The following is a 114,366-nucleotide window of genomic DNA, read 5'->3' as shown; positions in this document are numbered from 1 at the left end:
GTAAAAGAGAATAAATAAGTTTAAAATAGATGTATAAACATCTTGATAAAAAGGAGCACTATGGAAAAGAAAAAGCTTAATTATCAAGGTCACAGTTTTGAATTAGATACATATTGGCTTGATCCGTTTAATGATTTCGACAAGCAAGTTGATCATCCATTGGCCATTATTTTTCCTGGAGGAAGATTTACTTTTCAGACAGACAGAGAAGCACAGCCAATTGCTTTGAAGTTTGCATCAGAAGGCTTTCATGCAATTGTGTTGCATTACCAATTGATAGACAATGGAGTACCGGTTTATCCGTTAGCATTGCAAGAGACAGCTACAACCTTGAATTGGCTCAAAACACAAGCTATTAATCATAATATTGATTTGAACAGGATAATATTAGTTGGATTCTCAGCAGGTGGTCATATAGTTGCAAACTTTAATTCCATAATGACTGATCCAAATATTAGGAGTAGGGTTTTTGACACAAAAATAAAAGTTATGCCTAAGGCAAATGTTCTTTGTTACCCAGTAATAGATCTGAGCGCTGGTTATCCTAAAACAAATGAACATCGATTAGCCGTTAGCAGGGATACGTTTTATTGGCAATCACAACGATATTTGAATAAGTATTCCAAACCAACATTTATCTGGCAAACAGTCGACGATCAAACAGTTCCCGTTCAAAATTCTCTACTATATGCTGAAAAATTAAATCAATTGGGCATATCATATGAACTTCATTTATTTGGCTCAGGTCGACACGGCTTGGCGCTGGGTACTTATGTAACCCAACGTCCAGGTGTCGAGGATCATTTGAACAAATTTGCTGCAAAATGGTGGCAACTAGAAATTAATTGGTTCAAGCTGATTGGCATTCTGTGACTTGTTTACGAGGAGATGTCTTAAATGAACACACAAAAGCTGATGTATAAAGATACAGAATTTGTTTTGGATACATATTGGTTAGATCCCATTAGTGATTTCACATCGACTGTGAAGCATCCTGTAGTAATAATTTGTCCAGGAGGTGGTTTCACGTTTCATTCTGATCGTGAGGCACAACCAATAGCACTCAAATTTGCTTCTGAAGGAGTACACGCACTAGTTTTGCATTATCAGTTAATTACGAATAACGAAACGGTATACCCTTTAGCGTTACAAGAGTTAGCTACAACTTTGAATTGGCTAAAGAGCCAAGCAGACATTCATTTGATAGATTTGAATAAGATAATTTTGATTGGATTTTCAGCAGGTGGACAAATTGTAGCCAACTATAATTCTTTGATGACTGATCCAGAGACTGTCCAAAAAATATTTTCAGATCCAATCGAAGTACAGCCCAAGGTTAATGTTTTGTGCTATTCAGTCATTGATTTGACACTAGGATACCCTGATAGTACAGAGTACGCAGAACAGATAAGTTCCGACAAGATATATTGGAGCGCTCAAGAGCATTTAACTAGTAACTCTAAGCCAACATTTATTTGGCAGACTGTGGACGATGAGACTGTCCCAGTTTTGAATTCGATTACTTATGCGCAAAAGCTGAATGCAATTGGTATTCCGTATGAATTGCATTTGTTTGGATCAGGTCGGCATGGTCTATCGCTAGCTTCACGAGTAACACAGCATCCTGGTGAAGATTCCTACGTTGTTCCTGCTGATGCTAAATGGTGGGAATTATGTATTAACTGGCTTAAATTACAAAAAGTTTTACCGAATTAATTAGGAGATCAAATAGACGATACCTGTAGCTATAGTTAGATAGGGTACGAATCTAAATGATCTTTTTTTCTGCAATAAAAAATGTAGAATGCATAAGGCACAAGCAAATAGAATGATACTAAGAATTTTGTTGTAACCAAACAAAAGTGCCAATATAGTTAGTAGTTCAACGTCACCAAGACCGATGCTTTTACCAAAATAATGAAGAAGGTACAGAATCGTGTAAGTTCCCAATCCTACTAATAAGTAGATTTTATTATGATTGAGGATCGAGAATACAAATGTTGGGATACTTAATATGTAGAAAATTGGATAAATGAATCCATGATAGTGGTCCATGAATGCAAATAGGATCATCATTATGAATATTGGCGCAAAGAGATAAATGCTTTTTCCAAGAGCCAGTCCAGTTAACACAAAAACTCCGCCTAGAAATTCGGTTGCGGGATATATCCAGTGAATTTTATTTTGACAATTTCGACAACGACCACGTAATAATATATAACCAAGGACAGGGAACAGTTCGAACCAAGCTAATATTTTATGGCAATTATCACAAGCTGATCTCCGATTGAATTCAATTTTTGGAAAATCATGTCCCATAACTGTCAAAAATGAGACTATACTAGAAGACAGAACAAATACTAAAAAGTAAAATAAATACGTCATTTTTATCACCTCGAAATTAAATTACGAAACTTTCGATTAGCTTTTCTTCGATAGTTCATTGACATGCTCATTTTAAGATGATATTCTAGTAGACGTGCTTTTATTAGCAGAGTAGTAGTTTGTTTAAGTATAAGCTCATAACGTACGCCACTAACGTGGTTTATTATTTTGTAAAAATATGAACCACCTGGATGTGTGTACTTAAATTTTTAGGAGGAACCTTGAATGCCTACAATTAATCAATTGGTACGTAAAGGCCGCAAGTCACAAGGGTCAAAATCAAATGCCCCTGCATTGAACTACGGTTACAACAGTATGAAGAAAGTTGCTACAAAGAACCCAGCACCACAAAAACGTGGTGTAGCAACTCGTGTCGGAACAATGACACCAAAGAAGCCTAACTCAGCCCTACGTAAGTATGCCCGTGTTAGACTATCAAATCTTATCGAAGTTACAGCATATATCCCAGGTGTTGGACACAACTTACAAGAGCACAGTGTTGTTCTTGTCCGTGGTGGCCGTGTAAAGGATCTACCTGGTGTTCGTTATCACGTTGTTCGTGGTGCTTTAGATACTGCCGGTGTTGATGGACGTATGCAAAGCCGTTCAAAATATGGTGCTAAGAAGCCTAAGAAATAATTAATCACAAACAAAGAAATTAGTAATAACGGAGGAATTTAATATGCGTAAAGGTAGCGCTCCAAAACGTGATGTTTTGCCAGACCCAATGTACAATTCAAAATTAGTAACACGCTTGATCAACCATTTGATGTACGATGGTAAGAGAGGAACTGCTTCATCAATTCTCTACCGTGCATTTGATATTATTAAGGATAAGACTGGTAACGAACCATTGGATGTCTTCGAAGAAGCCATGAACAATGTTATGCCAGTTCTTGAAGTTAAGGCTCGCCGTATCGGTGGTTCTAACTACCAAATTCCTATCGAAGTACGCCCAGATCGTCGTACAACTTTAGGTCTACGTTGGATCGTTAGTTATGCTCGTCTACGTGGCGAACATACAATGGACGCACGTCTAGCAAACGAAATTATGGATGCAGCCAATAATACTGGTGCAGCTGTTAAGAAACGTGAAGATACACATAAGATGGCCGATGCTAACCGTGCATTCGCTCACTATCGTTGGTAATCTATATTAAGTTGAGAGGAGAAATAAAGTCTAATGGCTAATAAACGTGAATTTCCACTAGAAGATACCCGTAACATTGGTATCATGGCTCATATCGATGCCGGTAAAACTACAACTACAGAACGTATCTTGTATTATACTGGTAAGATTCACAAGATTGGTGAAACACATGATGGTGCTTCACAAATGGACTGGATGGCCCAAGAACAAGAACGTGGTATTACTATTACATCAGCTGCTACAACAGCCGAATGGAAAGGTAACCGTATCAACATCATCGATACTCCAGGACACGTTGACTTCACAATCGAAGTTGAACGTTCACTACGTGTTCTAGATGGTGCTATTACAGTTCTTGATGCTCAATCTGGTGTTGAACCACAAACTGAAAATGTTTGGCGTCAAGCTTCAACATATGGTGTTCCTCGTATTGTCTTTGTTAACAAGATGGATAAAATCGGTGCTAACTTTGACTACTCAGTAGAAACATTACATGAAAGACTAGATGCTAATGCCCACGCTATCCAAATGCCTATCGGTGCCGAGGATAAATTCGAGGGTGTTATCGACTTAATCGAAATGAAAGCTGATCTTTATGATGAAGATGAGTTAGGTACAAAGTGGGATACAGTTGATGTTCCTGATGAATACCTTGAAAAGGCTAAAGAAAAACGTGCTGAATTAGTTGAATCAGTTGCTGATGTTGATGATGACATCATGGAGAAGTATCTAAATGGTGATGAAATCACTAATGATGAACTTCGCACTGCAATCAGAAAGGCAACTGTTAATTTGAAGTTCTTCCCTGTACTTGCTGGTTCTGCCTTCAAGAACAAGGGTGTTCAAATGTTAATGGATGCCGTTGTTGATTATCTTCCATCTCCACTTGAAGTTCGTCCTTACAACGCTACAAATCCTAAGGATGATAGCCAAGTTGAACTTATGGCTGATGATAACAAACCATTCGCTGGTCTAGCATTTAAGATTGCTACTGATCCATTCGTTGGACGTCTAACATACATTCGTGTATATAGAGGTTCACTAGAATCAGGTTCATACGTTCTTAACGCTACAAAAGACAAACGTGAACGTGTTGGTCGTTTGCTACAAATGCATTCTAACCACCGTAAGGAAATCCCAGAAGTATTCTCAGGTGATATCGCTGCTGTTATCGGTTTGAAGAATACAACAACTGGTGATTCACTTACAGATCCTGATGATCCATTGATTCTTGAATCATTGGATATTCCAGATCCAGTTATCCAAGTTTCTATCGAACCTGATTCAAAGGAAGATAGAGATAAGATGGATCTAGCTATTCAAAAACTTTCTGAAGAAGATCCAACTTTCCAAGCTGAAACAAATCCTGAAACTGGTGAAACATTGATTGCCGGAATGGGTGAATTACACTTGGATATCATGGTTGACCGTATGAAACGTGAATTTAAGGTTGCATGTAAAGTTGGTGAACCACAAGTTGCTTATCGTGAAACATTTACTAAGCAAACAAGTGCACAAGGTAAGTTTGTTCGTCAATCTGGTGGTAAAGGTCAATACGGTGATGTTTGGGTTGAATTTACACCAAATGAAGAAGGAAAAGGCTTCGAATTCGAAGATGCCATTGTCGGTGGTGTTGTTCCTCGTGAATACATTCCTTCAGTTGAACAAGGTTTGAAAGAATCAATGGAAAATGGTGTTCTTGCCGGATATCCATTGATCGATGTTAAGGCTAAGTTGTATGATGGTTCATACCACGAAGTCGATTCATCTGAAGCAGCCTTCAAGATTGCTGCTTCAATGTCACTACGTAATGCTTCTAAGTCAGCTGGTGCTGTAATTCTTGAACCTATTATGAAGGTTGAAATCGTTACACCAGAAAGCTACTTAGGTGATGTTATGGGACAAGTTACTGCTCGTCGTGGACGTGTTGAAGGTATGGAAGCTCGTGGTAATGCACAACTTATCAACTCATTCGTTCCACTTGCAGAAATGTTCGGTTATGCAACAACATTACGTTCAGCAACACAAGGACGTGGTACTTTCACAATGACATTCGATCATTATGAGAAGGTTCCTAAGTCAATTCAAGCTGAAATTATTAAGAAAAACGGCGGAGACGCTGAATAATTAATAGTAATTAAATGAAAGCAAATCCATTGGATTTGCTTTTTTTGTTACAATCAATTACGTGTTTCTTCTATATAAAGTAAGCGCGTTTCAATTTCAAAAAATACATGAAAACTCTTGAAATATTAGTATGATGCGTGTATTATCATAAGAGTGCTTATTTCTAGTAGAAGTATGTGCTTAGAGGTATTAAAAATAATATCGACGGCTTAGAAGTGAGAGGTTGCGACACACCCGGCCGCTTTGCCACGGCAGGGCTGTTGGATATTTTCACGGAGCCGGTCATCTTGAAAGAGACAAAAAGGAGGTAACCCCATGGCAAGTCAAAAGATTCGCATTCGTTTGAAGGCTTATGAACATCGTATTCTAGATCAATCAGCTGACAAAATTGTGGAGACAGCAAAAAGAACTGGTGCAAAGATTTCAGGTCCAATTCCATTGCCCACAGAACGTTCACTATATACAGTGTTGAGTTCACCACATAAGCACAAGGATTCTAGAGAGCAATTCGAAATGCGTACACATAAAAGACTTATTGACATCGTTAATCCATCACCAAAAACAGTTGATTCATTAATGAAGTTAGATCTACCATCTGGTGTAGATATCGAAATTAAATTATAATTATTAAAAATAAATTATTGGAGGTGCAAACATGGCCAGAAAAGGAATTCTTGGTAAAAAAGTCGGAATGACTCAAGTTTTCACTGACAACGGTGAATTAGTTCCCGTTACAGTTGTTGAAGCAACGCCAAACGTTGTTATGCAAGTTAAAACAGTAGAAACTGACGGTTATGAGGCCGTTCAACTAGGTTTTGAGGATAGACGTGAAGTTTTATCTAACAAACCAGCCAAGGGTCATGCAGAAAAGGCAAACACAACTCCTAAACATTACATTCGCGAGTTCCGCGATGTTGAAATGGGAGACTACGAATTAGGTGGAGAAGTTACAGTAGATACATTTAATTCTGGAGATGTTGTCGACGTTACAGGTATTACAAAGGGACACGGAATGCAAGGTAACATCAAGATGTTTGGACAAGCTCGTGGTCCTGAAACTCACGGTTCTAGATATCACCGTGTAGCAGGTTCAATGGGTGCCATCATCAACCGTGTATTTAAAGGTAAGATGCTTCCCGGAAACATGGGTAACAATCGTGTTACTACACAAAACTTAACTGTTGTTAAAGTTGATGCAGATCGTAATGCAATTATGATCAAGGGTAATGTACCTGGTGCAAACAACTCATTAGTTAAAATTCAAACAGCTGTTAAAGCTAATCAAAAATAGGAAGGAGGAAATGAGTTATGACAAAAATCACAGCTTACAAAGATAGCGGTGCTGAGAACGGTACTGTTGATGTAAATGATTCAATTTTTGGTATCGAACCAAACGACAACGTGATCACAGATGCAGTTATCATGCAACGTGCCTCATTGAGACAAGGAACACATGATGTTAAAAACCGCTCTGAAGTTCGTGGTGGTGGAAAGAAGCCATGGCGTCAAAAGGGTACAGGTCGTGCTCGTCAAGGTTCTATCAGATCACCTCAATGGGTAGGTGGTGGTGTCGTATTCGGCCCAACACCAAGATCTTATTCATACCATCTTCCTAAGAAAGTTAGCCGTTTGGCATTGAAGTCTGTACTTTCACAAAAAGCTGCTGACGGTAACCTAATCGTTATTGACTCAATTTCATACGACAAACCAAGTACAAAGAACTTTGCACAACTACTTAACAAAATAGGTGCTGACAAAGCCCTTGTAGTTGTTGAAGACGGTAATGACAATGTTGCTTTATCAGCAAGAAACATTGATAAAGTTACAGTCGTTGCACCAGAAGGTGTTAATGTTCTTGACGTTATTAACGCTAAGAAGTTAGTTGTTACAAAAGCAGCACTTTCTAAGATTGAGGAGGTGCTTGGATAATGAGCGCAAGAGACGTAATTATTCGCCCAGTTGTTACTGAAAGCTCAATGGATGCTATGAGCGACAAGAAATATACTTTTGATGTTGCAGTTGATGCAAACAAAGTACTTGTACGCCAAGCCATTGAAGAAATTTTCGGTGTTAAAGTTAAAAAAGTAAACATCATGAATGTTGCTGGTAAGAAGAAGCGCCAAGGTCGTTATGTTGGTACAACAGCAAAACGTCGTAAGGCAATCATTACTCTTACAGAAGATTCAGATGAAATCAAAATTTTTGATGAAGAATAAATAAGGAGGTCAAATAATGGCGATTATCAAGTATAAGCCAACCACAAATGGTCGTCGTAATATGACAGGTTCTGACTTTTCAGAGATCACAAAGACAACTCCTGAAAAGACACTTCTAGAATCACAAAGCCATACAGCCGGTCGTAATTCATACGGTCATATTACAGTTCGTCACCGTGGCGGTGGTCACAAACAAAAATACCGTGTTATTGATTTCAAACGATTAAAAGACGGTGTAAAAGCTACAGTTAAATCTATTGAATATGATCCTAACCGTACAGCTAACATTGCATTGCTACACTACTCAGATGGTGTTAAGTCATACATTTTAGCTCCTAAGGGTCTTGAAGTTGGACAAGTTGTTGAATCAGGTGTTGATGCAGATATCAAACCAGGTAATGCACTTCCACTAGAAAACATTCCAGTTGGTACAATTTTACACAACGTAGAAATGAAACCTGGTAAGGGTGGTCAACTAGGACGTTCTGCTGGTACTTCAATCCAATTGTTAGGTAGAGATGGTAAGTATTCATTACTACGTTTACCTTCTGGTGAAGTACGTATGGTACTATCAACTTGCCGTGCAAGTATTGGTGCCATTGGTAATGAACAACATGAGTTAATTAAGATTGGTAAAGCTGGACGTAAACGTTGGCAAGGATTTAGACCAACAGTTCGTGGATCAGTTATGAACCCTAACGATCACCCACATGGTGGTGGTGAAGGTAAAGCACCTATCGGTCATCCATCACCAATGTCACCATGGGGTAAGAAGACCTTGGGTAAGAAGACTCGTTCATCACATGCCAAATCTGAAAAGCTTATCGTTCGTCATAGAAAAGGTAAGTAATTATTTCGTTAGAATAATATAAGGAGGACATAAGATGAGTCGTAGTTTAAAAAAAGGACCATTTGCTGACGCACATCTTTTAAAGAAGGTTGAAGCTCAAGCAGATTCTGACAAGAAGTCAGTTATCAAAACATGGTCAAGACGTTCAACAATTTTTCCTAGTTTCGTAGGATACACAATCGCAGTTCATGATGGTCGTAAGCACGTTCCAGTTTATATCCAAGAAGATATGGTTGGACACAAGTTGGGCGAATTCGTACCAACACGTACATTCCATGGTCATGGTACTGACGATAAGAAAACAGTAGCTAAGTAATAAGAAGGGAGACTTAAAAGATGGCAGAACAAGAAATTACATCTGCAACAGCCAGAGTGAAGAATGTTCGTATTGCACCTCGCAAAGCTCGCCTTGTTATTGATTTAATAAGAGGCAAGAACGCTGCTGAGGCACTTGCAATTTTGCAATTCACACCAAGAGCAGGCTCTCCAATTATTGCCAAAGCTCTTAAGTCAGCAATTGCAAACGCAGAACATAACTTTGATTTAGATGCACAGAACTTAATCGTCAGCGAAGCATTCGTAGACGAAGGACCAACTCTAAAACGTTTCCGTCCTAGAGCAAAAGGTTCAGCATCACCAATTAATAAGAGAACAAGTCACATTACAGTTGTTGTAAGTGAAAAAGACTAGTATTTAAAAGATTAGTATTGGAGGTAACTTGAGTGGGTCAAAAGATTAATCCAGTCGGATTCCGTGTTGGTGTTATCCGTGACTGGGATGCCAAATGGTATGCAGAAAAAGACTTTTCAACATTTTTACATGAAGACCTTAAGATTCGTAAGTACATTGAAGACAAACTTTCAAATGCTTCCGTATCAAGAATCGAAATCGAACGTACTGCAAAGAACGTTACAGTTTCAATTCATACAGCTAAACCTGGTATGGTCATCGGTAAAGGTGGATCTGAAGTTGAAAAATTACGTAACCAACTAAACAAATTGGTTAACAGAAACATTCATATTAATATTATTGAAATTAAGAAACCTGATTTGGATGCAAAACTTGTTGGTGAGAACATTGCTCGTCAACTAGAAGCTCGTATTGCATTTAGACGTGCACAACGTCAAGCCGTTCAACGTTCAAGACGTGCCGGTGCAAAGGGTATTAAGGTTCAAATCTCTGGTCGTTTAAACGGTGCTGATATGGCTCGTAGAGAATGGCATACAGAGGGAACTGTTCCTCTACACACATTACGTGCAGATATCGATTATGCTTGGGTTGAAGCAGCTACACAATATGGTAATTTAGGTGTTAAAACTTGGATCTACCGTGGTGAAATTCTTCCTGAAAAACGTAATCACAATCAAGAAAAAACTGAAGGGAAAGGAGAATAATCTATGCTAGTACCAAAACGTGTAAAACACCGTCGTGAATTCCGTGGCAAGATGCGCGGAGAAGCTAAGGGTGGTAAGAATGTTGATTTTGGTGAATATGGTTTGAAGTCACTTGACTCAAGCTGGATCTCAAATAGACAAATTGAAGCAGCCCGTGTTGCTATGACTCGTTACATGAAGCGTGGTGGTAAGGTTTGGATTAAAATCTTCCCTCATAAATCATACACTGCAAAAGGTGTCGGAGTTCGTATGGGTAATGGTAAAGGTGCACCTGCTGGTTGGGTAGCTCCTGTAAAGCGTGAAAAAGTCTTATTCGAAATCGGTGGCGTTCCTGAAGAGGTTGCCCGCGAAGCATTGAGACTTGCATCTCACAAATTACCAGTTAGAACTAAGTTCGTAAAACGTGAGGAAGTAGGTGGCGCTGATGAAGGCTAGTGAAATCAAAGAGCTAACTGCTGCTCAATTGCAAGATAAAGTTAACGAATATAAAGAAGAATTGTTCAACTTGCGTTTCCAACAGGCCACAGGCCAATTGGAAAACACAGCCCGTTTAAAGGCTGTTAGAAAAAACATTGCAAGATTAAGAACTGTTCAAAACCAAAAGAATAACGAAAACTAATAAAGGGAAGGGAGATCTCAAGTTGAGCGAAAAACAAGAAAGCCGTAACAGCCGTAAGGTATATCAAGGCCGCGTTGTATCAGATAAGATGGACAAAACTATCGTAGTTGTTGTTGAAACATACAAGAACCACCCTGTATACAAGAAGCGTGTTAAGTATTCAAAGAAGTACTACGTTCAAGATGAAAAGAACGAAGCAAAGACTGGCGATGTTGTACGTATCATGGAAACTCGACCTTTGTCAAAGACAAAGCGCTTCCGTTTATTAGAAATCGTCGAACATGCAGTTATTATCTAGAAACAATTACTGATGAGAGGAGGACCAAGAAGTGATTCAACAAGAAAGTCGTCTAAAAGTTGCAGATAACTCTGGAGCTCGTGAAATTCTAACTATTAAAGTTCTTGGTGGTTCAAACCGTAAGACAGCTAATATCGGAGACGTTATTGTTGCTACTGTCAAACAAGCAACACCAGGTGGCGTTGTTAAAAAAGGTGACGTCGTTAAGGCAGTTATCGTAAGAACAGTGTCCGGTGCTCACCGTACAGATGGTTCTTACATCAGATTTGATGAGAACGCTGCGGTTATTATTAACGCTGATAAGACACCTAGAGGAACTCGTATCTTCGGACCCGTTGCTCGTGAACTACGTGATAACGATTTTATGAAGATCGTCTCATTAGCACCAGAAGTGCTATAAAAAGATCAATCAAATTCAGGAGGTGCTGAATAGTGTTTGTAAAAACTGGAGACAACGTTAAAATTATTTCTGGTGATAGCAAAGGCAAGGAAGGCGTAGTTAAACAAGCTATTCCTTCAGCTAATAAAGTTATCGTCGAAGGCGTAAACGTCGTAAAGAAACACTCTAAGCCAAGTAATACACAGCCCCAAGGTGGAATCATTGACGTTGAGAAGCCTATTAGTGTAACTAACGTTAAAGTTATAAGTAAATCAACTGATAAAGAAGATAAATAAGAAAGGAGAAAACTAAATGGCTAATGCATTAAAAGAAATGTATGTAAAAGAAATTACACCATCAATGATGGAAAAATTCAATTACACATCAATTATGCAAACACCTAAGATCGATAAGATCGTTTTGAACATGGGTGTTGGTGACGCAATTGCTAACTCAAAGAATCTTGACGAAGCAGTCGAAGAATTAGGCCTAATTGCTGGTCAAAAACCTTTAATCACAAAGGCTAAGAAATCAATCGCTGGTTTCAGACTTCGTGAAGGTATGTCAATCGGTGCTAAGGTTACACTTCGTGGTGACCGCATGTATGACTTCCTTGACAAGTTAATCAACATTGCATTACCTCGTGTTCGTGATTTCCGTGGTGTTGGCACACGCTCATTTGATGGTCGTGGTAACTATACACTAGGTATTAAGGAACAATTGGTTTTCCCAGAAATTGACTACGATAAGGTTAACAAGATTCGTGGATTGGACATCGTTATTGTTACTACAGCTAACACAGATGAAGAATCACGTGAATTATTAACACAAATCGGAATGCCATTCACAAAATAATTAAGGAGGTCAAATTCATTGGCTAAGACATCTCAAATTGTACGGAATCATAGACCTGCTAAGTTCTCATCACAAGCATATACTCGTTGCGAACGTTGTGGTCGTCCACATTCTGTATATCGTAAATTTAAGCTTTGCCGTGTTTGCCTTCGCGAATTGGCTCATAAAGGTCAAATCCCTGGCATGAAAAAAGCTAGTTGGTAGAATTAACATCTAAAAAGGAGGTAAATTAAATGGTCATGACAGATCCTATTGCGGATTATCTAACACGTATCCGTAACGCAAATATGGTTAAACATGAATCTCTAGAAGTACCTGCTTCTAACATTAAGAAGAGTATGACTGAGATTTTGAAGAATGAAGGATTTATCAAAGATTACGAAGTTATCGATGATAACAAGCAAGGTGTACTTCGTATTTTCTTAAAATATGGAAAAGATCAACAACGCGTAATTACAGGCTTGAAACGTATTTCAAGACCAGGTCTACGCAGTTATGTTGATTCAGATAACGTACCAAAGGTTCTTAATGGATTAGGTATCGCTATTCTTTCAACTTCAGACGGTGTAATTACTGATAAAGAAGCTCGCGCAAAACACGTGGGTGGAGAAGTTCTTGCATATATCTGGTAGAAATTTTTAAAAGACAAGGAGGTGCACTAATTTGAGTCGTATCGGTTATAAGGTAATTGAAGTACCAGCAGGTGTTACAATTACACAAAAAGATGAAGACATTACTGTTAAAGGCCCTAAGGGTGAATTAACAAGACACTTTGATTCAAAAATCAAGTTAACTCTTGAAGGAAATGAAGCTAAGTTTACTCGTTCAGATGAGAATGACAAGGCTCTTCATGGTACAATGCGTGCCAACCTAAACAACATGATCCTTGGTGTTACAGAAGGATTTGAAAAGAAGCTTGAACTTAGAGGTGTTGGTTACCGTGCACAAGTTAAAGGTGACACACTAACACTTTCAGTTGGTTATTCACATCCAGTTGTTATGGATGCACCAAAGGGTATCAAGATTGAATCTCCTTCAAATACTGAAATTAATATTTCTGGTATTAGTAAGCAAAAAGTCGGTCAATTTGCTGCTGAGATTCGCGATGTACGTTCCCCAGAACCATATAAGGGTAAAGGTATTCGTTATGTTGGCGAATATGTACGTCGTAAGGAAGGTAAGACTGGTAAGTAATAGGTACTAATTTAGTACTAATAATTCTATGAGGTGAATATTGTGATTTCAAAACCAGATAAAAACAAGGCACGTCAAAAGCGTCAAAAACGTGTACGTGGTAAAATCTCTGGTACTGCTGAGCGCCCACGCTTAAATGTATTCCGTTCTAACAAAAACATTTACGCTCAAGTGATTGATGACGTAAAGGGTGTAACGCTAGCAAGTGCCTCAACTCTTGATAAAGAAGTCAAAGACGGTTCAAAAGTTGAACAAGCTTCTGCTGTTGGTGCATTGGTTGCACAAAGAGCTAACGAAGCAAAAGTTACAGAAGTTGTATTTGATCGTGGTGGATATATCTATCACGGCCGTGTACAAAGTCTTGCTGAAGCAGCTCGTGAAAATGGGCTAAAATTCTAGAAGGAGGAAACCAAATTTATGACATATATCGATCCATCTCAATTCGAACTAGAAGATCGCGTTGTCTCAATCAACCGTGTTACTAAGGTTGTTAAAGGTGGACGCCGTCTACGTTTTGCTGCTATCGTAATCGTTGGTGACAAGAATGGTCACGTCGGTTTCGGTACAGGTAAAGCTCAAGAAGTTCCCGAAGCTATTCGTAAAGCTGTTGAAGATGCTAAGAAGAACTTGATTAACGTTCCTATGGTAGGTTCAACAATTCCTCACGAAGTAATCGGTAGATACGGTGCTGGTAAGATCATGTTGAAGCCAGCCGTTGAAGGTTCAGGAATCGCTGCTGGTGGTTCTGTTCGTGCCGTGCTTGAATTAGCCGGTGTTGGTGATATTACAAGTAAATCACTTGGTAGAAATACACCAATTAACGTAATTCGTGCTACAATCGAAGGTCTAAAACAAATTAAGACTGCTGAGAGTGTTGCAGAAATGCGCGGAATCTCAGCTCAAAACTTGCTTAACTAGAAGAAAGGTGTGTAATAATGGCTAAACTTAAGATTACTCTTATTAGAAGTGCAGCTCACCGCCTTCCTGCTCAACGCACAATTGTTAAAGAACTTGGACTCGGAAGAGTTAATAGTTCTGTTGTTAAGCCGGATGATCCTGCTATTCGCGGTGCTGTAATTAAAATCGCTCACTTAGTAAGTGTCGAAGAAGTTAAAGATTAATAATTCTCAAAGATTAGGAGGTGCAATAATGGAACTAAATGAACTTAAACCAAGTGCAGGCTCAAGACATTCAAGAAAGCGTCTTGGTCGTGGTACTTCAAGTGGCCAAGGTAAAACTGCTGGTCGTGGACAAAAAGGTCAATTAGCTAGATCAGGTGGTAAAACACGTATTGGTTTCGAAGGTGGACAAATGCCATTGTTCCGTCGTATGCCAAAACGTGGTTTCTACAATATCAACCGCAAGGAATACGCTATTGTAAACCTTAAAGACCTAAGCAAGTTTAATGACGGTGCTGAAGTTAATATCGATACATTAAAAGAAGCTGGAATCGTTAAGAAAGAATATAACGGTGTCAAATTACTTGCAAATGGTGAAGTTAGTGCTAAGTTAACTGTAAAAGTTGCTAAGAGCTCTGACGCTGCTACTAAAGCAATCGAAGCTGCTGGTGGAACTGTAGAGGTGATCTAATGCTTAGAACTATCAGAGATGCTCTAAAGGTGAAGGAGATCCGTAAAAATATCCTATTTACCTTGATGTTACTTGTGATTTACCGTTTAGGATCACAAATTACGGTACCAGGCGTTAACGCTGCCGCAATGGACAAGGTTAGTTCCACAGGGTTAGTTCCCCTATTGGATACCGTAACTGGTGGTGGTCTTTCAAATTATTCCATTTTCTCAATGGGTGTTTCACCATTCATTACCGCTCAAATTGTCGTTCAACTGTTACAGATGGACATTGTTCCTAAGTTTGTTGAATGGAGTAAACAAGGTGAAGTTGGTCGTAGAAAACTAAATCAAGTAACGAGATATTTGACGATTGTTTTAGGTTTTGTTCAATCAATCGGTATCACTGCTGGATTTAACCAATTAAGTGGGTTGGGACTTGTTAAGTCTCCAAACGTGAGAGCGTTTGTAACTATTGGTATTATCTTAACTGGTGGTACAATGTTGCTTACTTGGATTGGTGAACAGATTACTGATAAAGGTCTGGGTAATGGTGTGTCAGTGATTATCTTCGCTGGTATTATTGCTAGATTCCCTAATGGGATTTATCAAATTTACCGTGACAATATCATTAATGCTGATTCTGCGGACCTTGCAAAAAATATTGGATTCATGGTGGGATTGGCCATTGCAATTCTAATTGTTGTGTTATTCGTAACTTACGTACAACAGGCAAATAGAAGAATTCCAATACAATATACAAGACGTGCAGCCGGAAGTGGTAGTGAGAGTTTTCTACCATTAAAAGTTAACGTTGCTGGTGTTATTCCAGTTATCTTCGCTAGTTCTTTTATTGTTACACCACAAACTATTTTGATGGCGTTCCAAGCAAATCACAGTGAAGATTCATGGTATCAAGTATTAACTGAGATATTCAGTATGCAAACGACAACAGGATCTCTACTATATACATTGTTGATTGTGTTATTTACATTCTTCTATGCATTTGTTCAAGTAAATCCTGAGAAGCTTGCTGAAAACTTACAGAAACAGGGTGCATATATCCCTGGTGTATGGCCTGGTAATGAAACTATCAAGTTCATGTCAGGTGTCCTTATGAGACTTTCAACCGTTGGTTCAGTGTTCCTAGGACTTGTTTCATTGCTTCCATTGTTAGCAGCCAACTTATTCAACTTACCTCAATCCATCGGATTAGGTGGTACTAGTTTGTTGATCATCGTTGGTGTTGCTCTAGAAATGGATCGACAATTAAGAGGTCTTTTGATGAAACGTGAATACGTTGGGTTTATTAGATAATTGGAGATGTGACAATGAATATTGTATTGATGGGATTACCTGGTGCTGGTAAGGGTACTCAAGCTGAAAAGATTGTTGAAGATTTTAAGGTTGTTCATATTTCTACTGGAGATATGTTCAGACAAGCTATGTCTGATAAAACTGAAGTTGGTCTAAAAGCCAAGAGTTTTATTGACAAAGGTGCGTTAGTTCCCGATGACGTTACTGAAGCTATCGTTGAAGAACGTTTAGCTAAGGATGACGTTCAACAGAACGGATACATGCTTGACGGATTTCCGAGAACTCTTGAACAGGCAAATGCTTTACAGACAATTGCAAAGAATGTAAACAAACCTATAGATGCTGTCATCTACATAGATGTAAAGCCTGAGGCATTAGTTGATCGTTTATCTGGAAGATATATTTGTTCAACATGTGGAGCTACGTATCATAAGATCTACAATCCTACTAAGGTTGAAGGAACATGTGACGTCTGTGGCGGACATGATTTCTTCCAACGTGAGGATGACAAACCAGAAACAGTTAAGAACAGATTAAAAGTTAATATTGAAATGAATACACCATTAATTGATTTTTATGACAAGTTGAACTTGTTACACAAGATCAATGGTGAACAAGAAATAGATGAAGTTTATAAAGAAGTAAAGAAAGTTTTACAAAGTCTGTAAGACTTTTTACTTTTATTTGTTTACATGACAGTGAGATTATTGTATAATCTTGCGGTATATGCAGATGAATTTCATCCCGATGGAGGTTAATATCTTTGGCAAAAGAAGATGTCATTGAAGTAGAAGGTACAATTTCAGAAACATTGCCTAATGCAATGTTTAAGGTAAAGCTTGAAAATGGAGCAACTGTGTTGGCCCATGTCTCAGGTAAAATCCGTATGCACTACATTAGAATTTTACCCGGTGATAAAGTTACCGTGGAATTATCCCCTTATGATTTAACCAAGGGAAGAATTACATATAGATATAGATAATATGATTTTAATGGAATGGAGGTTCCAACATGAAAGTAAGACCATCCGTTAAACCTATGTGCGAACACTGTAAAGTAATTAAGAGACGCGGTCGCGTTATGGTTATTTGCTCTGCAGATCCAAAGCACAAACAAAGACAAGGATAATAAAATATAGGAGGTGCAATTAATGGCTCGTATAGCAGGTGTAGATTTACCTCGTGATAAGAGAATCGTTATTGCCTTAACATACATTTTTGGTATTGGTAACACAACAGCCCAAAAAGTGCTAAAAGATGCCGGCGTTTCAGAAGACATTCGAACAAGAGACTTAACTCCTGATCAAGAAGAAAAAATTCGTGCAGAAGTTGATAACATTCGTGTCGAAGGTGACTTACGTCGTTCAGTAAGCATGGACATTAAGAGACTACAAGAAATTGGTTCATACCGTGGTATGAGACATCGTCGTGGTTTGCCAGTTAGAGGTCAAAACACAAAGAATAATGCAAGAACTCGTAAGGGTAAGAAAGTATCTATCGCGGGTAAGAAGAAGTAATTAACAGATAGGAGGTTAATTCATGGCACAAAGTAAAGGTCGTAAGCGCCGTACTAAGAAGCATATTGAATCTGGTGTTGCACATATCCACTCCACATTCAACAACACACTAGTTATGATTACTGATGTTAACGGTAATGCCGTTTCATGGTCATCAGCTGGTGCTCTAGGATTCAAAGGAAGCCGTAAATCAACACCATTTGCTGCACAAATGGCTGGTGAAGCTGCTGCTAAAGAATCAATGGAACATGGTATGAAAACTGTTGAAGTAGCTGTTAAGGGTCCTGGTTCAGGTCGTGAAGCTGCAATTCGTTCATTACAAGCTACTGGTTTGGAAATTACAGCAATTCGTGACGTTACTCCAGTTCCTCATAATGGTTCACGTCCTCCAAAGCGTCGTCGTGTATAGAATGGTTTTATACCCATATGAACTAAGCTACACACATTTCGTTTTGAAAGGGGAACTAACCGAATGATCGAATTTGAAAAGCCAACTATCACTGCAGTTGAAGAAAGCAATGATTACGGTAAATATATTATCGAACCGTTGGAAAGAGGTTATGGTACAACCTTAGGTAATTCTCTACGTAGAGTTCTTTTGGCATCATTACCTGGTACAGCGGTATCTGATATTCAAATAGATGGTGTATTGCATGAATTCTCAGCTATTGATGGCGTGATCGAGGATGTTACACAAATTGTGCTTAATGTTAAAGATCTTAACCTTAAATCTTATGCTGAAGACAGCTTAAAAGCTGAGGTCGACGTCGTTGGTCCTGCTACTGTTACAGCTAAAGATATTAAAGCTGACGATGATTTGGAAATCCTCGATCCAGAACAATTTATTTGTACTGTTGCTGAGGGTGGACACTTCCACATGCAAATGACAATTAAAAATGGTCGTGGATATACTCCTGCAGAACAAAATAAAACAGATGAAACACCTATCGGTGTTTTACCAGTTGACTCTATTTTTACACCAGTAGATAAAGTTAACTATCAAGTTGAAAACACTCGTGTGGGTAAGAGAAACGACTTCGACAAATTAACAATTGATATCTGGACAAATGGTTCAATTGGACCACGAGAAGCTATTAGTTTATCTGCCAAGATTTTAACAGAACATTTAAATAGTTTTGTTAACCTTACAGAAGAAGCTAAGAGCGCTGATATGATGATCGAAAAAGAAGAAACACAAAAAGAGAAGAAGCTTGAAATGACAATTGAAGAATTGGACTTATCAGTTCGTTCATACAATTGTTTGAAGCGTGCCGGTATTAATACTGTGCAAGAGCTTACTGAAAAATCTGAAGCTGATATGATGAGAGTTCGTAATCTTGGACGCAAGTCATTAGTTGAAGTTAAAGAAAAGCTCGCTGATCTTGGATTGTCATTAAGGCAAGAAGACTAATAGTCTGAAATTCAAACAGGAGGTATAGACATGGGCTACCGTAAATTAGGACGTACAAGTTCTCAAAGAAAAGCAATGTTACGCGATTTAACTACTGATTTAATCATTAATGAACGTATTGTTACAACTGAAACTCGTGCTAAGGAAATCAGCCGTACAACTGAAAAGATGATTACCCTTGGTAAGCGCGGAGATCTTCATGCTCGCCGTCAAGCTGCTTCATATGTTAGAAACGAAGTTGCTAACATTTCTGAAGAAGACGACGCAGTTGTTGTTCAATCAGCACTTCAAAAGTTGTTCAGTGATATTGCACCTCGTTACAAAGAACGTAATGGTGGATACACACGCATTTTGAAGACTGCACCTCGCCGTGGCGACGCAGCTCCAATGGTTATTATTGAATTAGTTTAATAATAAGTTTATTAAAAATCAGTCATTCTGATGAATTAGTGAGTGTTAAGATGATGGTTATGAAAATAGCTAAGTCTATCTCTGAGATTTCGGTAAAACGAAACACTAATTTGTCGAATGATTTTTTTTTACCCAAAAACACATTTTTTCGCTATGATATAACTAGTACATTTTGAGGAGACGTCATGAATAATATTATTTCGATAAAAGATATTACATATACATATCCTGATGCTGTGTCACACGCAATTGATAATTTATCACTGGATATCAATACTAATGAATGGTTATCAATCGTTGGCAAAAACGGTAGTGGCAAATCTACTCTGACGAAGTTGATTGATGGATTGATAGAGGCGGATTCTGGTACTATTGAAATAGATGGCCAAACGATTAATGAGGATAATATTTGGGACGCTCGTAAAAAGATTGGAATAATATTTCAAAATCCTGATCACCAATTTGTCGGTGCTACGGTTGAAGATGATGTGGCCTTTGGGTTAGAAAATCAAGGTGTTCCTCGGCCTCAGATGGTTGAAAAGGTTGATGCTGCTTTGGAAATGGTAGATATGCAGGATTATAAAACGCGTGATCCACAATCATTATCTGGTGGTCAAAAGCAGCGTGTCGCGATTGCTGGTGTATTGGCAACTAGACCACAGATAATTATTATGGACGAGTCAACGAGCATGTTGGATCCTAAGGGACGCAAAACTGTTCTAGATTTGATAAAACGTTTGCGACATGATCAAAATATGACGATTATTTCAATTACTCATGATATTGAGGAAACTCAATTGTCTGAAAGAATTGTTGTCCTAGATAATGGACGAGTCGTGAAAGATGGTTTGCCAGAGTCGATATATAATCTTGGCTCTGAGTTGACTAATTTCGGGCTTGAGGAGCCGTTTTCTAGCCAATTGACCCAGTTATTAAGAAATGATTTGAAATTGCCTGAGGGCTTTTTAAATGAAGAGGAGTTAATGGATAGCATATGGAAATTATCTTCAAAAATGTAACTCATGCGTATGAAGCAAATAACCCACTTGCGTCCCTTGGTTTGGACGATGTTTCGGTAAAGATATCTGATAAGAAATTTACAGCAATAATTGGTAAAACTGGTAGTGGTAAATCTACATTGGTTCATCATATTAATGCATTGCTTAAACCTACTAGTGGTTCTGTTATTGTCGGAGATAGGACGATAACTTCCGAAACTAACAATAAGAATCTTAAACCACTTCGAAAAAATGTCGGCATGGTATTTCAGTTTCCTGAAAGTCAGTTATTTGAAGATACTGTTGAAAAAGATATAATGTTTGGTCCAATGAATTTTGGTATGTCTGAAGAAGATGCAAAAAGTTCTGCACATGATATGATTGAACTTGTTGGTTTGGATGAAAAATATTTGGAGCAGTCTCCGTTTGATCTATCTGGTGGTCAAATGCGGCGTGTTGCTATTGCCGGTGTTCTTGCAAGTAATCCTGAAACTATAATTCTTGATGAACCGACTGCTGGACTCGATCCTGTGGGACGTAAGGAAATAATGGGATTGTTTAAGAAGTTGCAAATGCAGGGAAGAACGATCATCTTGATTACTCACAATATGGATGATGTAGCGGATTATGCAGACGATGTTATTGTTATGCATGATGGCAAAATTGTTGGTGAAGGTACTCCATCAGAAGTGTTCAATGATGAAAAGTTATTAACAGGTGGTATGTTGACTTTGCCACAAAGTGCTCGTTTTGCACAGAGATTATCACAGAAACGGTTTAAGTTTGATAAATTACCGATAACTCTCGACGAGTTATCCACTGAAATAAAACAACAAATAAATGGTGATTAAATGAATAAATTGATTCTTGGGAGATACTTGCCAGGGGATTCATTAATATATAAGCTTGATCCTCGTGGGAAATTTTTGATTACATTCTATTTTATTGGAATTGTTTTTTTGGCAAATAATGTAGCATCGTATGGATTCCTGCTATTGTTTGTTCTATTTGCTGTATATTTATCCAAAATTAATTTAGGATTCTTTTTAAAAGGGTTACGACCGATGTTTTGGCTGATATTATTCACAGTGTTGTTGCAGATGTTTTTTACACCGAGTGAGCATCCTATATGGAATTTTGGAGTTTTAACTCTTTCTAAAGAAGGAATGGTTATATCAGCATATATCTTTGTTCGTTTTGTGTTGATAATATTTGTTTCCACATTATTGACTCTAACAACGACGCCAATTGAGATTTCCGATTCAATCGAGAGCATTTTAAAACCTTTGAAAGCAATTAAGTTTCCAGTTACACAAATTGCTTTAATGTTGTCGATTGCATTACGTTTTGTTCCATTGTTAATTGATGAGACAACCAAGATCATGGATGCACAACGTGCCCGCGGTGTTGATTTTGGAGAGGGCGGCTTGATCAAACGAATCAAGTCCTTTGTACCGATACTAATTCCTTTGTTTGTCAGTAGTTTTTCTATTGCTTATGATTTAGCCATTGCTATGGAATCTCGTGGATATAGAGATGGTGAAGGTAGAAGTAAATATAGGATGTTGAAATGGGAAATGCGCGATACTGTTGCGGCAATTGTGATGATTGTAATTACAGGAATTTTATTGATGATTCGGAGCTACTAATTTATGACTACTAGATACAAATTAACGATTGCTTATGATGGCACAAAGTTCCATGGTTTTCAGAGGCAACCTGATATGAGAACAGTTCAAGGTGTTGTGGAACGTGCCTTGAAAAAAATGACAAAGGGTGAACATGTGGAAGTGTATGGTTCTGGTAGAACTGATGCTGGGGTACACGCACTTGGTCAGGTAATTCATTTTGACTATCCTGGGACAATTCTAGCTGAAAATATGTTGCGAGCAATCAATGCTCTTATGCCACTAGATGTAATTGTTAAAACTTCTGAAATTGTTGATGAGAATTTTCATGCTAGATATGGGGTTAAAAGAAAGACTTATCAATATCGAGTTGATTGTGGACATTATACGGATCCTTTTAAGAGATTTTACACAGGCCATTATCAATATCCACTTGATATTGAGCGAATTAAGATTGCATTAAATGATCTTGAAGGTGAACATGACTTTACTAGTTTTGCGGCTTCTGGTGGAGTAATTGAAAATAAAGTTCGCACAATTTACTCAGCTACGGTACAATATGAAGAATCGCAAAATGAATTGATTTTTGAGTTTACCGGAAATGGTTTCCTTTATAATATGGTGAGAATTCTCGTTGCTACATTACTGGAAATTGGTAATGGCAGGCGAGATGTTCACGATTTTTTGAGATTATTTGAGGTTAGGGACCGCCAAGAGGCACGTGGAACGGCACCTGCTAGTGGACTATATTTGAAACAAGTATTTTATGAATAAAACCTGTGGATAATTATTGACTTATGGCACAATACCAAGTATTATTGTTGTTGGTATTGTTTGCCCCACGATGAGCCCCGGAAACTTATTGAGTGTCAAACAGACGTAGAAACTGGAGGAATTTAAAGTGCGTACAACACCATTAGCAAAAGCAAGTGAAGTTGAACGTAAATGGTATGTAATTGATGGTGAAGATGTCGTTTTAGGTAGACTTTCATCAGTTGTAGCTTCAATTCTTAGAGGTAAGAACAAGCCAACTTACACACCTAACGTTGATACAGGTGATAATGTTATTATCATCAATGCAGATAAAGTTAAATTAACAGGTAAAAAAGCTAAGGGAAAGATTTATTATTCTCATTCAGATCATCCAGGTGGTTTGAAGAGCATTAGTGCCGGCGAAAAGAGAGCAACAAAACCTGAATTGTTTGTTGAAGACTCAATCCGTGGTATGTTACCTAAGAACAGCCTTGGCCGTCTTGAAATTAAGAAGTTGCATGTTTATGCAGGTTCTGATCACAAGCACCAAGCACAAAATCCAGAAGAGTTGGATATCAACAAACTAATTTAAGGAGGAAAACATTTTGGCACAAGTATCATATGCTGGAACAGGCCGTCGTAAAGACTCAACAGCCCGTGTTCTATTAGTTCCCGGAAACGGAAAAATTACTATCAACAAGCGTGATGTCAAAGATTACATTCCTTTTGACAATTTGATTGCTGATATGAAACAACCATTAGATATTACTGAAACAGGTGCTAACTATGACGTTATTGCTAACGTTAATGGTGGTGGCTTCTCAGGACAAGCTGGAGCAATCAGACACGGTATTGCTAGAGCACTTCTAAATGTCGATCCAGACTTTAGACCTACTCTTAAAGCAGCCGGTTTCTTAACACGTGACCCTCGTATGAAGGAACGTAAGAAGCCAGGTTTGAAGAAAGCTCGTAAAGCTTCACAATTCTCAAAACGTTAATATATCCAGATATTACCGTTCCAACACTCACTCTTTTGTGGGTGTTTTTTTGTTGCCTAAAAATTTATGTATAATAGACAAAAAGGAGAGGATTGCTATGTGTGGACGATTTATGTTTGAACCAAATGAGAATGAAGAAATTAAGCGAATTTATCAATTGGCTGTGGATAACGGTTATGAACCGAAAACTGGTGAGATTTTTCCAACCGATAAAACAGCTATTGTAAGCGCTGGGGATAATCAGGTTCAGGTTGTTACGATGAAATGGGGATTCCCCGGTTTCAAACAGGGACAATCAATTATTAATGCTCGTTCTGAAACAGTTATGCAGAAAACGATGTTTGCTGAATCCTTTATGAATCGTCGATGTGTGTATCCAACGACTGGTTTTTTTGAATGGTCTCAAGACAAAGTTAAGCATCGGTTCAATTATGGTAGTAATCCAGAAACTTTATACATTGCTGGATGTTATAAAGTCTTTGACGATGGACCACACAGTGTGTTACTGACAACTGCTCCCAATGAATCAATGATTAAAATTCATGACAGGATGCCACTGATTCTGCAGAAAAATCAAATTAAGCGTTGGATATATGATCAACAGTTTGCAATTGATTTTTTGAATTCATCCATGCCAATGCTGACGGCGGTGAAATCAGAATAAATAGGTAATCTGATGTGCCCTACAAGTTATATTTTTATAATTTGTAGAGCTTTTTTTATATCTTCATCCTAGTTAATATAATATTTTGTCGGTATTTGTTTTCAAAAGATAGATGGGATAGGGGTTATAACTATTTGTCTGATAGATATTGAGTGGATGTTAAATTGACAGTACAAAGTACCTAAAGTAAGCTTTGTTAGTCCTAGAAAGTTCATCCACCTGTGGAAAAGTTTCAGGATCGTACAAACCCATTTAAGCTGGACACTTAAATGGAAATGTCCAGCTTAAATAAATAATTGCAGGGGAACGTTTGACGTTGAGAAGGTTGAATTAACCTGACCCTTAGAACCTGTTGGTCAATACCATGGTAGGGAGCATGTTACGTAAATTTTACGGCATCTTCTCTATTTGAGACGATGCCTTTTTTATTAAGAGATGAGGAAAATTATGGAAGCAAGTGTAGCTATTCAAGTTTTACCAGGTGTTGGCGATGAAGAGAAACTAATTAGTATTGTGGATGAAGTTATTGCCTATATTGGCAGTACTGGCTTAAATTATCAGGTTGGAGCTTTTGAGACCTCAATTGAAGGGGATTATGACGAACTGATGGAAATCGTCAAGCAATGTCAATTGATTGCTATTAAAGCTGGTGCACCAAGTGTTTCAGCCTATATCAAGGTGGTTTATAAACCTGAAGGGGAAGTATTGAGTATTGAGAAAAAAACGAAGAAGCACCAACATTAATGCCTATTCAATTTTTTCTGTAGTGCTTATTTTAATTTTCTGGCAAGCAGTTAGTTTTTGGAAGTTAGTACCGGACTTTATGCTACCTTCGCCGATTCAGGTTGGACAAGCTTTTGTTAGTGATTTTCATCTATTGATGTTCCATGCCAAGGTTACATTGCTTGAGGCTGTCCTTGGATTGACTTCTGGACTACTTTTGGGTGTTCTGGCTGCCATTATAATGGATCACTTTAAACGTGTTCGAGAGGCCTTATATCCAGTTTTAGTACTTACACAAACTATACCGACAGTTGCAATTGCACCACTTTTGACTATTTGGTTTGGCTTTGGAGTCATGCCCAAGGTTGTGCTGATCATAATTACAATTTTCTTCCCGGTGTCTGTAGCAATGCTGAATGGATTTTCTTCAGTTGATCAAGACGAAGTGAGATTACTACAGTCAATGGGTGCTAATCAATTACAAATCTTTTGGTACATCAAAGTGCCGGCTAGTTTGGGGGACTTTTTTTCAGCCATGCGAATTGCTGTCACGTATGCGGTTATTGGTGCGGTGATTTCTGAATGGTTAGGCGGTTTTGAAGGACTAGGGGTATATATGACCAGGGTTCGTAAGTCGTATGATTTTGACAAAATGTTTGCGGTAATACTGTTGATTTCAATTATTAGTTTGCTGTTAGTAGGATTAGTAAACGTAATGGAGCGTATTAGTATGCCGTGGAAAGAGGATTAATTGGGGAATAAAATGAAAAATAAGTGGAAGTTATTATTTATATTGAGCTTGAGTTTATTTGCAGTATTTGCTGGGTGCAGCAATCAAAGTAAAAATACTACAGAAAAGAAGGATTTGAAAAAGGTAACCATTGTTTTGGATTGGACACCTAATACGAATCATACGGGTTTGTATGTTGCTAAGGCAAAGGGCTACTTTAAGAAACAGGGCTTGGATGTAAAAATCGTTCAGCCGTCTGATGGGGATGCTAGTTCTATTGTTGCAAGTAGTAAAGCTGACTTTGGTATTTCAGCACAGGATACTTTAGCTGCTAATTATGCTTCTAAAAAGCCGTTACCTATTACTGCAGTGGCAGCAATTCTACAGCATAATACTTCAGGTATCATGTCGCGCAAAGGTGATGGAATAGATCGTCCTAAAGGGCTTGAGGGCAAAACTTATGCTACTTGGGATTCACCAATTGAAAAAGCTATGATCAAAAATGTTATGGAACAAGATGGCGGAGATTATAGTAAGTTGAAGATGATCCCTAACAATATTGTTGATGAACCAAAGGCATTAAAGGAAAAACAAGCTGATGCCATTTGGGTGTTTTATGGATGGGGCGGTGTTTCAGCCCAATTAGAAAAAGTACCTGTTGATTATTTCTACTTTAAAGATTTGAATTCAACCTTTGATTACTACACACCAGTAATTATTTCCAACAATGATTTCTTGAAAAAGAATCCAGATACTGCTAAGAAATTTATGAAAGCAACATCTGAAGGATATAATTATGCAGTAGATCATCCAAAATCAGCGGCAGATATTCTTGTTAAAGAGGTCCCTGAAACTGATAGTAAGCTAGCACAAGCCAGTCAAAAATGGATTTCAAAGCAATACAAAGCTGAGGAATCGAGATGGGGATATATTGATCCACAACGCTGGAATTCATTCTACAACTGGTTAGATGACAGTAAGTTGATCAAGAACAAGATTCCTTCAAATACTGGTTTTACCAATAAGTATTTGCCGGAGTAGTTTGAATGTCGAAATTAGAAGTGAAACATATTTCCAAAAGTTTTGAGTACAAAAAAATACTTAATAATTTAAATTTATACGTTGAGGAGCATGAGATAGTTAGTATCGTGGGTCCTAGTGGTGTCGGTAAATCGACATTATTCAATGTTATTGCTGGATTGTTAGAGCCCAGCCAAGGCAATGTATTCTTAGATGGAGAATCAATTATCAATAAGCCTGGTCATGTTTCATATATGCTGCAAAAGGACTTGTTGTTACCGTATAAGACGATTGAGCAAAATGTTGCTCTTCCGCTTATGTTAAAGGGAGAAGCTAAGAAAAAAGCCATTAAAAAAGCTGAAGAGTTGCTGAAAGAATTCGGCTTTGAAATGGTTGCTAAAGCATATCCAAATGAGTTATCTGGTGGGATGCGTCAGCGAATTGCTCTGTTGAGAACATATATGTTTTCCGCCAATTTAATTTTGCTAGATGAACCTTTTAGCGCTTTAGATACTTTTACCAAGTCTGAGATTCAATCTTGGTACTTGAAGGTTCACAAAAATCTAGGCTTAACGACTTTGTTTATTACTCATGATATCGATGAAGCGATTAAGCTTTCGAATAGAGTGTACATATTAAAGGGAAGCCAGTATGACAGTCTGGATAATATTTCAATTGCAAAATCAGCAAAGAATATTGACAATTTTCTTTTATCGGATGAATTTTTGGATTATAAAAAGAAAATAATTGCGTGTTTACAAAAGTAAGAGCGTAAAAAGATACGTGTTACTTTTAAGCATTAGGACAAACAGGGGGATGCAATCCAATTTTGGATTACATCCCCCTGTTTGCTTACTCAATTAACCATCTGTTCATTAACATATTGTGCGTATAGTTCATGCGTTGCAATGAGCTCTTTGTGTGTACCGTGGCCAGTAACTTGTCCATGTTCGATAAAGTATATCTGGTCGGCTTCAACAATTGTGGATAGTCTATGTGCGATAACCAAAGTAGTTCGGCCAATCATAAGCTTATCTAGTGCATGTTGAACTTTTTCTTCCGATTCTGAATCAAGGCTGGCGGTAGCTTCGTCTAACATTAATATCTTTGGATCACGAAGGAATGCTCTGGCGATGGCGATTCTTTGCTTTTGACCACCAGATAGCTTAACGCCACGTTCACCTATTTGTGTATCCAATTGTTCTGGAAATTCTTTAACGAATTGTTTTGCGTATGCGAGTTGCAGTCCGTGCCACAATTGTTTGTCGGTAAGAGTCTTGTTCAAGCCATATTGAAGATTGTCACGAATGCTCCCGGCAAAAACTGCGCTGTCTTGTGAAACATAGCCAATTTGAGAGCGCCAACTTCCAATATTTATGTTAGAGATATTGTGGGTACCAACAGTTATATTTCCACTTGCTGGTTCATAAAATCTTTCAAGCAATGAGAACAGCGTTGATTTGCCACCGCCACTTGGACCTGCAAATGCAATAACTGTATTTGGTTTTGCTTCAAAAGAAACGTCAGTCAAAATGGGATGATCTGCTTCATAGTTGAAGGAAATGTTATTAGCTCTGATAGTGCTGCCTTCAACATCAATTGTTTCGCCATCATTCACTGGTTCTAGTTCAGTGTTAAGAATCTCTTGAATTCTCTCGGTTGAACCCATAGCTTTTTGAACTTGCGAGAAGAATGTCGCAAAGCTAGTTACAGGGGCAATTATGTTAAATAGGTATAGCAGAAAAGCAACCAATTCACCACTAGTCATTGTTCCGGCTGAAACACGCACAGCTCCATAGCCAAGGATACCAACAAATATTCCTAGCATTGCTGTCATCATAATTGGTTGTAGGACAGCTTCAACTTTGGCATCCTTTATTCCTAATGTGAAAATATTTTTGATGAAACTTCCACCAGTTGTTCTCTCGAATTCTTCACCGTTACTGGATTTGATCAGACGAATCTCCGATAGTTTTTCACTTGCATCGGCATTAAAGTCAGCTGTGGCTGCTTGCAATTGTCGTCCTAATTTAGAAAGTATTCGACCAACTGGTAAGAGGATCAGTACGAAAATTGGTACGGCGCTAAACATTATCGCTGCCATTTTCCAATCCATTATGAAAAGAATTATCATTGAACCGATTAACTGAATTCCTCCAGTAATGAAGTTTGGAAATTGGGAAGTCACCAGATCTTTGATAACGGAGGTGTCATTTACTAATCTTGATGAACTTTCTCCGGATTTATGATCATCGAAATAACTGACAGGTAATTTCAATAGATGGTTCCAAAGTTTTTCGCGAAGTGTTTGAACGGCATTTTCACCGGTATATCTAAGTAAGAAGCCACCAATAGTTCCAAAGCCTAGCTGTATTGCAAAAGCTAATAGCAGAACTATTAACATTTTGCTATCGATCTTGGCTAATTGACTAGTGTCAACTAATCCTTTGGTTAGCTGTGGTACGACTAAACTGGCACCACTTGTTACTAAACTAAGCAATAATCCAAGAACGAATATACCTTTTTTAGGATTTACACTATTGATTAATTTTAGAAAATCTCTGAGCTTGATATTATTCTTTGGTGGGGTTAAATTTCTCCTCATTGTTGTTTCATTATTCATTTATTAATATCCTCTAAATCTAGATTAAAATTTGTTTCCGAATCGGAATTCACGACGGCCACGATGTCCGCACCCAAATCCCATATTAGGCATGAATCCCATTTTCATATCCATGTCATGATGGTTAGGTAAATCACCATTCTTCATTGCCTTTCGCATTTCTTTTCTCATTTGATGACGCATGTCCTCTGGAGACATGTCTTGCCAATTATCACCAAACTTTTCCATCATTGTTTCGTGAATTTTTTGCATATATTGCATACGATCCATTGGATCAACGAATTTATCTGTTTGTTTTTTGAAATTATCATCCCAACCGTCAGCAATTTTTTCAAGATAGATGCTGAATTGTTGCTGTTCATCATCATTCAATCCAGAAAAGAATGATTCACTGTAGTCCGCATCTTTAAGAGAAGCATTATCGTCTGCTTTTTTTCTACCATTAGCGGTTAAATAAACTAACTTAGTACGTTTATCGTTTTCGTCCTCTTTTCGAGTAATGTCGTTGCTGTTCTCGAGTTTCTTCAGCAATTCTGCAATTGAACTTGGGCGAAGGTCAAGAACTTCACCTAAATAGCTTTGGCTTAGTCCATCTTCTAATCTCAGAATGGCTAGTACGCGTTGTTGACCAGTCAGTCTTTGCTTCTTTTCATGCATGAAGGTGTTTCCGGCTTCGCTAATAAAATGTAATTGTTTCATCAAATCGTCTGTTAACTTACTCATATTGAATTCCTCATTTCATACTTTTATCAAAATTGATTCGGTACCGAACTTTATTTCAAAAATGATTATAGTTCGGTACCGAATCAATTGTCAACACTTTTGCACAAAAAAACTGCTACCAATAAAAATGGTAGCAGCTTTTCTTAATATACGATGGCACTGATCTTTGGTAATTCACTATTTTCAGTCGCATCAAGCACTCGACAATTAATTTTATTTAATGCTGCTTTTAGCATTAATTTATTTTGATCGATCGAGTAGGAGTTGCCGATGTTGAATGAAATTAGTGATTTAACGCGTTTCCCAGCGATAGCATGATTGATGCTGTCAAAATCGTTAAGAATTTTGTCTTTCTGATCTGCCTGATTGTATTCTTTTTTAAGCAGTTCAGAATTCTGGACTTTTTTGTCATGAAAGATTTGATTGAGCTTAATTGCCAATTCTCTTTGGGAGGAGTTGATAACTGATCCGCGAATTACAGTGTAGATGTAATTACTGTTACCGTACTTGCTGAGGTAATTATCAAGAATTTCTGGTAAACCAGAAATAATGAAAGTTGAATCAGTATCTTTAGAGAGTTTGCTTAGCTCTTTGTCAAGGTAACTGTAGTAGATGGATTGATCTTTTTGCTGTTCTTCAGATTTTGTCCTGTGTCCATGATAGGCAGTACCATTTAGTCCGCCATATGATCCAGTATTGAGATTTGAATTTGCATCGAAATCTGAATAATAGTCAGAGAACTTAGTGTGAATTTCTTCTGTTTCGATGGCTTTGAGAGTTTTAACATCAATAATATTGATACGATCACGACTCAAATTAATGATGTACTTGGGTTGATCGGTTAGTTCTTCTTGTAAGAAGAGGTCTTGAATCAGGAAGGTATTACCAACATGCGATTTTGGTTCAACTCTGTGGTTCATTTCACAGATTTGCATGTCTTCATTATTAGCAAAGATTAAGACAGCTGGGGAAGCATTATGCCAGAGTGCTCGATCAAGAATCAATGAATTGAGCTTATTAACAGCATTCGACCATTCACGTCGAGGGTAGTTTAGTTCCAAATCTTTTTTTACGTCTTTAAGTAGGTTTTTGTAAATCAGGATATTATTGTCCGTTTTGGGAGTTTCAGGATGAATGGGAAGAATTATACTTATCTTTGGTTCTACTTTTGATGATAGTAGATTTAGTAGTTCTTTCTTGTCAGTTATTTTCATAGGTCATCTCCTTATCGATACTATAATTTATTTGTAATGGTAATATATCATCATTCTGGTTATGTTGGCTAGTAATAACTATATTAATATTTGATTGAAATGATGTACGCTTTCATTAATAATGATTTTGAGGAGAAATATTATGGAAATAAGGACTGACAGATTAATAATTAGAGATTTTGAGGAATCTGATATTGATGCCATTTATAAAATCTTTTCTGATCCAATAGTTAATCAATATTTACCTTGGTATCCACTTGAAAATGTTGATGATACAAAAGTATTCTTCAATAATAGAATTGAAAATAATAACGGATACTTTATGGCAATTTGCCTTAAAGAGGGTAATACTCCAATTGGATACATTGATGTGGATTCTGGTCCAGGACATGATTTTGGCTATGGATTATTAAAGGCTTATTGGAGTCAGGGAATAGTGACGGAAGCAGGAATAGAATTTATCAAATACTTGAAATCGACTGATATTCCTTTTGTTACGGCTACTCATGATGTGAATAATTTTGGCAGCGGGAAGGTCATGCAAAAGCTTGGAATGGATTATCAATATTCGTACGAGGAATTATGGCAACCAAAGAACTTTTTAGTAACTTTTAGAATGTATCAACTGAATTTTAAATCCAATATTCCTGTTTATGAGAAATATTGGAATATGTATCAAAATCATTTTATCGAAAATATTGAAATGTAGCATTTACCGATGCATATCTGGCAAATGCTTTTTCTTTACACTTTTTTTATACTTTCTAGTCAATTAATTTATTTGTACAGATTAGTATATAGATAATGAAATGAGGGAATAATATGACGGAAACAATTTTGCGAGTAAATAACATTGTTAAAAGTTATGGCAAACATAAGGTATTAGATGGGATGTCTCTAGAAATAAAGCGCGGCATGATTTATGGATTGATTGGAATAAATGGAGCTGGTAAATCGACTTTTATGCGAATTATTATGGGGTTGACCTATGCTGATAGCGGTAATATTGAACTATTTGGTGCTAGTGATACTAAATCGGTTCAAGAAGCTAGAAGGAAAATTGGACAGTCTATTGAAACTCCGGCACTGTATCCGGAACTAACTGCAGTTGATAATATGAAGGTGCAGGCTGCCAATGCGGGGGTTGGCAATGTTGAAATCACACATTTACTGGAATTAATGAATTTGCAGGATACTGCAAAAAAGAAAGTTAAAAACTTTTCGCTAGGGATGCGTCAGAGATTAGCCATTGCAGTCACACTAGTGAGTAATCCTGAATTCCTGATTTTGGATGAGCCTACTAATGGGCTTGATCCAGCTGGAATTATTGAAATAAGAGAAATTATTAAGAAATTAGTGCGTGAGAAAGGACTAACGGTTTTGATCTCCAGTCATATTTTGGATGAGCTTTCACAAGTTGCAACTGAGTATGGGATTCTGCATCATGGACAAATAATTCAAGAGTTGTCAAAAGAAGAACTATTACAGAAGAGTCAGCAATACATTGAACTCAAAATTAGTGACGTTGAGAAGTCAGTCACAATTCTGGATGAAATGAATATTTCTGATTATGAAGTAATTGGTACAAATGAAATTAGAATTTATTCAGATTTGGATTTGGTAGCACAGATCAATCGACAACTTGTAACAAATAATATTGAGGTATATCAACTTGATACAAAAAATCAGAAGTTGGAAGATTACTTCATGAATATAACTGGGGGTAAATAATGTTAAATTTATTAATGGCGGACAAAATAAAGTTATTTAGAAGCCGAAAAATGTGGATAACTCTGGCAATTGTCATCTTCCTGCCAATTTTTCAATTATTAAACAGTATTAGTAAGAATGAGTATCAAGGTAAATTAGTTCAAAAGATGGATATCGTCGTTAACGGTGCTACTGGTGTATTGATGAATGTCAAAGCTAATTTGGTGATTCTGTTAATTTTCTGTGCATTTGTTAGTTTTTATATTGGTGAAGAATTCCAGAATGGTACGATTAGGAATTCCTTGTCATTAGGGATGAGTCGTGGAAAGTATTATTTGATGAAGCTATTAGTGGTATTTTGTTTAACTCTAATTTCTACTGTTATAATTACTGCATTAAGTACTATTAGTTTCGGTGGTTATTTTGGATTTGGCAGTATTGCCGGTATCAATAATTATGACTATTATTTTTGGATGATCTCATTAACTGTATTTCTATTGTTGTTTTCAGTTATCTCAGTTTATGTGGCAATTAATTTTATGGTCCGTTCTACGGGTTCAGGAATTATTTGGACATTCATTTTTACAATTACTATGGGACTTTTACCTGGTGCTTTTTTGAAGTTCGATTCTCTCAAAGGTCTTACATGGTGGGTATCAGAGAGCTTCTTGTTTTATAAGGATTTTACTTCTCAATCTGTTATTGGTGAGTTTCCCAAGATGATTTTGGTAAGTGTTGTTACAGTGGTTATTTCTACATTGATTGGTTATTGGAGTTTTTATAAATCTGATATTAAGTAATTTACAAAGGGGCTATGATGGCGAACATATTGATTATTGAGGATGACTCGGCGGTTCATTCATTGGTGAAAGAGACACTTGAGCTGAACAATTTTGAAGTCTTTGATGCTTATTCTGGTACATAAGGATTATTATTATTTGAACAAAATAATATCGACCTTATTTTGCTGGATTTGATGTTACCCGGGATATCGGGTGAAGAATTCATTAGAAAAGTTCGTGAGAACTCTAATCTTCCCGTTATTGCAGTATCTGCGAAGGTGGATCAAGCGTCGAAATTAGATTTGTTAACTCATGGGGCTGATGACTATATCACCAAACCATTTGATTTGAATGAACTAATTGCTAGAGTCGATATTCAATTACGTCATGCGAATAATGAGTCTACAAAACAAGATAATATATTACGATATGGAACAATAGTTATGGATATGGATACGAGAGAAGTATCGGTTTCGGGTAAGATGGTTCATCTAACAACACATGAATTCAGTATTTTGGTATTGATGATAAATCATCCTAGCAAAGTATTTAGTCGTTCCAACTTGTATGAGAGCGTATGGCAAGAGCCGTATTTGGAGAATGACAAGACTGTAAACATGCATATCAGTAATCTGCGTTCAAAATTGAATAAATATGGTGATAATTATATAAGAACAATTTGGGGAATTGGATTTAAGTTGGAGGGGGATTCATCAAGTGAGAGTCTTTAGCGTTGTCCTATGTATACTTATTATTACGTTAGTGGTCTATGTATTTCTTTTGAAAAAACAAATCAATAAATTATCTTTAAAGATAAAAAAAATGCCGACTGGTTCCCAATATGGTAGTCGGCTTTTTTTGGACTTTAGAGAAAAAAATTTGATTCAATTGGTTGATTCACTTAATGAAATGGTGGATCAATATGAATCTGAAAAAGTGCATATCAAAAAGTCTGAAGAGAATCTGCACCTTTCGATTACGGATTTATCGCATGACTTGCGTACACCTTTGACTGTAATAGATGGCTATATTCAATTACTAAGGCATACTGATGATCCGACTAAAAAAATGCAATATTTGGATATTATTGAACAATCTGTTTCAAAACTTGTTGAAATGACTAATCAATTTTATGATTTGACTAGAATAGATATTAATCAGAAAGGGATGGAATTATCTAAGATAACCTTGAATGAAATCGTTCAAGATGATTTTTTGAACTTTTTTGATAGCTTTGAGACAGCTGGAGTAGAAATACATTTTGAGGATAATCAGCCAAGAATCAATATTCTGGCTGACAAAGTATTACTAAATCGAGTTATACAAAATGTTATTCAAAATATTTTGCGATATGCCAAAGATGAGGTCCATATTGAGTTCGCACAGGATAATAAATTTGGCAGTGTTATGATTAAAAATAATATTAAGTCTGAAAGTAGAGTTTCTATTGAAAAGGTATTTGACAGGTTTTATACAGAGAAACAATCTAGGACTAATGCAGAATCTAGTGGATTAGGCTTATATATATCTAAGCGAATGATTGAAAATATGAATGGTTCAATGGATGCAGAACTAAATAATCAGCAATTTTTAATTAAAATAAAATTACCAAGTCTTGAGGTGGAAGTATGAGGATAATCAGATTTTTGGGACGATCGACGAACGATGCCAGTAAATTTGTCAAATTCGTATATATAATGTATCGATTGATAGCCATTGGTATGTTAATTAATCAGGCAATCATGGGGCGTGGAAATGAAATGATGATTGTTGTTTTAACTTTGATATTGTTTGAAATACCAGCGATTATAGAAAACAAATTCAAAATCATGATTCCAGATATTTTGGAATTTGTAATAATTTCCTTTGTCTTCAGTTCAACAATTTTAGGTGAATTAAGTGATTTTTATGGACATCTATCTTTTTGGGATACTGGGTTGCATACACTTAACGGATTTTTGGCAGCTGGAGTAGGATTTTCATCGATCTATTTATTGAATGAAGGAATGGCATCCATTCGATTAACGCCAATATTTATTGCTTTGACTTCATTTTGTTTTTCAATGACTATTGGAATTATGTGGGAATTTGGTGAGTTTACCGCCGATTCATGGCTAAATACTGACATGCAAAAGGATCGTGTTGTTCAAAAAATTAATAGTGTAGAACTTTCTGATAAGCCTAATACTGTTGGACATATCAAAAAAATTGATCATACTACAATTCATACATCCGATGGTAAAAGTATTACTGTTCATGGTGGATATTTAGATATCGGTTTAATTGATACGATGAAGGATTTATTTGTTAATTTAATTGGGGCAATTTTCTTCAGCGTATTTGGATATTACTATTCTTTAAGTCACAGTAGAAAATATAAATTCATTAGAAACTTTGTTTTATCCAAAGGTAAATAATACCGAAAAGTGTGATAGCGCCTACATTAGCTATGATATACTCTTTATTGAAAGACTAAGAAATTAGTCAATTTTAGAAAAGGGGGATTAAACCATGGCTACTGCGAAAAAGAAAAAGCACGCCTTTCCGTCGGCCTATACGGTCATAGTCATTGTTTTAATCATGGTTCAGGCTTTAACTTTCTTCATTCCATCTGGAAAGTATTCAACTTTAGAATATAGTTCAGACAGTAATGCCTTCGTTATTACTGATGCCAAGGGAAAGACAAAAAAGGAACCCGCAACCAAAAAGACGCTTGATAAATATAAGATCAATATCAAGCTGTCAAAATTCAAAGATGGGACTATTTATCGTCCGGCTGCAATTCCTAATTCATATCATCGAATTAAGAAGCCTAAGCGTGGTGTCTTTGGAACTATTAACCAATTCCTAACTTCACAGGTTCAAGGTATTGCTGATAGTGTTGATATTATTGTCTTCATTCTTATATTAGGTGGTGTTATTGGTATTGTTAATGCCACTGGTGCGATGGATGCTGGTATGAAGCGTCTGTCAGAAATCCTAAAAGGTAAGCAGAAGTGGCTTATTATTATTGTTACAACGCTCATTGCCTTAGGAGGTACTACTTTTGGACTTGCTGAGGAAACAATTGCCTTCTATCCTATTTTAATTCCGATATTCTTGCTAGCAGGGTATGACACGTTGACGGCGGTCGCGGCAGTCTACTTAGGTACCGCAATTGGTACGATGAGTTCAACCATCAACCCATTCTCAACTGTAATTGCATCTAACGCTGCCGGCATCACATTTACAGATGGTATGCCACTACGACTTTTGATGTGGGTAACGGCTGTTGGTATATCGATAGCATATACTATTCACTATGGTGAAAAAGTTCGTAAGGATCCATCCAAGTCGTTGATTGCTGACCAAATGGAGTCAGATCGAGAGCACTTCTTAGATGAAAGTATGACTGAAGAAAAAGTCTTTACACTTCGTCAGAAATTAGCTCTGATTATTTTTGCGTTGGGATTCGTTGTTATGATTTGGGGAGTTCAACAGTTAGGTTGGTACTTCACAGAAATAGCAGTTGTCTTCCTAGCTGTAACGTATGTGTTGGCATTTGTTGCAGGACTAGGTGAGAAAAAATTCGTTGAAAGTTTTGTTTCTGGAGCAGCTGACTTGTTAGGTGTAGCTCTAACAGTTGGATTAGCAAGGTCAGTTGGTATCGTAATGGAGAACAGTTTTGTTAGTGATACTATCATGAATTACTTCAGTAACCAAATCAGTGGAATGAATAATGTTCTGTTCATCTGTGTCTTGTTCTTTGTATATATTATTCTGGGATTCTTTATCCAATCCTCATCTGGTTTGGCGGTATTATCAATGCCTATCATGGCACCACTTGCCGATGTTGTTGGAATTGATCGTTCTATGATTATTGATGCATATAATTGGGGACAAGGTCTTATTGGATTGATTGCACCTACTGGATTGATTCTAGTTTCATTGTCGATGGTAAATATTGGTTTTGATAAGTGGATTAAATTTGTTATGAAGCTTTTAATTACAATAATTATTTTGATATTGGTATTCTTAAGTGTGGGAGTATTAATATCTTAATTTAGAAGCACTCTCATTGAGGGTGCTTTTTTGGAATAAGAGATGACGTTATGAAGATTTTAAAGTTGCCGTTTGGCATTATTGAAGTATTGAAAAATGGTGATCCGATTGATTTTACCGGCGCACAGATAATGGATCAGTATGTTAAAAATAGTACTGTGGAAAAATCGTTAATGCTGGATTTTGATGTGAAGTCTTGTCAGAAAAATGATGTAATTGAACTCAAAATTTATTCTGGCCTACCGTATAGATATCAGGATTCTCAAACATCAACTACCATGAATGGACAACGATATGCATTGAACGATTATGTCGTTGGATTATCGTTGGCGGTAGATCCTGAGCGTATGCCAGATGATTATTCAGTATATTGTGACACAACTTATCCATCAGTTATTTATTATTTTGCTAAGGATGTTAAGCAATCCAAGGCAGATAAGTTAGGCTTTGCATTAGTCTACGGAGTTGGTAGGACTAAGCAAAAAGTTATGCAGGACGTTGATAAGACCTGTGTCGATATCATTAAGTATGTTCAAAAATAAAACCTTTCACGTATTTGGTTTGTAAGAAGACTCTTATAAATCAAAATTACGTGAAAGGCTTTTTTATTATTGAAGATTGTTTAAAAAGATTAAAGAAGACACCCGGCATTTAATGTGCAGAGTGTTTTTGTGATTGTGAAAGTACTTTTTCTATAAATTGAATTATATATATCACATTTGATATGGGAAAAATACTAAAAAACGTGCTTACATACTTATTGCATATTTTATGTAAATTTTCAGTAAAGTTTGTTTTGCATCATTACACAATCTTTACATTAAATATAAATAACGTATACATTCCTTTGTTAAGCTGAATTTGTACTAAAAAAGAAATAGAAAGTTGGTTATTCCGCAATGAAAAAAGGGCGATTATTAACAATATGCTTAGGGTTGGTATTATTGTTTGCTGGAGTTTTGACAGGATGCTCAAGTCAAAAGTCAGCAAGTGCCAAGAAAGACTCAGGTAAAATCACAGTTGTATTTTATCCTAATGAATCTGCAAAGAACTTCACAGGTTCACGTGAAGAAATGAAGAAGCAAATTCACGAAGCAACTGGTAAGGAAGTAGATATTCAAACAACTACTGACTATAACGTTGCTATTGAAGCAATTGCTTCAGGTAAAGCACAACTAGCATTTATGGGTGCTGATGGTTATATTCAAGCACATGCACAAAACAAGAAGGTCGTTCCATTCTTATTACAATCTGGTGAAGATGGTACAGACAAAGGTGCAAGTTACCGTTCATACTTGATGGTTCCAAAGGACAAAGCTGAATCATACAAGAAAGATGGTAAGTATGATATCGACAAGATCAAGGGTGAAAAGATTTCATTTGTTTCAACTAGTTCAACATCAGGTTACGCAGTTCCAACAGATGAGATTCAAAAACACTTCAAGTTAGAAAACAAAGATAAGCTAGCTGAAGGTGGCAAGTTCTTCGATAAAGTTCTTTATGGTAGTTCACATCCCGGTTCAGCAATCAACTTGTTGAAGGGTGATGCAGACGTTGCTGCATTTGATGATATTGATCTAACACCATTCTTAGATGTTAAAGATGGTAGCTATGACAAGGTTGGTTCAACATTCAAAGTTAAAGATGATGCCGATGCACCATTTGCTGAATTCAAAGGCAAGGAATTAGTTAATATTTCTGTACTTCCAGTTCAAAATGGACCATTCGTTGTTAACACTGAAACATTGAGCGACAAAGATAGAAAAGCTATTGAAAAACGTTTCACATCAAAGGATGTAACTGAAAATCCTAAATTGATGGCAAAACCAGGATCAAAAACACCAACACTATGGCAAAAGAAGAGTGCCAAAATGACTCTACTTCCTGTAGATGATGACTGGTACAAACCTACTCATGAATTAGTTGGTAAATAAGGGGATAGACAATGCTAGAGGTAAAACATTTAGAAAAAAGCTATCAAAAAGATAAACCAGCACTTACCGATATAAATTTCTCGGTTGAACCGGGAACATTTGTTGCAATTATCGGTCCCTCGGGTGCAGGTAAGACAACAATCTTGCGAAGCTTGAATCAGTTGATCAAGGATGATGGTGGTCAGATCCTCTTAGACGGTGGGGATATTAGAACTGCCAACAAAACACAATTAAGACACTATCGCCGTCAAATAGGAATGGTTTTTCAGAACTACAACTTAGTTGAAAGATTGACTGTAATTGAAAATGTTTTACATGGTCGACTAGGATACAAGTCTACTCTTGCCGGAGTATTTGGACGTTATACCGAAGAAGAAAAGCAAGAAGCACTAACTTTACTAAAAAAAGTTGGGCTAGAAGAATTCGCTTTGCAACGTTGTTCAGATTTAAGTGGTGGTCAAAAGCAACGTGTTGGTATAGCAAGATCATTGATCCAACACCCTAAAATCATTCTATGTGATGAACCTATTGCTTCACTTGATCCTGCTTCATCACAAACTGTTATGCAGTTGTTAAAAGATTTAACTACAGAGTTCAATATTATTTGTATTGCGAATCTTCATCAAATTGGGTTGGCGAAAGATTATGCCGATCGAATTATTGGAATTCGTCACGGAAAAATGGTTTTCGATGAAGATGCAGATACTTTATCTGAGGAAATATTGGAGACACTATATGATCAAAATGCTACTGAGGAGCTGGGTTGATGCAAACACCTGTAAATTATTTAGCTCGAAAACATTGGAAACAAACCGGAATTATCGCGCTTATTGGAGGTATTTATCTATTAAGTAGCTATGTTCTAAAATTCGATGGATTAGGTGGAGTTATCGCTATTCCCAAAGCCTTCGCTTGGTTGGGAATAAATTTTCGACCTACAGCTAATTCCACGCAGTATTTACCAAGTATTTGGCAAAAACTACTTGGAACAGTAATGTTGGCTATTGCATCTACCGTAGTTGCATCAATAATTGCAATTTTCGTAGCAATTTTAGGTTCAAAAGTAACAGGTGGAAATAGTATTATTCAAACAATTGTACGTGGAATTGCTTCATTCTTCAGAAACATTCCTTTGGTTGCTTGGGCAATGATTTTACTATTTTCATTTAAACAAAGTGATTTCACAGGATTCTTGGCACTGTTGTTGATGTCCGTTGGATATTTGATCCGTGCATTCATGGAAATAATTGAAGATGAGGCCAGTGAAACCATGCTGGCACTTAAGGCTACAGGTGCAAGTTATTTCCAAGTTATTTTTCAAGCTGTAATCCCTCAAATCATGCCCAGCTTGATTAGTTGGATTTTGTATATGATTGAAAATAACGTGCGTGATGCTACTTTGGTCGGTATCTTAACTGGTACCGGTATTGGATTTGTGTTTGATATTTATTATAAAAGTTTTCGATTTGATGCAGCTGGAATGACTGTTCTATCAATTATTATTGTTGTAATAGTATTGGAATTGTTATCGAATCAAATCAGAAAGGTTATCTTATGATTTCAAATAGCGATGAAAGACTTGTCATTAAACCAAAGAGTCCACAACCTAATAAGATCAAGTTACATGAAGCTAGTTTATCTAGATACATGATCATTGGAGTATTAGTGTCACTTCTTCTAATAACCGGATATACGTTAATGCATTTGGATGCAGCTGGTGTAAGAATAAATGACGCGGTTCGTGGATTGATGATGACACTTAATCAAATGTTTTTACAGCCTAGTGCTGGAAGTGATGGGATGGTTCTTTTACTTCAGGCTTTAGGGATTAGTTTGTTACTTTCAATAATGACTACTGTTATCGGTGCTGTAATAGGTTTCATCTTGGCAGTACTTGCTTCCAAAAACTTAACCAATGCATATTTAGGTAGTGGAATAAGAACAGCGATGGCAGTTGTTCGTGCGATTCCTACTATTATCTGGGTTCTTATTTTCTCTATTGTATGTGGATTGGGAACTAATGCAGCTATTCTTGGATTGAGCTTTCACAGCGTTGCCTACCTAACAAAGGCGTATTCAGAAAGTATTGAAGAGATTGATCAATCCACTATTGAAGCATTAAAAGTTACTGGTAGTAAATTTTGGGTAATTGTTTTTCAAGCAATTTGGCCAACGATAATTGCTTCCCTTGTATCGTGGACATTTATTCGATTGGAAATTAATTTTGCCAATGCGGTTGCTGTGGGTGCAGCCGCTGGTGCAGGTGGAATTGGCTATCAATTGTTTGTAGCGAGTGGAATGAGTTTTGACTTCCATGAAGTGGGGATGATAGTTTACTTGATTATTGCAGTAACGTTGTTATTGGAATTCATCGCTGTTAAATTAAGAAAGGCCTATATCGTCAAATAGGTTGAAAGGATAATTTTATGATTAAAACAGTAATATTTGATTGGGCCGGAACTACCGTTGATTATGGTAGTCGCGCGCCGGTAATTGCTTTTAAAAAAGCATTTGATCGAGCAGGAATTACTATTCTTGATGAAGAAATTAGAAAAGATATGGGAATTGCTAAGTGGGATCATATTGGTAAAATTTTAGAAATTCCAAGAATCAAGGATCAATGGAAGGAAGTCTATCACAGACTTCCTAACACTGAAGATCGTGAAAATGTCTATGGTCTTTTTCAAGAATCATTAATTAATCATCTCAAGAAATCAACAGAGCTAAAGCCGGGAATGTTAGAAGCATTTCAATATTTGACTGAACACAGCATTAGAGTTGCAACCACTACAGGATATACATTGGAAATGATGAATATTGTAAGAGATAGTGCTGCGAAACTAGGTTATTTACCTGAATTGGTAGTTACTTCTGAAGATGTTGCTGGACAAGGCCGTCCTTCTCCGGCAATGATCAAAACTATTCTGTCCCAGTTCAGTATTGATGATCTGCAAAGTGTTCTAAAAATTGGCGATACTGTTGTTGATATTCAAGAAGGTAAAAATGCCGGTGTTATCACTGTCGGAGTAGTTGAAGGCAGCAGTCTAATGGGATTATCCGAAGACGAATTCAATAGATTATCAAAATCAGAAAAAGTCTTAAAGCGTCGTGAAGTTAGAAAGATTTTTGAAAATGAAGGCGCAGATTTAATCATCAATAATATGTTTGAATTATCAGATGTTATTCAAGCTTTGAATACATCTGAGGAGGTAGCAAATGGATAATTATTTATTATTAACACCCGGACCATTAACAACTAGCGAAACTGTAAAAAAGGCAATGGAGTTTGATTATTGTACATGGGACAATGATTATAAAGAAATCACTCAGTCAATCAGACAATCATTGTTGGCTCTCGCTGATGTGAATCCGTCAAAATATACCGCTGTTCCTATTCAGGGTAGTGGGACATACGGTGTTGAATCTGTGATTAGTTCAGTCGTACCTGATTCAGGCACATTACTCATTGCCATGAATGGAGCCTATGGTAAACGTATCGGTCAAATGGCCGATGTATATGGGATTAAGCATATTGATCTAGCAATTGATGAACAAAAACCAGTTTTATTAGAAGATGTTAAATCGGTGGTTGAAATGCATCCTGAAATCACACACTTTGCAATGATTCACTGTGAAACGACTACTGGTATTTTGAATCCAATTGAAGATATCATTCCATGGGTTAAAGAACAGAAAATAGTTACAATCGTTGATGCAATGAGTAGTTTTGGTGGAATTCCAATTGACGTTAGTGGTATTGGAATTGACTTCTTGATTAGTAGTACTAACAAATGTATTCAAGGTGTTCCAGGATTTTCGTTTGTAATAGCAAGAAGATCTGTTTTAGAAGCTACTAAGGGAACCTCAAGAACTCTCTCACTAGACCTATATGATCAATATCATGAAATGGAAGTGAACAATGGTAAATGGCGTTTTACTTCACCAACTCATGTGGTCCATGCTTTCGCACAGGCATTGGAAGAACTAAAACTTGAAGGTGGATTACAACGACGTTATAAGAGATTCCAATCGAATCAAAAACAACTAGCTGACGGTATGGAACGACTTGGCTTTGAGGTATTGATTGATGAGAAGTGGCAATCGCCAATTATAACTTCATTTATTTATCCAACAGATGATTTTGATTTCCATGAATTTTATCAAGAATTGAAAGAATCAGGATTCGTTATTTATCCAGGTAAAATTTCACAAGTACCAACATTTAGAATTGGTAATATTGGTGAAGTATACAGGGATGATATTGCAAGGCTGTTAAAGGCAATCCAAGAAATTCAAGATAGAGAAAAAGCAATGTAATAAAAATAAAAAAGGTGTCATGCAATCGTTAGATTTAATCTAATGGTTGTATGGCACCTTTTTTATATTGTTGCAAAATTTTTTTCAATTAGTTTGTTTTTAGATACTAGACTAACCAATAATTCCGCTATTGTTGATAGATCATTGATTTGGTTCTCATAGTCAGATTGGTGAATTCCACTAAGATTAAGGCTCATGATGCTTTGAATTTCTTTTAATAATCCTTAATTAGATATATTTGGATTGCCAATATACAAATTAATACTCTATTGTAGGACAGTCGTGGTATTTCAGGTATTTTTTATGTTGTTCACATTTATGTTACTTGTTGTATTTAGTACCAAAGCTTTCGTAGATATTGGCGTCTACTTGATTGTGTTGAGGGTATAGCAATTGCTTATTAAGTATTAAAAATAAACTTGTATTATCTGACCTATTACTTTATATTATTTAGTAATCAAGTACTCAATGTTATTAAGTAGAGGTTAGTTATGAATCAAATTGATATAACCATATTTAGAATGATAAATAATATGGCTGGTTTTTCAAAAATATCGGATGATATAGGTATTTTATTTGCCAAATATTTAGTATATATTCTAGCGTTGGTGATGATTTACTTATGGTTTTCTAAACGTAAAGATTTACAATATAGAAAAATGTTGACACTAAGCTTCATTTCATGTGTGATTTCAGAATTTGTAGGGAAGTTTATTGCCGGAAAAATCTATTTTCATTTACAACCATTTGCGGTCTTGTCCAATGTGCATCAATTAATTAATAAAAGTGTGGGTAACAGTTTTCCAAGTGATCATACGATTGTCTTTTTTAGTATCATGACAATATTTTTCATATATTCAAAATCAAAACAAAGATATTGGTATTTGATCCTTGCGACTGTAGTAGGATTATCGAGAATGTTTGTCGGTGTCCATTATCCAATAGATGTATTCGTAGGAGCTTCAATTGGAACAATAATCAGTATCATCACGTATGAATATTTATCTACGTCAAAAATTACAAATGATATTGTTATAAAAATTTATAAATTAGAAAATAATATATTCAAATCCCGGATTGATAGTAATTAACAGTCATATTCTGTAAAATAGAGTTAATGACATCACGTAAGAGGATTTGGCCAAATGAATAAGGAAATGTTAAAGGGTACGATAGATTTGCTGATTCTGTCGGTACTAAAGGAAGCAGATAATTATGGGTATCAAATTTCAAAAACAATAACTGATAAATCTGATGAGACTTTTGAAATTCAAGAAGCCACATTGTATTTAGCTTTGAAAAGATTAGAAAAACAAAATTGTATCGAGGCCTATTGGGGTGAGAAAACTCATGGTGGCAAACGTAAATATTATCATATTACCGAATTAGGGATTGAACAGTTAAATACTATGAAGCATGACTTTCAATCATTAGCGTCAGTCGTTCAGAGATTTATGTGAGGTGAAGATGATGAATTATTTTTCAATCAAACAAATCAGCTATAAGGCAATCTTGGCAGTATCTATGATTTTATTCTTTGTTTGCTACTACTTGGATAAGGTAATTGACCCATCAAAAACAGAATTTGTGTTTGTTGTAGGATATATGTTTGCAATTATGCTGGCAGCTTTTTGGTCGATTATTAATTATATTGACTATTTAAGAATAAACCCTCTCTACAAAACATATGATTCTATCGATCAATTTGTTAGAGCACTAGACACGACTGATGACGAAAAAATGGAAATTAAAACTATGATGGTTGATTATGTTACTGATCAAAAAGAACTAGGTAAGGATGAAGATAAGGCCATATCTGAAATAATTAGCCAATTTAAAAACGAAGAATTACATAAATCCAATAATAAGGATGTTTTTTTTGTACATGTTCATAGGTATCTGCTTGGTCTAGGGGTGTTGTTACTGATCTTTGGCTTGTTGATATATATCGTCGCAAAAATGTTCAATGGTAATGTCTTTTTAATGGTTCTTCAAATAACTTTATTGTGTTATGCCGCAGGATTCTTTCTGTCATTTGTGATGTATAATATCCTGAACAAAGTGCTAATAAAAAAATAGTTGCTTCTTCATACTTCTTTCATGAGGGAATGATATAATCAATTCTCAAAAGGAGGAGTAAGATGCTCACATTAATGGCAACTAGTACATCGGGGTCAGCTCCACTGCTAATAGCAATTGGAGTGGCAATTCTGGTAATAATTTGGTTATTCATCAAAACTGGAGCGGCACTGTTACGTCATCCATTTATTGGGATTTTGCTGATAGTATTCGGTGTGTTAGGCCTTTGGAACTTTTTCATCGTAGGAATCGGTATTATTGTCGGTGGAATAGTGTTCTTAATATTAACTTCGTTTTTTAATAATTGATAAATAAATAAGGCTCTAAACCTTTGGATTAACCAAGGTTTAGAGCCTTACTTTTTGTCTAAAAATCAACATTTATCTAAATTTCTTAATCGCTGGAATCAAGAATGACTGAAACGTTTAATTAGATAATAAAACCAATCTACCAACTAAATTGATTTTATAGATTGATAACTTTTAGAAGTACTTCTGAAACATGTTTTCTCTTATCATCAGGTAGACTAGATAAATATTTAATCAAGTCTAGGGTGTATACATCTGACAATTTTTGATCGATAAAAAAGTCTGATAGTTGCATATTCAATGCAATGGCAATGTCATTCAATTTTTTTATTCGCACATTGTCAACTTCACCACGTTCAATTCGTGAAATAAAGCTTTCCGAAACACCAGATTTTTCTGCTAATTGCTCAATGGTTAAATTTAGAGATTTCCGACGTTCTCGGATGAGTTTACTAATTTTACCAAGCATTAATGCACCTCCAGTCCAAAATGTTTCCCTTTAACGATAGATTATTTGTTTTGCTCATTGAAGAGCAAGTATGATTCATTAGTTTATCAAAAAAAGGCATATTAGCACAGCATTAAGCGTTAACAAAATAATATTTCACAAATGAATGAAAAAACATTATTTTTGCTGTGTTAAGGGTACAAATACGGCATTTATGATTGATTTGTGGTTATTGGTTCCCAAAAAGGTCACCGCTACTTTAACCCTCTTACCTTAAAATAAACTAAAAAAGTTTTGAATTTGTGAAGAAAGTGAAAATAAATTAAAAAAGTTGCGGATTAACCGCAGCTTTATGTCATTTATCTCTTAATTTTGAATGTTTATATGAGTAGTTGAAATAAATTACTAGTCCAATTGAGAACCAGACTACGAATCTTAGCCATGTTTCCCAGTTCAAACCGGCAATCAATAGCAAGCAGAACAGAATGGCAATGATCGGTGTAACTGGAACACCTGGTGCACGGAATCCTCTGTGAATTTCGGGATGCTTGTGTCTCATCCAGAGAACGCCAGCAGAAACTAGAATGAATGCGGTTAGTGTGCCGATATTTACTAGTTCAGAAAGAATATTCAAGTTGATAAATCCAGCCGTAATAGCTGTGATGATTCCAAAGAACCAAGTTCCTTTATAAGGTGTCTGATGTTGTAGATCAACTTCACCAAAGAACTTGGGGAATAGTCCGTCACGTGACATTGAATAAGTTATTCTTGATTGACCATAAAGTTGAACTAAGATGACAGTTGTCATTCCTAATATTGCACCGATACTGACAATAATACTTAGCCAAGTTTGACCAGTGGTCTTCAAAACGGCCAGTATAGGTGCATCTAGAAACTTTGCAAAGATGGTGTATTTGACAACTCCGGTCATAATCAAAGTCATTACAATATAAAGAACTGTTGAGATACCTAAAGAAAGCATAATGCCACGTGGTAAAGTCTTACTTGGATTGACAGTTTCTTCAGCACTTGATGAAACGGAGTCAAATCCAATAAATGAGAAAAAGACGATTGATGCAGCGGGTATGACACCAGCAGCAGTACCGTTATGGAATGAGTATAAGCCATAAGGTGTGAATGGTTTCCAATTTTGTGGTTTTACGAACCAAACGGTACATACAATGAACAAAATGATAACGGCCAATTTGATAATGACCATTGTATCGTTAACACGTTTGGTTGTATTGATGCCCATTGCAAGGATTGCGGTAATCAAAAGAATAATTGCAAAAGCTGGTAAGTTGAAATAAGTGGTGATTCCTGGAGTAGTGCCGGCTGCTGCGGTTAGTACTTTTGGAATATGGATTCCCAAATTATTCATCAAGTTAACAAAATACCCAGACCATCCGGCAGAAACCGTCGCTGCACCTAATGCGTACTCAAGTATTAGATCCCATCCGATAATGAATGCAATGATCTCGCCGAAGGAAATATAAGAGTATGTGTATGCCGATCCAGCTACTGGTGCCATTGAGGCGAACTCAGCATAACAGAGTCCTGCAAATCCACAACAAATCGCCGCAATCAAAAATGATACTGCAAGTGATGGTCCTGTTGTCAAAGCACCCTTGCCAGTGAGTACAAAAATACCAGTTCCAATAATTGCCCCAATGCCAAGGAAGGTTAGATCCCAGGTATGAAGGGTCCTTTTCAATGGAGAAGTGCGGTTAAGTAAGTCGTTAATATCTTTTTTTTCGAACACATTCATACGTAACACCGCCTTAATTATTTTTTTATATTTTACTTCTTGTTTAAACAGATATCCAGAAAAATGTTTTTCTATTAATATAAAAATTATTTTGTTAAAATGACAAAAATATTGATTTAAATAAATAATTCACGAGAAAGAATCTTTGACAATTTATTCGATTATTGTAAGAATAAGCATGAATTCGTTTTCATAGAAAAACAATATATAAAAGGAAGTCTTAAAAATGTCAAAAATGATAGCAGGTCAAGCACTAGTTAAAGTTCTCGAAGAGTGGGGAGTTAAACATGTTTATGGTATTCCTGGAGGATCGATCAACCATACAGTTGAGGGACTGTATTTAGAGAAAGACAAAATCAAGTACATTCAGGTTCGTCATGAAGAAGTTGGTGCAATAGCCGCATCAGCTGATGCCAAGTTCACTGGTAAAATTGGTGTTGCTTTTGGGTCAGCTGGTCCCGGTGCTACTCATTTGTTCAATGGCTTGTATGATGCAAAGATGGATCATGTTCCAGTTCTTGCATTAGTTGGACAGGTTCCACAGACAGCTATGAATACTAACTACTTCCAAGAAATGGATGAGACTCCAATGTTTTCCGATGTCTCAGTTTACAATCGTACTGTAACTACGGCTGACCAAATTCCATATGTCATCAATCAAGCAATTCGTGAAGCATATAGACAAAAGGGTGTAGCGGTTGTCACTTTGCCAGAAGATTTAACTGCTGAAGAGATAGATTATGTTTCACCTAAGACACCAAAGGTTGTCGAAAATGACTATTCACAAACAATTAATCCAGAAGATGTCGCTAATACCTTGAAGATGTTAAAAGAGGCAAAGCACCCTATTGTTTATGCTGGACGTGGTTTGTTAGGTGCTAAAGAAACTTTGACTAAGTTCTCAGAACAATTCAATCTTCCAGTTATGAATACTGTTCCAGCAACTGGTGTTATTAGTACGGATCATCCTAATTTTATTGGTACTTTTGGTAGATTAGGTACCAAATCAGGTTTTGAGGCACTTCAACATGCTGATTTGATTTTGTTCTTAGGTTCAGAGTTCCCATTTGCGGGATTCTGGCCAAAGAATCTGAAGATTATCGAAGTAAATAATAATCCGTACGATATTGGTAAAACCGTCGATGTTGATTATGCTATTATTTCTGATGCTGAGAGTTACTTGAAAGCTTTAATGAAGACCGGAGAGACATTGCCTGCTGGGGATTGGTTGAAAGCTAACCAAACAAACAAAGCAAACTGGGACAAGTGGCTTGATAAACTTGCAAAAGATGATAGTGACGGTTTAAATCCTGAAACAATCACTTCTAAGATTGCTGAAATGGCTGGTCCAAACGATACATATGGTGTTGATACGGGTAATGTATCTGAATTTGGTGTTCGTGGATTGCCAATGAATAAGAATCAACGTTTTGCTTTGTCAGGATTATTTGCCACAATGGGATTCGGTGTTCCAGCCGGATTAGCCGGTGCGTTGAGTGTTCCTGATGGTCAAGCATGGACGTTGTCTGGAGATGGTGGTTTCTCAATGGTTGCTCCTGATATCATTACTGAAGCTCGTTATGGACTTCCAGTTATCAATGTTATTCTTTCAAACGAACGACTAGGATTCATCTACTATGAACAAGTAGCTACTAAACAACACTTGTATGGAGTTGATTTGACAGGTGCAGATTGGGCTAAAGTCGCTGAAGGATTAGGTGGAATTGGTTTCACAATCACATCTATCAAAGATGCTGATGATGTATTCAAGCAAGTTAAAGAATTACAAGAGTCAGGAAATAAGAAGCCAATTGTTATCAACGCCGTTATTAAACAAGTTGATCCAGTTGCGACTGCATATATGCCATTAGACGCCAAACTTTATGGTCAAGATGCAGTTGATGAATATGCTGCTAAATACCATATTGATCCAAAAGAGCAATCATCTCTTGGTGAACTTTTGAGAGCAAAAGGTGATAATCTCTAATTTAAAAGTTATGTTTTGTCGCACGTTTACGCTATAAGTTTAATGAATTCCATATTTACGTCACAGCTCCATTTTTTTGAAATTTTGTGAGATAATTAATCCATTAGGAGTGGAATAATTTATGCAAATTGCAGATCAAAATGTTTTATATGAAGCTTTATTCGCTGGTGAAAATAATATTGAAGTTGTCGGAGATGCATATGAAATTTGTAATTCTGTATTACAATCACAAATTTCAGCAACTGGGAATGATTGGTCGATTACTGGTTCAGGTGGTTGGTTAGCTATTTTTACTGGATTTAATCAATCTGTTAAAAGATTGTTTATGAGTCAGTCAAGTAAACAGTTGGAAAACATTAAGAGAATTGTAGCTAATAAATATGTGATTCGGAGAACTAAGAAAGAAAATACTTATTTGCTTGAATTAAAGCACAAGAAAAGAGCATGAAATTGAATTCATGCTCTTTTTTGTAAATAGATTTATCCAAAGTCACCTGAGATATAATCTTCGGTGGCTTTTATTTTAGGATTTGTAAAAATCTTTCTGGTTTCATTGTATTCAATAATATGACCCATGTGAAAGAATGCAGTGTAATCACTAATACGTGATGCTTGTTGCATGTTATGAGTCACAATTATTACAGTCAAATTTTTACTTAGAAGTTGAACTGTATCTTCAATCTTTGAAGTAGAAATAGGATCAAGAGCACTGGCAGGTTCGTCCAATAGAAGAATGTCAGGTTTCATAGCAATTGATCTAGCGATACATAAACGTTGTTGTTGTCCACCAGACAATGCTAGGGCACTCGTATCAAGCTCGTCTTTTACTTCTTCCCAAAGAGCAGCATCTTGGAGACTTAGTTCCAAGCGTTCTTCAAGTTCGTTCTTATCATGGATACCATTTTCTTTAAGTGCGAATTGGATATTTTCACGAATTGATTTTGCAAAAGGATTAGGACGTTGGAATACCATCCCGATATGTTTACGTACCTCGTAGACATTTGTTTTAGGATCATTAATATCGACGTTGCGATACATTATCTTGCCGGTAACGGTCGCAATTTTGTCGTTCATTCGATTTAGACAGCGTAGATAAGTTGATTTACCAGAGCCGGAAGCACCAATCAAAGAAATGATTTTGAATCTAGGAAATTCGAGACTAGTATCAAATATTGCCTGGTTCTTCCCATACGATACTTGAACGTTGTCAGTTTCAATGGCATTTTCTGCATCTATATCAATTATATAATTATCGTTAAAATCATATGTTTTCAAAATAGTACCTCACTTTGCGGCTGTCATTTTTTTGTAAATTCGATTACCGATGAATCTGGCACTAAGATTGAATAGTAAAATAACTATTATCAATACTGCTGATGAACCTGCTGAAATAGCAGCAGCATCGGGAGTTACAGCCTCAGTATTAACTTTCCAAATATGTACTGCTAATGTTTCAGCGGGACGCATTGGGTTTAAAAAACTGCTGGAACTAAAGATATTCCAATTTGTATAAGAAACAGTTGGGGCACTTTGTCCCGCAGTATAGATCAATGCGGCAGCTTCACCAAAAACTCTACCTGAACTCAAGATGACACCGGTTAAGATACCTGGTAGTGCTTCAGGGATGATGATTTTTGTGATTGTTTTCCAATCTGATAATCCCAGCGATGTCCCAGCTTCTTTTTGAAGGTCGGGCACACTGTTCAGTGATTCTTCAATATTTCTAGTTAATAGGGGAAGATTGAAGAATGTCAGAGCAATGGCACCAGATAGAATTGAAAATCCAAAGTTAAGTTGATTAACGAGTAGTAAATATCCAAATAAACCAACTACAACTGATGGTAATGAACTCAAGACCTCAATTGAAGTACGGATTATATCGGTTATCCAATTATCCTTGGCGTACTCAGCTAGGTAAATACCAGCTCCCATGGCAATTGGAAATGAAATAATCAAGGTCAAAATCAACAAGTAGAGCGAGTTGAACAATTGATCACGAATACCACCACCAGCACTAAATGATTGTGCTTGAGAAGTTAAAAAGTGCCAAGTGATATCTGGGACACCGTTCATCAAAATATATCCGAGTAAAAATGCTAATATCAGAACTACCGTGGCAACGATACAAAAAATAATGCCGGTAGCAATTTTATCTGTACGTTTAGGATGCATTTTTGATATTACCTCTCTTTCCTAAGAATCTAACAATCATATTGAAGACAAGTGACATTAATAGAAGAATCAGAGCTAGTGACCATAGTGCATCATTTGGCAATGTTCCCATGACTGTATTACCAATGTCGGTTGTTAGTTTACTTGTTAAAGTAGAAGCAGGTGATACTAAGTTCTTTGGCATCAGAATTGCATTACCAATAACCATTTGAACGGCTAATGCTTCACCGAAGGCACGTGCCATACCGAAAATAATGGCAGTAAGTATTCCTGGTGTAGCGGAACGGAGAATTACTTTGTAAATTGTTTGCCAACGAGTAGCTCCTAATGCAAGTGATGCTTGACGATAATGCATTGGAACGGCTTTTAAACTATCAACAGTTAGTGAAGTGATAGTGGGTAGTACCATTACGAATAGAACCAAGGTACCTGACAGTATACCGAATCCGGTTCCACCGAAAATACCTCTAATGAAAGGAACTATTAAAGATAGGCCGATAAAACCGTAGACAACTGATGGGATACCTACTAATAATTCGATGACTGGTTGTAGCATTTTGGCACCTTTTTTAGCTGATATTTCAGTCATAAAGATGGCAACTCCAAGAGCAAAGGGAGTTGCAACAAGTGCTGCTAGTAAAGTAACACTGAATGAGGTCACAATCATTGGTAGTGCACCGACCATTGGATGTCCCTTACTATCAAGATTACCTGGTTCCCAGTTAGATGTTGTTAAAAATTGCCACACGTTAACGTGGTCTTTTGTAAAAGTTGCAATACCTTTTGATGCAATAAAATATAAGATACAAGCGACCAAGAGAATGATGAATCCGATACAGGTATAACAAATCACTTTACCTAATCGGTCTTCTCTGGTGGCTTTCGAATTTTGTTGTAGTTTACGTTGAATATCATCCATTTAAAGCCTCCTATAAATTGAGACATAAAAAAAGGAACTCCGACAAGTCAAAAATACTTACTAGTCAAAGCCCCTCAAAATTATTTGTTAGAAACATTACCTTTGGCATCTTTTTGAACTTTCATGTCATGGATACTGATGTATCCCATCTTACCAACAAGTTCTTTTTGAACTGCACTTGAATCCATGTATTTCAAGAATTTAGCTGATGCATCTTTAGCGTCACCCTTTGTATACATATGCTCATATGACCAGATAGGCCAGTCATTTGTTTCAACATTTTTATCTGTAGGTTTAACGTCGTTGATGGATACAGCTTGTACTTTGTCATTTAAGTATGAGAATGCTAAGTAACTGATAGCACCAGGTGTGCTTGAAACAATTTTTTGAACAGTACCATTTGAGTCTTGTTCTTGGGACTTAACAGCTTTTTCTCCACCTAATACAGCACTTTCAAATGTGGCACGTGTACCACTACCTTCGGCACGGTTAACAACTGTGATTTCTTGATCCTTGCCGCCAACTTCTTTCCAGTTCTTGATCTTACCAGTGAAAATGTCTTTTAATTGAGCCATTGTCAAATTCTTAACACCGGTTTCTTTGTTAACAACAGGAGCCATACCAACTACGGCAACTTTGTGATCGACAAGTTTCTTAGCGTCGATACCATCTTTTGCTTCAGCAAAGATATCGGAGTTACCAATAGCAACTGAACCATCTTGGACTTGGCTTAAACCAGTACCTGAACCACCACCTTGAACGGTGATACTGATTTTGCTGTTATCTTTTTGGAAATTGCTTGCAGCTTTTTCAACTAATGGTTGTAAAGCGGTTGAACCGACAGCAGTGATTTTGCCAGATGCACTGGAATCTGATGAGCTTGAACTACTTTTACTGCTACTATTGCTACTGCAACCTGCTAAAACGGCGATGAAAGCACCGAAGAGGACGATTGCAGAGATAATATTTTTCTTTTTCATAACTAACCCCTTATTAACAATATTTAGTACATGATGCAAATATAACTCGGTGATGTATAAATCTTGTTTGTCTTTTGTAAAGATTGTGTAAATATTGAATTTATTTTTTTATAATAGATGTATAAACAAATTTGTTCAAAATTGCCTAAACGGTCAATTATTCGATTTGTATTGGTCTATATCAAATTACAATACGCAATTTATGCAAAATGGATTACTAGAAAGTGTTATTACGTTATAATCAACTTGCAAGGTTGCGGGCATTGCAAAACCACTGATCTGTTTCAGTACTTCTATCCATAGTGGGAATAGCATGCCTATGGGATAGTTACAATCATGCAATACGGATGACTGGAAGGAAGTTTGGATAGATGCGACCGTTGGTGTTATTAAGTAAAAACTTACCTCTATTCATAGAAATGAATAGTTATTGCAACAGTCAGGGATGGTTTATCCATAATGTGACATCCCCAGAGAAAACTGTTGAAATGGTAGATAACGACGATGTGTCAGGCCTCATCTGGGACTTATCAACTACTGATTTGCAAACGTCATTAGATACGTTGGAAAAAGTACGGAATAAGATTGATGGTCCAATCATTGTTTTATCTCCAGTTAAAAAGAGAAGTGAACGAAAGCTCTTCTATGATATAAATGTTGATTCTTACTTAGTTGAACCGTTGGAATATCCAGAATTGATTTCAAAGTTCAAACAGCTATTTTGGGTTTATGATAAATTTGCTGTTAATGAGGCTAGAAAGCAATTAGAAAAGGATACAAATACGACTGTCAGATGCCACGATCTTTCAATCGATTTGAAGCATTATCGAGTATCTCAATCTGGTAATGACTTAGGACTGACTCCAAAAGAGTTCAGTATCCTTTGGTATCTGATGCAGCATCGTGGTCAGGTATTGAGTCGAGATCAGCTTATTGCCGGTGTTTGGGGATATGATAGTGCCGGGTCAACACGTACAATCGATATACATATCAGTCATTTAAGAGACAAGTTAGAAAAAGATCCTCAAGAGCCTAAATGGATTAAGACGGTAAGAGGATTTGGATATATTTTGGATAATGATTATCCATTAGTTGCAGTAAATTAAAGCAAACAAAAAGGGTTTGGACTCATCAAGAGAAATTAATTTCTCAAGTGAGCTCAAGCCCTTTTTACTATGCATTTTTTTTACTGTGTATTATACGAATCATTTTATCAAATTCAGTAATTGCCAAGACGACAATACCACCGAGAACTGCTAATCCCCATTCGTGCCAGCCGATAGGACCGGTATGGAATATTCCGTGCATGAATGGTACATAAGTAAGTATCAATTGGAGAATCATCATCAAACCGATGAAAACAAATACGTACACATTAGAGAAGAGTTCTTTTGATAGTGCAAGTTTAGGCGTTCTAATATTGAAGAGATAGAATATTTTACCAACAACTAAAACGTTGACCATAGTCGTACTTGCAATGACTGTACTGAAGCCACTGCTTACCATCCAAGCGTCAACTATTAAGCTGACACCAGCAATTAACATTGCCACGTAAGCCATCTGGAATACATCATGTCGGTTCATGAACTTTGCGCCAGTTTTTCGTGGCTGTCGTTTCATGATGCCTTCTTCAGCAGGTTCAAATATCAGCGCAAATTGAATAGTTATAGCTGAAACCATGTTAATCCAAAGTAATTGAGTAGGGTGTAGCGGTATATCATTCTTTGTTAGGATAGCGTAAGCAACAATCAATCCTTCAGAGAACGAAATTGGTAGAAGATAAAGAATGCTCTTCTTGATGTTATCAAAGATTCTACGACCTTCACGAATAGCAGTAGCGATAGTCGCAAAGTTATCATCAGTTAGAATCATATCAGCTGAATCTTTCGCAACGTCGGTACCCTTAATACCCATAGCAACACCGATATCAGCGCGTTTCAATGCAGGAGCATCGTTAACACCGTCACCAGTCATGGCTGTAACTTTGTTGTTCTTTTGAAGAGCCTCGATAATTTCGATTTTGTTACTTGGAGTTGTACGTGCGAAGACTTGGTTTTTATCGGCTGCTTCGATCCGTTCTTCATCGTTAAGCTGGTCCCATTCAAGACCAGTGATAGCGTGGATCTCATCTGCTAGACCAAGTTGTTTACCAATGGATTTGGCGATAATGGCATTATCACCAGTAATCATTTTAACGGCAACTCCAGCAGTATTCATGACCTTCAGAGCCTCGATAACTTCTTCTCTAGGCGGGTCAATAATTGCCACTAGTCCTAAGAAGTTAATACCATCAGTGATGATATCGTGTGTTATTTCATCTATAGTGCCCGGTTCTTTTTCATATCCAACGGCAATAACACGTTTACCGTCTTCGGAGAAGCGTTTAACCTTTTCAAACCAGTAGTCGAAGTCAAAATTAGGGTCATTCTTTTTGGCCATTTCCAATAACTTATCAGGTGAACCTTTAACGAACAGAGTACGTTTACCAGCTTTGTCTTTTACCAATTTAGCCATATATCTGAATTCAGAGTCGAATGGTAAGATATCCAATTCTTCATACTTAGGTTCGTCCCCGTATGGGTGGATTTTGTGATAAAGCGTTAAGAAAGCACCATCAGTTGGTTCACCGTTGATGATCCAATGTCCATCTTCTTCTGTTAACTCAGTATCGTTAGCTTCAAATCCGGCTTCTAAGAAGAGTTCAAGTTGTTCATCTATTGCAACAGGTTGTCCATTTTTGGTGATTTGTCCTGTCGGTTTATAACCAATTCCACTTACTTGATATTCTTCTTTACCGATCATAATGTCGGTCACGGTCATTTCGTTTTGAGTCAATGTACCGGTCTTGTCGGTAGCAACTACGTCGACAGAACCTAATGTTTCAACAGCAGGTAGAGTTTTTACAATAGTGTTTTGATTCTTAGCCATGTCACTAACACCTTTGGCTAGGATAACTGAGGTAGTTGCAGGCAATCCTTCAGGTATGGCACCGACCATCATGGCAACCACAGCTAGAGCAAGAACTGATATTGAATATGTATCGAAGATCAATCCAATAATGAAGATAGCAATAGAAGCTGCCACAATAAAGTATGAAGTGTTAGTTCCCAACTTATCGATTACTTGCATCAATGGGGTTTTACGTGCTTTTACTTCACTAACACTAGTTGAAATCTTACCAATTTCTGTGTCAGCAGCTGTAGCAATAACCAAACCTGTACCACTACCGTTGGTAACGGAAGTAGAGGCAAAAGCCATATTGGTTTGATCGGCTAATGAAACATTCTCTTCATTAATAGCTTCAACGGTCTTTTCAACTGAATTAGCTTCACCGGTTAGAGCAGATTCTTGAATTCTTAAGTTATCCGAATCAACAATTCTCAGGTCAGCTGGTACGTTATCACCAGCTTCCAAGAAGACTAAGTCACCAACGACTAAATCTTCGGCTGGAACATCTTTTCTTTGACCTTCACGATAAACAGTCGCGTCAGTCGATAACATATTTTTGATTTTCTCTAGAGCATCTGAAGCGTTAGTCTCTTGATAATATCCAATCAACGCATTGATGATCACTACTAAACCAATGATTACCGAATCTGAATAATGTCCCATCAGTAAGGTGATCAAGGTTGAAGCAATCAGAACATAAATGATCATACTCTTGAATTGTCTCAAGAATATTTTCCACTTTGGCGTTTTGTATGCCTCTAATTTGTTGGGGCCGAATTCAGCCAGCCGCTGACCAGCCTCATCATCTGTTAGTCCTTGTTTAAAATCCTCAAGGTCATTTTGTTCCTGTATTTCTTTTAATCCCATTTGAAAAAATTTCGTTTTCAATTTTTTCCTCCTCATTATTTGTAAAAATTAGGGTTAAAAAAAGCGCGTTACTGCTATGGCAGTGCGCACTAAACAAACTAGTTAGCATGTTTTATTAGACATAATTGCGATATACGTTTTCAGTTCGTTTACTCTCCTTTAGAGATTTAATAAATATTCTAAATATAAATTAACAGGTATTTTGGATTATGTCAATCTTAATAATTTTATTAGAAAATTATTATGGATATCCAATTATTAAAGTTATTAATCTAATCAAAGTTGCTTAGTGGCGTATACCAATTTGCTGATAAAAATAACATTTTCGTAACAGAAAACGTTTACTACGCTTTCATAGGTATATACCTCGTTAATTTTTTCTTGCAATGGGCTATGTATACCACTATTATAAGATTCGTTGTTATTATTTCGACTTTATTAGGAGGAAAAGGGAAAAATGAAAACTTATTTACAAAGAATGGGACGTTCATTGCAACTTCCTGTAGCTGTGTTACCAGCAGCCGCACTTCTTGTAGGTATTGGTCACTGGCTTCCTGAAAAATGGGCCTTAGCACAATTCCTGCAAGCAGGGGGAACTGCAATCTTAGGTCAACTTGCATTATTGTTTGCCGTTGGTCTTGCCTTAGGTATGGCGCAAGAAAAGGATGGCGCTTCGGCTCTTGCCGGTGTGGTTGCCTATATTGTTCCGGTTGGCGTGTTAGCGCCAGCCAATGTTGCATTGTTGAAGGGAATAAATATTAAAGATGTCGATCCTGCATTCAATGCAATTTCAGGAAATGTCTTTATCGGTATTATTGCTGGTCTAACAGCTGCCGCTTTGTATGATAAGTTTCATAATACCAAACTTCCAATGGCATTATCATTTTTCAGTGGTAAAAGATTAGTACCCATTCTTTCATCATTGGTAATGTTAATAGTTACAATTGTTTTGCTATTCATTTGGCCAGCATTATATGATGCTTTGATTGATTTTGGTAAATTCTTTGTTGGTTTGGGAGCAGTTGGTGCTGGATTATTCGGATTCTTCAACCGTCTGCTTATTCCAACAGGATTGCACCAAGCTTTGAATCAAGTGTTTGAATTCAATATTGCCGGTATCAACGATATTGGTAATTTCTGGGCAAATAAAGGTACTAAAGGTGTAACAGGGATGTATCTTGCGGGTTACTTCCCAGTTATGATGTTTGGACTACCAGCAGGTGCCTATGCGATTTATCGTAATGCCTTACCTGAACGTAAGAAGGAGACCGCTGGATTGATGATGGCGGGTGCCTTTGCATCATTCTTCACTGGTGTTACTGAACCGTTAGAGTTTTCATTTATGTTTGTTGCTTGGCCATTGTATGTTATTCATGCTGTGTTCACAGGCTTATCAATGGCATTTGCAGCATACATGCACTGGACAGCTGGATTCACATTTAGTGCAGGTCTAGTTGATTATTTATTGAGTTTGCACATGCCGATTGCTAATCATCCTTTGATGTTGTTAGTTCAAGGATTGGTAATGGCAGTTATTTATTACTTTGGATTCGACTTTGCTATTAAGAAGTTTAATTTGATGACACCTGGTCGTGAGCCATTAGAAGATGATGCAGCGGTTGAAAACGTTGAAGTTGATACATCAGATGATGATGATAAATATATGATTGCTGCCAAGAAGGTTTATGCCGGTATTGGTGGTCATGATAATATCAAAGTTATTGATAACTGCACTACACGTTTGCGCTTGCAATTAAATGATACTGGTAAGATCAACAAGAATATTATCAAGTCTTCCGGAGCCGCCGGAGTTAATGTTCTAGATAAGACAAATATTCATATCGTTATTGGTACCGAAGTTCAATTTGTTGCTGATGCATTGAAGAAACTTAATGATGAAAATGCTGCAATCACTACTGCGACAGATGAAAATAAGACTACTACAGCTACAGCTGCCCCCGTAGCAAGTGATGTGAAATCTGGAGAAACTGATATCTTCTATAGTGTTGCCAACGGTAAGCTAGAAGATATCGAAGACGTTGATGATCCAACATTCGCACAAAAGATGCTTGGTGATGGTTATGCTGTTGTTCCAACTGATAATCAAATCGTTACTCCAGTTGATGGTGAAATCTCTACAGTTTTCCCAACGAAACATGCAATTGGAATTAAGACTAACAATGGACTTGAAGTCCTAGTACACATGGGAATTGACACTGTTCAATTGAAGGGTGAACCATTTGATGTCAAAGTTGCTGAAGGACAAGTTGTTAAACACGGAGACGTATTAGCTGATATGGATCTTGATGCTGTTGTTAAAGCAGGCAAGAAGACTGATGTTATGGTCATTGTGACAAACATGCCAGCCGTTTCTTATATGAAGTACAACGTCATGGACAAAGAAGTTACAAGAACTGATGAAGTTGTTAAAGTTACAATTAAATAATTTAAGTAAATAAAAATGAGCCTGGAAAAATTCCAGGCTCATTTTTTATATTTTATCCAAGAAACTTGAAGACATCAGTTCTGTCATACATATGCAATATCTTTTCACAAACGAATTGTGAAAGTAGAGCAGCTGCAATCGGAACTAATAGCCAACTAATCAATACTAGAACGATATTCAATCCAGCTTCCATTGAAGCAAGTGGTCCAACTATACCAACCAATCCGAATCCGGCTGAAGCAGGTGTTCCGGAGATAGAAAACAGAGCAACAGGGATGGCTGAAATAATTGCTGTGAATAATACAGGAACCATGATAATCGGACGTCTAAACAAATTAGGCATCATCATCTTCATAGCACCTAGAGCAATCGCAATAGTAACACCAGATTTGTTAACTTTCCATGAATTAACTACTAGAACAATAGTTGTAGCAGCAACACCCATGGCAGCGGCACCGGCAGAAATTCCGTTTAATTGAATTGCCATACCGATAGCAACTGTTGAGATTGGAGAAATAATTATCAGTGCGAATGCGCAACTGATTAGAATTGCCATAAAGATAGGTTGCAAGTTAGTGAAGGCGTTGATACCATCACCAATTGCCTTTGTAATATCGGTTACGTATGGATATAGGTAGAAACCAATTAGACCAGCGCCAACACCAACTACGATAGGAGTTAATACGATAGCAACTGAACCAAATTTGTCACCGATCAGTTGAATCAATAGGACTGCGATTGAGGCTGTTAACATGGTGTTAATAATGTCACCAGTACCAGCTCCAATAAATGCTGCAGCTTTTCCATCGAACTTGATTACACCAGATCCGGCAAATGATGCGCCACCAACGACTAGCATTTGCATTGGATTAAGCTTGAATTGTTGGGCAATCAATACACCAATAAGCAATGGTGTTGCCATTTGGAAGATGAGCGCTGTGTTTGCAATCGCAACTGCAAATGTATTATCACCGAACATCTTTAGGATGGCTGCGAGAACGGCATTAGGAATTAGACCAACGATGATACCGGTCGCCGTTCCAGATAGAACTTTGTTCAGAAAAATTTTAGCTGATGATTTATCTTTCATCGTCAAGGTACCTCTCTAAATTAGATTTTGGGGATTTGTCCTTTATATTACCAACTACCAATAAAATCATTTCAAAAATACTTTTACTTAGCTCCGAGAATGTCTTCTTTACAATGGATCAATTGTGTTAATAGATCACAGTATGGAGTTGGAATTCCATATTTCTTACCCTTGCGTGATACAGCGCCGTTGATATAGTCGATTTCTGTCAAACGGTGATTATTGATCAAGTCTTGATACATTGAAGGATAGTGCTTACCGATAGTGTTTGGATCGAAGCATGATTCAACGTGTGCTACAACTTCATCAATATCCAACTCTACACCTTCATGTGCGGCAACAGCAGCGAATTCTTTAACAACAGTTACAACCATATCATGTGCAGGTTCTGTTGCACCGAATTCAGCCATGTTAACGTCAAGAATCGAACATAGACAGTTCATTGTTCCGTTAACGCATGCCTTACGATAGATAGAATAGTGGATGTTGTCTGAATATTTAGCATTCAATCCTGATTCTGATAGGAAACCAGCTAATTCTTTAGCAGAATCTTCTTGTCCGTCGCCAAGATTTTGTAGTTCAACTGAACCACTACCGAATAATTTAACTTCACCAGGTCCAACTAAACCAGCAGTCCACATTGTATTACCGATAAAGATGTTTTCCATTGGAATGTATTTTTCGATTGTATCTTCATGTCCAATTCCGTTTAATAAACATAGAATTTTTGTATGATCAGCAATCATAGGTTTAATATCTTGAAGCATTTTGTCCAATTGCATAGCTTTTGTGAAGAGGATAATTAAATCCTTTTTATCAGCGCTACTTACTTCGGATTGTAAAACAACTGGAATATTTTCTACGATATCTTCACCATTAAAATTAGCCTTGACGCCATTTTGACGAATGGCTTCAACGTGAGCAGGCCAACCATCAACGAGGGTTACATCGTTACCTCCTTTGTGAAGCATAATACCAAAACGGCTACCCATTGCACCCGCACCAGCGATTACGACTTTCATAGTTATTCTCCTTTGAAATTATTTAAATACAGATACATTATACCCTAGATTTTGTGAAAAAAGCTACAATGGGGTGATTCAAAATAAGAGATCGTAAATACGTAATTCAGTCTTGACTAAAACGTTTTCAAATGTTAGATTATGTTTGAAATAAACAAAGATAAACAACAAATGAGGAGATATTTTCAATGAGTACATACGAAGATTTTCAAAAAAAGAATCCAGATTATAAGATTTTGACGATTGACGATCCTGATTTTAAGAAGTACGGAACAGTTTATACAAATTATAATTTAGCCGATATCAACCAATTTATGGACACAAAGGTAAAAATCTCAAGTCCAGATAACAAATACGTTCCTTCAAATCCAGAACTAGAAGAAATCTCAACTATTCAAGAAATTGGAACTGACGTCTTCGCCGGTATGCCAATTGAAGCTGGAGAATGCACAGGACAATCAACAAGTTTCACTGCTATTGAATATCACCAAGGTAGTGAATTGAATATTTTCCAAACCGATGTAATTATGGTTCTTGGAAGACGTCAAACTTTGGATACTAAAGGTTTGTACAGCCCAAGTGAAGATGGTCAGATCTTCTTCGTACCAGCTGGTACAGTCGTTGAATTCTACAGTGATACATTGCACTATGCACCAATTAAGGTACATGAATCAGGATTCAAGTTCATCGTTATGTTGATTGCTGGAACAAATCAAGAGTTACCATCAGATTTCAAGAGCAACAATCCTCGTATTGTTAAGAAGAATAAGTTCCAAGTTGTTGATCCAATTAGAAAAGACAAGATTGCTATTGGTGTTAAAGTTGGATTAACAGGTAAGCTTGTTGAAATGAAACAAGTTAAATAGAAGTAATTTTCAGAGATGAAAAATATTTAATGGCTGTGCGGATCGATTTGAGCCAAAATGCCGTCTCAATACGTCCGATAGTGTAAGAATGAGAAAAGCGCTCGTCCTAACACCACTATCACTGCCAATAAATATATTTCACCTCTTCTGACTAGTGTTTAGATAATCTATTAAAGGGAGTTAAAGGGGGTCATTCCTAACTTGATGTTACGTATCAAGTTGGGAATGGCTCCCTTTTTGTATAATTATGATTTAAAAACTTAAATTTTATGTACAGTAGTGAAATATTCAGAATTTTAAATTAAGGTCAATATCGAATTAGTCGGAAAAATTTAAAATAATCTCCAGCTATGATAGTGGTGTTATGGCTTTAGCCATTTACACCACCGGACGTGTTTTAAGACTTGTTGAACTTTACAAGGCTTAAAACCGAGTACCAAGACGGGGTTTAGGCTCGGTACGTTTCGCATAGCAGGAGATTGTTTTAAGTTTTGGAGACAGACACTTGTATATCTTTTATCCCAAAATCTGTTCAAATTCAGCTCCAATTTGTTCGATGCTGAATTCATACTTTTTCAAATCGACCTCTGGATTTAATTCTTGGTTGGTATCAAAACTCAAACTTGCATTAGTATTCATGACCTCCATATGCAGACCACGTAATACCAAATCTAGAGCGATTGCGGCTTGGAAGCCACCGTGTGATCCATATACAACGGTCGATACCGGTTTATGTGCCCATTCCTTGTATAAATAATCTAGGGCATTCTTTAATACTGCTGGATATCCCCAGTTATATTGTGGATAAACGATTATAAATCCATCAAATGAATCAATTAAATTTGCCCAATCTTTAGTGTGCTGGTTTTGATAGTTGCCATGTGCGGGGATGTCAGATTCATCTAAGAATGGGAGATTTATTTCTTTCAAATCTATTCTTTCAAAGTCTAATTTAGAATCTTTCAAGTTTTGTAGCACCCAATCAGTAATAGCTGGGGAAATCCTAGTTGGTCGAGTACTTCCAATAATAATACCGATTTTTTTCATATATAATTACCTTCTTTTAATATTTATTCATCTGAATAGATATTTTACAACTAATTGACTCTGATAAAGATATAACCAAGGTCATTGAATTCTTAAAAATCATCGTTAATAATGACAGGTAACTACCACTTTCAGGAAATCGACCTGCCATTATCAATTCCAATTATTTATATCTAATAGGAAGAAACGCGAAATCTCGATGTTATATATCTAAAACAGCTGAAAAACTTGATGATCAAAATTTTAAGATTTTATAAATAATTGAAAAAAAGTCAAAATAATTTTTTATAGAACAAAATAGCTGAAAGCATACAATAACGTTTGGATTTTCAAATTCTTTCGGTGACAACTAATGTTTGGTTAAAACATAATCAAACCTTTGGTGTAGACCAGAACGACGGCATTGTGAAAGCTTAGTGAAGAGCCTTTGAGAGTAGGCACTACGTCAAAAAAATCAAAAAGAACGAATAATTATTCCAATATGAATTGCAAATTCATATACGGCGTGAATTTTTTTGTTTAAAGAGGTGTTTTTTTTCTGAAAAAATGATATTATGAAAGGGTTCACAAGAAGGGTGAGCTCGATTAAAGCGTCTTATTCAGACATAATCTGTTTCTATTTTATATATTTGGTTATCAATGGGTAGCTAATGTAAGCGCTTTGATACAAAAAATAAGGAGGATTAAAGATGGTAGGAATTATCATTGCCAGTCACGGTGAATTTGCCAAGGGTATCAAACAATCCGGATCAATGATCTTCGGCGAACAAGAAGAAGTTCAAGCCGTAACATTGATGCCAGATATGGGACCTGATGACTTAAAGGCAAAGTTGGAAGAAGCAATTGCTACTTTTAAAGATCAAGACCAAGTCTTGTTCCTAGTCGATCTTTGGGGTGGTACACCATTCAATCAAGTTAACGGCTTGTTTGAAGCACATAAGGATAAGTGGGCAATCGTCGCCGGCTTGAACTTACCAATGCTTATTGAAGCTTATGCTTCACGTCTATCAATGGATAGTGCACACGAAATCGCTGCACATATTCTTGAGACAGCAAAAGATGGGGTTAAGGTTCGTCCAGAAGAACTTCAACCTAAAGAAGATTCTAAGGCTGCAGCTCCTGCTCAACAAGTATCTAATGCTGGTAGACCTGGATCATTTGATTACGTCTTAGCACGTATCGATTCACGTTTACTACATGGTCAAGTTGCTACAGCTTGGTCAAAATCAGTAACACCTACACGTATTATCGTTGTATCTGATGCTGTTGCTAAAGATGATTTGCGTACACAATTGATTCAACAAGCTGCACCAGTTGGTGTTAAGGCTCACGTTGTTCCAGTTGACCAAATGATCAAATTAGCAAAGGATGACAAGCACTTTGGTGGTCAACGTGCTTTGCTACTATTCGAAACACCTCAAGATGCACTACGTGCTATTGAAGGTGGAGTTCCATTGAAAGAACTAAATGTTGGTTCAATGGCTCACTCAGTTGGTAAAGTTCAACCTAATAAGGTTTTGGCTTTTGACCAAGATGATATTGATACATTCAAGAAGCTTGAAGATAAAGGTATTAAGTTCGATGTTCGTAAAGTCCCAACAGACTCACAAGACAATATGGATAATATCTTGAACAAAGCTCAAGCTGAATTAAATAAGAATAAATAATTTTTTTAGAATATATACGGAGGGTTAATACTCATGCAATTAAATGCTATTCAAATTGTATTAGTCGTTCTAGTATCATTCTTAGCCGGTATGGAAGGTATTCTTGATGAATTCCATTTTCACCAACCAGTTATTGCATGTACTTTGATCGGCTTAGTTACAGGTAATTTAGTACCTTGTTTGATTCTAGGTGGTTCACTACAAATGATCGCCTTGGGTTGGGCTAATATTGGTGCCGCTGTTGCACCTGATGCCGCTTTGGCATCTGTAGCTTCTGCTATTATTTTGGTTCTTGGTGGTGAAGGTAAGGCCGGTGTTACATCAGCCATTGCTATTGCCGTACCACTTGCTGTTGCTGGATTGTTACTAACAATCATTGTTCGTACAATCACAACAGGTATTGTCCACATCATGGATAAAGCTGCTGAAGAAGGTAGTTTTAGAAAGATTGAAATGTGGCAAATTATTGCTATCTGTTTACAAGGTATTCGTATTGCCATCCCTGCAGCCTTGATTCTTGCTGTTGGTGCTGGTCCTGTTAGAGCTATGTTGGCATCAATGCCTACATGGTTAACTGACGGTCTTGCCGTTGGTGGTGGTATGGTTGTTGCCGTTGGTTATGCAATGGTTATCAACATGATGGCTTCTAAAGAAGTATGGCCATTCTTCGCTATTGGTTTTGTTCTAGCAACTGTTACACAGTTAACACTTATCGCACTTGGTACTATCGGTATCTCACTTGCCTTGATCTACCTAACTCTTTCTAAGAGTGGCGGTTCAAACAATGGCGGTGGTGGTTCAAACACCGGTGATCCAGTTGGCGACATAATAGATAATTACTAGGACGGAGGAAGATTAACATGGCTGAAGAATTAAAATTAAGTAAAAAAGATAGAATCTCCGTTTGGTGGCGTTCAACTTTCATTCAAGGTTCATGGAACTACGAACGTATGCAAAACGGTGGCTGGGCATATTCATTGATTCCAGCACTAAAAAAACTATACACAACTAAAGAAGACCGTGCCGCAGCTTTAAAGCGTCACTTGGAATTCTTTAACTGTCACCCATACTTAGCTTCACCTATCTTAGGTGTTACTATGGCTCTTGAAGAGGAACGTGCCAATGGTGCTCCCGTTGACGATGTTGCCATTCAAGGTGTTAAAGTTGGTATGATGGGTCCTTTGGCTGGTATTGGTGATCCAGTGTTCTGGTTCACTGTTAAGCCTATCATTGGTGCCTTAGCTGCATCACTTGCTATGACAGGTAATATCTTAGGACCAATCCTTTACTTTGTACTATGGAATGCTATTCGTATGAGTTTCATGTGGTATACACAAGAACTAGGTTATAAAGCCGGTTCTGCTATCACAGAAGATATGTCTGGTGGTTTACTACAAGACATTACAAAAGGTGCTTCAATTCTAGGTATGTTTATCCTAGGTTCATTGATCAACCGTTGGGTTGTTGTTAAGTTCACACCAACTGTTTCAACCGTTAAGTTGGATAAAGGTGCATATATTGACTGGGCACATCTTCCAGCAGGTGCACAAGGTGTTAAGGAAGCTCTTATTCAACAAAAGGCTGGTCTATCATTGACAGCTCACAAAGTTACAACATTGCAAGATAACTTGGACCAATTGGTACCAGGTTTGGCAGCATTGCTTCTAACATTGTTCTGTATGTGGTTACTAAAGAAGAAAGTTTCACCAATCGTTATTATCCTTGGATTATTCGTTGTCGGTGTTCTTCTACACGTACTTCACGTTATGTAATAATTTTTATCGAGCATTTGGCTCCTTATTGGATGGACTCTTATGGGTTCATCCTTTTTTAGTTGTATAATGTGATTAATTATCGTTACTTTAAGAAATGGAGTGGATTAAATGGTCCAATCAATCAATACAAAATCCGATCTTGTAATTGATGCTACATCGCATATGGGTTTATCTGAATATGGAAAAATCATGATCGGTGATAAGGGATTTGAGTTTTATAGTGATAGGGATACTAAGAATTTTATTCAAATTCCATGGAAAGAAGTAGATGTTGTTATAGTTTCTGTGATGTTTAAAGGCAAATGGATTCCACGTTTTGCTTTGAAAACAAAGAAGAATGGAATGTTCACGTTCTCTTCTAAAGATCCTAAACGCGTTTTAAGAGCCGTTCGCAAATATATTGATCCTGATAATATCGTTCAATCATTGGGATTCTTTCAAGTCATTAGTCGTAGCGTCAAGAATATCTTTAATAGAAAAAGTAAAAAATAGACTTAAAGGTCTATTTTTTTTCACACAAAAAGGCTTACCAAAATGGTAAGCCTGGGTGTTTTTGGGCCGTTAGACCAATTTGAAAGACTCATTGAAGGGTGAGCATCTTCCAAAAAATATATATGATTGTAAATTAACATGGCTGAATGCTTTTACAATTGTCATTTGAAATGTCGGGTCAAGTGGTCGCGACCACTTCTTCTCAACAACTGTAGGATACAGTATGGAACGCGTTCCATGTCAAATTATTTTTAAAAAAAGTTTTAGATGGTAAAATTAGGCAAAAAAGGAGGAAATAACAGATGAAAGTTCTTAAATCATTAAATTTAAAAATATTTGTTGTCTGGATAATATTTCCGATAATGCTGTATGTTTCCTCAATGGTCATTCCCAAAGGACTTAATTCGAACGTTAGGCAGGGTGTGGCAGATTTAGTTGTCTTTCTAGCAGCATATTTGTTAAACAAATATTGGTTGCATCAACAAATAAATTGGATCAGTTCGTCCCAGCCAATGCAGCAGATCATGACGGCATTGCCAACAATTATATTTGTTGGGTATTCTAGTATTGCTATGTTCTATGTTGGTGATATGTCATTCAAAGTTGAAATTGTCTTGATGACCATTTTAGTTGGATTAGCGGAGGAATTTTGTTTCAGAGGATTAATGATTCCTCTATTCCTTAGACGTTTCCATGGTAATGCATACAAAGCAGTGATCGGTTCGAGTATCTTGTTTGGATTGATGCATTTGATCAATTTAAAGAGTATTTCTTTCGGTTATGTATCGATTCAAGTAATATTTGCAATTGCCTTTGGACTGCTTCTCGGTGCAATATACATTAAAACGAATAATTTAGCATTAGTGGTTGTTTTGCACATGCTTAAAGATGTTTTCCCATTGTTATCTCCAAGTACGCTCAGAGAGGCTAGTAAGATGCAATTTTCGACAGCTTCATTAATAGCTTGCTTGTTCTTATTAGGAATAACAATAATAATTGCCAGATATCAGGTTAAAGGATTAACAATAGAACAGAGCGTTATGAAACACGATTAACCTCTGAGTATAACTTAAAAGCCTCTTGTATTTACTTATGTAGTAAATGCGAGAGGCTCTTTTGGTTGAACGAAGGAAGCTACGGCTATTTTTCTTTATTTCAATTTAAATGGCTGCATGGTATCTAATTCAGCATCTGTCTTAATGTTTTTGAAGTACATATTTACATCAGAATCAGTATTGTTTACTTTGACTAACAAAGCTCCATCAAAGTTAGCTCCAGGTTGAACTGATTGAGTATTGGTTGCATTGACTAAAGCAGCATAATCGCCAGTTGCTGAAGTTGCTGTTAGAACCTTGTCATCTTGTTTAAGAGTGATGGCATTTGCCTGAACCTTTTGAGGGTTCTCAGGAGTTTGCGTATTATTTGTATAGGTATATTTAACTAAAAGTGATGCGTCGCCGTTAGCATTTTTAACTAATTTAACGTCGTTTGAGATCTTGAATGTGTACCAGTCGGTTTTGTAAGTCAGCTTATTGTATGATCCAGCATTTTGAATTTTGCTTGCCGCACTTTCAGCCTTCTTAGTGTCATCAGTTTTGGTCTCATTTTTTGTTTCGTCTTTAACTTTTTGTTCAGCCTGCTTTTCACTTTTTTTAGTTTTTTTAGATGTAGAAGGTTTCTTTTTGGTGTGTTTTTTACTTGGTTTAACAGCTTCGATATTATTTGATTTAGAATTTGTGTTGGATGGAGTAGAGTTTATCCGCCAAATGATGAATCCAGCTACGATCAAGACGATTACAGCGATAATCATAGAGATAATAAATCCGTTTTTTTGATAAAACGGCAGTTGCTGTTTACGACGTTTATCTCTGGATATACGACTGTTGTCAACATTACTGCGTTGAACTCTGCTTCGACTTTGTCGATTGTTTCTGTTGCTACGTCTGTCCATGATGTTCTCCCTATAAAAACTGCATGAAACTATGATAAAAAACTATATAGAGCAATAATATCATATTTTTTTCATGTAAATTTAAAATTATCAGCTAAAAATTCTTTTTTCAGAAATTTGTTCTCAAGGTGTTGTAACGTCTTTTGAAAAGTGGTATAAATATCTGGTCGAAACATCAGGGGTATTTTTATCTTAATATAAAGGGGGTCACAATGATGTTGTTTTTTGGTAATCATGGCGATTACGAGGTAACTTGTAATTTTCTAGATAAAACTGGCCAAAGAATTGCTAAGAAGCGCATTTGTCACAACGTTTCTAAAAAAGAAGCACGTGACGGTATGAGAGATTATGTTACAAACAGATTCTCTGATATCATTGATGTTGCTCATCCTATCAAAGTTGCAGCTAAGCCAGTTGCAACCAGATAAAACAAGTATATTGTGTTGGAAGACTAGTCATGCTGGTCTTCCTTTTTTTGTACATCCATGTAGATATGCTTTTCATAACTCGTTTTTGAAGTAAATGTTATCATTGAACTAAAGGAAGTGATGTCATGGATCATACTAAGATTACTGGAAAAAGATTTCTCGCAGTAACGGCATTAAATTTGATTATCACTGTCGCCGAGTTCTTTGGAGGGGTTATTTCTGGAAGCTTGGGATTATTGTCTGATGCTGTCCATAATCTTGAAGATTCTATCTCTATTGTCATATCGTATATTGCCAATGTGATTGGTCGTAGACAAAACAATTCCGCCAAAACATTCGGATATAAACGTGCCGAGATATTAGCTGCTTTTGTAAATTCTAGTATTTTGATCGTCATCACAATTATGATGATCGTAGAATCTATTCGTAGATTTCAACAGCCGCAACATATTAACGGTTTGTTAATGATGATAGTCTCTATTATCGGATTATTGGCCAATTTGATATCCATGCTGGCACTTTGGTCTGGGTCAAAAGATAACTTGAATATCAAGGCAACTTTCTTACATATGCTTTCAGATACATTATCATCTGTAGGAGTCTTTGTGGCTTCAATTTTCGTAACACTCTTTAATTGGAACTGGGTCGATCCATTAATTACTGTGATTATTGCCATATGGCTTCTTAAAGAAGCTTTTGACGTTGTTAAGGAAAGTATCAACATCTTGATGGAAGCAAGTCCCAAGATCGATTTAGAGGCTGTTAAGAAGGTTGTATTAACTGTACCTGATGTAGTGGGCATTCATCATATTCACGTTTGGATGATAGATGAAAACTTTATTATTTTAGATGCACATATCAACGTCCAGAAAAAGTGTAATATGGATCAGCTTGAAGTTATCTATGATCAAGTTGATAAACTGTTAAAGGATAAATTTGGAGTATCACATGTCACTTTGCAAGCAGAGTGTACACGAGGATTAAAAGATCCACTAATTGACTGATAAAATGATTGAAAATCCAGGGATGGTTTTCAATCGTTTTTTATTTCAAAAGATGGTTGTGATAATATAGGTAGGTATATTGCAAGAAAGTTGGTAATGTCATAATATGGTAAAACTTATCATGGTTAGACATGGACAAAGTACCGCTAATGCGTTGAATCACTACACTGGATGGAGTGATGTCGACCTAACTCAAGAGGGAATTGCGCAGGCACATCAGGCTGCTGAACAATTACAAGGATTAGATATTGAATGTGTTCATACTTCTGTTTTGAAACGTGCTATTATGACGGCATACATCATTCAAGATGATTTAGATCTCAATTATGTTCCAATAATTAAGTCTTGGCGTTTAAACGAACGTCACTATGGGGCGCTTCGTGGTCAAAACAAAGAAATGACACGTGAAAAATATGGAGTTGAACAAGTTAGGTTGTGGCGCAGAAGCTACTATACTATGCCACCAAAGCTTGATAAGCCGGATCCTTCAGTAGGACCATACAAGTACCTTGATCCAAGAGTAATGCCTTTGTCAGAGAGTTTATTCCAGGCATATAATCGAATTGTTCCTTATTATATTGATACCGTTGCACCACAATTACTAGATGGTAAGAATCAATTGATTGTTGCTCACGGCAGTACAATCAGAGCTTTGATCAAGTATCTTGAAGACATTGGTGATCATGATATCGATGGTGTAGAAGTTGCTAACGGAGTTCCAATAGTCTACGACATGGATTCAAAATTGAATATAATTAAGTCAAATAGACAATAAAAAACGCTAATTTCCTTTTTCAGGAAATTAGCGTTTTTGTGTTATTCGTCATCGTCGTCATCAATTGGTTGATCGATAGGAATATCTTGTAATGCTGAACGATCCTTACGTACCAAACGAAGTCGATTCATTGAAATCTTTCCGAGTACAAGTGGGACACGTTCTTCGATTACATCACTATATGATAATCCAAACCAGTTAGCAGGAGAGATGAACTTCTGTAGAGCTAAACGGGCACGGATAATAGTCTTTTTAAGTCCGCTGATCTTAGTATCAGGTGAAAGAGCTTCCTTTATAAGAACGAATGAGAAGTCTCCAACTTGACGGTCAGGGATGGTTGTATATTTTTGAGGTTGCGGTTTGATTTCACCATTTGCCATCATGTCGTTAACAACCTGTCTTAAGTAGACATTGACCTTTTGATCGACACGGAATCCAAGATAGAGTTGAACACTGACCATGTAATCAGTATCAAATGTTTCAACACTATATGCGGCTGTGTAAGGCTCATCAGTAACATTAACTGTTACGAACCAATAGACTTCCGCACGTTTTGGACGTTTATCTAAGATTGAATAGAGGATATTCTTCTTAATTCTGTATCCATCATGAACCTTAGTTAGATATACCAAGTTTGTAGTGTAAAGAGGATAACTTGGGTCTTTTCTTAAGTCATTTAGTTGATGTTTGAAAGCAAGCAATGATGCAAAGTGACTTCTAAATGTATTGTCATCCATCAATCTGTCACCATATCTCCAAATAAACATAACGATGATAAGTAGTGCGGCGATACCCATTGTGATATAAGCACCATGGATAAACTTACTACTGTTGGTGATAAAGAAGATGATTTCAATTACAAAGAAGAAACTAATAATAATGGTTGAGAAGAAGCGGTTCGCTCGTTTCATCAATAACCATTGGTGCAAGAGAATTGTCGTCATAAGCATTGTAATAGTGATTTCAAGTCCGTAAGCATTGGACATGTTTTCGGAAGTTTTGAAATATATTACGATGAACAAACATACTACCCAGATAATTGAATTGACAGTTGGAATGTACAATTGTCCTTTGAAATTAGTTGGATAATAAGTCTTTAAACGAGGGAAGATTCTTAATTTTGTTGCTTCAGAAACTAGTGTGTATGAACCAGAAATCAGAGCTTGAGAAGCAATGATAGCAGCCATGGCGGATAGTAGGATACCAAATAATCTTAGGTTAGATGGCATTGATTCATAGAATGGATTCATAGCTGAACCCATTGCTTGTAAGGCTGGGTCACTTTTAAGACGTAACAACCAGACTGCTTGACCCAAATAACTGAGTAGCAAACAAATTTTGACGAAAGGCCAACTAGTATAAATATTAGGACGGCCAACGTGTCCCATGTCTGAGTACAATGCCTCTGCACCAGTAGTTGCCAGGAAGATACTTCCTAGAATGAAAATACCACGGATGTTTGCAGGGCTACGTAGTAATGCAATGGCGTAGTAAGGATTCAAGGCTCTAATGATAGTCCAGTCAAAGGTAATATTATAGATTCCCATTAGTCCGAGGAAAGAGAACCAAACTAACATAATAGGACCGAAAGCACGTCCGATAAGTTGAGTACCGAAACGTTGAATGAAGAACAACGTTGAAAGGATGATCAAAGTTATGATAATGACATGTGTTTGATTACTGATCAAAATATTGCCATTAAATTTGACACCTTTCAGTCCTTCAATTGCAGCAGTAACAGTAACAGCCGGAGTCATCATACCATCAGCTAGAAAGGTAGCTCCACCGATCATAGCCGGAATGATTAACCACTTAGCACGCTTTCTAACTAGAGTATAGAGGGCAAAGATACCACCCTCACCACGGTTATCAGCTCGTAGAGCAATTAACACATACTTGATAGTCGTAACTATCGTAAGTGTCCAAAATATTAAAGAAACACTACCTAAAATAAAATTGGTGGACATTTTGCTTAGTCCACCATTCCCAACCATTAATGAGTGCATAACGTACAGAGGTGAAGTACCAATATCTCCGTAAACAATTCCTAAGGCAATCAGGAATCCTGCAGCACTCATTTTTGAATGGGGGTTATTTTTTAGTGAATTTAATTGATTTTTTTCCATATAAATAATCTCCAAATTAAACAGTTCAACGGCGATTATAACATTAGAAATGATTGCATGGAACCTTTAAATTTTTGGTCTAGTTAGGAACCCTATTCTAATTGTTAAAATCTATTCTGGTCCAATCATCTAGTCACGATGCACGGGCACGATGATATTGGAACCTTCCGTTTGAATTGAGTATTCAATATCTTGATTACCGCGAACAGTCATGCCGAAGTCAGTTGAGTAAATAACCAATCCTAATTTGTGCCCTTCAGGGATACGATAGAAGGTTGGTTGTAATTCAACTTTGATAGGGTAGAAAGTATTTGGTTCAAGGCTGTTCACTCTATACGTATTTTCACGGTTTTGCAAGTTAATATGACCTTTAGTTATCATCTTATAATCTGTTGGTTTGCCAAGTGTAAATTCACGCAGATCATCTTCACGCCAATCAAAAGTTCCAGCTAGTCCATTGTGTGCTAATAGAGTAGGAGAAACATTGAATCTCTTGGCATTTCCATAGTCGATCAATTGGAAACTAAGCATACCGAAATTCTTACTTGAAGCCACGTTGAGATTGATATTTACTTTTCCATCAATAATAGTTTCTTCTATATTATTAGTAGTAAATAGTAGTCGATGATCTGTCATCTTATTGTTAGTTAGATTAGTCAAATCCTTTTGCCAGTCATCGTTATGCTTTACGTAACGCTTGAATGATTCGTCATCCAGTTTGTCATTGAATGTCAATGTCTCGTTGGTAGAAGGGGCTGTAACGAGCTTATCAGCTGATAATCCATATTGAACTGTTGGATTATTATCATTGCTCCAGTCAGTATAACTGTTCCATGTTTCTGTTTTGACGTTATCTTGGATGATTACATCAGGAATGATTTTTTCAGCCTGGTTATCGATACCTAATAACTCATGTGTTAACCACAAATTAATAATGTCGGTGTAGTCAATTGAACGGAATGCGTTGATATAAATATGTTGTCCTTGATGTAAAATGATTTTTTGCACAACGCCGTTATGACGTATACCATTCCACAATCTTTCGACATTTCTTGGCTTAACATTCCAGTCATTTAATCCATGGACCATCAATACATCAGCTTTGATATTTTTGAAATTTTTATGATAATTTCTTGCGTCCCAAAAAGTATTATAGTTTCCAGTTGTTCTATCTTGTTCGAAAGTTATCTCAGCTAATTTTTTATCCCAAAGTGGTTTGATCTTATGGAAGTCTCCAGGTTGGAGTCTTCGGCTGAATGTTTCTTCTGCCAGAACATCTGCATCTTCGCCAGGGAAGCCTCCAGGAGCAATCACCAATCCACCATCACGATAGTAATCATACCAGCTTGAAATTGCTGCTTCACTGATTACTGTCTTCAGTCCTTCAACACCGGTAGTTGCAGCGGCAGTAGCAAGTGTACCTAGATATGATCTACCAGTCATAGCGACTGATTTGTTTGACCACCAAGCTTTAATTTCGATGTTGTCATACTTATTTGTGAATGCACGACGATTGCCTGCCAACCATTCGATGATTGCAATGGTTGATGTGGTCTCTTCAGGGTCACCTGTTGTACGAATACCATCGGAATCCTTAGTACCGATACCAGCTGCGTAAACTACCGCAAAACCACGAGCTAAGAAGTAGTCGTTCAATGTGTATGATTGTTCTCTGGCAAATGTTTCGTCAGCTACTTCAGCATAACTATTAACTTTTCTTGGTTCGGGAAGTTTGGTATTTGGTGCTTTGTATTCAATATCTTCGTAATTCAAGTCATTTGGTTCTTTATGTGTTAACGGAATATTGACGTCATGCATCAACTTCTCGCCAGTTTCATCATTAGTACCTTGATTATATGGACTTGCAGTATAAAGTGAAGGGACTTTTAATCCGTCATTAGATTCAGCAGGGCGGAGTATTTCTGCTTTCAGCAAGTCTAACTTACCGTCTTCATCAGTATCTTGTGGTGATTCAACGTAAACTACTTCACGAATAATCTTATGAGGATCAAAGACGGGCATTGATTTACCGTTAAAAAGCAATGGTTCGCCAATTTCACCATAAAATGGTACAAAATAACCCTTTGCTGCTAATGAATCGATGAAAGTATGGCCATTTTTATTATGAGTAGCTAGTAGCCAGTACCAAGCGGATTTTAATTCATTAAGAGTAAGAACATTTCCTTCATGGTCTGCAACTTTCAATTGAATCTTTTTCATTGCACCCAATGGATCTTCAAAGGTGAAATCTACATCAGGATTGAATTCCAATAGTTGAAGAGCAACGTTGTAGAATGCATCTACAGAAAGCTCTGAACTAGAATTGAGGTATTCAAATGCATCTTGATCAGGAGTTGCCATGTATGTAGACAGCTTTTGCTTGAAAACAGCCTTGGAATGAGATTGGACAAAGGCTATTTGTAGAAAATTCTTGAATAGGTCAATAGGGTCAGTAATCATTTCATTATCTGATGTTAAAAAGTGAATATTTTGTAGTTCTTGTATCTGTGTGTCAAAGTCAGTTGGACGGATGGCAAATTGATTATTTTTCATATGAACAACTCCTCCATGTTATAAGTCTCATTATAGGGTATTGGGGGTATTAAAAAAAGACACTGCTTACATTAGGTAAGTAGTGCCTTTATTGGCGATTCTATAATGTTTGAAAAGACGCTCTAAAACGAGTTGCAAAAGCCAAATTCCTGCGCCTGCTACGAATAACAAATGCGCCAACTACGTTGTCACCTTCGCCATTCTAGGCAGTGCTCAGAATTTCCCGGCTTTTTCACTCTCTAAAACGAGTTGCAAAAGCCAAATTCCTGCGTCTGCTACGAATAACAAATGCGCCAACTACGTTGTCACCTTCGCCATTCTAGGCAGTGCTCAGAATTTCCCGGCTTTTTCACTCTCTAAAACGAGTTGCAAAAGCCAAATTCCTGCGTCTGCTACGAATAACAAATGCGCCAACTACGTTGTCACCTTCGCCATTCTAGGCAGTGCTCAGAATTTCCCGGCTTTTTCACTCTCTAAACGAGTTACACAAAACAACTTCCTCCGCTTACTACGAATAATAAATGTGCCACTTCGTGCCACCTTCATTATTTTAGGTAATGCTCAGAAGTTAGCGGTTTTGTTCCACTCTCTGTATCTATGCTAATGCGCCCATTGGGTCCCAAGGTGCCAATACTTTAGGTTCTTTAGACTCTGTTTCAAATGTCTTCTTTAGATCGTCATTCAAGTACTTCTTGTTGATAACTAATTGGTAAACGAATTCGTCAAACCATGAGTCACTCATTACAAAGTAACCTTTAGTTCCGACTTTTTCACCCCATGAGTTTTCAACTTTCCATTTTGTAGGTTTGCCATTTTCGTCCAAATCTACTCCTGTAAGTACCATGGCGTGTGTCATCATGCTTTGGATGTAATCTAGTCTTTCGGCTTTTGTCATTGATAGGTCAGTGTTGAATAGTCCTTCAACATCGTAAATATTTGTATCCATGATACCGATTTTACGATCTGAGCTTTGACCAACATCACTACCGAACCAAACAGCTTCGCCATCTTGCAATTGTTTAACAGCAAGGTTCTTGAAGTCATTGATTTCAAGATTTAAGTGACGTACTTGACGTCCACCAAGAACGTTACCAAGCATTTCAACTGTGTAGACGTGGTTGTATGGCTTGTCATCAGTTGGTGCGTTGATTGTTGAGATGTAGTTGTCTAGATCCCAGCCAACGTACTTCTTGAAGAATTCTTGTGGTGTGATGCCAGTTTCTTTATGGTAGTTCTTGTCATCATCACGGTATGCCCAGTCGAATTTTGCAGGTGGTTCGCCGACTGTGTAAACCAAAATTTTGTAAATTTCACTAAGCATTTCGTTTTTAGCACGTTCAATATCTTCATCAGACTTGTTTTCGTTTACTAAAGCACGAAGTGTGATAGCGTTCTTACGTAATTTGGTATTAAGAACTGTGTTAAGTTCTGAAGACTTTGTTCTACTATATGTGTCAGGCATTACGCTCTTAGGAACTACACCATATTTTTGAACAAGGGCCATGATCATGTCCCATTGACCACCATCTTGTTGAGGTGTTGTCATTAAGAAGTCAACTTTACGGTCACCAACTGGTAGGGCAGCTGTATTGATAACATTTTCGTAGAAGAAGTTAGATTTCTCTAATTTGTCCCAGAATAACATGTATCCTTCTGAAAGTTCGAAACCTTTAATCTTAAACTTGCTTTGGATAGGGTGTCTCATTGTGTTCAAGGCAGCAAACACCCAGCATAGTCCTGATTGTTTTTGATCAGAAACGGTACCAGTATCTAATTCAACTGAGAATGTAGGGTCCATTGCTACTTTAGAAGCAACAGTCTCACTTGATGCTAATATACCGTTGTTAGCAACGGCGTTTTTAATTGCTGATGAACCTGGTGTTTGTTCAAAGGCAGTTTGAAATTTTTCTAAATCATTTGAAGTAATTTCTTTTGACATATAATCTCTCCCTTTTATTTATTGCTACTATCTTACATCTTTGATAACTTTTGGACCATCGTCATAACCAACAATTACAGTATTAACCAAATCTAGGAATAATCCATGAGCAACGATGCCTACTTGATGATCTAGCCAATCAGCTAATAAGTGAGGATGTGTAATTTTACCCATCTTCAAGTCGATTACGTAATTCTTGTTGTGAGTCAAAACTCTGTTTCCATTGTCATCCAAACGAAATTCTGGATTTAACTCTTCTTTTTTGAGGTCAGAAAAAGTCTTTTCGCAACCAAATGGAATAACTTCAAGAGGTAGTGGGAAGCTTCCAAGAGTATCAGCCATCTTAGATTGATCTACGATCCAGATATTCTTGTGTGAGTTTGTGGCAACCATCTTTTCGAGAAGGTGAGCAGCACCACCACCCTTGATTCCTTGGAAGTTCTTGTCGATTTGATCGGCACCATCAATAGTTAAGTCGATATGATCGACATCATTCAAGTCTTTCATTGGAATGCCAAGGCCCTCAGCTTGTTTTTGAGAACGTGAAGAAGTTGCTACACCAACGATATTTTTGATTTCACCAGCTTGATATCTTTTACCAAGTTCTTCAATCATATAATAAACAGTAGATCCGGTACCTAATCCAACAACTGTATTACTTTCAATGAAGTCAACGGATTTGATACCGACGGCTTTCTTTAATTCATCTTGATTCAACTATTTTTCCTCCTCCAAAAGTTTGCGGTAATTCTCTGTTAATAAATAACGTATCTCTGGTTTGTTCTTAAATGAGAACTTAGCGTATGAACACACAGGAACAATTTTTAAATTTTCCCTGTCTGCATAACTCAAAACCTCATTTAGAAGTTTTCCAGCAATACCTTGTCCACGATAGTTCTCGTTAACGAAAGTATGGTCAATTGAAATAATTCCATCTTTAACAGGTGAGTATGTTATTTCACCGACCAATTCTTTATCCTCAATGTAGAAACGACCGTCTTCTTGCTTTATTTCCATAAACTACCCCCTCTAAATTAGATTTACTTTAATATTACCCTATTAATGGGAGAAAGTCAGTCTAATCAATAGTTTTATAAGAGTATAAATGCTATTATTTTAAGTATCTAATGACAATGGGAGAGTGCCGATTTGACTAAAAAACGTGGCTTTGAAATAGTATCAAAATATAAAGATGCGGGTATCAATTTACCAGTACGTCAAACTAAAAATGCCGCTGGGTATGACATTGAAAGTGCTGAAGATTTTGTAGTTCCTTCAATGTGGAAGTTCGGTGTTTTGAATGTTATTAAATTTATTTTTAGTAAAGGCAATCTTGATGATGCCAAAATTAAAGAAGTTCAAAAAAATATTAAGCCCGTCTTAGTTCCAACCGGAATCAAGGCTTTTATGCAAGATGATGAAGTGTTAATTATTGCCAGTCGTTCAAGTAATCCGCTTAAACGAGGACTATCAATTCCCAATGGTATTGGGGTTGTTGACGCTGATTACTATAATAATGATGGCAATGAAGGGGAAATGTTTGTTCAATTGATCAATTTCTTCCCATTCGATTATAAAATCAAAAAAGGTGAACGTTTGGCCCAAGGAATTTTCATGAAGTATTTGACTACTGACGAAGATGAGGGTGGGTTGAAGGAACGCCAAGGCGGATTCGGTTCTTCCGGATTATAATGTAACTATAGAAAGGAAATATTTTATTGGCTAAAGCTAAATCAAAATTTGTTTGTCAGAATTGTGGATATGTTTCACCTAAATACTTGGGTCGTTGTCCTAATTGTGGCGCATGGAATCAAATGGTTGAGGAAGTGGAACACACTGAATCAGCCAAGGCTACACCAAGTCGCCGTACTAGTGATTTGGATTCTCATCCTATTAAAATAAATGATGTTTCTTTTGAAAAGGAACCACGCGTTAAAACTGATATGTCAGAACTCAACCGTGTACTTGGTGGTGGTATTGTACCAGGTTCACTTATTCTTATCGGTGGTGATCCTGGTATTGGTAAATCTACTTTATTAATGCAAGTTTCAGGTCAGCTTCAAAAAACTGGTGGTAAGGTGTTGTATGTATCTGGTGAAGAGAGTGCTTCACAGATCAAGATGCGTGCGGATAGACTTGGCGTAACAGGGGATGAACTATACATTTATCCTCAAACTGACATGAGTTATATTCGTGATCAGATCAATACTATGAATCCTGATTATTTGGTTATTGATTCTATCCAAACAATGGATGAACCAGAGATTACATCTGCTGTAGGAAGTATTTCACAGGTTCGAGAAGTTACTGCTGAACTGATGAATATTGCCAAACAACAAAATATCACGGTGTTTGTTGTTGGACATGTTACTAAAGGTGGAGCTATTGCTGGTCCTAAAATACTGGAACACATGGTTGATACTGTTCTATACTTTGAGGGAGATACTCATCATAGCTATAGAATATTGCGTTCGGTTAAGAACCGTTTTGGTTCAACCAATGAAATTGGTATTTTTGAGATGCAGACTAAAGGTCTAATTGAAGTCGCCAATCCATCTGAGATTTTCCTTGAAGAGCGTCTTAAAGATGCTAATGGATCTGCAGTTGTTGTTTCAATGGAAGGAACACGACCAATCTTGGTTGAAATTCAGTCATTGATCACACCAACTATCTTTGGTAATGCTAAGAGAACAGCAACTGGACTGGACCATAATCGAGTTTCTGTTATAATGGCTGTTTTAGAGAAGCGTGGTAATTTGATGTTACAAAACCAAGATGCTTATCTTAAGTCAACTGGTGGTGTAAAATTAGATGAACCAGCAATCGACTTGGCCCTAGCAATGTCAATAGCATCTAGTTATAAGAACCTAGGTATCCCTGCCACAGACTGTTTTGTAGGTGAAGTTGGTTTGACTGGTGAAGTTCGCCGTGTTAATAGAATCGATCAGCGTGTTAATGAAGCTGAGAAGTTAGGTTTCCAACGAATCTTTGTACCCAAGAATAATCTTGGTGATTGGACTAAGAATAACAAGATTCAAATTATTGGTGTAAGTACGGTTCTTGAAGCTATGAACAAAATTTTTAATTAAAAACTGAGGAGGTATATATTTATATATGCGAAAATATATTATTAATGCAGTCTTCGCATTGTTTGGCTTAGCAGTCGGTATTACGTTGCTGCCGGCATTGTGGATCGTTGCAGGATTAGATAGTGTACGTTTATTAAATAACGGCTATGTTAACGGACTTATTGGACTAATTATATTTTATTTACTGTCGTTTCTATTTATTAAACCTATTACAGATTTAAATACTAGAATAGAAAAATACTTGAACTCTCGTTCACCTGGTTGGATCATTTTTGGTTCGCTATTCTTGATTGGAGGATTGATCCTAGCAAACATTATCTCCATTCCTTTCTATATGATGCACAACATGTTTGCTGATATTGTCCCACCAATTTTGATGATCATCTTTGGATTCATTGGATTCAGAATGGGTACAAGTAGAAGAAATGATTGGAAGAGTTTCTCCTTAACTAAGCGTAAGGCAGCTGAAACAGTTGCTGAAACAGAAGATAAAAAAGATATGGATTACGACGGAGAAGTCTTACGTCGTTCAGTTAAAAAAGATTTTTATCCATATAAAATTGTTGACACATCAGTCGTTATTGATGGTCGTATTCATCAATTAGCTCAGACAGGATTCCTTGAAGGTAAAATCATGATACCTGATTTTGTCGTTCATGAATTACAATTGATTTCAGATTCAAGTGACAATCAGAAGCGTGAGCGTGGTCGCCGTGGACTTGATATCTTGAATGAGATGAAGATGGATCAAACTATTAATATAGAAACAACTACTCGTGATTACGATAATATTCCTGAGGTTGACATGAAATTACTCAAGTTGGCCAAAGAAATAGGTGGTGCTGTTCTTACAAATGACTATAATTTAAGTAAGGTCAGTGAATTTCAGAACGTTAAAGTGCTCAACATCAATGAATTAGCTAAGGTATTGAAACCTATGGTTTTGCCAGGCGAAACAATGACTGTTAAAGTAATTAAAGAGGGTACTGAACGTGAACAAGGTGTCGCATATCTGGAAGACGGTACAATGGTGGTTGTCGAAGATGGTAAATACTTCATCGACAAGCAAGTTGATGTCGTTGTAACTAGTGCATTACAGACAGATGCTGGTAAAATGATATTTGCTAAGCCTAAACATTCAATGAATGGTATCCAAAGCAACACAAGTAATACAGGTAACAACAGTAACAATAGTAATAAGAAGAATAGTTCAAAGCAGAGCTCTAATAATGCCAATAAGAACTCTAAGAACAATTCTAGAAATCAAAGGGGAGAACGTAGAAATGGCAAAAAAGTCAGATAATAAAATTCGTGTGAGATATGCACCAAGTCCAACAGGACATTTACACATTGGTAATGCTAGAACAGCTATCTTTAATTACCTATTTGCAAGAAGTCACAAGGGTACTTTTGTAATCCGTATCGAAGATACAGATACAAAACGTAACGTTAAAGGTGGAGAACAGAGTCAACTTGAGAACCTTAAATGGTTAGGTGTTGACTGGGATGAAGGTCCAGATGTCGGTGGAGATTACGGTCCATATCGTCAATCTGAAAGAAAAGACATTTATCAAAAATATATTCAAGAATTACTTGATAAGGGACTAGCTTACGAATCATATCTGACTGAAGAACAGCTTACTAAGATGCGTGAAGAACAAGAAGCCAATGGCGAAATGCCTCATTATGAGTATGAATTTGCTGGAATGACTGAAGAAGAAAAGGCAGCTAAGATCCAAGAAGCAAAAGATGCCGGATTGACACCAGTTATCAGAATCCATGTACCAAAGGGCAAAACATACGAATGGGATGACATCGTTAAAGGCAAAGTCTCAATCGATTCAGATACAATCGGTGGAGACTGGGTTATTCAAAAGCGTGATGGTATGCCAACATACAACTTTGCCGTTGTTATTGATGACCACTTGATGGAAATCAGTCATGTTCTTCGTGGTGATGACCACGTTGCCAACACTCCAAAGCAATTAATGATCTATGAAGATTTAGGTTGGAAAGCACCAAAGTTCGGTCACATGACACTTATTATCAACACTGAAACAGGTAAGAAGTTAAGTAAACGTGACGAATCAATCCTACAATTTATTGAACAATATCGTGCTTTAGGCTACCTTCCAGAAGCAATGTTTAACTTCATTGCCTTACTTGGATGGTCACCAGTTGGTGAAGATGAATTATTCAATCGCAAGCAATTCATCAAGATTTTTGATGAGAATCGTTTGAGTAAATCACCAGCTAAGTTCGATCAAAAGAAACTTGAATGGGTAAATAACCAATACGTTAAGACTGCTGATGTCAGTGAAATTACTGACTTAGTACTTGAAAACTTAATTGAAGCAAAACGTATTCCTGCTAACCCAGATACAAATACAATTCAATGGGTAAGACATTTGACAGAACTTTATATGCCACAAATGTCATATACTCAACAAATCGTTGAATTATCAGATATCTTCTTTAACCAACCAGATGTATTGACTGATGACGAACAAAAAGAACTTGTTGATGACGATTCACGTAAGGCAATTGAAGACTTACGTAGCAAGTTAGAAAAACTTGATCGTTTCACAGCTACACAAATCATGGCTGCTATTCAAGGAGTTCGTGCAGATACAGGTGTTAAAGGTAGAAAACTTTATATGCCAGCTAGAATTGCTGCTACACGTACAATGCATGGCCCAGCAATTGCTGAAGCTATTGAATTGATTGGTAAAGAAAAATCATTGTCAAATATTGACAAGACTTTGGATCAAATGAAATAAAAAACATATTTTAAATGAGAGGTTGAAGGAAAACTTTTGTTTTGCCTCAATCTCTCTTTTGTTGTAGAAAGGAGAATTTATGCTAAAAATATTCAACACGTTAACCCGTGAAAAAGAAGAATTCAAATCAATCACTCCCGGCGAGGTTAATATGTATGTCTGTGGACCTACTGTCTATAACTATATTCATATTGGTAATGCTCGTTCCATCGTTGCTTTTGATACTGTCCGTCGCTATTTGGAGTATTTAGGCTATAAAGTGAAGTTTGTCTCTAACTTTACTGATGTCGATGACAAAATGATCAAGGAAGCTAATCGTGAAAATATTACTGTCCCAGAAGTTGCCGACAAGTTTATCAAGGCATTCTTTGAAGATATTGATAAGCTGAATGTTCAACGTGCTACGGTTAATCCCCGCGCTACTGATAACATTGAAGAAATTATCAATTTTATTTCTGATTTGGTAGATAAAGATTATGCGTATGAATCAGATGGCGATGTATTCTATCGTGCACGTAAGTTCAAACATTATGGTGAGTTGTCCGATCAAAACATTGATCAATTAGTTCAAGGTGCTAGCGAACATATCGGTGATGCGGAGTTTGATAAGAAGCAAGATCCAATTGATTTTGCGTTGTGGAAGAAAGCCAAACCCGGTGAGATCAAATGGAATTCACCATGGGGAGAAGGACGTCCTGGATGGCACATTGAATGTTCAGTTATGTCGACGAAATACTTAGGCGATACGTTTGATATTCACGGTGGTGGTCAAGATCTAGAGTTCCCACATCATGAGAATGAAATTGCTCAGAGTGAAGCAAGAACTGGTCAGAAGTTTGTTAACTATTGGATGCATAACGGATTCGTAACTGTTGAGAATAACGAAAAGATGAGCAAGTCGCTCGGAAACTTCGTTACTGTTCATGACCTGGTTAAGGATATTGATCCGCAAGTATTGAGATTTTTCCTTTCTTCAACACATTACCGTCGACCATTGGAATATTCTAAATCTAATTTACAAAAAGCAGCTGATAATTATGAAAGAATCAAGACTGCTTATAATAATTTGAACTTCAGATTAGATGGAGCCGATGGATCAGTCGATGATATTAAGTCACAAGTAGACGAAATCACAAGTAAGTTCAAGGATGCCATGAATGATGACTTCAACGTTCAGAATGGTATTACTGAAATTTTTGAATTAGTAGCTTTGGCAAATAATTACAGTTCTCAAGATAGTATTAATGCTGATAGTGCTAAGTATATTTTGAATGAATTAGCAAGCCTTTCAGGAATTCTAGGAATTCAATTCAGTGATAAGCAAGATCTTTCTGAAGAGATTCAAGAAATGGTTGAGAAGCGTGATCAAGCTCGTGCTGACAAGGACTTCGCAACTAGTGATGAACTTCGTGATAAATTAAAAGAAATGGGAGTAATTCTTGAGGATACTCCACAAGGAACACGGTGGCATATAGATGGTTAAGATTGAACAATTGAACGGCGTTACTTTGGCATATCTTGGGGATGCTGTATATGAAGTATTCATTCGTGAACATCTTCTTGATTTGGATATTACCAAAGTTAACCAGTTACAAAACAGAGCAACACATTATGTTTCAGCTAAGGCACAAGCAGCCTTGATAACATTAATGTTGGACGAGAATATCTTGTCCGATGAAGAAGTTAGAGTTTATAAAAATGGTCGTAATGCAAAGAAATATACCAAGGCAAAGAATACCAGCGTTGTTACATATCATATGTCAACGGGGTTTGAAGCACTATTCGGGTATCTTGATGTTAGTGATCAAAAAGACCGTGTTGCAGAACTTGCAAAATGGTGTATTAAAAAAGTAGAGTCGGGGGAAACAGATGCAGAATAATTCAAGTAATAATACCGAAGAAAGTGAATTAGTCTTTGGTCACCATTCAGTTGTTGAACTGTTAAAATCACCAACTGCTGGTCAACGTGTGAATAAAGTTCTTGTTCAAAAAGGACTTAAGAGTTCACATATTGGTGAAATAATTGAACTTGCTAAACGTAGTAAGTTGATTGTTCAAGAAGTTCCAAAGACAAAATTAGATGACATCAGTAATGGTGGAAATCATCAAGGAATGGGAGCTTACATTGCACCTTATCAATATGCAGAATTGGATGATATCTTCAAAGCTGCAAAGGCTAAGAACGAAGATCCATTCATTTTGATTCTTGATAGAATTGAAGATCCACATAACTTAGGATCTATCATGAGAACGGCTGATGCAGTCGGTGTGCATGGAATCATCGTTCCTAAGCATCGCAGTACTGGATTGACATCTGTTGTTGCTAAGACGTCAACAGGTGCAATTGAGCACGTTCCGGTTGTTCGTGTAACTAATCTAGTTAATACGATCAATGATTTGAAGAAACAAAACGTGTGGGTATTCGGTACTGCTATGGAAGGCCAAAATTATCGTGATTGGAATGCCAAAGGCGCTGTTGCTTTGGTTATTGGTAATGAAGGCAAGGGAGTATCGCCATTGGTACAGAAGCAAGTTGACCAGACTTTGAGTATTCCAATGGTTGGACACGTTCAAAGTTTGAATGCTAGTGTTGCTACTGGTGTACTGTTATATCAAGCATTTGCATCTAGAAATGGTAAATAATGAAACACGCATACAAAGATTTCACTTATTAAAGTGAGATCTTTTTTTGTAATATTGTTTTAATTTATCAGAGAATTAAAACTCTAACGAACTTTTTGTAAACAAACGTTCTCTTAAAATGCCATTTAATCCATGATAATTTTAAATAGAAAAACCATTCATAAAAAAATTATAGGGGTTGTTTTATGAATTCTTTTGAAATAGAACTAATTAGATTAGTAAAGGAGAAGAATGATACTGCGTTAGAATCGCTAGTCGATAGATATCGACCAATGATCGACAATTTGTATTTTCAATACAAAATAGGATTATATGATCGCAACGATTGGTACCAAGAAGCTCTGATGGTCTGTTATGCAACTTGCTTAATTTTTGATGGTGCTAGTGGTTCTAAGTTTGGCAGTTTTTTTAAACTGAAATTCAAGAATCACATTATTGATATTGTAAGAAGAGAGAACACTTTTAAGCGACAAGCCAATCAGTTCGCCTGTTCTTACGAAAAAATAATCGCTGATGATAATTCTACGGAATTCATTCAAAATTACGTTCACTTACTAGATACCTCTAGTTATCTTGAAGAGGCAATTTCTGATTTGAGTAAATTGGAGTTAGTAGCCTTGCAGTTTTTATTAGGGGAGTTAAAATTACAAATTGCATGTGATATAGGTGGATGTAATTCAAAACAATTGAATCGCGCAGCGAATCGATGCAGAATGAAGATAATGCAGTATTTATAATTTGTCATCTTATTGTCATGGACATTTTGGGTTGAAGAATCTATAATAATAAAGATATATAACTGCATAGAACGTGGAGAAACTCATGGGATTAAGAAAAGTAGCATTGGCTTGCAGCGTTTGTGGATCAAGAAATTATACAGTTTCTGAGAATCCTAATAGAACTGAACGCCTTGAAGTTAAAAAATTTTGTAAGCATTGTGGTAAGCACACATTGCATAAAGAAACACGCTAATCTGGAGGACTAAATGAAATTATTTAAATTTTTTGGTAGTGTCAAAGATGAAATGAAAGTAGTTGTTTGGCCTACTGCAAAGGAAAATAGACGTGATACATGGACCGTTGTAGCAACATCATTGTTGTATGCAATCTTTTTCGCAGCCGTTGACTGGGGACTAGTTGCTTTACTACAACATTTTGTAATGGGAAGCAAATAAGATTGTAACTAATTCAATAATTTGATATGATTGAATTAATGAAGAAAAACTTCGACTCTGTTCGAGGTTTTTTTATTTTGATTTTTTTGGAGGAAATTATGGCTGAAGCTGGCGATAAACAATGGTATGTTCTACATACCTATTCAGGTTACGAAAACAAAGTTAAGGAAAACTTGGAATCACGTGCTCAATCAATGGGTATGGAAGATTACATTTTCCGTGCAGTTGTTCCTGAAGAAGAAGAAACAGAAACAAAGAACGGTAAACAAAAGACAGAAATGAAGAAGACTTTCCCAGGATATGTTCTGGTTGAAATGGTTATGAGTGATGAATCATGGTTCGTTGTTCGTAATACACCTGGTGTTACAGGATTCGTTGGAAGTCACGGTTCAGGTAGTAAGCCAGCACCATTATTGCCAGAAGAAATCGATCATATTCTTAATGATCTAGGTATTAGTGTTCAAGCCGGAAACGACTTTGAAGTTGGCGAGAACGTTACAATCGTTGAAGGACCATTTGCTAATATGTCAGGTAAAGTTACAGAAATCGATGCAGATCACGACAAGCTTAAAGTTGACGTTGATATGTTCGGTCGTATGACAAGTGCCGAAGTCGCTTTTAGCGATGTACAAAAATAATAAATAATATTGATAAAGGATTTAATCCGTGCTATTATAATACGGTATGTTTTTTGAACGTACATGTGGGAGAGAAAATTTAAATTCTCAATATGACCACATCACGGATTAAGGAGGTATGCACCGTGGCTAAAAAAGTTGCTAACGTAGTAAAATTACAAATTCCTGCTGGACAGGCTACTCCAGCTCCACCAGTTGGTCCTGCTTTGGGACAAGCTGGTATTAACATTGTTGCCTTTACAAAGGACTTCAATGCACGTACAGCAGATCAACAAGGAATGATCATTCCCGTTGTTATCTCTGTATACGAAGATCGTTCATTCGACTTCGTTACAAAGACACCACCTGCAGCAGTTCTATTGAAGAAGGCTGCCGGCGTTGAAAAAGGCTCTGGCGAACCTAACAAGAACAAGGTTGCCACTGTCACAAACGACCAAGTTCGCGAAATTGCTGAAACCAAGATGAAAGACCTAAACGCTGCCAGTGTTGAATCTGCAATGCGTATGGTTGCTGGTACTGCAAGAAGTATGGGCTTTACAGTAGAAGACTAGACAATAAGCAGTTTACAGGAATATGAAAGTATTCTTAACAAGTGGGAGGGGAAAATCCCCAATAGACCACAAAGCAAGGAGGAACTTAGCATGGCTAAGCATGGAAAAAAATATATTGAAGCTATGAAGCAAGTGGATAAGGATAAGACTTACACTGCTACAGAAGCTGCTGACTTACTAAAGAAAGTAAATTACGCAAAATTTGACGCAACTGTTGAGGTTGCTATTAATTTGGATGTAGATCCAAAACAAGCTGATCAACAAATTCGTGGTGCCCTTGTTCTACCTAACGGAACAGGTAAATCACAAAAAGTTATCGTTTTTGCTGAAGGTGAACAAGCTAAGGCTGCTGAAGCAGCTGGTGCTGACATCGTTGGTTCAGATGACCTTGTTGAAAAGATTCAAGACGGCTGGTTGGACTTTGATGTTGCTGTTGCAACACCACCAATGATGGCTAAGGTTGGACGTTTAGGTCGTGTACTTGGACCTAAAGGTTTGATGCCTAACCCTAAGACAGGTACCGTAACAATGGATGTTACAAAGGCTGTTAACGATATTAAGGCTGGACAAGTTACTTACCGTGTAGATCCTAATGGTTTGATCCACGCACCTATCGGTAAGTTGTCATTCGATACTGAGAAGATTGCTGCTAACTTTAACGCATTCTACGAAACTATCGCAAAGGCACGTCCTGCATCATTGAAGGGTAACTATATTGTTAGTGTTAATATGACATCAACATTTGGCCCTGGTCTAAAAATCAACGCCTAGTGTTGACTTATAACCAAAATAATGATAATGTACAATAGTTGATTTCTACCGAAGACTCAGGTGATGTGAATCTTAATATCCTGCCGAGGCCAGAAGATTGTTACTTAATCTCTGTGTCTTTCGGGCACAGAGATTTTATTTTAGCCGAAATTTGTAGAGTTAACTAAATAAATTGTGGAGGTGAAACGTAATAATGAAGCAAGAAAAATTAGCTCAAAAAGAAGCACTCGTTACAGAAGTTGCTGCTAACCTTAAGGATGCTAAGTCAGTTATTGTTGTTGACTACTTAGGTCTTACTGTTGAACAAGCTACTGCTATGCGTGCCGAATTACGTGAGCAAGGCGCAACTATGAAGGTTATCAAGAACACTGTCTTAAGACGTGCTGCTGAAGAAGCCGGATTAGAAGGACTTGAAGAATTCTTCGTTGGCCCAACAGCCATCGCTTATTCTGAAGAAGATCCAGTTGCACCTGCAAAGGTTGCTGCTAAGTTTGCCAAAGATGTTGAATCCGTTGAAATCAAGGGTGGAATCATCGAAGGTAAAGCTGCTACACTTGAAGAAATTCAAGCACTTGCAACACTACCAAACAGAGATGGCTTGCTATCTATGTTGGTATCTGTATTACAAGCTCCAGTTCGCGACTTCGCATTGGCTGTTAAGGCTGTTGCTGAAAAGAAAGACGACGAACCAGCTGCTTAATTAAAAAACAAACATAATTTGGAGGACATTAAAATGGCTTTAGATACACAAAAGATTATCGATGATTTAAAAGATGCTTCAATTCTAGAACTTAACGACCTTGTTAAGGCTATCGAAGAAGAATTTGACGTTACAGCTGCTGCTCCTGTTGCTGCAGGTGCTGCTGCTGGTGGCGACGATGCTGCTGAAAAGGATTCATTCGATGTTGAACTTACAGAAGCAGGTCAAGAAAAGGTTAAGGTTATCAAGGAAGTTCGTGGTATCACTGGACTTGGCTTGAAAGACTCAAAGGACCTTGTTGACGGTGCTCCTAAGGTTATCAAGGAAGGCGTTGCTAAGGCTGACGCTGAAGACATGAAGTCAAAACTTGAAGCTGTTGGCGCAACAGTTACATTGAAATAATAACTTTTTATAAGTTTATTATGATAAAATTAATCCTCGTAAGAGGATTATTTTTTTGTCCTCATTTTCGCTTTCAGAAAGGAAACAAATATGGCTAATCAATATTTTGAAAATTCAGAGGATCTGGAACACGAACTAAAAGATTTTAATTTTACGCTGAGAAATAATAATTTTACATTTACATCAGATAGTGGTGTCTTTTCGAGACAAACTGTCGATTTTGGCTCCCGTGTTTTAATTGAGGCAATTAATTTTGATGATATTCCAGCTGGTAATATTTTGGATGTTGGATGTGGTTATGGACCAATTGGATTATCACTTGCTAAAGAACAAACAAATCGTACTGTTGATATGACGGATGTTAATCTTCGCGCTATGGATTTGGCTAAGAAGAATGCCAAGGCCAACAAAGTAAATAATGTTAATATCTTTGAATCTAATGTTTATGAAAAAGTCACAGACAAGTATGCTCTGATAGTTTCTAATCCACCAATTAGAGCTGGAAAGAATGTTGTTTCAGGAATAATTCGTGATGCCAAGGAACACTTGCTTGATAATGGTGAATTGTGGATCGTTATTCAGAAGAAACAAGGAGCTCCATCAGCCAAAAAATTGATGGATGCAACTTATGGAAATGTTGAAGTTGTTACACGTGATAAAGGATATTATATTTTGAGAAGTGAGTTGGCTTAGTTAGATGATTTTTTCAGAGGAACAAATTAATAGTTATATGGACGAAGCAATTGCTGAAGCCGTCAAGGCTCAAGACAGAGCAGAAGTTCCCATCGGTTGTATCATCGTAAATAATCAGACTGGTGAAATAATCGGGCGTGGATCAAATGAACGTGAAGAGACTCAAGATGCTATCAAACATGCAGAAATTATTGCTATTGAACAAGCTTGTCATGCGGTTGGTAGTTGGAGGTTAGAACATACTAGTTTATTTGTGACGCTGGAGCCTTGTCCAATGTGTGCGGGTGCCATTATTAACAGTCGGATTGAAGAGGTTATTTTTGGTGCCAGTGACCCCAAGGCTGGATCAGTCGGTTCAATTAACAATTTGCTTGCTGAAACCCGCTATAATCACCAACCAGAAGTCTTAGCGAATGTTAAAGAACAAGAAACTGGAGATCTTTTGCGAAACTTCTTTAGAGAAATCCGCCGTAAGAGTAGCAAAAATAATTAATTTATAGTATGATAGTTATTGCCGAAAGGCCTTAGGGCAATGGTGCTCTTACGAATCGTGTCAGATTCGGAAGAAAGCAGCACTAAGTGAGTTGTACCATGTGCCTTTTGTTATGTAAATTAGCCTCCTAATCTTTTAGATTAGGAGTTTTTTTGTGGTAAAATTTAAGTACTGTGATTAATGCAAGGAGGAAGTATGGCATATCAAGCACTATATCGAGTTTGGCGTCCCCAAACTTTTTCAGATGTAATTGGTCAAGGCGTTATTACGCAGACATTGCGTAATGCGGTTGCTAGTAATATGACCAGTCATGCCTATTTGTTCAGTGGTCCTCGTGGTACTGGTAAAACGTCTTGTGCAAAAATTCTTGCTAAGGCGGTAAATTGTTTGAATCCGCATGATGGTGAGCCTTGTAATGAGTGCGAGATTTGTCGTGCCGCTAATGAGAATCGGTTGAATGATGTTATCGAAATCGATGCCGCATCTAATAATGGTGTTGAAGAGATTCGTGACATCCGTGATAAGGTCAAATACGCTCCAACTGAAGCCAAGTTTAAGGTTTATATTATTGATGAAGTTCATATGCTTTCTCAAGGAGCCTTCAATGCGTTGTTAAAGACATTGGAGGAACCACCTGAGAACGTAATGTTCATTCTTGCGACAACTGAACCGCAAAAGATTCCCGCAACAATTATATCTAGAACACAAAGTTTTACTTTTAGAAGAATTTCCCGTCAAGATATTTTGGAACGTATGACTTATATCTTGAATGATAAAAATATTAAGTATGATGAAGAAGCGTTGAATATTATTGCTGCATCTGCTGAGGGTGGAATGCGTGATGCCTTAAGTATTTTGGATCAGGCATTGTCTTATGGCGATGATGAGTTAACATTGAAAAATGCTCAGGAAGTTACTGGTGCTCTGAGTAACGAACAGATTGTTTCTTATATGACGGCAATTGCTGATAATCGTCCAGCTGATGCGTTAACTAGTCTGTATCAGATACTTGCTAGTGGTCGATCGGCAATGCGTTTTACAGAGATGATAATCCGTGTCTGTCGTAATTTGATTCTGTATAATTCTAATTCTGACTTATCGAATCAGATGGATAAGTCAGTTATGACGGATGAGTTGTTACAAATTGCTGACAAGTTCGACAATGCAAGATTGTTCTACATTGTTGATCAAGTTAGTGCGACTCAGAAGAACTTAAAGAACTCTAATCAAACTGATGTTTACATGGAAATTCTGACTGTAAAAATCAGTGAACCAAAGATTCAACAACAACCGATAGCTGCGCCTGTTCAACAACATACCCCTGAGGTACCTGCGGTGGATAATACCAAAGTTGATAAATTGAGTGGAGAAATTGCTAATCTTAAACAAGAGATCCAGCAATTATCTAGTCAAACCAATAATGGCAATACGACAAAGGTTTCTAAACCTAAACCTGCTAAACGTGCAGGGGGAGTTCGAGTTAATAAAACGGCGATTTACCAAGTATTGGAAAATGCTACTAAGAAGGATCTGCTTACGGTCAAGGATATTTGGCCTGACCTGATGAGTATGTTGTCAGTTACACAAAGGTCGATCATGAGTGTATCTGATCCGGTAGCTGCCTGTGATAATGGAATAGTTGTAGCGTTTGATTATGAGATGTGGTTTGAAAAGGCTCAGGAAGATCATGAGTTCATTGATGAACTTACTAATAATGTAAGCAAGTTATTGAAAAAGGATTATCAAATTGTTCTAGTGCCAAAGGCTCAATGGCCTGTAGTTCGTAAGGAATATATTGATAATAATATTGATTTAAGTAAGCCTGGAAATGTAGAATCAAAGCAGGAACAAAAAAAGACTGATCCAACTGTCGATGAAGCGTTAAAATTGTTTGGTGATGATGGTGTGGTTGAGGTTAAGGACGACTAGTACACCTACAGTCGAAATAGTAAGTCTGTTGTTGGGTACACCTGCAGTCAGAAATAATTATTCTGCTGTGGGACCGACTTCAGCCAAGGTCTGAAGTCTCGATTTTGAACTCTGCTCAGACCGCAGATTTCAAAAGTCGTCCTGTGCTGTAAGGATAGAAAATCGCCATCCAACAGCACTATCACAGCTGAATTATTATTTCTGACTTCCGGTTTATGGACATTCTATTCATGTTTGATAGGATTGAATAGAGTACAAGTATCATACAAAACTAGACGGAGGTTATGAATATTTCATCAGCCGTGAGTGTGGTGAAGCCACAGGACGAACTTGGAGATTTGCAAAGCAAAGCTTCAAGTCGAGGTGAGAGACTTTGACTCGAACCGGTCCGCACGGCAGATGAAATACTTCGTAACCGGAGTCGAAAACCACAACAATAATTTAATGATTAATAAATTGGAGGAACTTACAATGAGTAAAGGAATGCCAAATATGGGTGGAATGGGTGGCAACATGGCCAATATCATGCGCCAAGCCCAAAAGATGCAAAAAGAGGTTGCTGCAGCACAAGAGCAATTGAGCCAAACTGAATATGAGGGTCACTCAGTTGATGACTTTGCAGTTGTTAAAATGAATGGCGATAAAAAAGTTTTAGATTTAAAAATCGATGAAAAGATTATTGATCCAGATGATCCTGATACATTGCAAGATATGCTTATCGATGCATTGAATGATGGATTCTCAAAGGTCGACAAAGATAAAGATGCTAAGTTAGGCAAATACACAAACGGGTTGATGTAATCAATGAAATATCCAGAGCCAATTTCAAAATTAATTGATAGTTATATGACATTGCCAGGAATTGGTCGTAAAACGGCTACAAGAATGGCGTTCTTTACATTGGGCATGGATAAGAGTCAGGTACAGGAATTTGCCGATAATTTGATGTCTGCTAAGACAGATTTGAAATCATGCAAGATCTGTGGAAATATTACAACTGATGAAATCTGTTCAATTTGTACTGATAAGAATCGTGATCAAACGACTATCTTGGTCGTTGAACAACCAAAAGATATCATGTCAATTGATGACATGAATAGTTATAACGGATTGTATCATGTTCTAGGAGGGGTATTATCTCCGGTTGATGGTGTAGGTCCAGAAGACTTGAACATTAAGATGTTGTTGAATCGATTACGTGATAACAGCAAAGTTCAAGAATTGATTATTGCAACGAATGCAACTCCTGAAGGAGAGGCAACTGCGCAATATCTAGCCAAGTTGGTAAAACCGGCAGGCATCAAAGTAACTAGGCTTGCACATGGATTGGCTATCGGTTCTGATATTGAATACGCAGACGAGATGACCTTGAAGAGTGCTGTGCTAGGACGCAGGGAGATCTAACATGTTTGGTAAGAGAAAAGCTAGTGTGGAAAAGATTGAAAATGACCGTCTGATGGACAGCATTCATGATATCCAGGGACGTATTAGTAATACGCAAAGATTGATGAATAATTCATTGGAAGTTACTGATGATACACGATTACATTTAAGAATTGATCGTGCTAAATATCAATTTTTGTATTTAGAAGCAAGACGCCGTAAAGCACAGGCTAAACAGACTACGGATATTATTTTCGGTGATGAAGATACGTTCTTGAAACAACCAAGCCGAGCTGAGAAACATTGGTAGAGCGTGTCAAAAGACGGTAACACCCGAGCATTGCCTAGAATAGTAACTTTGCCACGAAGTGGCGAAGTTACTATTCGTAGCAAGCACAGGGTGTTGTCTTTTGTAAGCGCGTTTTAGCAAAATATGAAAAAAACGGTAGATTTTTCCGCTTAAAACAATAGCCCTGGTAATCCAAAGTTGGATTACTGGGGCTATTTTCGTAATTATAGAAAGTTGAACATGCTTTGTTTCACTCCCTTTTTTTTAAAACCAATTAGTTTCCTTTACCGATATACTAATATCAAGTAAAATGGAACCAATGCATTAAAAGGGGAGAGTACCAGATGTCAGGATTATTCATATCTTTTGAAGGACCAGATGGAGCCGGAAAAACTACGGCTCTGAATGCCTTATTACCATTACTAAAAGAACGTACTAAACAGGAAGTATTGATGTCTAGAGAACCAGGTGGTAGTGAAATAGCTGAACAAATCAGAAAAATTATTTTGGCAATTCATGATGAAAAAATGGATGATAGAACAGAAGCTTTGCTATATGCTGCAGCTCGTCGTCAACACGTTGTGGATATTATCAGACCAGCCTTAGCAGATAATAAGATTCTGCTTAGTGATAGATTCGTAGACAGTTCTATTGCGTACCAAGGTGGTGGACGTGAAATTGGTACGAAAGAAGTTGCTGAAATAAATGACTTCGCTATCGATGGAACAGTCCCAGACTTAACGATTTATTTTGATATTTCACCAGAAGTAGGATTATCAAGAATTCGTAAGGATCATGAGGGTGAAATGGATCGCTTGGAGAAGGAAGCTTTGAGTTTCCACAAACGTGTTCATGACGCATATCTTGACTTAGTAGCAGCTAATCCTGATAGAATAAAGAGTATCAACGCTGAGCAATCGCCTGAAAAGGTAGTTGATGATGCATTAAAAGTAATTATTGATAGATTTCCAAATGTATTTAATGGAGGAAAATAATATGAAAGTAATTTTAGCCATTGTCCAAGACAAAGATAGTCAACAGTTACAATCACATCTTGTAAAAGCTGACTTCAGAGCAACAAGACTTCCTTCTACTGGTGGATTCTTAAAGGCCGGTAACTCAACATTTATCATTGGTGCTGAAGATGATAAGGTTGATTCTGCACTTGAAGTTATCAAGAAGACTTGTCACACAAGAACTCAATTTGTGACTTCAACATTTGCCTTACCAGAAGCTGCCGGAATCAGTGACCCAGTTGAAGTTGAAGTTGGAGGAGCTACTTGTTTTATCCTACCTGTGGATAAATTTGTAAGATTTTAAAGATGGAAAGTATATTAGAAGAGCAACCACGTGTAATTCAGGAATTTCAAAAAATTATCAATTCAAATATGCTGTCACATGCCTATTTGATCGATAGTGCTTCTTCTAAAATTCGTCAGCAAGTAGCTATTTGGTTGGCTCAAACACAATTTTGTGATAATTTGCAAAATGGAATGCCAGACCAAACTTGCCAGCGTTGTAAAACTATTGCGATGGGTGATAATCCTGATGTACTTGAGATTAAAACCGACAAGCAGAGTATCGGTGTTGACGATATTAAGTACTTTAAAAAAGAGGTAAACATGACGGCTACGCAGGGTAAGCGTAGAATCCTGATTATCGATGAAGCTGAGAAGATGACTAATGCGGCCAGCAATAACCTGTTGAAGACGATTGAGGAACCAGAGGGTAATCTGTTAATTATCTTTTTGGCGGACTCAGCTAAACAATTATTGCAGACTATTAGATCACGTGTGCAGATTTTTCATTTATCCAATAAGAGTAATGATGATGAAGTTTCTAGTCTGGTAGAGATTGGATTCAAGACCGAGCAGGCAGAGACTGCCTTGAAGATATCAGATATCAAATTTTTGCAGGCGACAACTGGTGAAAGCTATAAACAGTTATCTGTTGCGTTATCTGGATGGATGAAAGAATGCAATCAAAATAAAATAAATAGTTTTATAGATGTTCAGACTGATATAATGCCATTAGTGGATAATAAAGATCATCAACATTTGGTTTTTGACATGTTGAATCAGATATTTAGTGATATATTATCAATTAGGTACAATGTAAATAAATCGCTTCTTATTAAAGAAGATGTTCTTTCAAATAAGAGTATTCAACAAATAGTTAGTTTCTCGGATGAATTATTTAAAGCTGAAGAGATGTGGAAAAGTAATGTTGCATTTCAAGCTATTTTAGAGGATTTGTCATTAAAATTTGTGGGTTAGTAGGTGAAACAATGGCAGAAAAGGATCTGTATGACGAGTTTGAATCTATTTCTAATCAACTAGGTGACTTGAGTGGTCAAATTGACTCACTAAAAGAACAGTTATCGAAAGACTTAGAGGAAAAAGAAGAACTCAAGATGGAGAATCATAATCTTCGTAAACAGTTGGAAAAACTTGGTTATGAAGATAAAAGTTTCAATGAAAGTGAATTGCCTACTTCACGCTTGAATCTAGAAAAGCTGTATCACAAAGGCTTTCACGTGTGCCAACAATTTTATGGTTCTCACCGTAAAGAAAACGAGGAATGTGTTTTCTGTCTCGGCGTGATTTATGGAAATCATAGTAAACCAAATAAAAATAAGTAAGGGAGCATTTTGAATGAATGAACAAAGGAGTTTTGTTAATAATTCGAAGGGCTGCCTTTTTTTAGTGCCAACACCGATTGGTAACTTAGACGACATGACCTTTCGAGCTGTCAAAATTTTGCAGGATGCAGATTTAGTCGCAGCTGAAGATACTAGAAATACTAAGAATTTATTGAATCATTTTGAAGTAACAACTGATCTGATCAGTTTTCACGAGCATAATACAGCTCAGCGTATTCCGGAATTGATTGAGAAGATGAATTCGGGGATGAATATTGCTCAAGTGAGTGATGCCGGTACGCCCTCTATCAGTGACCCTGGTAAAGAGCTTGTTAAGGCTGCAATTGAGGCAGACATCGCAGTTGTTCCACTGCCAGGTGCAAGTGCATCAACCACTGCTTTGATTGCTTCAGGGATTGAGCCACAGCCATTTTACTTCTATGGATTCTTACCACGTAAAGGTAAGGAGCGTACTGAAGCTCTGGGCGATTTATCTAAGCGTTACGAGACTTCAATTATTTACGAATCACCATATCGTGTTGTTAAAACTGTTGAGGATTTGAGAGAGTACTTCGGCGGTGATCGTAGAATTACCTTAGCTCGAGAATTAACTAAGATTCATGAGGCATTCTTGCGTGGCACAATTGATCAGGTTATCGAATATTATCAAGAGCATGATCCTAAAGGTGAATACGTATTGATTTTGTCAGGAAAGACTGCTGAAGAGGTCGATGAAATGTCAGATTCTGAGATCATCAATTCAATTGACTTGTTGATCCAATCTGGTGAAAAACCAAATAAGGCTATCAAAGAAGTAGCCAGTCAAAATGATTTGCGTAAGCAAATTGTGTATAACTTATACCATGGAATTGGGAAGGAAGAATAAAGTGGCAGAACAAATTTATTCACAAGAAATAGAATTTCCATTTTATTTCGCTAATTTAACAGGCGACATGCGTCTTTCATCGTTAGTCGATGCAATGTTGTTGATATCAGAAAAACAGCTTCATGAGTCTGATTCTGACAGTTCAGAAATGGTTCAACGAGGATTGGGCTGGGTGGTTGTTCAATATCATATGGACATCAAAAGAATGCCGACATTGGGTCAAAAACTCAAGGTCAGCACACGTGCAACTAGTTATAATAAGTACTTTTTTTACCGTGATTTTTGGATCGATGACTTAGATGGCAATCGTATGGTCGACTTGACCAGTGCTTTTGTTATTATCGATGTGAATAAACGGAAGATGGTCAGTGCAGCTGAGCAGTTGACTGATGTATTCGGTGCTGAAGAAATTACTCACATTAAGAGATTTGCTAGATTACGTGAACCTAAGGAATTTGATATTAAGAAGTCGCAACATATTGGATATTACAATATTGATGTTAATCGTCATGTTAATAACTCTTATTACTTCGATTGGATGGTCGATTCATTGGGTATCGACTTCGTCGAAAAGCATCGTGCTAAGAGTATGGATATCAAGTATGATAAGGAATTGAACATTGAAAGTGAGCCGAAAGTATATGCTTCAATCGATGAGGATAACTTGGTAACGACTCACTGGATCAAGAGTGACGGTGAATTAAATGCTGTTGCACAAATTACTTGGGAAGAAAAATAATTATAGTAAATTATGACATTAGATATAACTTATATATGAAAAAGGTTATAAGATAAATCTATAGGTATCGCTATAAATTTGTGGTAATATGTTCAAGTAAAATATTTTTGGGGTAGGAAACAAAGCGTAAAGTGCCGGCGGAACGGAATGTGAACACCGGACGAAGAGCTATTGCTTGCGATTTTGTTTCCGCATTCGTCACTTTATATAGTTAGTTAATTCGTTAGCCTCTAGTTATATGCTGTGGCAGCTCCTACAAGGAGATGTCGAGAATGAATACGAAAAGTCGTATTATTAGTGTCCATGAACTTACATGGATGGCGTTATTAATTGCAATGCAGATGGTGTTGAGCAAAATGTCGATAGGTAGCAATACCTTGAAGGTTGGATTCAGCTTCATCGCAATAGGACTAATGGGATATTACTTCGGACCTTATAAGGCAGCAATCGCTAATGTGATCGCTGATATTATCAGTAACGTAGTGATGCCAGCATCAACCGGATTTTTCTGGGGCTTCACTTTTTCAGCTCTTGTAGCAGGACTTATCTATGGTTTCATGTTATACAACCATAAGGTAACAGTTTGGAGAGTGTTCTTAACAGTATTATTAATCACAGTGATTGTTAATACATTGTTGAACACCTTGTGGATTCAAATGATAACCAACTTGCCATATATGACATTGTTGATTCCTAGATTATTGAAGGAAGCATTTAGTTTGGTTTATCAGACAGGATTGTTATATATTGTCCTTAAATGGATCAGTAATTCGAGATTTAACAGAATCGGCCGTTAGTGGTCGATTTTTTTTTATTTTTGAAATGAATTCCCGAATTCTTGTACTTTCTATTCAAAGTGAGCTACGGAAATCTTCCAGACTTCTTACACTCTCCATTCAAAACGAGTTCCAGAAGTCAGATTTCTGCGCCTGCTACGAATAACAAAAGCATCACTTCGTGTTGCCTTAATTATTCTAGGCAGTGCTCAAAATCTCCCAGACTTCTTACACTCTCTACAAATTTTATTATGTGGTAAAATATTCCTATTAAGATTGAGGGGATTATATGAAAATTTTAGCTTTTGATACATCTAACAAGCCTTTAAGCGTTGCCCTAGTAGAAAACGGCAAGACTTTGGCACATATAGAATCTACTGAACTGAAGACTCACAGTGTTACTTTGTTGCCAGATATTCAACAAGCCTTGCACGAAGGTGGCATGTCAGTTGAGGATATTGACATGATTGCTGTCGCTGATGGTCCTGGTTCATATACAGGCGTTCGTATTGCTGTTACTGTTGCTAAGACTTTGGCATTCACCTTGAACAAACCACTTGTGGGTGTTTCAAGTCTTGAGTTGCTTGCTGCCGATGGGGATGAGGGTATGATGTGTGTACCCTTGATGGATGCAAGAAATAATAATGCCTTTGCTGGCGTTTACTTAAATAAGCAAGACGAGATAGTCAATATTGTTGAAGACCATCACACTACTATGGCAAAATTGTTGGATCTTCTTAAAACATATGATGAAGATAAACTAGAATTCATTAATGCCACTCAAAAATTAACCGATTTGATCAGAGAAAAGTTTCCTAATGTAAAAATCATGTCCAGTGAAGATAGTTTGCCAGATGCAACGAAGTTGGCAAAGTTGGCTGAACATAAAGAACCAGTTAAAGATATTGATAGTTTCGTACCAACATATTTGCGCTTGACTCAAGCTGAACACGATTGGTACGAAAAAGGTAATAAGGACGATGGAAATATTTCCTATGTTGAGGAAGTTTAAACAAACACTTTGGCCAACGGGACATGTGGAAAAGTTTTCTTTTGAAAAGCAGTCGGTTAGTATTGATGGTAGACAATTCATACTACGCAAATCCGAAATGAAAGATACTAAGGACTTCATGGATATTCAAGAAAAGGTCTATTCTAAGCCAGTACCTTGGCCGTTGGATATTGTCAGTATGGAATTGAGAAATAAAAATGCCTTGTATTTGTCACTGATTGAAAATTCAGTTTGTGTGGCATTTATTGGAGTGTCTTTGAAAAATAAAAATGAAGCTCATATTACTAACGTGGCTGTTCTTCCCGAATTGCAACATTTGGGAATTGGACATCTTTTCCTCAATCAAGTCTTTGACTATTGCCGCAGATATGAGTTTTCTAGTCTTTCATTGGAGGCTGATATTGAGAATGAATCAGCAATCAGCCTGTACAGAGCATTTGGTTTTAAAACAAGAACTATTCATGAAAAGTATTATTTTAGAAATCATCATGACGCATTAGAGATGGTGGTGGATCTATAGGTGGAGAAAATTTTGAAAAAAGATACATTGATCATGTCATTCGAAAGCAGCTGTGATGAGACAAGTGTGGCTGTTATTAAGAATGGTAAGGAAATATTGTCGAATATAATTGCGACACAAATCAAGAGTCACCAACGATTCGGTGGAGTTGTTCCAGAAGTTGCCAGTCGTCATCATGTTGAGGAGATCACTCGTTGCATTGAACTAGCAATGGACGAAGCTAAGGTAACTTATGATGACTTAGATGCCGTTGCCGTTACTTATGGACCAGGATTAGTTGGTTCATTGTTGATTGGTATCATGGCCGCTAAGACAGTTGCTTTTGCGCATAATTTGCCATTGATAAAAGTTAATCATTTGGCAGGACACATTTATTCAGCTAACTTTGTTTCAGATCTGCAATACCCATTCATGGCATTGTTAGTATCTGGTGGACATACTGAATTAGTATTGGTCACGGCTCCAGGTGAATTCCATACATTAGGTGATACACGTGACGATGCAGTCGGTGAAGCTTATGACAAGATTGGCCGTGTGCTAGGAATCAATTATCCAGCTGGTAAAAAAGTTGACCAAATGGCCGCAGTTGGTAATGATGTCTTTGACTTCCCACGTGCTATGGTGCAAGAAGACAATTTGGACTTCAGTTTCAGTGGTTTGAAGAGTGCCTTCATAAATCGCGTTCACCATGCTGATCAAGTACATGAAGATTTGAACAAAGATGATTTGGCAGCTAGTTTCCAAGGTGCAGTGTTGGATATCTTGAGTAACAAGACGTTCCGTGCCTTAGAACAACACCCAGTTAAGCAATTGGTTGTTGCTGGTGGGGTTGCTGCCAATCAAGGACTTCGCAAACGATTAAAAGATGATATTGAAAAACGTAACTTGGATATGGAATTGATTTTCCCACCATTGAGACTCTGTGGTGATAATGCCGCAATGATTGGTGCCATTGCTCAGATTCAATTCGAGAAGGGTGACTTCGCTGATTTGGATTTGAACTCTGATCCTAGTTTGGATTTTTAGGTTATATTGATACATAAAAGAGCTAATATTCTGAGATTTTTATTCGGAATATTAGCTCTTTTTGAATTATTATTATTTTTATACTGACAGAATGAAAGCGCTGTGCTATATTGTGGATGAACAAATTTATAAGTATACATATGATATGTTGATTGTGGGTGTGTAAGCAAATGGATAAAAATATAAGCTTGGGTCTAGATATGGGAATATCATCTGTAGGCTTCAGTGTGATTGATATTGATACCGGTGAAATAATTGAATTAGGAGCACGTTTGTTTAATGGAGCAGATGCATCTAGAAATGAAGAGAGACGTTCTATACGAGGTGGAAGAAGATTAATTAGACGCAAGCGACAACGCAGAATTGATGTGTTTCACCTATTTAAAGAGTATGGATTGGTTAATGCGCATACTAGCAAATACTATTCTAACTTTAATAATACGTTGAACCCATATATATTGCGAGTTAAGGGATTATCTGAGAAGTTAACAATCGATGAACTATCTAAAGCGTTATATCACATAGTTAAACGGCGTGGGATTAGTTACGATTTGAAAGATTCTGATGTAGAAGACAAAGGTACAGAGTATTCAAAAAGTTTAAATGAAAATTCTAAGGAATTAACTACTAAAACTCCTGGTGAAATTCAATTAGAAAGATTGAATAAATATGGTGAAGTACGAGGAAATATAGTAATTGATCCAGACACCGTTAACTCGAATATATTATTGAATGTGTTTCCCACTAAGAGTTTTGTTGTTGAGGCAAAAAAAATAATTGAAAAACAAAGGGAGTTTTATCCGGAAGTTTTATCTGAAGATTTTGAAAGTCAGTACATTAAGATATTAACTAGAAAACGGGATTATTTTGTTGGACCAGGTAGTGAAAAATCTCGTTCAGATTATGGGATATTTAAAGAAGATGGTCGGACATTAAAAAATTTATTTCAAGAGTTGATCGGCCACGACAAAATATTTCCTGAGGAATTGAGGGCATCCGCTGCATCTTATACGGCTCAAGAATTCAATGTTTTAAATGATCTGAATAATCTTAGAATTCTTAATCATGAAAGTCAAAAACTAACGACATCTGAGAAGAATGAAATTTTAGATGAATTAAAAACAGGAACTAAAAGAATTCAAATGATCAAGTTGATTAAGAAAATTGCAAAATGTTCGGATGATGATATACAAGGATATAGAACCGATAATGATGGAAAACCTGAAATAAGTTCAATGTCTGTTTATAGAAAAGTACACACAAGCTTTTTAAATGATGGTGTTGATATAAGTGTCTGGCCAGATGAGCTTATTGATAAGTTGAGTTTTATAATAACTTTGAACACTGAGAATGGTGAAATTAGGAAACAAATTAAAGATGATGTTGCGGCTAATTATGACTTTATGGACGATGATTTAATTCAGTTTATAGTTGATCATAAATCTAGTTTCGATATAAGTACTAACAATAAGTGGCATCGTCTATCTGTAAAATCAATGCAATTATTGATTCCAGAAATGATTGATCGTCCAGTTGAACAAATGACATTAATCAATGAAATGGGTCTGAATAAGGATAATGGCAAAAAATTTGCTAATAATAAATTTATTCCATACAAAATAATTTCCAATGACATTTTTAACCCAGTTGTTTCTAAGTCCGTATCAGAAGCTTTAAGAATTGTGAATGCAGTTTTAAAGAAATACGGATCAATTAATTGTGTAGTTATAGAGATGCCGAGAGACGACAACGAAAAGGAAGCAAAAAAAGAAATTGAAGATTTCCAGAAAAAAAATAAGGTAGAAAAAGATGATGCGTTAATTGCTGCAACTGAAGATATCGGTAGTAAATCCATTATCGATGATGCACTTAGAATGTATGGATCAAAGCTGCTTTTTAAAATAAGGTTATGGTACCAACAAGATGGCATCGATTTATATAGTGGTAAAACAATTGAAATTTCAGATTTATTGGATAGTCCTGATATGTTTGAAATTGATCATATTATTCCCCAATCAGTTTCTTTAGACGATACCCTTAATAACAAAACACTTTGCTATTCTGATATGAATTTGGTAAAAGCCAAAATGACACCACTTGAATTTATGAGTATGGGTTATGGTCAAGGCTTTGAAATTATGAAAGCAATGGTGATGAGTAATGATAAGTTAATAAGTAAAAGAAAGAATTATCTATTCATGGAGGATATCAATGATATTGAAACTAGAAAACGATTTATTGCTAGAAATTTAGTTGATACTAGATATTCTTCACGAGTAGTACTTAATAATCTACAAGAATTTTTCAGAGAAAAAGGCAGTGAAACTAAGGTAACAGTTATCCGTGGTAAGTTCACATCAAACATGAGGAAACATTGGCATATTTACAAGAGTCGCGAGACATTTTATCACCATGCAATTGATGCATCTATAATAGCCGCAACTCCATTTTTGAAACTTTGGAAAAAAGGCGCAACAATGTTTCCTGATAGCATTGAAGGAAATACTGTTGATATTGAGACCGGAGAAATATTAGATGATAAGGAATTTGATAAAGTCGCATACGATGAGCCATACTCTGGATTCGTTGATGCGTTGAATAGTGCCGATGATAAGGTTAAATTTTCTCATCAAGTTGATAGAAAAATGAATCGTAAAGTGAGCGATTCAACGTTGTATTCTACTAGAATGGCGCAGTTATCGAAAGATAAAGATGAATCTGAGTATGTAGTGGCTAAAATCAAAAATATTTATGATGCAGGTCAATTTGAAAAATTTAAAAAAATATATGATAAAGATAAAGGTAAATTTTTATTATACAAATATGATGCTAAAAGCTTTAACGAGTTAGAAGATATCATGAGTAAATATCCTGATAAAGTCGATAAGGTACAAAGTAATGGGGATGTAAAATCAATAAAGGCCTCACCATTTGAATTGTATAGACGTGATCATGGAATGATTCGTAAGTATTCGAAAAAAGGTAATGGACCAGAAATCAAACAATTGAAGTACTTAGATCAAAAAGTTGGATCTAAGATTGATATAACACCTAGTAATGCCAAAAATAAGCATGTTATATTACAATCGTTATCTCCATGGCGTACGGATGTATATTTAAATCATGACACTAATGAGTATGAAATAATGGGTCTAAAGTATTCTGATTTAAAATTTCAAAAAACCGGATTATACGGAATTAATAAGCAAAAGTATCTTGAGATAAAAAGTCGTGAGAAAGTTTCAAAAAACTCAGAGTTTATGTTCTCTCTATACAGAAAAGATAGAATTAAGGTTCAAAATATAGACACAAAAGAAGATGTTGAAGTATTGTTTTGGTCTAGAACTATGGATAAACAAAAAGGATATGCTGAAATAAAACCCATAGATAGCTTTGATAATGTGGAAACTTTGTCAATTTACGGTAAAGGAAGTAAAGGGAGATTTATTAAACGATTAATACCTAAGAAATGTAGAGTATGGAAAGTGAATACTGATATTCTGGGGAACACATTTTATCTTGAAAAAGAAGGAAATGAACCTAAAGATATACTTGATTAATCAAAAATACATGTTATTATTGTGGTGTAAGGGACGCCTTATAATACATGTATTTTGTTTTATCATTGCTAAATCTTTAAGGATCTACAGAAATAAGGATTTATTCCGAAACTACCGCCTATATTGCTATGGGCGGTTTTTTTTATATAAAATTTGGAGGATTATGCTTATGGCGTGGAGAATTGTACATATTAAGGAAGGCGATATTCTAAGATTGCGTCTTGATAATATTGAGATTATCAAAATGGAAAACAAGTTGCATATTCCACTTTCTGATATTTCTATGATTGTATTGGAAGGTAATCGGACTACGGTAACTACCAAATTGTTATCCAGTTTAAGTCAGCATAATATTGGTTTAGTGATTTGTGATGATAAGTATTTGCCAGTGGGGATGTATTTACCATATGGGCAATATCATCATAATGCAAAAAGGGTTATTAATCAGGGAAATTGGACTGACAATCAAAAAGCTGAGATTTGGAAACGAGTAATAAGGCAGAAAATGGATAATCAAATTTCTTTTGCTAGATATGCCGGTGTTGAGCAGGAGCGATTAGAATTAATGGAAGATTTAGTTAGTAATTTGACAGTGGGAGACAAAACTAATCGTGAAGGCCACGTGGCAAAAGTGTATTTCGATTCACTTTATGGAAAATCCTTTACAAGGGATGAAGATTGTTTGACTAATGCTGCGATGAACTTTGGTTATGCGATTATTAGATCATGTATGGCCAGGGTTGTTGTAGGTAGCGGATTGATAACGATGTTGGGGATATTTCATCGAAATGAGTTCAATAGCTATAATCTGGCTGATGATCTGATGGAACCATATCGACCACTAATGGACTTCTGGATAAATAAATATGTATTGGGCGACAAGGATTATTTAAGTTATGAATCAAGACAAAGTATTTTAAGTTTTATGCATGAAAAGATAACAATTGATGATAAAAAAATGACAATAGATAATTCTATGCAGGAATTTGTTTCAAGTTTTATTTCTTCTATGGATAATGATGATCCAGATTCTATTTTAAAAATTGAGCTTAATAACTTTATAGGTGAAGAAAGTTGAAATATCAAAATATGAGATTAATGTGTATGTTTGATTTACCAATGGATACGTCTAATGAAAAAAGGCAATATCGAACTTTTAGAAAATCATTAAAAATAAATGGCTTCTCTAAAGTTCAGTATTCTGTGTACTGCCGTGCCATACAGAATCGATCTGCGGGTAAAAAATACATTAGCGCATTGAGTGAGTTTTTACCTGAGCACGGAGAGGTGAGATTAATAGCAGTTAGTGAAAAACAGTATAACGACATGAAAATATTAGTTGGTCATCGGAGTAAACAAGAAACTATTATTGGAAACAAGGACTTGGTGATCATATGATTCTAAAGATAGAATTAGAAAACCAAAATTTCTTAGATGTTGACTTTGAAGATAGACTTTACGTCGTTGGCAATAATCAAAAAAAGTTATGGGAGGTATTTCGCAGTATATATTATTATTTTAATAAGAGCCCTACTTTAACATCAAATGTTTATGGAGATAACGATATTGAGATCTCATTGAATGATAGTAAATTGTCTGAGAAGAATAATACCGTGTTTTTTATTCATGATAGAGAAAGTATATACAATCAGATGTTATATAAAAAGGGAAGTTTACTTTTTGATGTTTTGAATTCTTTGATTGATGATACGGAGATTTCCCGTATTATTGACCAAATCAATGAAGGTAATTTGAAATTAGAAATTGAAATTCAGAATTATATGCAAAAACTATCAAATAATTTAAAAATAAACATTGATGATACTAATTATCTTGAAATGTTAAAAAATAGTTTGTTGTTGAGTTATGAAGATGATAAGTTGGCGTATCCATTAGAATTCATGGATACAGATAGTTTACTAGATGAATTCTTAAACTTTTTGGAGTTCAAATTGAAAGATAATGGCAATCCGGTTTGGGTAGTATTATATAATCTTGATGGCATAGTGTCAGTACATAATCAGTTTAATTTCATTAAATCGTTGAAAAGAATAATGGATGATTATGATCTTAAAGTTATTTTTATTGGTAATAGTTTGATGAATGTCCCATTAGATCAAACTGAAGTCGGCGGGATAGTAATTGCTAATAAGGAATTCGAGCAATTGCTACCATACGATGAACTAGTTAAATCTGTTAGGATGAGGTACCCCAATGAATTAAAAGTCGATAGTGATAAATTTGTAGATTCAGTAAAAAGAATTTCTCCTTTTATAGGTAGTGATGAAAATATAAACCTTTCTAGTAAAAATTTGGTATTATTGAAAGTGGTAAATGAGATTTTAAACTATGAGACGTCATATTGTTTAGATGATCAAATACTAAGTAGTGCAGAAGCCGAATTTTTAAGCAATTAGGTTTTGACGTGAACTGTAATTTTTGAATTTGAGGTTTCTGTACTCTTAAAGATTTAGCAATGATAAAACTAATTCCGTGATATTCATAAGTTGCAAACCGTTTCTGTACTCTTAAAGATTTAGCAATGATAAAACAGAATACTGGAACACATTTAAACAGAATGGGTTTCTGTACTCTTAAAGATTTAGCAATGATAAAACTCGACAGCAAAATTTCTACCGGTGTTGGACGTTTCTGTACTCTTAAAGATTTAGCAATGATAAAACAGAGATGAGCAGATAAGAGCTAGAGAAGACGTTTCTGTACTCTTAAAGATTTAGCAATGATAAAACGTGGATGAAGAAGACAAGAAAGTTCTAACGGTTTCTGTACTCTTAAAGATTTAGCAATGATAAAACTATGAAAGGTGATTATCCGATATTGTTACCGTTTCTGTACTCTTAAAGATTTAGCAATGATAAAACTAAATAATTTAACTACTGGTGCACCTAACTGTTTCTGTACTCTTAAAGATTTAGCAATGATAAAACCACCATCTCCATCAACAATTGATTGCTCCAGTTTCTGTACTCTTAAAGATTTAGCAATGATAAAACAAGCTGCTGGTCAGCCTGAAATAGATTCAAGTTTCTGTACTCTTAAAGATTTAGCAATGATAAAACGGCAAAAAGCCATTCTGCAAATCCAGCATTGTTTCTGTACTCTTAAAGATTTAGCAATGATAAAACTTGTCTATGTATCTTAATTTGTAGTGATAAGTTTCTGTACTCTTAAAGATTTAGCAATGATAAAACCGTCATCTATCTGGGCTATGGAGGGTGGGCGTTTCTGTACTCTTAAAGATTTAGCAATGATAAAACTGTAACATTATTGGAAAAGCTAACATCTTGTGTTTCTGTACTCTTAAAGATTTAGCAATGATAAAACTTATTGAGAGGGATGTAATTATGCAAGGAGGTTTCTGTACTCTTAAAGATTTAGCAATGATAAAACTTATTGAGAGGGATGTAATTATGCAAGGAGGTTTCTGTACTCTTAAAGATTTAGCAATGATAAAACTTATTGAGAGGGATGTAATTATGCAAGGAGGTTTCTGTACTCTTAAAGATTTAGCAATGATAAAACTTATTGAGAGGGATGTAATTATGCAAGGAGGTTTCTGTACTCTTAAAGATTTAGCAATGATAAAACTGAATTATCTGCCGGCTCGCCATATTGCTTTGTTTCTGTACTCTTAAAGATTTAGCAATGATAAAACTGAGAATGGCCTTAGTGCCAACGCATAGTCGTTTCTGTACTCTTAAAGATTTAGCAATGATAAAACAGTACTGGTTAAACGTTTGGCCGTCCATGTGTTTCTGTACTCTTAAAGATTTAGCAATGATAAAACATATAACCTTATTTGTTTCCTGAAGATATTGTTTCTGTACTCTTAAAGATTTAGCAATGATAAAACAGCAAGTGAGTTAGTGACGCATGAGTTCTGGTTTCTGTACTCTTAAAGATTTAGCAATGATAAAACGAAGCAAGTACAAATCAATCCATATGTTCCGTTTCTGTTCTCTTAAAGATTTAGCAATGATAAAACGATAGAGCTCCATTTTGTTCTGTAAAATTTGTTTCTGTACTCTTAAAGATTTAGCAATGATAAAACAATGGCAGCGTAATGGATTATCCACACCGGGTTTCTGTACTCTTAAAGATTTAGCAATGATAAAACCACTTCCCCTTACAGTAACAGGGTAATAATGTTTCTGTACTCTTAAAGATTTAGCAATGATAAAACCCTTCATCGTTACAGCAATTACAAGCAATAGTTTCTGTACTCTTAAAGATTTAGCAATGATAAAACAATGGCAGCGTAATGGATTATCCACACCGGGTTTCTGTACTCTTAAAGATTTAGCAATGATAAAACCGATATCTACAACGCTAAATGGATTCCTAGGTTTCTGTACTCTTAAAGATTTAGCAATGATAAAACCATTCATTTCAAGCCTCCAATACTTTAATAGTTTCTGTACTCTTAAAGATTTAGCAATGATAAAACCTAAAACGTTTCTATCAAACTTATCATTATGTTTCTGTACTCTTAAAGATTTAGCAATGATCAATGTAATTATCATCTGGTATTTCAAGTTTCTGTATTCTAACAGATTTAACAATATTAATTGTTGTTTATTAATAAATGATAATGTTAAGTTTGAAAAGTAGTCGTAAGTGAATTTGTATCATGCTAAAATAACGTAAGGAACATATAAATTAATGATTTTATAAATGCTAATGTTGTATTTGTGGGTGTGTGTTTCTGTACTCTTGAAGATTTAGCAATGATAGAAACAAAGCTTTAGTATGCTAAGAGATTTAGTATGTTTCTGTACTCTTGAAGATTTAGCAATGATAAAAAACCACTTTGATCCTAAAAATAGGAAAATCAAAGTGGTTTTTTCTATCAATTCTTAATAGGTTGATAGTTTTTTATTTAAAAATATTCAAAAATATCATAAAGAACAACCATAATATAAACCAGCCAACAGGAGTAATTATCAACAACAAAAATGCTCCAGCTAGTCCAGCTAAGTAATCTCCACCAAATGGTATGGAAATCAAACCAGCTATTATTATAAATATACCAAGGAATGCCGCTACAATACCAATGAGTATCAATATAATTAAACCAAAAGTCGATGTCCAATCAATCAGAGCGTGTATGAATTTTCCCATTTCAATTCTCCATATCAATATAACTTATTAGTAATATTATATGAATAGCGCTTATATAACAATTGGTATGCTCCAATTTTTACATTTAATATTTTATATTTTTTAAATAATATTTTGTGGAATATAAAAGCCACTTTGACTCTTCCAAAAAGGGAAAATCAAAGTGGCTTTTTCTATATCGTGAATTGTAAAATTAATCCGAACACCTAATCAAAAAAAAATACCCATAGTAAATGTTTTACAATGGTAGTGACTAAACAGACCATGAAAGAAGACATTTACTATGAGCATATCTACTTTAACACAGTATCACCGTGGTGCCA

At 36.6% G+C, this 114,366-nt stretch carries 131 protein-coding genes, 1 other RNA gene, 2 pseudogenes, 1 CRISPR repeat array, 2 riboswitches and 1 other annotated feature; of the genes and pseudogenes, 112 read left to right on the top strand and 22 right to left on the bottom strand.

All coding sequences use genetic code 11. The features are described from left to right. Positions 1–60: 60 nt before the first annotated feature. A complete protein-coding gene (locus EKM66_RS03935) occupies positions 61–873 on the top strand; it encodes an alpha/beta hydrolase (RefSeq protein WP_125761898.1) in 813 nt (270 codons plus the stop codon). A 24-nt stretch (positions 874–897) separates the two neighbouring features. Then, on the top strand, positions 898–1,716 hold the full coding sequence (locus EKM66_RS03930; protein WP_125761896.1) for an alpha/beta hydrolase: 819 nt from the start codon (positions 898–900) through the stop codon (positions 1,714–1,716). Here the strand turns inward: EKM66_RS03930 and EKM66_RS12845 are convergent, their stop codons facing one another. Continuing rightward, entirely contained in the window at positions 1,717–2,133 is a 417-nt protein-coding gene (locus tag EKM66_RS12845) for a prepilin peptidase (RefSeq protein WP_263854123.1), read from the bottom strand. Between the two features lie 6 nt (positions 2,134–2,139). Then, a pseudogene (locus tag EKM66_RS12920) lies at positions 2,140–2,385 on the bottom strand (prepilin peptidase); the annotation flags it as partial. A gap of 225 nt (positions 2,386–2,610) precedes the next feature. Between EKM66_RS12920 and rpsL the strand changes: the two are divergent. The 43 genes from rpsL (at position 2,611) to EKM66_RS03710 (ending at position 27,971) form a co-directional block, all read left to right on the top strand. After that, on the top strand, positions 2,611–3,024 hold the full coding sequence (rpsL, locus tag EKM66_RS03920; protein ID WP_025023861.1) for a 30S ribosomal protein S12: 414 nt from the start codon (positions 2,611–2,613) through the stop codon (positions 3,022–3,024). Positions 3,025–3,067: 43 nt separating this feature from the next. Beyond that, positions 3,068–3,535: a 30S ribosomal protein S7 gene (gene rpsG / locus EKM66_RS03915; RefSeq protein ID WP_025023860.1), complete on the top strand. Its 468-nt coding sequence runs from the start codon at positions 3,068–3,070 to the stop codon at positions 3,533–3,535. A 33-nt stretch (positions 3,536–3,568) separates the two neighbouring features. Beyond that, entirely contained in the window at positions 3,569–5,662 is a 2,094-nt protein-coding gene (fusA, locus tag EKM66_RS03910) for an elongation factor G (protein WP_125761891.1), read from the top strand. A gap of 315 nt (positions 5,663–5,977) precedes the next feature. Next, positions 5,978–6,286: a 30S ribosomal protein S10 gene (gene rpsJ, locus EKM66_RS03905; protein WP_025023858.1), complete on the top strand. Its 309-nt coding sequence runs from the start codon at positions 5,978–5,980 to the stop codon at positions 6,284–6,286. 31 nt (positions 6,287–6,317) lie between these two features. After that, positions 6,318–6,953: a 50S ribosomal protein L3 gene (gene rplC / locus EKM66_RS03900; RefSeq protein WP_125761889.1), complete on the top strand. Its 636-nt coding sequence runs from the start codon at positions 6,318–6,320 to the stop codon at positions 6,951–6,953. Positions 6,954–6,970: 17 nt separating this feature from the next. Further along, positions 6,971–7,591: a 50S ribosomal protein L4 gene (rplD, locus tag EKM66_RS03895; protein WP_125761887.1), complete on the top strand. Its 621-nt coding sequence runs from the start codon at positions 6,971–6,973 to the stop codon at positions 7,589–7,591. Then, on the top strand, positions 7,591–7,878 hold the full coding sequence (gene rplW, locus EKM66_RS03890) for a 50S ribosomal protein L23 (RefSeq protein WP_125761885.1): 288 nt from the start codon (positions 7,591–7,593) through the stop codon (positions 7,876–7,878). The genes rplD and rplW overlap by 1 nt, the downstream gene beginning before the upstream one ends. A 16-nt stretch (positions 7,879–7,894) precedes the next feature. Then, positions 7,895–8,728, top strand: a complete 834-nt coding sequence (gene rplB, locus EKM66_RS03885) for a 50S ribosomal protein L2 (protein ID WP_125761883.1) — start codon at positions 7,895–7,897, stop codon at positions 8,726–8,728. A 34-nt stretch (positions 8,729–8,762) separates the two neighbouring features. Beyond that, the gene (gene rpsS / locus EKM66_RS03880; protein ID WP_125761881.1) at positions 8,763–9,044 is read left to right on the top strand and encodes a 30S ribosomal protein S19; all 282 of its coding nucleotides are present in this window, start codon (positions 8,763–8,765) and stop codon (positions 9,042–9,044) included. A 20-nt stretch (positions 9,045–9,064) separates the two neighbouring features. Continuing rightward, complete coding sequence (gene rplV / locus EKM66_RS03875) at positions 9,065–9,418, top strand: 50S ribosomal protein L22 (protein ID WP_025023852.1); 354 nt, start codon at positions 9,065–9,067, stop codon at positions 9,416–9,418. A gap of 32 nt (positions 9,419–9,450) precedes the next feature. Next, positions 9,451–10,122 (top strand): 30S ribosomal protein S3, encoded by a 672-nt coding sequence (gene rpsC, locus EKM66_RS03870; RefSeq protein ID WP_125761879.1) that lies wholly within the window; start codon positions 9,451–9,453, stop codon positions 10,120–10,122. A 3-nt stretch (positions 10,123–10,125) separates the two neighbouring features. Then, complete coding sequence (gene rplP, locus EKM66_RS03865) at positions 10,126–10,557, top strand: 50S ribosomal protein L16 (RefSeq protein ID WP_125761877.1); 432 nt, start codon at positions 10,126–10,128, stop codon at positions 10,555–10,557. Continuing rightward, positions 10,547–10,741, top strand: a complete 195-nt coding sequence (rpmC, locus tag EKM66_RS03860; protein WP_025023849.1) for a 50S ribosomal protein L29 — start codon at positions 10,547–10,549, stop codon at positions 10,739–10,741. Before rplP ends, rpmC begins: the two co-directional genes overlap by 11 nt. A 22-nt stretch (positions 10,742–10,763) precedes the next feature. After that, positions 10,764–11,039 (top strand): 30S ribosomal protein S17, encoded by a 276-nt coding sequence (gene rpsQ, locus EKM66_RS03855; protein WP_125761875.1) that lies wholly within the window; start codon positions 10,764–10,766, stop codon positions 11,037–11,039. A gap of 31 nt (positions 11,040–11,070) precedes the next feature. Beyond that, on the top strand, positions 11,071–11,439 hold the full coding sequence (gene rplN / locus EKM66_RS03850; RefSeq protein ID WP_057766345.1) for a 50S ribosomal protein L14: 369 nt from the start codon (positions 11,071–11,073) through the stop codon (positions 11,437–11,439). Between the two features lie 32 nt (positions 11,440–11,471). Then, positions 11,472–11,714 (top strand): 50S ribosomal protein L24, encoded by a 243-nt coding sequence (gene rplX / locus EKM66_RS03845; RefSeq protein WP_125761873.1) that lies wholly within the window; start codon positions 11,472–11,474, stop codon positions 11,712–11,714. 16 nt (positions 11,715–11,730) lie between these two features. Beyond that, positions 11,731–12,273, top strand: coding sequence for a 50S ribosomal protein L5 (gene rplE / locus EKM66_RS03840; RefSeq protein WP_125761871.1), 543 nt, complete (start codon positions 11,731–11,733; stop codon positions 12,271–12,273). 18 nt (positions 12,274–12,291) lie between these two features. Then, a complete protein-coding gene (locus EKM66_RS03835; protein WP_125761869.1) occupies positions 12,292–12,477 on the top strand; it encodes a type Z 30S ribosomal protein S14 in 186 nt (61 codons plus the stop codon). 29 nt (positions 12,478–12,506) lie between these two features. Beyond that, entirely contained in the window at positions 12,507–12,905 is a 399-nt protein-coding gene (rpsH, locus tag EKM66_RS03830) for a 30S ribosomal protein S8 (RefSeq protein ID WP_125761866.1), read from the top strand. Between the two features lie 31 nt (positions 12,906–12,936). Beyond that, the gene (rplF, locus tag EKM66_RS03825; protein ID WP_125761864.1) at positions 12,937–13,467 is read left to right on the top strand and encodes a 50S ribosomal protein L6; all 531 of its coding nucleotides are present in this window, start codon (positions 12,937–12,939) and stop codon (positions 13,465–13,467) included. A 33-nt stretch (positions 13,468–13,500) separates the two neighbouring features. Then, the gene (gene rplR, locus EKM66_RS03820; protein WP_318530615.1) at positions 13,501–13,866 is read left to right on the top strand and encodes a 50S ribosomal protein L18; all 366 of its coding nucleotides are present in this window, start codon (positions 13,501–13,503) and stop codon (positions 13,864–13,866) included. 18 nt (positions 13,867–13,884) lie between these two features. After that, on the top strand, positions 13,885–14,385 hold the full coding sequence (gene rpsE, locus EKM66_RS03815; RefSeq protein ID WP_125761860.1) for a 30S ribosomal protein S5: 501 nt from the start codon (positions 13,885–13,887) through the stop codon (positions 14,383–14,385). A gap of 17 nt (positions 14,386–14,402) precedes the next feature. Beyond that, a complete protein-coding gene (rpmD, locus tag EKM66_RS03810; protein ID WP_025023839.1) occupies positions 14,403–14,588 on the top strand; it encodes a 50S ribosomal protein L30 in 186 nt (61 codons plus the stop codon). A 28-nt stretch (positions 14,589–14,616) separates the two neighbouring features. After that, a complete protein-coding gene (rplO, locus tag EKM66_RS03805) occupies positions 14,617–15,057 on the top strand; it encodes a 50S ribosomal protein L15 (RefSeq protein ID WP_125761858.1) in 441 nt (146 codons plus the stop codon). After that, positions 15,057–16,352 carry a preprotein translocase subunit SecY gene (gene secY, locus EKM66_RS03800; protein ID WP_125761856.1) on the top strand — a complete coding sequence of 432 codons (1,296 nt, stop codon included), beginning with the start codon at positions 15,057–15,059 and terminating at the stop codon, positions 16,350–16,352. The genes rplO and secY overlap by 1 nt, the downstream gene beginning before the upstream one ends. Before the next feature lie 14 nt (positions 16,353–16,366). Then, positions 16,367–17,020 (top strand): adenylate kinase, encoded by a 654-nt coding sequence (locus EKM66_RS03795; protein ID WP_125761854.1) that lies wholly within the window; start codon positions 16,367–16,369, stop codon positions 17,018–17,020. A gap of 95 nt (positions 17,021–17,115) precedes the next feature. Beyond that, positions 17,116–17,334 carry a translation initiation factor IF-1 gene (gene infA, locus EKM66_RS03790; protein ID WP_010018544.1) on the top strand — a complete coding sequence of 73 codons (219 nt, stop codon included), beginning with the start codon at positions 17,116–17,118 and terminating at the stop codon, positions 17,332–17,334. A gap of 29 nt (positions 17,335–17,363) precedes the next feature. Then, positions 17,364–17,480 (top strand): 50S ribosomal protein L36, encoded by a 117-nt coding sequence (gene rpmJ, locus EKM66_RS03785; RefSeq protein ID WP_010018546.1) that lies wholly within the window; start codon positions 17,364–17,366, stop codon positions 17,478–17,480. 22 nt (positions 17,481–17,502) lie between these two features. Further along, entirely contained in the window at positions 17,503–17,868 is a 366-nt protein-coding gene (gene rpsM / locus EKM66_RS03780; protein WP_125761852.1) for a 30S ribosomal protein S13, read from the top strand. Between the two features lie 22 nt (positions 17,869–17,890). Next, the gene (gene rpsK / locus EKM66_RS03775) at positions 17,891–18,277 is read left to right on the top strand and encodes a 30S ribosomal protein S11 (RefSeq protein ID WP_025023834.1); all 387 of its coding nucleotides are present in this window, start codon (positions 17,891–17,893) and stop codon (positions 18,275–18,277) included. A 63-nt stretch (positions 18,278–18,340) separates the two neighbouring features. Next, the gene (locus EKM66_RS03770) at positions 18,341–19,279 is read left to right on the top strand and encodes a DNA-directed RNA polymerase subunit alpha (protein WP_125761850.1); all 939 of its coding nucleotides are present in this window, start codon (positions 18,341–18,343) and stop codon (positions 19,277–19,279) included. 30 nt (positions 19,280–19,309) lie between these two features. Then, complete coding sequence (gene rplQ / locus EKM66_RS03765; RefSeq protein ID WP_125568079.1) at positions 19,310–19,690, top strand: 50S ribosomal protein L17; 381 nt, start codon at positions 19,310–19,312, stop codon at positions 19,688–19,690. A 185-nt stretch (positions 19,691–19,875) separates the two neighbouring features. Continuing rightward, positions 19,876–20,709, top strand: a complete 834-nt coding sequence (locus EKM66_RS03760; protein WP_125761848.1) for an energy-coupling factor ABC transporter ATP-binding protein — start codon at positions 19,876–19,878, stop codon at positions 20,707–20,709. Further along, positions 20,685–21,539, top strand: coding sequence for an energy-coupling factor ABC transporter ATP-binding protein (locus tag EKM66_RS03755; RefSeq protein ID WP_125761846.1), 855 nt, complete (start codon positions 20,685–20,687; stop codon positions 21,537–21,539). The genes EKM66_RS03760 and EKM66_RS03755 overlap by 25 nt, the downstream gene beginning before the upstream one ends. Continuing rightward, a complete protein-coding gene (locus tag EKM66_RS03750) occupies positions 21,540–22,337 on the top strand; it encodes an energy-coupling factor transporter transmembrane component T family protein (RefSeq protein ID WP_125761844.1) in 798 nt (265 codons plus the stop codon). Positions 22,338–22,340: 3 nt separating this feature from the next. Then, the gene (gene truA, locus EKM66_RS03745) at positions 22,341–23,090 is read left to right on the top strand and encodes a tRNA pseudouridine(38-40) synthase TruA (RefSeq protein WP_125761842.1); all 750 of its coding nucleotides are present in this window, start codon (positions 22,341–22,343) and stop codon (positions 23,088–23,090) included. Between the two features lie 127 nt (positions 23,091–23,217). Further along, positions 23,218–23,661 carry a 50S ribosomal protein L13 gene (rplM, locus tag EKM66_RS03740; protein ID WP_125761840.1) on the top strand — a complete coding sequence of 148 codons (444 nt, stop codon included), beginning with the start codon at positions 23,218–23,220 and terminating at the stop codon, positions 23,659–23,661. Positions 23,662–23,674: 13 nt separating this feature from the next. Beyond that, on the top strand, positions 23,675–24,067 hold the full coding sequence (rpsI, locus tag EKM66_RS03735) for a 30S ribosomal protein S9 (protein WP_191988029.1): 393 nt from the start codon (positions 23,675–23,677) through the stop codon (positions 24,065–24,067). A 97-nt stretch (positions 24,068–24,164) separates the two neighbouring features. After that, complete coding sequence (locus EKM66_RS03730) at positions 24,165–24,731, top strand: SOS response-associated peptidase (protein WP_125761836.1); 567 nt, start codon at positions 24,165–24,167, stop codon at positions 24,729–24,731. 290 nt (positions 24,732–25,021) lie between these two features. Beyond that, positions 25,022–25,122, top strand: a riboswitch (TPP riboswitch). Positions 25,123–25,178: 56 nt separating this feature from the next. Further along, on the top strand, positions 25,179–25,475 hold the full coding sequence (locus tag EKM66_RS03725) for a thiamine-binding protein (protein WP_125761834.1): 297 nt from the start codon (positions 25,179–25,181) through the stop codon (positions 25,473–25,475). Beyond that, positions 25,444–26,205 (top strand): ABC transporter permease, encoded by a 762-nt coding sequence (locus EKM66_RS03720; protein ID WP_191988028.1) that lies wholly within the window; start codon positions 25,444–25,446, stop codon positions 26,203–26,205. The genes EKM66_RS03725 and EKM66_RS03720 overlap by 32 nt, the downstream gene beginning before the upstream one ends. A gap of 12 nt (positions 26,206–26,217) precedes the next feature. Beyond that, positions 26,218–27,225, top strand: coding sequence for an ABC transporter substrate-binding protein (locus tag EKM66_RS03715; RefSeq protein WP_125761832.1), 1,008 nt, complete (start codon positions 26,218–26,220; stop codon positions 27,223–27,225). Between the two features lie 5 nt (positions 27,226–27,230). Further along, positions 27,231–27,971: an ABC transporter ATP-binding protein gene (locus EKM66_RS03710; protein WP_125761830.1), complete on the top strand. Its 741-nt coding sequence runs from the start codon at positions 27,231–27,233 to the stop codon at positions 27,969–27,971. An 89-nt stretch (positions 27,972–28,060) separates the two neighbouring features. On the opposite strand, the gene EKM66_RS03705 is transcribed toward EKM66_RS03710, so the two are convergent. The 3 genes from EKM66_RS03705 to EKM66_RS03695 all read right to left on the bottom strand — a co-directional run bounded on the left by EKM66_RS03705 (position 28,061) and on the right by EKM66_RS03695 (position 31,764). Beyond that, positions 28,061–29,827 (bottom strand): ABC transporter ATP-binding protein, encoded by a 1,767-nt coding sequence (locus EKM66_RS03705; protein WP_125761828.1) that lies wholly within the window; start codon positions 29,825–29,827, stop codon positions 28,061–28,063. A gap of 24 nt (positions 29,828–29,851) precedes the next feature. Beyond that, a complete protein-coding gene (locus EKM66_RS03700; protein ID WP_125761826.1) occupies positions 29,852–30,550 on the bottom strand; it encodes a MarR family winged helix-turn-helix transcriptional regulator in 699 nt (232 codons plus the stop codon). Positions 30,551–30,693: 143 nt separating this feature from the next. Beyond that, complete coding sequence (locus tag EKM66_RS03695; RefSeq protein ID WP_125761824.1) at positions 30,694–31,764, bottom strand: baeRF8 domain-containing protein; 1,071 nt, start codon at positions 31,762–31,764, stop codon at positions 30,694–30,696. 142 nt (positions 31,765–31,906) lie between these two features. On the opposite strand from EKM66_RS03695, the gene EKM66_RS03690 reads away from it, so the two are divergent. The 18 genes and pseudogenes from EKM66_RS03690 to EKM66_RS03605 all read left to right on the top strand — a co-directional run bounded on the left by EKM66_RS03690 (position 31,907) and on the right by EKM66_RS03605 (position 46,935). After that, positions 31,907–32,473 carry a GNAT family N-acetyltransferase gene (locus tag EKM66_RS03690; RefSeq protein WP_125761822.1) on the top strand — a complete coding sequence of 189 codons (567 nt, stop codon included), beginning with the start codon at positions 31,907–31,909 and terminating at the stop codon, positions 32,471–32,473. A 113-nt stretch (positions 32,474–32,586) separates the two neighbouring features. Then, the gene (locus EKM66_RS03685; protein ID WP_125761820.1) at positions 32,587–33,495 is read left to right on the top strand and encodes an ABC transporter ATP-binding protein; all 909 of its coding nucleotides are present in this window, start codon (positions 32,587–32,589) and stop codon (positions 33,493–33,495) included. Continuing rightward, positions 33,495–34,274: an ABC transporter permease gene (locus EKM66_RS03680; RefSeq protein WP_125761818.1), complete on the top strand. Its 780-nt coding sequence runs from the start codon at positions 33,495–33,497 to the stop codon at positions 34,272–34,274. Before EKM66_RS03685 ends, EKM66_RS03680 begins: the two co-directional genes overlap by 1 nt. Before the next feature lie 17 nt (positions 34,275–34,291). Further along, positions 34,292–34,987 (top strand): annotated as a pseudogene (locus tag EKM66_RS12900) (response regulator transcription factor). 148 nt (positions 34,988–35,135) lie between these two features. Next, the gene (locus tag EKM66_RS03670) at positions 35,136–35,888 is read left to right on the top strand and encodes a sensor histidine kinase (RefSeq protein WP_225426551.1); all 753 of its coding nucleotides are present in this window, start codon (positions 35,136–35,138) and stop codon (positions 35,886–35,888) included. Continuing rightward, positions 35,885–36,673 carry a hypothetical protein gene (locus EKM66_RS03665; RefSeq protein ID WP_125761816.1) on the top strand — a complete coding sequence of 263 codons (789 nt, stop codon included), beginning with the start codon at positions 35,885–35,887 and terminating at the stop codon, positions 36,671–36,673. The genes EKM66_RS03670 and EKM66_RS03665 overlap by 4 nt, the downstream gene beginning before the upstream one ends. A 94-nt stretch (positions 36,674–36,767) precedes the next feature. Further along, positions 36,768–38,297: a YfcC family protein gene (locus tag EKM66_RS03660; RefSeq protein ID WP_125761814.1), complete on the top strand. Its 1,530-nt coding sequence runs from the start codon at positions 36,768–36,770 to the stop codon at positions 38,295–38,297. 50 nt (positions 38,298–38,347) lie between these two features. Continuing rightward, positions 38,348–38,839: a hypothetical protein gene (locus tag EKM66_RS03655; protein WP_125761813.1), complete on the top strand. Its 492-nt coding sequence runs from the start codon at positions 38,348–38,350 to the stop codon at positions 38,837–38,839. 357 nt (positions 38,840–39,196) lie between these two features. Then, positions 39,197–40,231, top strand: a complete 1,035-nt coding sequence (locus EKM66_RS03650; protein WP_125761811.1) for a phosphate/phosphite/phosphonate ABC transporter substrate-binding protein — start codon at positions 39,197–39,199, stop codon at positions 40,229–40,231. Positions 40,232–40,242: 11 nt separating this feature from the next. Further along, positions 40,243–40,998 carry a phosphonate ABC transporter ATP-binding protein gene (phnC, locus tag EKM66_RS03645; protein WP_125761808.1) on the top strand — a complete coding sequence of 252 codons (756 nt, stop codon included), beginning with the start codon at positions 40,243–40,245 and terminating at the stop codon, positions 40,996–40,998. Continuing rightward, complete coding sequence (locus EKM66_RS03640) at positions 40,998–41,789, top strand: PhnE/PtxC family ABC transporter permease (RefSeq protein ID WP_125761806.1); 792 nt, start codon at positions 40,998–41,000, stop codon at positions 41,787–41,789. The genes phnC and EKM66_RS03640 overlap by 1 nt, the downstream gene beginning before the upstream one ends. Then, positions 41,786–42,640 carry a PhnE/PtxC family ABC transporter permease gene (locus tag EKM66_RS03635; RefSeq protein WP_125761804.1) on the top strand — a complete coding sequence of 285 codons (855 nt, stop codon included), beginning with the start codon at positions 41,786–41,788 and terminating at the stop codon, positions 42,638–42,640. Before EKM66_RS03640 ends, EKM66_RS03635 begins: the two co-directional genes overlap by 4 nt. A 17-nt stretch (positions 42,641–42,657) precedes the next feature. Then, the gene (gene phnX / locus EKM66_RS03630; RefSeq protein WP_125761802.1) at positions 42,658–43,455 is read left to right on the top strand and encodes a phosphonoacetaldehyde hydrolase; all 798 of its coding nucleotides are present in this window, start codon (positions 42,658–42,660) and stop codon (positions 43,453–43,455) included. Continuing rightward, positions 43,448–44,548: a 2-aminoethylphosphonate--pyruvate transaminase gene (gene phnW, locus EKM66_RS03625; protein ID WP_125761800.1), complete on the top strand. Its 1,101-nt coding sequence runs from the start codon at positions 43,448–43,450 to the stop codon at positions 44,546–44,548. The genes phnX and phnW overlap by 8 nt, the downstream gene beginning before the upstream one ends. A 491-nt stretch (positions 44,549–45,039) precedes the next feature. Next, the gene (locus tag EKM66_RS03620) at positions 45,040–45,639 is read left to right on the top strand and encodes an undecaprenyl-diphosphatase (RefSeq protein ID WP_125761798.1); all 600 of its coding nucleotides are present in this window, start codon (positions 45,040–45,042) and stop codon (positions 45,637–45,639) included. 54 nt (positions 45,640–45,693) lie between these two features. Further along, positions 45,694–46,008: a PadR family transcriptional regulator gene (locus tag EKM66_RS03615; protein WP_125761796.1), complete on the top strand. Its 315-nt coding sequence runs from the start codon at positions 45,694–45,696 to the stop codon at positions 46,006–46,008. 7 nt (positions 46,009–46,015) lie between these two features. Then, the gene (locus EKM66_RS03610; RefSeq protein WP_125761794.1) at positions 46,016–46,627 is read left to right on the top strand and encodes a hypothetical protein; all 612 of its coding nucleotides are present in this window, start codon (positions 46,016–46,018) and stop codon (positions 46,625–46,627) included. Between the two features lie 62 nt (positions 46,628–46,689). Further along, positions 46,690–46,935, top strand: coding sequence for a hypothetical protein (locus tag EKM66_RS03605; protein WP_125761792.1), 246 nt, complete (start codon positions 46,690–46,692; stop codon positions 46,933–46,935). A 157-nt stretch (positions 46,936–47,092) separates the two neighbouring features. Here the strand turns inward: EKM66_RS03605 and EKM66_RS03600 are convergent, their stop codons facing one another. Together EKM66_RS03600 and EKM66_RS03595 are read right to left on the bottom strand one after the other, a co-directional pair. Further along, positions 47,093–47,404, bottom strand: coding sequence for a helix-turn-helix domain-containing protein (locus EKM66_RS03600; protein WP_125761790.1), 312 nt, complete (start codon positions 47,402–47,404; stop codon positions 47,093–47,095). A 334-nt stretch (positions 47,405–47,738) separates the two neighbouring features. Further along, on the bottom strand, positions 47,739–49,151 hold the full coding sequence (locus EKM66_RS03595) for an amino acid permease (RefSeq protein WP_125761788.1): 1,413 nt from the start codon (positions 49,149–49,151) through the stop codon (positions 47,739–47,741). 226 nt (positions 49,152–49,377) lie between these two features. Between EKM66_RS03595 and EKM66_RS03590 the strand changes: the two genes are divergently transcribed. Further along, on the top strand, positions 49,378–51,138 hold the full coding sequence (locus EKM66_RS03590; protein ID WP_125761786.1) for a thiamine pyrophosphate-binding protein: 1,761 nt from the start codon (positions 49,378–49,380) through the stop codon (positions 51,136–51,138). Between the two features lie 121 nt (positions 51,139–51,259). Beyond that, on the top strand, positions 51,260–51,586 hold the full coding sequence (locus tag EKM66_RS03585) for a hypothetical protein (protein WP_125761784.1): 327 nt from the start codon (positions 51,260–51,262) through the stop codon (positions 51,584–51,586). 32 nt (positions 51,587–51,618) lie between these two features. Here the strand turns inward: EKM66_RS03585 and pstB are convergent, their stop codons facing one another. From pstB to EKM66_RS03565, 4 genes are all read right to left on the bottom strand, one after another. Next, on the bottom strand, positions 51,619–52,413 hold the full coding sequence (gene pstB, locus EKM66_RS03580; protein WP_125761782.1) for a phosphate ABC transporter ATP-binding protein PstB: 795 nt from the start codon (positions 52,411–52,413) through the stop codon (positions 51,619–51,621). 9 nt (positions 52,414–52,422) lie between these two features. Further along, entirely contained in the window at positions 52,423–53,310 is an 888-nt protein-coding gene (pstA, locus tag EKM66_RS03575) for a phosphate ABC transporter permease PstA (RefSeq protein ID WP_125761780.1), read from the bottom strand. Next, on the bottom strand, positions 53,300–54,229 hold the full coding sequence (pstC, locus tag EKM66_RS03570) for a phosphate ABC transporter permease subunit PstC (protein ID WP_125761778.1): 930 nt from the start codon (positions 54,227–54,229) through the stop codon (positions 53,300–53,302). Before pstC ends, pstA begins: the two co-directional genes overlap by 11 nt. An 80-nt stretch (positions 54,230–54,309) precedes the next feature. After that, entirely contained in the window at positions 54,310–55,209 is a 900-nt protein-coding gene (locus EKM66_RS03565; RefSeq protein WP_125761776.1) for a phosphate ABC transporter substrate-binding protein, read from the bottom strand. 371 nt (positions 55,210–55,580) lie between these two features. On the opposite strand from EKM66_RS03565, the gene EKM66_RS03560 reads away from it, so the two are divergent. After that, positions 55,581–56,315 (top strand): winged helix-turn-helix transcriptional regulator, encoded by a 735-nt coding sequence (locus EKM66_RS03560; RefSeq protein ID WP_125761774.1) that lies wholly within the window; start codon positions 55,581–55,583, stop codon positions 56,313–56,315. A 67-nt stretch (positions 56,316–56,382) separates the two neighbouring features. On the opposite strand, the gene EKM66_RS03555 is transcribed toward EKM66_RS03560, so the two are convergent. Further along, a complete protein-coding gene (locus EKM66_RS03555; protein WP_404811456.1) occupies positions 56,383–59,046 on the bottom strand; it encodes an HAD-IC family P-type ATPase in 2,664 nt (887 codons plus the stop codon). A 436-nt stretch (positions 59,047–59,482) separates the two neighbouring features. Here EKM66_RS03555 and nagE point away from each other — a divergent pair, with 436 nt between their 5' ends. Next, positions 59,483–61,471 (top strand): N-acetylglucosamine-specific PTS transporter subunit IIBC, encoded by a 1,989-nt coding sequence (nagE, locus tag EKM66_RS03550; protein WP_125761772.1) that lies wholly within the window; start codon positions 59,483–59,485, stop codon positions 61,469–61,471. A gap of 52 nt (positions 61,472–61,523) precedes the next feature. Here the strand turns inward: nagE and EKM66_RS03545 are convergent, their stop codons facing one another. Together EKM66_RS03545 and EKM66_RS03540 are read right to left on the bottom strand one after the other, a co-directional pair. Then, positions 61,524–62,567 (bottom strand): PTS sugar transporter subunit IIC, encoded by a 1,044-nt coding sequence (locus EKM66_RS03545; RefSeq protein ID WP_404811455.1) that lies wholly within the window; start codon positions 62,565–62,567, stop codon positions 61,524–61,526. A gap of 77 nt (positions 62,568–62,644) precedes the next feature. Then, entirely contained in the window at positions 62,645–63,583 is a 939-nt protein-coding gene (locus EKM66_RS03540; protein ID WP_125761768.1) for a 2-dehydropantoate 2-reductase, read from the bottom strand. Positions 63,584–63,771: 188 nt separating this feature from the next. On the opposite strand from EKM66_RS03540, the gene EKM66_RS03535 reads away from it, so the two are divergent. Then, on the top strand, positions 63,772–64,449 hold the full coding sequence (locus EKM66_RS03535) for a DUF4867 family protein (RefSeq protein ID WP_125761766.1): 678 nt from the start codon (positions 63,772–63,774) through the stop codon (positions 64,447–64,449). Between the two features lie 516 nt (positions 64,450–64,965). On the opposite strand, the gene EKM66_RS03530 is transcribed toward EKM66_RS03535, so the two are convergent. After that, on the bottom strand, positions 64,966–65,496 hold the full coding sequence (locus tag EKM66_RS03530) for an NADPH-dependent FMN reductase (protein ID WP_125761764.1): 531 nt from the start codon (positions 65,494–65,496) through the stop codon (positions 64,966–64,968). A gap of 689 nt (positions 65,497–66,185) precedes the next feature. On the opposite strand from EKM66_RS03530, the gene EKM66_RS03525 reads away from it, so the two are divergent. The 5 genes from EKM66_RS03525 (at position 66,186) to EKM66_RS03505 (ending at position 70,485) form a co-directional block, all read left to right on the top strand. Continuing rightward, positions 66,186–67,163, top strand: a complete 978-nt coding sequence (locus EKM66_RS03525; protein WP_125761762.1) for a mannose/fructose/sorbose PTS transporter subunit IIA — start codon at positions 66,186–66,188, stop codon at positions 67,161–67,163. 33 nt (positions 67,164–67,196) lie between these two features. Continuing rightward, the gene (locus EKM66_RS03520; protein ID WP_125761760.1) at positions 67,197–68,006 is read left to right on the top strand and encodes a PTS mannose/fructose/sorbose transporter subunit IIC; all 810 of its coding nucleotides are present in this window, start codon (positions 67,197–67,199) and stop codon (positions 68,004–68,006) included. A 17-nt stretch (positions 68,007–68,023) separates the two neighbouring features. Continuing rightward, positions 68,024–68,935, top strand: a complete 912-nt coding sequence (locus EKM66_RS03515; RefSeq protein WP_125761758.1) for a PTS system mannose/fructose/sorbose family transporter subunit IID — start codon at positions 68,024–68,026, stop codon at positions 68,933–68,935. Between the two features lie 111 nt (positions 68,936–69,046). Next, positions 69,047–69,430: a DUF956 family protein gene (locus EKM66_RS03510; RefSeq protein ID WP_125761756.1), complete on the top strand. Its 384-nt coding sequence runs from the start codon at positions 69,047–69,049 to the stop codon at positions 69,428–69,430. Positions 69,431–69,732: 302 nt separating this feature from the next. Beyond that, entirely contained in the window at positions 69,733–70,485 is a 753-nt protein-coding gene (locus EKM66_RS03505) for a CPBP family intramembrane glutamic endopeptidase (RefSeq protein ID WP_125761754.1), read from the top strand. A 95-nt stretch (positions 70,486–70,580) separates the two neighbouring features. Here EKM66_RS03505 and EKM66_RS03500 read toward each other — a convergent pair whose 3' ends face one another. Further along, a complete protein-coding gene (locus EKM66_RS03500; RefSeq protein ID WP_125761752.1) occupies positions 70,581–71,381 on the bottom strand; it encodes a DUF5067 domain-containing protein in 801 nt (266 codons plus the stop codon). Positions 71,382–71,593: 212 nt separating this feature from the next. Between EKM66_RS03500 and EKM66_RS03495 the strand changes: the two genes are divergently transcribed. The 3 genes from EKM66_RS03495 to EKM66_RS03485 all read left to right on the top strand — a co-directional run bounded on the left by EKM66_RS03495 (position 71,594) and on the right by EKM66_RS03485 (position 73,588). Then, positions 71,594–71,809, top strand: a complete 216-nt coding sequence (locus EKM66_RS03495; RefSeq protein ID WP_225426550.1) for a hypothetical protein — start codon at positions 71,594–71,596, stop codon at positions 71,807–71,809. Between the two features lie 125 nt (positions 71,810–71,934). After that, complete coding sequence (locus EKM66_RS03490; RefSeq protein WP_125761750.1) at positions 71,935–72,813, top strand: cation diffusion facilitator family transporter; 879 nt, start codon at positions 71,935–71,937, stop codon at positions 72,811–72,813. A 106-nt stretch (positions 72,814–72,919) separates the two neighbouring features. Continuing rightward, the gene (locus EKM66_RS03485; protein WP_125761748.1) at positions 72,920–73,588 is read left to right on the top strand and encodes a 2,3-bisphosphoglycerate-dependent phosphoglycerate mutase; all 669 of its coding nucleotides are present in this window, start codon (positions 72,920–72,922) and stop codon (positions 73,586–73,588) included. A 41-nt stretch (positions 73,589–73,629) separates the two neighbouring features. Here the strand turns inward: EKM66_RS03485 and EKM66_RS03480 are convergent, their stop codons facing one another. From EKM66_RS03480 to EKM66_RS03460, 5 genes are all read right to left on the bottom strand, one after another. Then, positions 73,630–75,714: a KUP/HAK/KT family potassium transporter gene (locus EKM66_RS03480; protein WP_125761746.1), complete on the bottom strand. Its 2,085-nt coding sequence runs from the start codon at positions 75,712–75,714 to the stop codon at positions 73,630–73,632. Positions 75,715–75,843: 129 nt separating this feature from the next. After that, entirely contained in the window at positions 75,844–78,267 is a 2,424-nt protein-coding gene (locus EKM66_RS03475) for a Xaa-Pro dipeptidyl-peptidase (RefSeq protein ID WP_125761744.1), read from the bottom strand. 595 nt (positions 78,268–78,862) lie between these two features. Then, positions 78,863–80,206, bottom strand: a complete 1,344-nt coding sequence (locus EKM66_RS03470) for a C1 family peptidase (protein WP_125761742.1) — start codon at positions 80,204–80,206, stop codon at positions 78,863–78,865. Between the two features lie 27 nt (positions 80,207–80,233). Further along, positions 80,234–80,923 (bottom strand): ribose-5-phosphate isomerase RpiA, encoded by a 690-nt coding sequence (gene rpiA, locus EKM66_RS03465; protein WP_125761740.1) that lies wholly within the window; start codon positions 80,921–80,923, stop codon positions 80,234–80,236. Then, positions 80,924–81,223 (bottom strand): GNAT family N-acetyltransferase, encoded by a 300-nt coding sequence (locus EKM66_RS03460; RefSeq protein WP_125761738.1) that lies wholly within the window; start codon positions 81,221–81,223, stop codon positions 80,924–80,926. A 132-nt stretch (positions 81,224–81,355) separates the two neighbouring features. On the opposite strand from EKM66_RS03460, the gene EKM66_RS03455 reads away from it, so the two are divergent. From EKM66_RS03455 to csn2-St, 36 genes are all read left to right on the top strand, one after another. Further along, positions 81,356–81,898, top strand: coding sequence for a dCTP deaminase/dUTPase family protein (locus tag EKM66_RS03455; RefSeq protein WP_125761736.1), 543 nt, complete (start codon positions 81,356–81,358; stop codon positions 81,896–81,898). A gap of 26 nt (positions 81,899–81,924) precedes the next feature. Then, positions 81,925–83,295, top strand: a complete 1,371-nt coding sequence (radA, locus tag EKM66_RS03450; protein WP_125761734.1) for a DNA repair protein RadA — start codon at positions 81,925–81,927, stop codon at positions 83,293–83,295. A 25-nt stretch (positions 83,296–83,320) separates the two neighbouring features. Then, the gene (locus tag EKM66_RS03445) at positions 83,321–84,598 is read left to right on the top strand and encodes a PIN/TRAM domain-containing protein (RefSeq protein WP_125761733.1); all 1,278 of its coding nucleotides are present in this window, start codon (positions 83,321–83,323) and stop codon (positions 84,596–84,598) included. Beyond that, positions 84,579–86,075: a glutamate--tRNA ligase gene (gene gltX, locus EKM66_RS03440; protein WP_125761731.1), complete on the top strand. Its 1,497-nt coding sequence runs from the start codon at positions 84,579–84,581 to the stop codon at positions 86,073–86,075. The genes EKM66_RS03445 and gltX overlap by 20 nt, the downstream gene beginning before the upstream one ends. A gap of 79 nt (positions 86,076–86,154) precedes the next feature. Beyond that, a complete protein-coding gene (gene cysS / locus EKM66_RS03435; protein WP_125761729.1) occupies positions 86,155–87,558 on the top strand; it encodes a cysteine--tRNA ligase in 1,404 nt (467 codons plus the stop codon). After that, a complete protein-coding gene (locus EKM66_RS03430; RefSeq protein WP_125761727.1) occupies positions 87,551–87,955 on the top strand; it encodes a Mini-ribonuclease 3 in 405 nt (134 codons plus the stop codon). The genes cysS and EKM66_RS03430 overlap by 8 nt, the downstream gene beginning before the upstream one ends. Further along, a complete protein-coding gene (rlmB, locus tag EKM66_RS03425; RefSeq protein ID WP_125761725.1) occupies positions 87,945–88,718 on the top strand; it encodes a 23S rRNA (guanosine(2251)-2'-O)-methyltransferase RlmB in 774 nt (257 codons plus the stop codon). Before EKM66_RS03430 ends, rlmB begins: the two co-directional genes overlap by 11 nt. A gap of 185 nt (positions 88,719–88,903) precedes the next feature. Next, positions 88,904–89,455 (top strand): hypothetical protein, encoded by a 552-nt coding sequence (locus tag EKM66_RS03420; RefSeq protein WP_125761723.1) that lies wholly within the window; start codon positions 88,904–88,906, stop codon positions 89,453–89,455. 85 nt (positions 89,456–89,540) lie between these two features. Continuing rightward, complete coding sequence (gene rpmG / locus EKM66_RS03415; RefSeq protein WP_125761721.1) at positions 89,541–89,690, top strand: 50S ribosomal protein L33; 150 nt, start codon at positions 89,541–89,543, stop codon at positions 89,688–89,690. 13 nt (positions 89,691–89,703) lie between these two features. Continuing rightward, positions 89,704–89,892 carry a preprotein translocase subunit SecE gene (gene secE, locus EKM66_RS03410; protein WP_125761719.1) on the top strand — a complete coding sequence of 63 codons (189 nt, stop codon included), beginning with the start codon at positions 89,704–89,706 and terminating at the stop codon, positions 89,890–89,892. Positions 89,893–89,990: 98 nt separating this feature from the next. Then, on the top strand, positions 89,991–90,530 hold the full coding sequence (gene nusG, locus EKM66_RS03405; protein ID WP_125761717.1) for a transcription termination/antitermination protein NusG: 540 nt from the start codon (positions 89,991–89,993) through the stop codon (positions 90,528–90,530). A gap of 125 nt (positions 90,531–90,655) precedes the next feature. After that, entirely contained in the window at positions 90,656–91,081 is a 426-nt protein-coding gene (rplK, locus tag EKM66_RS03400) for a 50S ribosomal protein L11 (RefSeq protein ID WP_125565663.1), read from the top strand. Positions 91,082–91,171: 90 nt separating this feature from the next. After that, entirely contained in the window at positions 91,172–91,852 is a 681-nt protein-coding gene (rplA, locus tag EKM66_RS03395; RefSeq protein ID WP_125761715.1) for a 50S ribosomal protein L1, read from the top strand. A 30-nt stretch (positions 91,853–91,882) separates the two neighbouring features. After that, positions 91,883–92,000: a sequence feature (ribosomal protein L10 leader region), on the top strand. Between the two features lie 45 nt (positions 92,001–92,045). Continuing rightward, a complete protein-coding gene (gene rplJ / locus EKM66_RS03390) occupies positions 92,046–92,552 on the top strand; it encodes a 50S ribosomal protein L10 (RefSeq protein WP_125761713.1) in 507 nt (168 codons plus the stop codon). A gap of 33 nt (positions 92,553–92,585) precedes the next feature. Next, positions 92,586–92,954 (top strand): 50S ribosomal protein L7/L12, encoded by a 369-nt coding sequence (rplL, locus tag EKM66_RS03385; RefSeq protein WP_125761711.1) that lies wholly within the window; start codon positions 92,586–92,588, stop codon positions 92,952–92,954. Positions 92,955–93,044: 90 nt separating this feature from the next. After that, complete coding sequence (locus EKM66_RS03380; protein ID WP_125761709.1) at positions 93,045–93,647, top strand: class I SAM-dependent methyltransferase; 603 nt, start codon at positions 93,045–93,047, stop codon at positions 93,645–93,647. Positions 93,648–93,651: 4 nt separating this feature from the next. Beyond that, the gene (locus EKM66_RS03375; RefSeq protein ID WP_164505029.1) at positions 93,652–94,140 is read left to right on the top strand and encodes a nucleoside deaminase; all 489 of its coding nucleotides are present in this window, start codon (positions 93,652–93,654) and stop codon (positions 94,138–94,140) included. Between the two features lie 30 nt (positions 94,141–94,170). Further along, positions 94,171–94,253: signal recognition particle sRNA small type (gene ffs, locus EKM66_RS03370), an RNA gene on the top strand. Between the two features lie 82 nt (positions 94,254–94,335). Continuing rightward, positions 94,336–96,069 (top strand): DNA polymerase III subunit gamma/tau, encoded by a 1,734-nt coding sequence (gene dnaX / locus EKM66_RS03365; RefSeq protein ID WP_125761705.1) that lies wholly within the window; start codon positions 94,336–94,338, stop codon positions 96,067–96,069. Positions 96,070–96,540: 471 nt separating this feature from the next. After that, a complete protein-coding gene (locus EKM66_RS03360) occupies positions 96,541–96,870 on the top strand; it encodes a YbaB/EbfC family nucleoid-associated protein (RefSeq protein ID WP_125761703.1) in 330 nt (109 codons plus the stop codon). Positions 96,871–96,873: 3 nt separating this feature from the next. Then, positions 96,874–97,473, top strand: coding sequence for a recombination mediator RecR (gene recR, locus EKM66_RS03355; protein ID WP_125761701.1), 600 nt, complete (start codon positions 96,874–96,876; stop codon positions 97,471–97,473). A 1-nt stretch (position 97,474) separates the two neighbouring features. Further along, entirely contained in the window at positions 97,475–97,762 is a 288-nt protein-coding gene (locus EKM66_RS03350) for a YaaL family protein (protein WP_125761699.1), read from the top strand. Positions 97,763–98,085: 323 nt separating this feature from the next. Next, positions 98,086–98,736: a dTMP kinase gene (gene tmk, locus EKM66_RS03345; RefSeq protein ID WP_125761697.1), complete on the top strand. Its 651-nt coding sequence runs from the start codon at positions 98,086–98,088 to the stop codon at positions 98,734–98,736. 1 nt (position 98,737) lies between these two features. Beyond that, the gene (locus EKM66_RS03340; protein WP_125761695.1) at positions 98,738–99,061 is read left to right on the top strand and encodes a cyclic-di-AMP receptor; all 324 of its coding nucleotides are present in this window, start codon (positions 98,738–98,740) and stop codon (positions 99,059–99,061) included. 2 nt (positions 99,062–99,063) lie between these two features. After that, entirely contained in the window at positions 99,064–100,017 is a 954-nt protein-coding gene (locus EKM66_RS03335; protein ID WP_125761693.1) for a DNA polymerase III subunit delta', read from the top strand. Positions 100,018–100,028: 11 nt separating this feature from the next. Next, a complete protein-coding gene (locus EKM66_RS03330; protein WP_125761691.1) occupies positions 100,029–100,382 on the top strand; it encodes an initiation control protein YabA in 354 nt (117 codons plus the stop codon). A gap of 13 nt (positions 100,383–100,395) precedes the next feature. Continuing rightward, on the top strand, positions 100,396–101,268 hold the full coding sequence (gene rsmI, locus EKM66_RS03325; protein WP_125761689.1) for a 16S rRNA (cytidine(1402)-2'-O)-methyltransferase: 873 nt from the start codon (positions 100,396–100,398) through the stop codon (positions 101,266–101,268). Position 101,269: 1 nt separating this feature from the next. Next, positions 101,270–102,007, top strand: a complete 738-nt coding sequence (locus EKM66_RS03320) for an acyl-[acyl-carrier-protein] thioesterase (RefSeq protein WP_225426549.1) — start codon at positions 101,270–101,272, stop codon at positions 102,005–102,007. A 106-nt stretch (positions 102,008–102,113) separates the two neighbouring features. Then, positions 102,114–102,210, top strand: a riboswitch (THF riboswitch). 69 nt (positions 102,211–102,279) lie between these two features. Next, the gene (locus EKM66_RS03315; protein ID WP_125761685.1) at positions 102,280–102,804 is read left to right on the top strand and encodes a folate family ECF transporter S component; all 525 of its coding nucleotides are present in this window, start codon (positions 102,280–102,282) and stop codon (positions 102,802–102,804) included. A 268-nt stretch (positions 102,805–103,072) separates the two neighbouring features. Then, positions 103,073–103,795, top strand: coding sequence for a tRNA (adenosine(37)-N6)-threonylcarbamoyltransferase complex dimerization subunit type 1 TsaB (gene tsaB / locus EKM66_RS03310; protein ID WP_125761683.1), 723 nt, complete (start codon positions 103,073–103,075; stop codon positions 103,793–103,795). Continuing rightward, a complete protein-coding gene (gene rimI, locus EKM66_RS03305; protein WP_164505028.1) occupies positions 103,779–104,315 on the top strand; it encodes a ribosomal protein S18-alanine N-acetyltransferase in 537 nt (178 codons plus the stop codon). Before tsaB ends, rimI begins: the two co-directional genes overlap by 17 nt. Before the next feature lie 33 nt (positions 104,316–104,348). Further along, complete coding sequence (gene tsaD, locus EKM66_RS03300) at positions 104,349–105,341, top strand: tRNA (adenosine(37)-N6)-threonylcarbamoyltransferase complex transferase subunit TsaD (protein ID WP_164505031.1); 993 nt, start codon at positions 104,349–104,351, stop codon at positions 105,339–105,341. A 170-nt stretch (positions 105,342–105,511) separates the two neighbouring features. Beyond that, a complete protein-coding gene (gene cas9, locus EKM66_RS03295) occupies positions 105,512–108,901 on the top strand; it encodes a type II CRISPR RNA-guided endonuclease Cas9 (protein WP_125761679.1) in 3,390 nt (1,129 codons plus the stop codon). 169 nt (positions 108,902–109,070) lie between these two features. Then, the gene (gene cas1 / locus EKM66_RS03290) at positions 109,071–109,979 is read left to right on the top strand and encodes a type II CRISPR-associated endonuclease Cas1 (protein WP_125761677.1); all 909 of its coding nucleotides are present in this window, start codon (positions 109,071–109,073) and stop codon (positions 109,977–109,979) included. 11 nt (positions 109,980–109,990) lie between these two features. After that, on the top strand, positions 109,991–110,299 hold the full coding sequence (gene cas2, locus EKM66_RS03285) for a CRISPR-associated endonuclease Cas2 (RefSeq protein WP_125761976.1): 309 nt from the start codon (positions 109,991–109,993) through the stop codon (positions 110,297–110,299). Further along, entirely contained in the window at positions 110,296–111,318 is a 1,023-nt protein-coding gene (csn2-St, locus tag EKM66_RS03280) for a CRISPR-associated protein Csn2-St (RefSeq protein ID WP_125761675.1), read from the top strand. Before cas2 ends, csn2-St begins: the two co-directional genes overlap by 4 nt. 33 nt (positions 111,319–111,351) lie before the next feature. Further along, positions 111,352–113,435: a CRISPR direct-repeat array (repeat unit 36 nt; unit sequence GTTTCTGTACTCTTAAAGATTTAGCAATGATAAAAC). A 362-nt stretch (positions 113,436–113,797) separates the two neighbouring features. On the opposite strand, the gene EKM66_RS03275 is transcribed toward csn2-St, so the two are convergent. Beyond that, a complete protein-coding gene (locus EKM66_RS03275) occupies positions 113,798–114,043 on the bottom strand; it encodes a hypothetical protein (protein ID WP_125761673.1) in 246 nt (81 codons plus the stop codon). Positions 114,044–114,366 lie beyond the last annotated feature (323 nt).

The sequence above is a fragment of the Companilactobacillus hulinensis genome (assembly GCF_003946555.1).
Taxonomy (GTDB): Bacteria; Bacillota; Bacilli; order Lactobacillales; family Lactobacillaceae; genus Companilactobacillus; species Companilactobacillus hulinensis.
This window is presented reverse-complemented; position numbering and strand designations above follow the sequence as displayed.

What these genes read in the sequence shown, in the direction of transcription:
- cysS (WP_125761729.1), top strand. Translation starts at nt 86,155, where the DNA reads ATGCTAAAAATATTCAACACGTTAACCCGTGAAAAAGAAGAATTCAAA.
- EKM66_RS03535 (WP_125761766.1), top strand. Translation starts at nt 63,772, where the DNA reads ATGAGTACATACGAAGATTTTCAAAAAAAGAATCCAGATTATAAGATT.
- EKM66_RS03490 (WP_125761750.1), top strand. Translation starts at nt 71,935, where the DNA reads ATGGATCATACTAAGATTACTGGAAAAAGATTTCTCGCAGTAACGGCA.
- EKM66_RS03770 (WP_125761850.1), top strand. Translation starts at nt 18,341, where the DNA reads ATGATCGAATTTGAAAAGCCAACTATCACTGCAGTTGAAGAAAGCAAT.
- EKM66_RS03600 (WP_125761790.1), bottom strand. Translation starts at nt 47,404, where the DNA reads ATGCTTGGTAAAATTAGTAAACTCATCCGAGAACGTCGGAAATCTCTA.
- EKM66_RS03330 (WP_125761691.1), top strand. Translation starts at nt 100,029, where the DNA reads ATGGCAGAAAAGGATCTGTATGACGAGTTTGAATCTATTTCTAATCAA.
- rpsM (WP_125761852.1), top strand. Translation starts at nt 17,503, where the DNA reads ATGGCTCGTATAGCAGGTGTAGATTTACCTCGTGATAAGAGAATCGTT.
- EKM66_RS03375 (WP_164505029.1), top strand. Translation starts at nt 93,652, where the DNA reads ATGATTTTTTCAGAGGAACAAATTAATAGTTATATGGACGAAGCAATT.
- EKM66_RS03725 (WP_125761834.1), top strand. Translation starts at nt 25,179, where the DNA reads ATGGAAGCAAGTGTAGCTATTCAAGTTTTACCAGGTGTTGGCGATGAA.
- EKM66_RS03750 (WP_125761844.1), top strand. Translation starts at nt 21,540, where the DNA reads ATGAATAAATTGATTCTTGGGAGATACTTGCCAGGGGATTCATTAATA.
- EKM66_RS03655 (WP_125761813.1), top strand. Translation starts at nt 38,348, where the DNA reads ATGAAGATTTTAAAGTTGCCGTTTGGCATTATTGAAGTATTGAAAAAT.
- rplO (WP_125761858.1), top strand. Translation starts at nt 14,617, where the DNA reads ATGGAACTAAATGAACTTAAACCAAGTGCAGGCTCAAGACATTCAAGA.
- EKM66_RS03460 (WP_125761738.1), bottom strand. Translation starts at nt 81,223, where the DNA reads ATGGAAATAAAGCAAGAAGACGGTCGTTTCTACATTGAGGATAAAGAA.
- EKM66_RS03935 (WP_125761898.1), top strand. Translation starts at nt 61, where the DNA reads ATGGAAAAGAAAAAGCTTAATTATCAAGGTCACAGTTTTGAATTAGAT.
- fusA (WP_125761891.1), top strand. Translation starts at nt 3,569, where the DNA reads ATGGCTAATAAACGTGAATTTCCACTAGAAGATACCCGTAACATTGGT.
- rplC (WP_125761889.1), top strand. Translation starts at nt 6,318, where the DNA reads ATGGCCAGAAAAGGAATTCTTGGTAAAAAAGTCGGAATGACTCAAGTT.
- pstA (WP_125761780.1), bottom strand. Translation starts at nt 53,310, where the DNA reads ATGCATCCTAAACGTACAGATAAAATTGCTACCGGCATTATTTTTTGT.
- rplL (WP_125761711.1), top strand. Translation starts at nt 92,586, where the DNA reads ATGGCTTTAGATACACAAAAGATTATCGATGATTTAAAAGATGCTTCA.
- EKM66_RS03710 (WP_125761830.1), top strand. Translation starts at nt 27,231, where the DNA reads ATGTCGAAATTAGAAGTGAAACATATTTCCAAAAGTTTTGAGTACAAA.
- EKM66_RS03475 (WP_125761744.1), bottom strand. Translation starts at nt 78,267, where the DNA reads ATGAAAAATAATCAATTTGCCATCCGTCCAACTGACTTTGACACACAG.
- EKM66_RS03795 (WP_125761854.1), top strand. Translation starts at nt 16,367, where the DNA reads ATGAATATTGTATTGATGGGATTACCTGGTGCTGGTAAGGGTACTCAA.
- rplE (WP_125761871.1), top strand. Translation starts at nt 11,731, where the DNA reads ATGGCTAATGCATTAAAAGAAATGTATGTAAAAGAAATTACACCATCA.
- EKM66_RS03665 (WP_125761816.1), top strand. Translation starts at nt 35,885, where the DNA reads ATGAGGATAATCAGATTTTTGGGACGATCGACGAACGATGCCAGTAAA.
- EKM66_RS03705 (WP_125761828.1), bottom strand. Translation starts at nt 29,827, where the DNA reads ATGAATAATGAAACAACAATGAGGAGAAATTTAACCCCACCAAAGAAT.
- rplD (WP_125761887.1), top strand. Translation starts at nt 6,971, where the DNA reads ATGACAAAAATCACAGCTTACAAAGATAGCGGTGCTGAGAACGGTACT.
- rpsG (WP_025023860.1), top strand. Translation starts at nt 3,068, where the DNA reads ATGCGTAAAGGTAGCGCTCCAAAACGTGATGTTTTGCCAGACCCAATG.
- EKM66_RS03530 (WP_125761764.1), bottom strand. Translation starts at nt 65,496, where the DNA reads ATGAAAAAAATCGGTATTATTATTGGAAGTACTCGACCAACTAGGATT.
- phnC (WP_125761808.1), top strand. Translation starts at nt 40,243, where the DNA reads ATGCTAGAGGTAAAACATTTAGAAAAAAGCTATCAAAAAGATAAACCA.
- pstC (WP_125761778.1), bottom strand. Translation starts at nt 54,229, where the DNA reads ATGGATGATATTCAACGTAAACTACAACAAAATTCGAAAGCCACCAGA.
- EKM66_RS03680 (WP_125761818.1), top strand. Translation starts at nt 33,495, where the DNA reads ATGTTAAATTTATTAATGGCGGACAAAATAAAGTTATTTAGAAGCCGA.
- csn2-St (WP_125761675.1), top strand. Translation starts at nt 110,296, where the DNA reads ATGATTCTAAAGATAGAATTAGAAAACCAAAATTTCTTAGATGTTGAC.
- EKM66_RS03525 (WP_125761762.1), top strand. Translation starts at nt 66,186, where the DNA reads ATGGTAGGAATTATCATTGCCAGTCACGGTGAATTTGCCAAGGGTATC.
- EKM66_RS03930 (WP_125761896.1), top strand. Translation starts at nt 898, where the DNA reads ATGAACACACAAAAGCTGATGTATAAAGATACAGAATTTGTTTTGGAT.
- EKM66_RS03595 (WP_125761788.1), bottom strand. Translation starts at nt 49,151, where the DNA reads ATGAATGTGTTCGAAAAAAAAGATATTAACGACTTACTTAACCGCACT.
- EKM66_RS03700 (WP_125761826.1), bottom strand. Translation starts at nt 30,550, where the DNA reads ATGAGTAAGTTAACAGACGATTTGATGAAACAATTACATTTTATTAGC.
- EKM66_RS03275 (WP_125761673.1), bottom strand. Translation starts at nt 114,043, where the DNA reads ATGGGAAAATTCATACACGCTCTGATTGATTGGACATCGACTTTTGGT.
- EKM66_RS03500 (WP_125761752.1), bottom strand. Translation starts at nt 71,381, where the DNA reads ATGGACAGACGTAGCAACAGAAACAATCGACAAAGTCGAAGCAGAGTT.
- EKM66_RS03635 (WP_125761804.1), top strand. Translation starts at nt 41,786, where the DNA reads ATGATTTCAAATAGCGATGAAAGACTTGTCATTAAACCAAAGAGTCCA.
- EKM66_RS03510 (WP_125761756.1), top strand. Translation starts at nt 69,047, where the DNA reads ATGGTCCAATCAATCAATACAAAATCCGATCTTGTAATTGATGCTACA.
- tsaB (WP_125761683.1), top strand. Translation starts at nt 103,073, where the DNA reads ATGAAAATTTTAGCTTTTGATACATCTAACAAGCCTTTAAGCGTTGCC.
- rpmD (WP_025023839.1), top strand. Translation starts at nt 14,403, where the DNA reads ATGGCTAAACTTAAGATTACTCTTATTAGAAGTGCAGCTCACCGCCTT.
- rplA (WP_125761715.1), top strand. Translation starts at nt 91,172, where the DNA reads ATGGCTAAGCATGGAAAAAAATATATTGAAGCTATGAAGCAAGTGGAT.
- EKM66_RS03610 (WP_125761794.1), top strand. Translation starts at nt 46,016, where the DNA reads ATGATGAATTATTTTTCAATCAAACAAATCAGCTATAAGGCAATCTTG.
- rplP (WP_125761877.1), top strand. Translation starts at nt 10,126, where the DNA reads ATGCTAGTACCAAAACGTGTAAAACACCGTCGTGAATTCCGTGGCAAG.
- EKM66_RS03660 (WP_125761814.1), top strand. Translation starts at nt 36,768, where the DNA reads ATGGCTACTGCGAAAAAGAAAAAGCACGCCTTTCCGTCGGCCTATACG.
- recR (WP_125761701.1), top strand. Translation starts at nt 96,874, where the DNA reads ATGAAATATCCAGAGCCAATTTCAAAATTAATTGATAGTTATATGACA.
- rimI (WP_164505028.1), top strand. Translation starts at nt 103,779, where the DNA reads ATGTTGAGGAAGTTTAAACAAACACTTTGGCCAACGGGACATGTGGAA.
- rpsS (WP_125761881.1), top strand. Translation starts at nt 8,763, where the DNA reads ATGAGTCGTAGTTTAAAAAAAGGACCATTTGCTGACGCACATCTTTTA.
- EKM66_RS03685 (WP_125761820.1), top strand. Translation starts at nt 32,587, where the DNA reads ATGACGGAAACAATTTTGCGAGTAAATAACATTGTTAAAAGTTATGGC.
- EKM66_RS03315 (WP_125761685.1), top strand. Translation starts at nt 102,280, where the DNA reads ATGAATACGAAAAGTCGTATTATTAGTGTCCATGAACTTACATGGATG.
- EKM66_RS03615 (WP_125761796.1), top strand. Translation starts at nt 45,694, where the DNA reads ATGAATAAGGAAATGTTAAAGGGTACGATAGATTTGCTGATTCTGTCG.
- rpsK (WP_025023834.1), top strand. Translation starts at nt 17,891, where the DNA reads ATGGCACAAAGTAAAGGTCGTAAGCGCCGTACTAAGAAGCATATTGAA.
- EKM66_RS03560 (WP_125761774.1), top strand. Translation starts at nt 55,581, where the DNA reads ATGCGACCGTTGGTGTTATTAAGTAAAAACTTACCTCTATTCATAGAA.
- EKM66_RS03695 (WP_125761824.1), bottom strand. Translation starts at nt 31,764, where the DNA reads ATGAAAATAACTGACAAGAAAGAACTACTAAATCTACTATCATCAAAA.
- EKM66_RS03360 (WP_125761703.1), top strand. Translation starts at nt 96,541, where the DNA reads ATGAGTAAAGGAATGCCAAATATGGGTGGAATGGGTGGCAACATGGCC.
- EKM66_RS03350 (WP_125761699.1), top strand. Translation starts at nt 97,475, where the DNA reads ATGTTTGGTAAGAGAAAAGCTAGTGTGGAAAAGATTGAAAATGACCGT.
- rsmI (WP_125761689.1), top strand. Translation starts at nt 100,396, where the DNA reads ATGAATGAACAAAGGAGTTTTGTTAATAATTCGAAGGGCTGCCTTTTT.
- rpsH (WP_125761866.1), top strand. Translation starts at nt 12,507, where the DNA reads ATGGTCATGACAGATCCTATTGCGGATTATCTAACACGTATCCGTAAC.
- EKM66_RS03565 (WP_125761776.1), bottom strand. Translation starts at nt 55,209, where the DNA reads ATGAAAAAGAAAAATATTATCTCTGCAATCGTCCTCTTCGGTGCTTTC.
- secE (WP_125761719.1), top strand. Translation starts at nt 89,704, where the DNA reads ATGAAATTATTTAAATTTTTTGGTAGTGTCAAAGATGAAATGAAAGTA.
- secY (WP_125761856.1), top strand. Translation starts at nt 15,057, where the DNA reads ATGCTTAGAACTATCAGAGATGCTCTAAAGGTGAAGGAGATCCGTAAA.
- EKM66_RS03505 (WP_125761754.1), top strand. Translation starts at nt 69,733, where the DNA reads ATGAAAGTTCTTAAATCATTAAATTTAAAAATATTTGTTGTCTGGATA.
- EKM66_RS03480 (WP_125761746.1), bottom strand. Translation starts at nt 75,714, where the DNA reads ATGGAAAAAAATCAATTAAATTCACTAAAAAATAACCCCCATTCAAAA.
- cas1 (WP_125761677.1), top strand. Translation starts at nt 109,071, where the DNA reads ATGGCGTGGAGAATTGTACATATTAAGGAAGGCGATATTCTAAGATTG.
- rplQ (WP_125568079.1), top strand. Translation starts at nt 19,310, where the DNA reads ATGGGCTACCGTAAATTAGGACGTACAAGTTCTCAAAGAAAAGCAATG.
- EKM66_RS03520 (WP_125761760.1), top strand. Translation starts at nt 67,197, where the DNA reads ATGCAATTAAATGCTATTCAAATTGTATTAGTCGTTCTAGTATCATTC.
- EKM66_RS03620 (WP_125761798.1), top strand. Translation starts at nt 45,040, where the DNA reads ATGAATCAAATTGATATAACCATATTTAGAATGATAAATAATATGGCT.
- rlmB (WP_125761725.1), top strand. Translation starts at nt 87,945, where the DNA reads ATGCAGAATAATTCAAGTAATAATACCGAAGAAAGTGAATTAGTCTTT.
- rpsJ (WP_025023858.1), top strand. Translation starts at nt 5,978, where the DNA reads ATGGCAAGTCAAAAGATTCGCATTCGTTTGAAGGCTTATGAACATCGT.
- nagE (WP_125761772.1), top strand. Translation starts at nt 59,483, where the DNA reads ATGAAAACTTATTTACAAAGAATGGGACGTTCATTGCAACTTCCTGTA.
- EKM66_RS03515 (WP_125761758.1), top strand. Translation starts at nt 68,024, where the DNA reads ATGGCTGAAGAATTAAAATTAAGTAAAAAAGATAGAATCTCCGTTTGG.
- rplV (WP_025023852.1), top strand. Translation starts at nt 9,065, where the DNA reads ATGGCAGAACAAGAAATTACATCTGCAACAGCCAGAGTGAAGAATGTT.
- rpsE (WP_125761860.1), top strand. Translation starts at nt 13,885, where the DNA reads ATGACATATATCGATCCATCTCAATTCGAACTAGAAGATCGCGTTGTC.
- EKM66_RS03380 (WP_125761709.1), top strand. Translation starts at nt 93,045, where the DNA reads ATGGCTAATCAATATTTTGAAAATTCAGAGGATCTGGAACACGAACTA.
- rpsL (WP_025023861.1), top strand. Translation starts at nt 2,611, where the DNA reads ATGCCTACAATTAATCAATTGGTACGTAAAGGCCGCAAGTCACAAGGG.
- phnX (WP_125761802.1), top strand. Translation starts at nt 42,658, where the DNA reads ATGATTAAAACAGTAATATTTGATTGGGCCGGAACTACCGTTGATTAT.
- EKM66_RS03340 (WP_125761695.1), top strand. Translation starts at nt 98,738, where the DNA reads ATGAAAGTAATTTTAGCCATTGTCCAAGACAAAGATAGTCAACAGTTA.
- EKM66_RS03470 (WP_125761742.1), bottom strand. Translation starts at nt 80,206, where the DNA reads ATGTCAAAAGAAATTACTTCAAATGATTTAGAAAAATTTCAAACTGCC.
- EKM66_RS03585 (WP_125761784.1), top strand. Translation starts at nt 51,260, where the DNA reads ATGCAAATTGCAGATCAAAATGTTTTATATGAAGCTTTATTCGCTGGT.
- EKM66_RS03540 (WP_125761768.1), bottom strand. Translation starts at nt 63,583, where the DNA reads ATGAAAGTCGTAATCGCTGGTGCGGGTGCAATGGGTAGCCGTTTTGGT.
- rplB (WP_125761883.1), top strand. Translation starts at nt 7,895, where the DNA reads ATGGCGATTATCAAGTATAAGCCAACCACAAATGGTCGTCGTAATATG.
- EKM66_RS03690 (WP_125761822.1), top strand. Translation starts at nt 31,907, where the DNA reads ATGGAAATAAGGACTGACAGATTAATAATTAGAGATTTTGAGGAATCT.
- rplJ (WP_125761713.1), top strand. Translation starts at nt 92,046, where the DNA reads ATGAAGCAAGAAAAATTAGCTCAAAAAGAAGCACTCGTTACAGAAGTT.
- rplW (WP_125761885.1), top strand. Translation starts at nt 7,591, where the DNA reads ATGAGCGCAAGAGACGTAATTATTCGCCCAGTTGTTACTGAAAGCTCA.
- dnaX (WP_125761705.1), top strand. Translation starts at nt 94,336, where the DNA reads ATGGCATATCAAGCACTATATCGAGTTTGGCGTCCCCAAACTTTTTCA.
- tmk (WP_125761697.1), top strand. Translation starts at nt 98,086, where the DNA reads ATGTCAGGATTATTCATATCTTTTGAAGGACCAGATGGAGCCGGAAAA.
- truA (WP_125761842.1), top strand. Translation starts at nt 22,341, where the DNA reads ATGACTACTAGATACAAATTAACGATTGCTTATGATGGCACAAAGTTC.
- EKM66_RS03640 (WP_125761806.1), top strand. Translation starts at nt 40,998, where the DNA reads ATGCAAACACCTGTAAATTATTTAGCTCGAAAACATTGGAAACAAACC.
- cas2 (WP_125761976.1), top strand. Translation starts at nt 109,991, where the DNA reads ATGAGATTAATGTGTATGTTTGATTTACCAATGGATACGTCTAATGAA.
- EKM66_RS03715 (WP_125761832.1), top strand. Translation starts at nt 26,218, where the DNA reads ATGAAAAATAAGTGGAAGTTATTATTTATATTGAGCTTGAGTTTATTT.
- EKM66_RS03760 (WP_125761848.1), top strand. Translation starts at nt 19,876, where the DNA reads ATGAATAATATTATTTCGATAAAAGATATTACATATACATATCCTGAT.
- rpmJ (WP_010018546.1), top strand. Translation starts at nt 17,364, where the DNA reads ATGAAAGTAAGACCATCCGTTAAACCTATGTGCGAACACTGTAAAGTA.
- EKM66_RS03755 (WP_125761846.1), top strand. Translation starts at nt 20,685, where the DNA reads ATGGAAATTATCTTCAAAAATGTAACTCATGCGTATGAAGCAAATAAC.
- EKM66_RS03605 (WP_125761792.1), top strand. Translation starts at nt 46,690, where the DNA reads ATGCTCACATTAATGGCAACTAGTACATCGGGGTCAGCTCCACTGCTA.
- EKM66_RS03650 (WP_125761811.1), top strand. Translation starts at nt 39,197, where the DNA reads ATGAAAAAAGGGCGATTATTAACAATATGCTTAGGGTTGGTATTATTG.
- phnW (WP_125761800.1), top strand. Translation starts at nt 43,448, where the DNA reads ATGGATAATTATTTATTATTAACACCCGGACCATTAACAACTAGCGAA.
- cas9 (WP_125761679.1), top strand. Translation starts at nt 105,512, where the DNA reads ATGGATAAAAATATAAGCTTGGGTCTAGATATGGGAATATCATCTGTA.
- nusG (WP_125761717.1), top strand. Translation starts at nt 89,991, where the DNA reads ATGGCTGAAGCTGGCGATAAACAATGGTATGTTCTACATACCTATTCA.
- tsaD (WP_164505031.1), top strand. Translation starts at nt 104,349, where the DNA reads ATGTCATTCGAAAGCAGCTGTGATGAGACAAGTGTGGCTGTTATTAAG.
- EKM66_RS03485 (WP_125761748.1), top strand. Translation starts at nt 72,920, where the DNA reads ATGGTAAAACTTATCATGGTTAGACATGGACAAAGTACCGCTAATGCG.
- EKM66_RS03430 (WP_125761727.1), top strand. Translation starts at nt 87,551, where the DNA reads ATGGTTAAGATTGAACAATTGAACGGCGTTACTTTGGCATATCTTGGG.
- rpmG (WP_125761721.1), top strand. Translation starts at nt 89,541, where the DNA reads ATGGGATTAAGAAAAGTAGCATTGGCTTGCAGCGTTTGTGGATCAAGA.
- EKM66_RS03445 (WP_125761733.1), top strand. Translation starts at nt 83,321, where the DNA reads ATGCGAAAATATATTATTAATGCAGTCTTCGCATTGTTTGGCTTAGCA.
- EKM66_RS03590 (WP_125761786.1), top strand. Translation starts at nt 49,378, where the DNA reads ATGTCAAAAATGATAGCAGGTCAAGCACTAGTTAAAGTTCTCGAAGAG.
- rpmC (WP_025023849.1), top strand. Translation starts at nt 10,547, where the DNA reads ATGAAGGCTAGTGAAATCAAAGAGCTAACTGCTGCTCAATTGCAAGAT.
- EKM66_RS03335 (WP_125761693.1), top strand. Translation starts at nt 99,064, where the DNA reads ATGGAAAGTATATTAGAAGAGCAACCACGTGTAATTCAGGAATTTCAA.
- EKM66_RS03495 (WP_225426550.1), top strand. Translation starts at nt 71,594, where the DNA reads ATGATGTTGTTTTTTGGTAATCATGGCGATTACGAGGTAACTTGTAAT.
- gltX (WP_125761731.1), top strand. Translation starts at nt 84,579, where the DNA reads ATGGCAAAAAAGTCAGATAATAAAATTCGTGTGAGATATGCACCAAGT.
- EKM66_RS03420 (WP_125761723.1), top strand. Translation starts at nt 88,904, where the DNA reads ATGAATTCTTTTGAAATAGAACTAATTAGATTAGTAAAGGAGAAGAAT.
- EKM66_RS03730 (WP_125761836.1), top strand. Translation starts at nt 24,165, where the DNA reads ATGTGTGGACGATTTATGTTTGAACCAAATGAGAATGAAGAAATTAAG.